The 113,090-nt window shown below is 73.3% G+C and carries 98 protein-coding genes, 4 tRNA genes, 1 rRNA gene and 1 pseudogene (1 of these 104 running past the window's edge); 36 read left to right on the top strand and 68 right to left on the bottom strand.

Annotated elements, in window-relative coordinates; all coding sequences use genetic code 11:
* The 3 genes from ACWDBB_RS17555 to ACWDBB_RS17545 form a co-directional block, all read right to left on the bottom strand.
* Positions 1-1,160 carry the 5' portion of a hypothetical protein gene (locus tag ACWDBB_RS17555; protein ID WP_449790429.1) on the bottom strand. Its footprint begins 226 nt before the window's first position, so 1,160 of the gene's 1,386 nt are visible here — the first part of the coding sequence; its start codon is at positions 1,158-1,160; its stop codon lies beyond the left edge, outside the window.
* A 266-nt stretch (positions 1,161-1,426) separates the two neighbouring features.
* On the bottom strand, positions 1,427-4,129 hold the full coding sequence (locus tag ACWDBB_RS17550) for an SUKH-4 family immunity protein (protein WP_449790428.1): 2,703 nt from the start codon (positions 4,127-4,129) through the stop codon (positions 1,427-1,429).
* 97 nt (positions 4,130-4,226) lie between these two features.
* Positions 4,227-5,228 carry an SMI1/KNR4 family protein gene (locus ACWDBB_RS17545; protein ID WP_449790427.1) on the bottom strand — a complete coding sequence of 334 codons (1,002 nt, stop codon included), beginning with the start codon at positions 5,226-5,228 and terminating at the stop codon, positions 4,227-4,229.
* A 552-nt stretch (positions 5,229-5,780) separates the two neighbouring features.
* Here ACWDBB_RS17545 and ACWDBB_RS17540 point away from each other — a divergent pair.
* Both ACWDBB_RS17540 and ACWDBB_RS17535 read left to right on the top strand, forming a co-directional pair.
* Entirely contained in the window at positions 5,781-6,242 is a 462-nt protein-coding gene (locus ACWDBB_RS17540) for a YwqJ-related putative deaminase (protein ID WP_449790426.1), read from the top strand.
* Positions 6,243-6,302: 60 nt separating this feature from the next.
* Positions 6,303-6,830: an SUKH-3 domain-containing protein gene (locus tag ACWDBB_RS17535; RefSeq protein ID WP_449790442.1), complete on the top strand. Its 528-nt coding sequence runs from the start codon at positions 6,303-6,305 to the stop codon at positions 6,828-6,830.
* 53 nt (positions 6,831-6,883) lie between these two features.
* On the opposite strand, the gene ACWDBB_RS17530 is transcribed toward ACWDBB_RS17535, so the two are convergent.
* Positions 6,884-8,152, bottom strand: a complete 1,269-nt coding sequence (locus tag ACWDBB_RS17530; protein WP_449790425.1) for a sensor histidine kinase — start codon at positions 8,150-8,152, stop codon at positions 6,884-6,886.
* Between the two features lie 259 nt (positions 8,153-8,411).
* On the opposite strand from ACWDBB_RS17530, the gene ppc reads away from it, so the two are divergent.
* Positions 8,412-11,210, top strand: a complete 2,799-nt coding sequence (gene ppc, locus ACWDBB_RS17525) for a phosphoenolpyruvate carboxylase (RefSeq protein WP_449790424.1) — start codon at positions 8,412-8,414, stop codon at positions 11,208-11,210.
* Between the two features lie 153 nt (positions 11,211-11,363).
* On the opposite strand, the gene ACWDBB_RS17520 is transcribed toward ppc, so the two are convergent.
* The 6 genes from ACWDBB_RS17520 to ACWDBB_RS17495 form a co-directional block, all read right to left on the bottom strand.
* Positions 11,364-11,687, bottom strand: coding sequence for a hypothetical protein (locus ACWDBB_RS17520; protein ID WP_449790423.1), 324 nt, complete (start codon positions 11,685-11,687; stop codon positions 11,364-11,366).
* A 144-nt stretch (positions 11,688-11,831) separates the two neighbouring features.
* Complete coding sequence (gene pth, locus ACWDBB_RS17515; RefSeq protein ID WP_449790422.1) at positions 11,832-12,410, bottom strand: aminoacyl-tRNA hydrolase; 579 nt, start codon at positions 12,408-12,410, stop codon at positions 11,832-11,834.
* Between the two features lie 109 nt (positions 12,411-12,519).
* The gene (locus tag ACWDBB_RS17510; protein ID WP_449790421.1) at positions 12,520-13,107 is read right to left on the bottom strand and encodes a 50S ribosomal protein L25/general stress protein Ctc; all 588 of its coding nucleotides are present in this window, start codon (positions 13,105-13,107) and stop codon (positions 12,520-12,522) included.
* Between the two features lie 282 nt (positions 13,108-13,389).
* Positions 13,390-14,367 (bottom strand): ribose-phosphate diphosphokinase, encoded by a 978-nt coding sequence (locus ACWDBB_RS17505; protein ID WP_392914597.1) that lies wholly within the window; start codon positions 14,365-14,367, stop codon positions 13,390-13,392.
* 203 nt (positions 14,368-14,570) lie between these two features.
* Positions 14,571-16,025, bottom strand: coding sequence for a bifunctional UDP-N-acetylglucosamine diphosphorylase/glucosamine-1-phosphate N-acetyltransferase GlmU (glmU, locus tag ACWDBB_RS17500; protein WP_449790420.1), 1,455 nt, complete (start codon positions 16,023-16,025; stop codon positions 14,571-14,573).
* A 143-nt stretch (positions 16,026-16,168) separates the two neighbouring features.
* Positions 16,169-16,239 (bottom strand) — tRNA-Gln (locus tag ACWDBB_RS17495).
* 248 nt (positions 16,240-16,487) lie between these two features.
* Here ACWDBB_RS17495 and ACWDBB_RS17490 point away from each other — a divergent pair.
* Positions 16,488-17,528, top strand: a complete 1,041-nt coding sequence (locus ACWDBB_RS17490) for an acyl-CoA desaturase (protein ID WP_449790419.1) — start codon at positions 16,488-16,490, stop codon at positions 17,526-17,528.
* Between the two features lie 188 nt (positions 17,529-17,716).
* Complete coding sequence (locus ACWDBB_RS17485) at positions 17,717-18,319, top strand: TetR/AcrR family transcriptional regulator (RefSeq protein ID WP_449790441.1); 603 nt, start codon at positions 17,717-17,719, stop codon at positions 18,317-18,319.
* 90 nt (positions 18,320-18,409) lie between these two features.
* Here the strand turns inward: ACWDBB_RS17485 and ACWDBB_RS17480 are convergent, their stop codons facing one another.
* Complete coding sequence (locus ACWDBB_RS17480; RefSeq protein ID WP_449790418.1) at positions 18,410-19,207, bottom strand: methyltransferase domain-containing protein; 798 nt, start codon at positions 19,205-19,207, stop codon at positions 18,410-18,412.
* Positions 19,208-19,317: 110 nt separating this feature from the next.
* On the opposite strand from ACWDBB_RS17480, the gene ACWDBB_RS17475 reads away from it, so the two are divergent.
* Complete coding sequence (locus tag ACWDBB_RS17475) at positions 19,318-19,815, top strand: MarR family winged helix-turn-helix transcriptional regulator (protein WP_392873969.1); 498 nt, start codon at positions 19,318-19,320, stop codon at positions 19,813-19,815.
* 39 nt (positions 19,816-19,854) lie between these two features.
* Here the strand turns inward: ACWDBB_RS17475 and ACWDBB_RS17470 are convergent, their stop codons facing one another.
* The 5 genes from ACWDBB_RS17470 to ACWDBB_RS17450 all read right to left on the bottom strand — a co-directional run bounded on the left by ACWDBB_RS17470 (position 19,855) and on the right by ACWDBB_RS17450 (position 23,881).
* Positions 19,855-20,883: a LuxR C-terminal-related transcriptional regulator gene (locus ACWDBB_RS17470; RefSeq protein ID WP_449790417.1), complete on the bottom strand. Its 1,029-nt coding sequence runs from the start codon at positions 20,881-20,883 to the stop codon at positions 19,855-19,857.
* 345 nt (positions 20,884-21,228) lie between these two features.
* Complete coding sequence (gene galE / locus ACWDBB_RS17465) at positions 21,229-22,191, bottom strand: UDP-glucose 4-epimerase GalE (RefSeq protein WP_449790416.1); 963 nt, start codon at positions 22,189-22,191, stop codon at positions 21,229-21,231.
* Between the two features lie 162 nt (positions 22,192-22,353).
* A complete protein-coding gene (locus ACWDBB_RS17460) occupies positions 22,354-23,022 on the bottom strand; it encodes a LuxR C-terminal-related transcriptional regulator (RefSeq protein ID WP_449790415.1) in 669 nt (222 codons plus the stop codon).
* Positions 23,023-23,192: 170 nt separating this feature from the next.
* Positions 23,193-23,268, bottom strand: a tRNA-Thr gene (locus ACWDBB_RS17455).
* Between the two features lie 115 nt (positions 23,269-23,383).
* Complete coding sequence (locus tag ACWDBB_RS17450) at positions 23,384-23,881, bottom strand: winged helix-turn-helix transcriptional regulator (RefSeq protein ID WP_449790414.1); 498 nt, start codon at positions 23,879-23,881, stop codon at positions 23,384-23,386.
* Positions 23,882-24,039: 158 nt separating this feature from the next.
* Here ACWDBB_RS17450 and ACWDBB_RS17445 point away from each other — a divergent pair, with 158 nt between their 5' ends.
* Positions 24,040-24,636, top strand: a complete 597-nt coding sequence (locus tag ACWDBB_RS17445; RefSeq protein ID WP_449790413.1) for a flavodoxin family protein — start codon at positions 24,040-24,042, stop codon at positions 24,634-24,636.
* Positions 24,637-24,648: 12 nt separating this feature from the next.
* On the opposite strand, the gene ACWDBB_RS17440 is transcribed toward ACWDBB_RS17445, so the two are convergent.
* The 5 genes from ACWDBB_RS17440 to ACWDBB_RS17420 all read right to left on the bottom strand — a co-directional run bounded on the left by ACWDBB_RS17440 (position 24,649) and on the right by ACWDBB_RS17420 (position 31,388).
* Positions 24,649-26,019, bottom strand: a complete 1,371-nt coding sequence (locus ACWDBB_RS17440) for an MFS transporter (protein WP_449790412.1) — start codon at positions 26,017-26,019, stop codon at positions 24,649-24,651.
* Between the two features lie 152 nt (positions 26,020-26,171).
* A complete protein-coding gene (locus tag ACWDBB_RS17435; RefSeq protein ID WP_449790411.1) occupies positions 26,172-27,560 on the bottom strand; it encodes a S8 family serine peptidase in 1,389 nt (462 codons plus the stop codon).
* A 112-nt stretch (positions 27,561-27,672) separates the two neighbouring features.
* Positions 27,673-29,070, bottom strand: a complete 1,398-nt coding sequence (locus ACWDBB_RS17430; RefSeq protein WP_449790410.1) for a S8 family serine peptidase — start codon at positions 29,068-29,070, stop codon at positions 27,673-27,675.
* Positions 29,071-29,169: 99 nt separating this feature from the next.
* Positions 29,170-30,852, bottom strand: coding sequence for a WXG100 family type VII secretion target (locus tag ACWDBB_RS17425; protein WP_449790409.1), 1,683 nt, complete (start codon positions 30,850-30,852; stop codon positions 29,170-29,172).
* Between the two features lie 44 nt (positions 30,853-30,896).
* On the bottom strand, positions 30,897-31,388 hold the full coding sequence (locus ACWDBB_RS17420) for a hypothetical protein (protein ID WP_449790408.1): 492 nt from the start codon (positions 31,386-31,388) through the stop codon (positions 30,897-30,899).
* A 388-nt stretch (positions 31,389-31,776) separates the two neighbouring features.
* Between ACWDBB_RS17420 and ACWDBB_RS17415 the strand changes: the two genes are divergently transcribed.
* Positions 31,777-33,801, top strand: coding sequence for an FUSC family protein (locus ACWDBB_RS17415; RefSeq protein WP_449790407.1), 2,025 nt, complete (start codon positions 31,777-31,779; stop codon positions 33,799-33,801).
* A 105-nt stretch (positions 33,802-33,906) separates the two neighbouring features.
* Here ACWDBB_RS17415 and ACWDBB_RS17410 read toward each other — a convergent pair whose 3' ends face one another.
* From ACWDBB_RS17410 to rsmI, 7 genes are all read right to left on the bottom strand, one after another.
* Positions 33,907-35,733, bottom strand: coding sequence for an ABC-F family ATP-binding cassette domain-containing protein (locus tag ACWDBB_RS17410; protein WP_449790406.1), 1,827 nt, complete (start codon positions 35,731-35,733; stop codon positions 33,907-33,909).
* Between the two features lie 206 nt (positions 35,734-35,939).
* The gene (locus tag ACWDBB_RS17405; RefSeq protein ID WP_449790405.1) at positions 35,940-36,857 is read right to left on the bottom strand and encodes a 4-(cytidine 5'-diphospho)-2-C-methyl-D-erythritol kinase; all 918 of its coding nucleotides are present in this window, start codon (positions 36,855-36,857) and stop codon (positions 35,940-35,942) included.
* Entirely contained in the window at positions 36,854-37,762 is a 909-nt protein-coding gene (gene rsmA / locus ACWDBB_RS17400) for a 16S rRNA (adenine(1518)-N(6)/adenine(1519)-N(6))-dimethyltransferase RsmA (RefSeq protein WP_449790404.1), read from the bottom strand. Before rsmA ends, ACWDBB_RS17405 begins: the two co-directional genes overlap by 4 nt.
* 102 nt (positions 37,763-37,864) lie before the next feature.
* The gene (locus ACWDBB_RS17395) at positions 37,865-38,743 is read right to left on the bottom strand and encodes a TatD family hydrolase (RefSeq protein ID WP_449790403.1); all 879 of its coding nucleotides are present in this window, start codon (positions 38,741-38,743) and stop codon (positions 37,865-37,867) included.
* A gap of 1 nt (position 38,744) precedes the next feature.
* A complete protein-coding gene (gene metG / locus ACWDBB_RS17390) occupies positions 38,745-40,367 on the bottom strand; it encodes a methionine--tRNA ligase (RefSeq protein ID WP_449790402.1) in 1,623 nt (540 codons plus the stop codon).
* 84 nt (positions 40,368-40,451) lie between these two features.
* Complete coding sequence (locus ACWDBB_RS17385) at positions 40,452-40,877, bottom strand: hypothetical protein (RefSeq protein ID WP_449790401.1); 426 nt, start codon at positions 40,875-40,877, stop codon at positions 40,452-40,454.
* A gap of 235 nt (positions 40,878-41,112) precedes the next feature.
* Positions 41,113-42,030 carry a 16S rRNA (cytidine(1402)-2'-O)-methyltransferase gene (gene rsmI, locus ACWDBB_RS17380; protein WP_392874024.1) on the bottom strand — a complete coding sequence of 306 codons (918 nt, stop codon included), beginning with the start codon at positions 42,028-42,030 and terminating at the stop codon, positions 41,113-41,115.
* 97 nt (positions 42,031-42,127) lie between these two features.
* Here rsmI and ACWDBB_RS17375 point away from each other — a divergent pair, with 97 nt between their 5' ends.
* Together ACWDBB_RS17375 and ACWDBB_RS17370 are read left to right on the top strand one after the other, a co-directional pair.
* Positions 42,128-43,918 (top strand): dolichyl-phosphate-mannose--protein mannosyltransferase, encoded by a 1,791-nt coding sequence (locus ACWDBB_RS17375; RefSeq protein WP_449790400.1) that lies wholly within the window; start codon positions 42,128-42,130, stop codon positions 43,916-43,918.
* Between the two features lie 187 nt (positions 43,919-44,105).
* On the top strand, positions 44,106-45,863 hold the full coding sequence (locus ACWDBB_RS17370) for a penicillin-binding transpeptidase domain-containing protein (protein WP_449790399.1): 1,758 nt from the start codon (positions 44,106-44,108) through the stop codon (positions 45,861-45,863).
* A 65-nt stretch (positions 45,864-45,928) separates the two neighbouring features.
* Here ACWDBB_RS17370 and ACWDBB_RS17365 read toward each other — a convergent pair whose 3' ends face one another.
* The 7 genes from ACWDBB_RS17365 to ACWDBB_RS17335 form a co-directional block, all read right to left on the bottom strand.
* Entirely contained in the window at positions 45,929-47,365 is a 1,437-nt protein-coding gene (locus ACWDBB_RS17365; protein WP_449790398.1) for a glycosyltransferase 87 family protein, read from the bottom strand.
* 127 nt (positions 47,366-47,492) lie between these two features.
* Positions 47,493-49,052 carry an amino acid permease gene (locus ACWDBB_RS17360; RefSeq protein WP_449790440.1) on the bottom strand — a complete coding sequence of 520 codons (1,560 nt, stop codon included), beginning with the start codon at positions 49,050-49,052 and terminating at the stop codon, positions 47,493-47,495.
* Positions 49,053-49,232: 180 nt separating this feature from the next.
* The gene (locus tag ACWDBB_RS17355) at positions 49,233-50,741 is read right to left on the bottom strand and encodes a penicillin-binding transpeptidase domain-containing protein (RefSeq protein ID WP_449790397.1); all 1,509 of its coding nucleotides are present in this window, start codon (positions 50,739-50,741) and stop codon (positions 49,233-49,235) included.
* A complete protein-coding gene (locus tag ACWDBB_RS17350) occupies positions 50,738-52,093 on the bottom strand; it encodes an FtsW/RodA/SpoVE family cell cycle protein (RefSeq protein WP_449790396.1) in 1,356 nt (451 codons plus the stop codon). Before ACWDBB_RS17350 ends, ACWDBB_RS17355 begins: the two co-directional genes overlap by 4 nt.
* 113 nt (positions 52,094-52,206) lie before the next feature.
* The gene (locus ACWDBB_RS17345; protein ID WP_449790395.1) at positions 52,207-52,710 is read right to left on the bottom strand and encodes a DUF1269 domain-containing protein; all 504 of its coding nucleotides are present in this window, start codon (positions 52,708-52,710) and stop codon (positions 52,207-52,209) included.
* A 152-nt stretch (positions 52,711-52,862) separates the two neighbouring features.
* Entirely contained in the window at positions 52,863-53,546 is a 684-nt protein-coding gene (locus ACWDBB_RS17340; protein WP_449790394.1) for an ABC transporter, read from the bottom strand.
* Positions 53,546-54,406, bottom strand: a complete 861-nt coding sequence (locus ACWDBB_RS17335; protein ID WP_449790439.1) for an ATP-binding cassette domain-containing protein — start codon at positions 54,404-54,406, stop codon at positions 53,546-53,548. Before ACWDBB_RS17335 ends, ACWDBB_RS17340 begins: the two co-directional genes overlap by 1 nt.
* A 164-nt stretch (positions 54,407-54,570) precedes the next feature.
* On the opposite strand from ACWDBB_RS17335, the gene ACWDBB_RS17330 reads away from it, so the two are divergent.
* Positions 54,571-55,899, top strand: a complete 1,329-nt coding sequence (locus ACWDBB_RS17330; protein ID WP_449790393.1) for a VWA domain-containing protein — start codon at positions 54,571-54,573, stop codon at positions 55,897-55,899.
* A 2-nt stretch (positions 55,900-55,901) separates the two neighbouring features.
* A complete protein-coding gene (locus tag ACWDBB_RS17325) occupies positions 55,902-56,783 on the top strand; it encodes a peptidase (protein WP_449790392.1) in 882 nt (293 codons plus the stop codon).
* A 76-nt stretch (positions 56,784-56,859) separates the two neighbouring features.
* Here ACWDBB_RS17325 and ACWDBB_RS17320 read toward each other — a convergent pair whose 3' ends face one another.
* From ACWDBB_RS17320 to ACWDBB_RS17295, 6 genes are all read right to left on the bottom strand, one after another.
* On the bottom strand, positions 56,860-58,479 hold the full coding sequence (locus tag ACWDBB_RS17320) for a DUF2079 domain-containing protein (RefSeq protein WP_449790391.1): 1,620 nt from the start codon (positions 58,477-58,479) through the stop codon (positions 56,860-56,862).
* A gap of 43 nt (positions 58,480-58,522) precedes the next feature.
* On the bottom strand, positions 58,523-59,713 hold the full coding sequence (locus tag ACWDBB_RS17315) for a glycosyltransferase 87 family protein (protein ID WP_449790390.1): 1,191 nt from the start codon (positions 59,711-59,713) through the stop codon (positions 58,523-58,525).
* Positions 59,714-60,451: 738 nt separating this feature from the next.
* A complete protein-coding gene (locus ACWDBB_RS17310) occupies positions 60,452-60,931 on the bottom strand; it encodes a hypothetical protein (RefSeq protein ID WP_449790389.1) in 480 nt (159 codons plus the stop codon).
* A 125-nt stretch (positions 60,932-61,056) separates the two neighbouring features.
* A complete protein-coding gene (locus ACWDBB_RS17305; protein ID WP_449790388.1) occupies positions 61,057-61,671 on the bottom strand; it encodes a hypothetical protein in 615 nt (204 codons plus the stop codon).
* Entirely contained in the window at positions 61,668-63,401 is a 1,734-nt protein-coding gene (locus ACWDBB_RS17300; RefSeq protein WP_449790387.1) for an alpha/beta hydrolase, read from the bottom strand. The genes ACWDBB_RS17305 and ACWDBB_RS17300 overlap by 4 nt, the downstream gene beginning before the upstream one ends.
* A complete protein-coding gene (locus tag ACWDBB_RS17295; RefSeq protein ID WP_449790386.1) occupies positions 63,401-63,787 on the bottom strand; it encodes a hypothetical protein in 387 nt (128 codons plus the stop codon). The genes ACWDBB_RS17300 and ACWDBB_RS17295 overlap by 1 nt, the downstream gene beginning before the upstream one ends.
* Before the next feature lie 414 nt (positions 63,788-64,201).
* Between ACWDBB_RS17295 and ACWDBB_RS17290 the strand changes: the two genes are divergently transcribed.
* Positions 64,202-64,912 (top strand): hypothetical protein, encoded by a 711-nt coding sequence (locus ACWDBB_RS17290; protein ID WP_449790385.1) that lies wholly within the window; start codon positions 64,202-64,204, stop codon positions 64,910-64,912.
* 35 nt (positions 64,913-64,947) lie between these two features.
* Here ACWDBB_RS17290 and ACWDBB_RS17285 read toward each other — a convergent pair.
* The 8 genes from ACWDBB_RS17285 to ACWDBB_RS17250 all read right to left on the bottom strand — a co-directional run bounded on the left by ACWDBB_RS17285 (position 64,948) and on the right by ACWDBB_RS17250 (position 71,224).
* A tRNA-Ala gene (locus tag ACWDBB_RS17285) sits at positions 64,948-65,021 on the bottom strand.
* A gap of 81 nt (positions 65,022-65,102) precedes the next feature.
* Positions 65,103-66,104, bottom strand: coding sequence for a divisome protein SepX/GlpR (gene sepX, locus ACWDBB_RS17280; protein WP_449790384.1), 1,002 nt, complete (start codon positions 66,102-66,104; stop codon positions 65,103-65,105).
* 149 nt (positions 66,105-66,253) lie between these two features.
* On the bottom strand, positions 66,254-66,838 hold the full coding sequence (locus ACWDBB_RS17275; protein ID WP_449790383.1) for a GNAT family N-acetyltransferase: 585 nt from the start codon (positions 66,836-66,838) through the stop codon (positions 66,254-66,256).
* Positions 66,839-66,876: 38 nt separating this feature from the next.
* Positions 66,877-67,395, bottom strand: a complete 519-nt coding sequence (locus ACWDBB_RS17270; RefSeq protein WP_402409924.1) for a MogA/MoaB family molybdenum cofactor biosynthesis protein — start codon at positions 67,393-67,395, stop codon at positions 66,877-66,879.
* Positions 67,392-67,832 (bottom strand): cyclic pyranopterin monophosphate synthase MoaC, encoded by a 441-nt coding sequence (moaC, locus tag ACWDBB_RS17265; protein WP_392874286.1) that lies wholly within the window; start codon positions 67,830-67,832, stop codon positions 67,392-67,394. The genes ACWDBB_RS17270 and moaC overlap by 4 nt, the downstream gene beginning before the upstream one ends.
* A 127-nt stretch (positions 67,833-67,959) precedes the next feature.
* Positions 67,960-69,297 carry a molybdotransferase-like divisome protein Glp gene (gene glp / locus ACWDBB_RS17260; protein WP_449790382.1) on the bottom strand — a complete coding sequence of 446 codons (1,338 nt, stop codon included), beginning with the start codon at positions 69,295-69,297 and terminating at the stop codon, positions 67,960-67,962.
* A gap of 34 nt (positions 69,298-69,331) precedes the next feature.
* Complete coding sequence (gene galU, locus ACWDBB_RS17255) at positions 69,332-70,252, bottom strand: UTP--glucose-1-phosphate uridylyltransferase GalU (protein WP_392874068.1); 921 nt, start codon at positions 70,250-70,252, stop codon at positions 69,332-69,334.
* Between the two features lie 9 nt (positions 70,253-70,261).
* The gene (locus ACWDBB_RS17250) at positions 70,262-71,224 is read right to left on the bottom strand and encodes a GGDEF domain-containing protein (protein WP_449790381.1); all 963 of its coding nucleotides are present in this window, start codon (positions 71,222-71,224) and stop codon (positions 70,262-70,264) included.
* A gap of 62 nt (positions 71,225-71,286) precedes the next feature.
* Here ACWDBB_RS17250 and ACWDBB_RS17245 point away from each other — a divergent pair, with 62 nt between their 5' ends.
* The gene (locus tag ACWDBB_RS17245; protein ID WP_449790380.1) at positions 71,287-71,877 is read left to right on the top strand and encodes a 5-formyltetrahydrofolate cyclo-ligase; all 591 of its coding nucleotides are present in this window, start codon (positions 71,287-71,289) and stop codon (positions 71,875-71,877) included.
* Positions 71,878-71,986: 109 nt separating this feature from the next.
* Here the strand turns inward: ACWDBB_RS17245 and ACWDBB_RS17240 are convergent, their stop codons facing one another.
* Positions 71,987-74,704 (bottom strand): penicillin acylase family protein, encoded by a 2,718-nt coding sequence (locus ACWDBB_RS17240; protein WP_449790379.1) that lies wholly within the window; start codon positions 74,702-74,704, stop codon positions 71,987-71,989.
* Between the two features lie 240 nt (positions 74,705-74,944).
* Between ACWDBB_RS17240 and ACWDBB_RS17235 the strand changes: the two genes are divergently transcribed.
* The 5 genes from ACWDBB_RS17235 (at position 74,945) to mscL (ending at position 79,606) form a co-directional block, all read left to right on the top strand.
* Positions 74,945-76,429: a potassium/proton antiporter gene (locus tag ACWDBB_RS17235; RefSeq protein ID WP_449790378.1), complete on the top strand. Its 1,485-nt coding sequence runs from the start codon at positions 74,945-74,947 to the stop codon at positions 76,427-76,429.
* Positions 76,430-76,753: 324 nt separating this feature from the next.
* Entirely contained in the window at positions 76,754-78,169 is a 1,416-nt protein-coding gene (locus tag ACWDBB_RS17230; protein ID WP_449790377.1) for an MFS transporter, read from the top strand.
* A gap of 126 nt (positions 78,170-78,295) precedes the next feature.
* Positions 78,296-78,607, top strand: coding sequence for an FmdB family zinc ribbon protein (locus ACWDBB_RS17225; protein ID WP_449790376.1), 312 nt, complete (start codon positions 78,296-78,298; stop codon positions 78,605-78,607).
* A gap of 276 nt (positions 78,608-78,883) precedes the next feature.
* Positions 78,884-79,156: a hypothetical protein gene (locus tag ACWDBB_RS17220; RefSeq protein WP_449790375.1), complete on the top strand. Its 273-nt coding sequence runs from the start codon at positions 78,884-78,886 to the stop codon at positions 79,154-79,156.
* Positions 79,157-79,186: 30 nt separating this feature from the next.
* Complete coding sequence (gene mscL / locus ACWDBB_RS17215; RefSeq protein WP_449790374.1) at positions 79,187-79,606, top strand: large conductance mechanosensitive channel protein MscL; 420 nt, start codon at positions 79,187-79,189, stop codon at positions 79,604-79,606.
* A gap of 61 nt (positions 79,607-79,667) precedes the next feature.
* Here mscL and ACWDBB_RS17210 read toward each other — a convergent pair whose 3' ends face one another.
* A complete protein-coding gene (locus ACWDBB_RS17210; RefSeq protein ID WP_449790373.1) occupies positions 79,668-79,895 on the bottom strand; it encodes a hypothetical protein in 228 nt (75 codons plus the stop codon).
* A 129-nt stretch (positions 79,896-80,024) separates the two neighbouring features.
* Positions 80,025-80,996 carry a sigma-70 family RNA polymerase sigma factor gene (locus tag ACWDBB_RS17205; RefSeq protein ID WP_392874095.1) on the bottom strand — a complete coding sequence of 324 codons (972 nt, stop codon included), beginning with the start codon at positions 80,994-80,996 and terminating at the stop codon, positions 80,025-80,027.
* A gap of 424 nt (positions 80,997-81,420) precedes the next feature.
* On the opposite strand from ACWDBB_RS17205, the gene ACWDBB_RS17200 reads away from it, so the two are divergent.
* Together ACWDBB_RS17200 and ACWDBB_RS17195 are read left to right on the top strand one after the other, a co-directional pair.
* Entirely contained in the window at positions 81,421-82,224 is an 804-nt protein-coding gene (locus ACWDBB_RS17200; RefSeq protein WP_449790372.1) for a phosphatase PAP2 family protein, read from the top strand.
* A 185-nt stretch (positions 82,225-82,409) separates the two neighbouring features.
* Positions 82,410-82,901, top strand: a pseudogene (locus ACWDBB_RS17195) (carbon-nitrogen hydrolase family protein); the annotation flags it as partial.
* 167 nt (positions 82,902-83,068) lie between these two features.
* On the opposite strand, the gene ACWDBB_RS17190 reads toward ACWDBB_RS17195, so the two are convergent.
* Complete coding sequence (locus tag ACWDBB_RS17190) at positions 83,069-85,534, bottom strand: ABC transporter permease (RefSeq protein ID WP_449790371.1); 2,466 nt, start codon at positions 85,532-85,534, stop codon at positions 83,069-83,071.
* Between the two features lie 263 nt (positions 85,535-85,797).
* Positions 85,798-85,870, bottom strand: a tRNA-Arg gene (locus ACWDBB_RS17185).
* A gap of 119 nt (positions 85,871-85,989) precedes the next feature.
* On the opposite strand from ACWDBB_RS17185, the gene ACWDBB_RS17180 reads away from it, so the two are divergent.
* On the top strand, positions 85,990-87,576 hold the full coding sequence (locus tag ACWDBB_RS17180; RefSeq protein WP_449790370.1) for a glycosyltransferase family 39 protein: 1,587 nt from the start codon (positions 85,990-85,992) through the stop codon (positions 87,574-87,576).
* A gap of 108 nt (positions 87,577-87,684) precedes the next feature.
* Here ACWDBB_RS17180 and ACWDBB_RS17175 read toward each other — a convergent pair whose 3' ends face one another.
* Entirely contained in the window at positions 87,685-90,093 is a 2,409-nt protein-coding gene (locus ACWDBB_RS17175) for a hypothetical protein (RefSeq protein WP_449790369.1), read from the bottom strand.
* A gap of 298 nt (positions 90,094-90,391) precedes the next feature.
* Between ACWDBB_RS17175 and ACWDBB_RS17170 the strand changes: the two genes are divergently transcribed.
* From ACWDBB_RS17170 to ACWDBB_RS17160, 3 genes are all read left to right on the top strand, one after another.
* Entirely contained in the window at positions 90,392-91,132 is a 741-nt protein-coding gene (locus ACWDBB_RS17170) for a GOLPH3/VPS74 family protein (protein WP_392914763.1), read from the top strand.
* A 654-nt stretch (positions 91,133-91,786) separates the two neighbouring features.
* On the top strand, positions 91,787-92,650 hold the full coding sequence (locus ACWDBB_RS17165) for a helix-turn-helix domain-containing protein (RefSeq protein ID WP_449790368.1): 864 nt from the start codon (positions 91,787-91,789) through the stop codon (positions 92,648-92,650).
* Positions 92,647-92,862, top strand: coding sequence for a DUF397 domain-containing protein (locus ACWDBB_RS17160; protein WP_449790367.1), 216 nt, complete (start codon positions 92,647-92,649; stop codon positions 92,860-92,862). The genes ACWDBB_RS17165 and ACWDBB_RS17160 overlap by 4 nt, the downstream gene beginning before the upstream one ends.
* A 118-nt stretch (positions 92,863-92,980) precedes the next feature.
* Here the strand turns inward: ACWDBB_RS17160 and ACWDBB_RS17155 are convergent, their stop codons facing one another.
* On the bottom strand, positions 92,981-94,096 hold the full coding sequence (locus tag ACWDBB_RS17155; RefSeq protein ID WP_392874121.1) for an ADP-ribosylglycohydrolase family protein: 1,116 nt from the start codon (positions 94,094-94,096) through the stop codon (positions 92,981-92,983).
* A 158-nt stretch (positions 94,097-94,254) separates the two neighbouring features.
* Entirely contained in the window at positions 94,255-96,843 is a 2,589-nt protein-coding gene (locus ACWDBB_RS17150; RefSeq protein ID WP_449790366.1) for a bifunctional FO biosynthesis protein CofGH, read from the bottom strand.
* A 182-nt stretch (positions 96,844-97,025) separates the two neighbouring features.
* On the opposite strand from ACWDBB_RS17150, the gene ACWDBB_RS17145 reads away from it, so the two are divergent.
* From ACWDBB_RS17145 to ACWDBB_RS17135, 3 genes are read left to right on the top strand one after another with little or no spacing between them, the layout of a single operon-like run.
* Positions 97,026-98,288, top strand: a complete 1,263-nt coding sequence (locus tag ACWDBB_RS17145; protein WP_449790365.1) for a LolA family protein — start codon at positions 97,026-97,028, stop codon at positions 98,286-98,288.
* 3 nt (positions 98,289-98,291) lie between these two features.
* Positions 98,292-99,359: an ABC transporter ATP-binding protein gene (locus ACWDBB_RS17140; RefSeq protein WP_449790364.1), complete on the top strand. Its 1,068-nt coding sequence runs from the start codon at positions 98,292-98,294 to the stop codon at positions 99,357-99,359.
* Positions 99,346-100,254, top strand: coding sequence for an ABC transporter permease (locus ACWDBB_RS17135; protein WP_449790363.1), 909 nt, complete (start codon positions 99,346-99,348; stop codon positions 100,252-100,254). Before ACWDBB_RS17140 ends, ACWDBB_RS17135 begins: the two co-directional genes overlap by 14 nt.
* On the opposite strand, the gene rarD is transcribed toward ACWDBB_RS17135, so the two are convergent.
* Positions 100,244-101,248, bottom strand: coding sequence for an EamA family transporter RarD (gene rarD / locus ACWDBB_RS17130; protein ID WP_449790362.1), 1,005 nt, complete (start codon positions 101,246-101,248; stop codon positions 100,244-100,246). The genes ACWDBB_RS17135 and rarD overlap by 11 nt on opposite strands.
* 144 nt (positions 101,249-101,392) lie before the next feature.
* Positions 101,393-102,241 carry an SDR family oxidoreductase gene (locus ACWDBB_RS17125; protein WP_449790361.1) on the bottom strand — a complete coding sequence of 283 codons (849 nt, stop codon included), beginning with the start codon at positions 102,239-102,241 and terminating at the stop codon, positions 101,393-101,395.
* Positions 102,242-102,367: 126 nt separating this feature from the next.
* Here ACWDBB_RS17125 and ACWDBB_RS17120 point away from each other — a divergent pair, with 126 nt between their 5' ends.
* On the top strand, positions 102,368-102,766 hold the full coding sequence (locus tag ACWDBB_RS17120; protein ID WP_449790360.1) for a winged helix-turn-helix transcriptional regulator: 399 nt from the start codon (positions 102,368-102,370) through the stop codon (positions 102,764-102,766).
* Positions 102,767-102,805: 39 nt separating this feature from the next.
* Here ACWDBB_RS17120 and ACWDBB_RS17115 read toward each other — a convergent pair whose 3' ends face one another.
* Positions 102,806-103,573 carry a TetR/AcrR family transcriptional regulator gene (locus tag ACWDBB_RS17115; RefSeq protein WP_449790359.1) on the bottom strand — a complete coding sequence of 256 codons (768 nt, stop codon included), beginning with the start codon at positions 103,571-103,573 and terminating at the stop codon, positions 102,806-102,808.
* Between the two features lie 60 nt (positions 103,574-103,633).
* On the opposite strand from ACWDBB_RS17115, the gene ACWDBB_RS17110 reads away from it, so the two are divergent.
* Entirely contained in the window at positions 103,634-103,870 is a 237-nt protein-coding gene (locus tag ACWDBB_RS17110; protein ID WP_449790358.1) for a DUF6011 domain-containing protein, read from the top strand.
* Between the two features lie 19 nt (positions 103,871-103,889).
* Here the strand turns inward: ACWDBB_RS17110 and ACWDBB_RS17105 are convergent, their stop codons facing one another.
* A complete protein-coding gene (locus ACWDBB_RS17105; RefSeq protein ID WP_449790357.1) occupies positions 103,890-105,839 on the bottom strand; it encodes a hypothetical protein in 1,950 nt (649 codons plus the stop codon).
* 239 nt (positions 105,840-106,078) lie between these two features.
* On the opposite strand from ACWDBB_RS17105, the gene ACWDBB_RS17100 reads away from it, so the two are divergent.
* Entirely contained in the window at positions 106,079-106,795 is a 717-nt protein-coding gene (locus tag ACWDBB_RS17100; protein WP_449790356.1) for a chitinase, read from the top strand.
* Between the two features lie 192 nt (positions 106,796-106,987).
* On the opposite strand, the gene ACWDBB_RS17095 is transcribed toward ACWDBB_RS17100, so the two are convergent.
* Complete coding sequence (locus ACWDBB_RS17095) at positions 106,988-107,986, bottom strand: oxidoreductase (protein ID WP_449790355.1); 999 nt, start codon at positions 107,984-107,986, stop codon at positions 106,988-106,990.
* A 74-nt stretch (positions 107,987-108,060) separates the two neighbouring features.
* Here ACWDBB_RS17095 and ACWDBB_RS17090 point away from each other — a divergent pair, with 74 nt between their 5' ends.
* From ACWDBB_RS17090 to ACWDBB_RS17080, 3 genes are all read left to right on the top strand, one after another.
* The gene (locus tag ACWDBB_RS17090) at positions 108,061-108,483 is read left to right on the top strand and encodes a MerR family transcriptional regulator (protein WP_449790354.1); all 423 of its coding nucleotides are present in this window, start codon (positions 108,061-108,063) and stop codon (positions 108,481-108,483) included.
* A gap of 155 nt (positions 108,484-108,638) precedes the next feature.
* Positions 108,639-108,809: a hypothetical protein gene (locus ACWDBB_RS17085; protein ID WP_449790353.1), complete on the top strand. Its 171-nt coding sequence runs from the start codon at positions 108,639-108,641 to the stop codon at positions 108,807-108,809.
* Between the two features lie 234 nt (positions 108,810-109,043).
* Positions 109,044-109,745 carry an NPCBM/NEW2 domain-containing protein gene (locus ACWDBB_RS17080; RefSeq protein ID WP_449790352.1) on the top strand — a complete coding sequence of 234 codons (702 nt, stop codon included), beginning with the start codon at positions 109,044-109,046 and terminating at the stop codon, positions 109,743-109,745.
* A 45-nt stretch (positions 109,746-109,790) separates the two neighbouring features.
* On the opposite strand, the gene ACWDBB_RS17075 is transcribed toward ACWDBB_RS17080, so the two are convergent.
* The 5 genes from ACWDBB_RS17075 to ACWDBB_RS17055 all read right to left on the bottom strand — a co-directional run bounded on the left by ACWDBB_RS17075 (position 109,791) and on the right by ACWDBB_RS17055 (position 111,611).
* On the bottom strand, positions 109,791-110,201 hold the full coding sequence (locus tag ACWDBB_RS17075) for an SRPBCC family protein (RefSeq protein ID WP_449790351.1): 411 nt from the start codon (positions 110,199-110,201) through the stop codon (positions 109,791-109,793).
* Entirely contained in the window at positions 110,198-110,512 is a 315-nt protein-coding gene (locus ACWDBB_RS17070; RefSeq protein ID WP_449790350.1) for an ArsR/SmtB family transcription factor, read from the bottom strand. The genes ACWDBB_RS17075 and ACWDBB_RS17070 overlap by 4 nt, the downstream gene beginning before the upstream one ends.
* Before the next feature lie 59 nt (positions 110,513-110,571).
* Entirely contained in the window at positions 110,572-110,886 is a 315-nt protein-coding gene (locus ACWDBB_RS17065) for a hypothetical protein (RefSeq protein ID WP_449790349.1), read from the bottom strand.
* 105 nt (positions 110,887-110,991) lie between these two features.
* Positions 110,992-111,240 carry a hypothetical protein gene (locus tag ACWDBB_RS17060; protein WP_449790348.1) on the bottom strand — a complete coding sequence of 83 codons (249 nt, stop codon included), beginning with the start codon at positions 111,238-111,240 and terminating at the stop codon, positions 110,992-110,994.
* Positions 111,237-111,611 carry an ATP-binding protein gene (locus ACWDBB_RS17055; protein WP_449790347.1) on the bottom strand — a complete coding sequence of 125 codons (375 nt, stop codon included), beginning with the start codon at positions 111,609-111,611 and terminating at the stop codon, positions 111,237-111,239. Before ACWDBB_RS17055 ends, ACWDBB_RS17060 begins: the two co-directional genes overlap by 4 nt.
* Before the next feature lie 181 nt (positions 111,612-111,792).
* Here ACWDBB_RS17055 and ACWDBB_RS17050 point away from each other — a divergent pair, with 181 nt between their 5' ends.
* Together ACWDBB_RS17050 and ACWDBB_RS17045 are read left to right on the top strand one after the other, a co-directional pair.
* Complete coding sequence (locus tag ACWDBB_RS17050) at positions 111,793-112,671, top strand: helix-turn-helix domain-containing protein (RefSeq protein WP_449790346.1); 879 nt, start codon at positions 111,793-111,795, stop codon at positions 112,669-112,671.
* A gap of 12 nt (positions 112,672-112,683) precedes the next feature.
* Positions 112,684-112,884, top strand: coding sequence for a DUF397 domain-containing protein (locus ACWDBB_RS17045; protein ID WP_449790345.1), 201 nt, complete (start codon positions 112,684-112,686; stop codon positions 112,882-112,884).
* Positions 112,885-112,999: 115 nt separating this feature from the next.
* Here the strand turns inward: ACWDBB_RS17045 and rrf are convergent.
* Positions 113,000-113,090 (bottom strand): 5S ribosomal RNA (gene rrf / locus ACWDBB_RS17040); the annotation flags it as partial.

Here is a 113,090-nt window from a genome sequence, read left to right as displayed (position 1 = left end):
CCGACCACCGGCGTCCGCAGCACGGGCGCCGGCTTCTCCGGGGCGGAGCCCTTGGCTCCGGCCGGAGCGGCGGTGGCCAGGGCCTTGCGCAGGTTCGCCACCGGGATCTCTCCGGTGTCCGCCTCCGAGTCCACCGACGCGGTGTCGGCGGCGGCGTCCTCGACCGCGTCCCGCGGAGCGGGGGCCGTGGGGGCCTCGGCGGACTCCTCGGCGGCCTGGTCGGCCGAGCCCTCCGCGGCCCGGGCCGCCGCGACGGCCGCGGCCGCCACCTCGGGCTCGATCTGGCCGACCGCCGCCCCGGTGAGCGAGGCCAGCGTGGCCTTGATGTGGTCCAGGTGCTGCTGCACCGTCTCCAGCCGGGTGTCGAACTCGCGCTGCTCGCGCTCGCTCGCCGCGTTGATCTCCTCGGCCTCCCGGCGGGCCTGCTCGATCAGCTGGTCGGCCTTGGCCTGGGCGTCCGTCTCCAGCTGCTTGATCCGGTTCAGCACGGTCTCCCGCTGCTGTTCCGCCTCCTTGACCCGGCGCTCGGCGGTCTCCGAGACCTCGGCGTCCTCGGCGTCGGCCTTGGCCTGGGCCGCGGCGAAGGTCTCGTCGGCCTTGCGGCGCCGGGCGGCCAGCTCGGCCTCGGCCTGTTCGCTGGCCTCGGCGGCGGCCACCCGCACCTTGGCGGCGTACGCGGTGGCGGCGTCCCGGATGGCGCGGCTCTCCCGGTCGGCCTCGGACCGGATGCCCTCGGCCTCGGCCCGGGTCCGCTCCTCGGTGCGGCGGGCGGCCGCGTCGGCGGCGGCCCGGGTCGTGGCGCTGTACTCCCTGGCGGCGCGGTCGGCCGCCTGCCCGGCCTCGTAGACCTCGTCCCGGAGGTCCTCGGCGAAGCGCTCGGCCTTCTCCCGGACGGCGCGCGCCTCGTTCTCGGCCATCGCGGCGAGTCCGGCGGCCTGCTCGCTGAGCACCTGGTAGTCGGGCTCCGGGGCCTCCTCGGCGGTCCGGCGGATGTCGGCCAGCCGGGCCTCCATCTGCCGGATGCCGGCGCCCAGGACACTCAGCCGCTCCCACGCCTCGTCGCGCTGCGCGGTGAGCGCGGCCAGGGCTCGGTCGACCTGCTCGGGCGCGTAGCCCTTGCGGGCCTGGGTGAAGCCGTACTGGGGGACGGCGTCGCTCATGGGCTCTTCCCCTCGATTCGCGGGCTGCGGAGCCCATGATCGGACGGAACGGTCGGATCCGGAACCGGTTGGGAGTCCGGGGCCGGATTCCGCCGTCCTACGGACCGGATTGCGTCGAGGACGGGACGAATAGACCCATCCTCTTGACCTATTTTGCGCAGATCCGGGCGAAACCCCAATGAGGCACGGCTGCGACGGCATGCCGGAGGGGCCGTCCCGGACACCGGAACGACCCCTCCCCACCTGCGAGGATCGGCGACGGACCGCTACAGCAGGCCGTCCCAGAACTGCTCCAGCAGCACGGCCCACCAGGTGTCGGCGTTCTGCAGGGCCGCCGGGTCGATCGCGGCGAGCTGGGCCTGGAAGTCGGTCGTCCAGCGACCGGCCTGGTCCGGCGTCAGCCCGTACCGCAGCCGCCACATCCGGCCCAGCAGGGCCAGCGAGCGGACGAACTCCGGTACACCGCTGTTGACGAACCGGGGCGGCTGGCCGGTTCCATCGATGTCCACCGCCACCACGTGCGCGGTGCCGTACTGGACGCACAGCTGGCGGCCGTAGTCGTTGCCGAGCACCAGGTAGCCGCCGAAGTCCGGGCCCGCGGCGAGGCCGCGCTCGGCAGCCAGCTCGGCGAGCGTCGGGATCGGGCGGCCCTCCTGCGCCTGCGCCCAGAAGAACGGCCCGAAGTCGCGCGGCAGCCCGGCCCACATCAGGGTCTGGGACACCGGCTCGGGTACGCCCTGGCGGGAGACGGCGCGCTGCTCGTAACGGAACAGGTTCTGCCCGAACGCGGCGCCGATCTCCTGGGCGAGCTGCTGCGGCGGGAGCGGCGGCAGCGCCTGGACCGTCCCCGGCGCGGGCGCCGGCACCCGGAACGGGCGGACCCGCTGGGCGCCGGAGGCCAGCTGGTGCAGCTCGTCCAGGTGGTCGAGCAGCTCGGACATCCCGGCCTGCCGGGAGGCGTGGTCGCGGCCGTACGGGGCGGTGTGGGTGAGCCGGACGTTCGGCCAGGACGCGGCGATCATGCGGTTGCAGTAGCCGCCCGGCAGGTCGCAGGACTCCAGCTCGGTGTACAGCTCCAGAACCTGCTCCGGCGGCACGTTGAGCCGGCGCAGGTCCTGGAGGATCTTCCACTCCGGGTGCGGGGTGCCGGGCTCGCTGCGGTGCAGCAGCTTCTGCTCCGAGCCGTCCGGGCCCCGGTAGCTGAGCGCGGCGAAGTACCCCGGGCCGACCGCGGGCACGCCCGGGGGCACCGGCGCGGGCTGCGGCGAGCCGGGCACCGCCGCCGGCGGGACGAGCCCGGCGGCGCCGCCCGCGTTCGGGTAGCCGTAGCCGGCCGCGGGCGCGACGGGGGCCGCCGGGCCGCCGGGCGGCGGCGGGACGGCGGGGCCGCCGGACGGCGGGGTGCCCGGGTCCGCCGGGCCGGCCGCCGGCGCCGGGTCGATCGCGCTCGCCAGCTGGGTCGCCTCGTACGCCGTCCCGGACGCGGCCGGGCCGGCGGTCGGCGCGGCCGCCGGGGCCTCGCCCCCGCGCAGGCCCGCCGGGGGCGGGGGCGGCGGGGCGGAGGCGGCGCCACGGCCGCCGGGGTTGGCGACGGGCGTGCCGGCACCCGGGGTGTGCTTCAGCCCGGCGGGCGGGGGCGGCGGCGGGCCCGAACCCGCGTTGCGCCCCAGCCCGGCGGGAGCGGCGCCCGCGGCGGGAGGACCGGCGGGGCCACCGCGCAGCGCGGCCGGCGGGGGCGGCGGCGGGGCGGAGCCCGCGCCCCGGCCGAGCCCGGCCTGCGGCGCGCCGCCCTCCGGGGCGCCCGGGGCCGGAACGCCGGGGGCCGGGGCGCCCGGCAGACCGGCGAGACCGGGCAGACCGCCGGGCGGGGCCAGCATCGTCGGCGCGTGCTCCACCTGCGGACCGCCGGCGGGCGGGGCGGCCGGAGCGCCCGGCAGGCCCATCAGCCCCGGCATGGCGTCCGGCGAGGCGAGCAGCGTGGGCGCCGGCTCGGCGGCCGGGGCGGGCACAGGGGCCGGCGGGGCGACGGGCGGCTGCTCCGCGGCGGCCGGGGCCGGCGCGGACGGCGGGACCGGGGGCATGCCGTAGCCGCCGCCCGTCGGCGGCATCAGCATGGTCGCGGCCTCGGCGCCCGCCGGCGCGGCGGGCTCGGGCAGATCCGAGCCGGTGGTCCGCAGCCCCTCGGGCATCAGCATGGTCGCGGCCTCGGCCCCGGCCGGCGGGCCCGGCACCACGGGTGCGACGGGCGCTGCGGGCGGGACGGGCGTCGCGGGCGCGGCGGGCACATCAGGCGCGACCGGCGCGGCAGCCTGCGGCACCGGTGCCGGCTGCGGTACGACGGCCGGCTCGTCCTGCCCCGGCGGCGGCGCGAGCATGGTCGGCGCGTCCCCGGCGGGCCGGTCGGAGACCGGCGGCTCGGTCAGCACGGCCGGCGCCGGCTGCACGGCCGGCGCGGCCGGCTCCGCCAGTGCGGGCCGCACGGCCGGCGCGGGCTGCGGCGCCGGAGCCGGCGGCTCCTCGACGGGCTCGGCAGCCGCGGCAGCGGCCGGAGCCGTCCCGAGCCGCTCCGCCTCCGCCGCGATCGCCGCGGCCCCCGCCTCCTGGAGCCACTGCGGCGGGCTGAGCAGGAAGGAGGTCGCCTCCACCGGCCCGGGCGCGGGCTTCGCCGCCCCCGCCGGGTTGGCCGCCACCGGCCGCCCGTAGACCTCCTCGTACTGCCGGACCACCTCGTTGACGGGCAGCGCGGGCCACAGCGTGCTGGCGCCCGAGTCCCGGGCGATCACCAGCCGCGCCTCCCCCGAGCCGCCGCCCGCACCGCCCGCACCCTCGGCCGGGCCCGCGGGCGCCACCGCCCAACAGACGAAGCCCAGGTCGAACTCCCGGACCCGTACCTCGCGCTGCCGCGTGCGCGGCACCCCGCCGTTGATCCACTCCTCGGCGAGCTCCTGCGCCTGCGCGTACGTCACCACGCCCGGTTCACCCCTGTCCGCATCCTCTTCGTCCCCCGTTCCACCGCGCGTTCCACCGCGAACACCGCGGCCACCGACACCACCGCGACCACGCGCCTCAGCCCATCGGGACGGCGCGGGCGAACCCGCCGTCCACCATCAGCGCCGCGACCGTCTCCAGCTCCGGCGGGCTGCCCGCCAGCCGCAGCAGGAAGGCGTCGAAGTCCTCGCCGCAGGGCAGCAGCAGCCGGGCGCAGCGGTCCTCCGGGGCCTCCGGGGCGCCGGTGTCGCGGGCGTCGTCGTACAGGTGGAACCAGACCGAGCCGGCCCGCTCGCCGCGCACCTTGAGCGCGACCAGGCCCCCCTGCGCGTAGGCGATGCCCAGGTAGTCCTTGGTGAGGTGGTCGCGCAGGCACTTGTTGGCGTACACGACGTCCTGGGTGCCGTACTCCTCGGTGAGCGTCAGGAACGGCTGGTCGAGCAGCAGTCCGAGCTCGGTGTCCAGCCCCACGCCGACCGGGGCGCGGCCGCCGCCCAGCTTGAGGAAGGTTCGGTAGGCGTCGGGCAGCCGGTAGCCGAGGCGCTCCTCGGCGCGCTGCACCAGGTCCTCGGGGACTCCGATCGGGTCCCCGCCGTCCCTGGCCAGCGAGAAGTGCACCGGCCGGCGCTCCTGCAGCGGGCGGGTGCCGCGGCGGGTGTGGTCGGCGCCGGACGTGGCCAGGCCGCCGTGGTGCCGCAGCAGCGCCTTGACCTCGACCGGGACGAGCTCCATCCGCCGCCAGCCGGGGGCGGCGCGGCCGACCGCGTGGTGCCAGGTCCAGCCGGGCGGGGTGGCGACGGCGGTCGGGAGGTCGGCCCACAGCGGGTGGCCCTGGGTGTAGAGCGCGGCGTTGGCCGAGACGTAGTCGGTCAGCCGCAGTTCGTCCACGCCGAAGCCCTCCGGCGGGTCGGCCACCTCGGCCGCCGCGGCGGCGTACGGGCCGAAGTCCGGGAAGCCGTACTCGTCCACCCTGACCCCGGCGGGGTGCCGCTCCGCGCGGACCGGGTCCGGGAACTGCACCACCTGACCTGCGTACGCCGCGTTCGGTGCGGCGGCGACGCCGGGCCGACCTGTCGTCATCTGGGAGCCCCCACTGGCTGCTGCAAAATACGGTGCCTGCTGGGCACCAGCCTAGGGCCTGCCCTCAACCCCCCGGCTGCCAGGCGGACGACGGACTCGGCGCACCTCCCGGACCCACCGCCGTCACCACCGCCCGCCCGGCGACCGGGAACGTCCCCTCGCGGTGGCCGAGGTGACGGAACGCGGGCTGCCGGTGGACCGGCGCCGGGCGGCGCGCCCCGGCCCCGTTCCCGGCGGCCCCAACGTCCGGCGCGGGCACCGGAGTCGGCCCGCCTGCGGCACCTGCCCCCGGGCGGTCGGCCGCGTCCCCTCCGGCTCGCGGCCGGAACGGTACCGGCCGCGAGCCTGGCCCGGGGCCGTTTCGGCACATCGACGGACAAGTCGTGACGGACCGGTGAGCATTCGACAGCATCGGGTACGGCGGCGGCCGGGCCGTCGCGGCACCGGCCTGCGCCGCACCCCGGATGTGCGGTTGTCGGTGTCGTTTGACAGGCTTGCCCCGGACCGGCCCGGCCACCGCGGCCGACGTCGGGATGACGAGGAGGAAGACGGATGACCACCGGTGAGCCGGCGGGCCCGCCCGTGCTGCGCCACCACCGCGACAGCCTGCTGCCCGCCGTCGCCGCCGCGCTGTCGCTCAAGGGCGGCGAGGTGCACACCCTGGCGGGCGACAAGGACCCGCGCCGCCCGGTGCTGCACCACCTGGTCGCCGAGTTCCTGGACACCCTGCCCGCCGAGGCCCGCGAGCGGTTCACCGGCCGCTGCCCGGAGGCCGTCCTGCTCTCCCAGTACCTGACCGCCGTCGACGGCAGGCGCTCCAAGCGCGCCGCCCGCAAGCCGATGACCCTGCACGAGGCCCGCAAGGCGCTCAAGGGCTCCCGGATGACGACCGTGCGCATCCGTGAGGAGGGCGACCCGGCGCACGGCAGCCACGCGCCGCCGTGCCGCTCCTGCGCCCCGATGCTGGAGCACTTCACCGTGCGCAGCGTCGCCGTCGGCCCGCCCGCGCACTGACCGGCCGAGCGGCCGGCACGTCCCCGTCCCCCAGCCCTGGAGCCCGCCCTGAACCCGCCCATCCCGCCCGCACCGGCCACCCTCTCCCCCGCCGGCACGCGGACCCGGCCCCGCTTCCCCGCCGACGTCGCCGCCGAGCTCAAGGCGGCCGGCTGGCACCCCGGCCGCTGGCAGATCCGGCAGGCCGAGGAGTGGGCCGACACCCTGGTCGGGCACGGCGCGCCCGCCGGCGTACGGCACGCGGTCTTCCCGGCGGCGGTGGAGGCCTGGGCCGAGTTCGGCGGCCTCGCCTTCGACCTGTCCGGCCCGGGCCGCCAGCTGGCCCGCACCCCGTTCCTGATCGACCCGCTGTGCGGTCTGCACCAGCCGCGCACCCTGCTCGACCTCGGCCGGGCGCTGGGGACGCAGCTGGCCCCGCTCGGCGAGGAGGCGTACGGGCAGGCGCTGCTGGCCGTCGACGAGGAGGGCCGGGTCTACAGCCTGGACCACACCGGCGAGTGGTTCCTCGGCCAGGGCATCGACCAGGCGATCTCCACGCTGGTCCTGGGCACCGCCCCGGAGCTGCTGCGCACCGCCGACGCGTACTGAGGGACCCGGACGAGTACCGAGGCCCGCCCGGCCCGCCGGCTCAGCACAGCCGCTCAGCGCAGCCGCTCGGCCCGCACCGCCAACCGGGACGGCAGCACCGCCTCGATCCGGAACCCGCCGTCCGCCTCCGGCCCGGAGGAGAAGGTGCCGCCCAGCGCGATCACCCGTTCCCGCATCCCGACCAGCCCGTTGCCCCCGCTCGGCAGCTTCGCCGCGCCCCGCTCCCCGCCCGGGCAGGCGTTCACCACGGCCACCCGCACCCCGTTCGGCGCGTACGAGAGCAGCACCGACACCTGGGCGCCGCCCGCGTGCTTGTGGGCGTTGGTCAGGCCCTCCTGGACGACCCGGTAGGCGGTCTGCTCGGCCTCGCCGGTGAACTCCTGCCGGCTGCCGCTGACCGTCAGCGTCACCGCCATCCCGGCCGCCCTGGACTGGTCGACCAGCCGCGGCAGTCCGGCCAGCGAGTCCGGCTCCGGCTGCCGCTCGTCGTCCATCCGCAGCACCCCGAGGATCTCCCGCAGCTCGTTCAGCGCCTGCCGGCCGACCTCGCCCATCAGCTTGGCGCTCTGCGCGGCCCTCTCCGGGTCCTTGACGACGATCCGCTCCAGCGCCCCGGAGTGCACCACCATCAGCGACACCCGGTGCGCCACCACGTCGTGCATCTCCCGGGCGATCCGGGTGCGCTCCTCCAGGCGGGCCCGGCGGGCGCGTTCCTGCGCCTGTTCGGCGAGCAGGTCCAGCTCGGTCTCCAGGCCGTGCGCGCGGTCCTTGAGCGACTCGATCAGCCGCCGCCGCGCGCCGACGTACAGTCCGGTCACCACCGGGGCGACGGTCAGCCCGACCGACACCAGCAGCGACAGCAGGATCTGGCCCCACAGCGGCGGCGGATCCACCGGCGCGTCGCCGGGCGTCATCAGCGACACCGCCATCACGGCGGCCGCCTCGGCGAAGGCCAGCGCGGACAGCGCCACCACCCGGCGGCGGCGCGAGGGCCACTCCCAGGTCGAGGCGAGCGTGTACAGCGCCACCACCAGCAGCACCACGCCCAGCATCCCGGGCATCACCAGCAGCGTCACCAGCACCGGGACGGCCGGCCAGCGCCGGCGCACCACCAGCGAGCCGCCGGCCAGCGTGCCGAGCACGGCTATCCCGACCGCTCCCGCGGTGCTGACGTGGATCCGGGCGGAGAGGAAGGCGATCGTGCTGACCGCGCACTCCACCGCGGCGAGCATCGCCAGCCCGATGTCCAGGAAAGCGCTGCGCGGCCGCTTCCACCACCAGAACGACCGGACCGGCACGCGCTCCCCAGGCGACTTGCTCATCCCCACAGAGTAAGCGGCAACCTCCTCCCCTCCCCACCGGGATTGCCCGTCACACTCCACCAACCCGTCAAGTGGTCCAGACCACAGGTGGTTTTCGGCAGCGCTGTCCGCCATCCGGCCACCTCGCGGACAGCATCCGCCCCGACACCTATGCTGGGTCGCGTCGGACAGCGCGGTCCGCACGCGTCACGCCGGCCACACGCGTGTGGACTGTGACGATGAGCCGTTGCCGAACCCCCACCACCACAGGGAGCCAGCCGTGACCGCTCCGGTCCCCGCCCCGGCGGACAACCCCACGCCCGTCAGCGCCGACAACGCCGCTCTGCGCGCGGACATCCGCCGCCTCGGCGACCTGCTCGGCGAGACGCTGGTCCGTCAGGAGGGCCCCCAGCTGCTGGGCCTGGTCGAACAGGTCCGCCTGCTGAGCCGCACCGACGGCGAGGCCACCGCCGAGCTCCTCTCCGACATCGACCTGGACACCGCCGCCAAGCTGGTCCGGGCGTTCTCCACCTACTTCCACCTCGCCAACGTCACCGAGCAGGTGCACCGCGGCCGCGAGTTCGCCACCCGCCGCGCCCGGCAGGGCTCGCTGCTCGCCCAGACCGCCGACCAGCTCGCCGAGGCCGACCCCAAGCACCTCCAGGACACCCTGGCCCACCTCGCGGTCCGCCCGGTCTTCACCGCCCACCCCACCGAGGCCGCCCGCCGCAGCGTCCTCAACAAGCTGCGCCGGATCGGCGAACTCCTCGACCGCATCCACCGCGACGAGGTCACCTCCGGCCTGGCCGCCGCCGATCAGGCCCGCACCAGCAGCGCCAAGCGCTCCGCCGACCGCCGCCTGGCCGAGGTCATCGACCTGCTCTGGCAGACCGACGAACTGCGCATCGCCCGCCCCGAGCCCACCGACGAGGCCCGCAACGCCGTCTACTACCTGGACGAGCTCTACCGCGAGGCCGTCCCCGAGGTCCTGGAGGAACTGCACGAGGAGCTCGCCCGGGTCGGCCTGGGCCTGCCCGAGGGCGTACGGCCGCTCACCTTCGGCACCTGGATCGGCGGTGACCGCGACGGCAACCCCAACGTCACCCCGAAGGTCACCTGGGACGTCCTCAACCTCCAGCACGAGTACGGCATCAAGGACGCGCTCGCCGCGATCGACGACCTGCGCAACACCCTCTCCACCTCCGAGCGGCTGGCCGGCGCCTCGGTCGAGCTGCTCGCCTCGCTCAACACCGACCTGCACCTGCTCCCCGAACTCAGCCCGCGCTACAAGCGGATGAACGCCGAGGAGCCGTACCGCCTCAAGGCCACCTGCATCCGGCTCAAGCTGGAGAACACCCGCGAGCGGCTGGCCGGCGGCACCCCGCACGTCCCGGGCCGCGACTACCTCGGCACCCGCGAGCTGATCGCCGACCTGCGGCTGATCCAGGACTCGCTGCGCTCCCACCGCGGCGAACTGATCGCCGACGGCCGCCTCGCCCGCGCCATCCGCACCGTCGAGGCCTTCGGCCTCCAGCTCGCCACCATGGACGTGCGCGAGCACGCCGAGGCCCACCACCACGCCCTCGGCCAGCTCTTCGACCGGCTCGGCGAGGAGGCCTGGCGCTACGCCGACATGCCCCGCGAGTACCGGCAGAAGCTGCTCGCCAAGGAACTCCGCTCGCGCCGCCCGCTCGCCCCCACCCCGGCCCCGCTGGACGAGGCCGGCACCAAGACCCTCGGCGTGTTCAACACCATCCGCGAGGGCTTCGACCGCTTCGGCGACGAGATCGTCGAGAGCTACATCATCTCCATGTGCCAGGGCGCCGACGACGTCTTCGCCGCCACCGTGCTGGCCCGCGAGGCCGGCCTGATCGACCTGCACGCCGGCCTCGCCAAGATCGGCATCGTGCCGCTGCTGGAGACCACCGACGAGCTCCAGCAGGCCGACCGCATCCTCGACGAGATGCTCTCCGACCCGTCCTACCGCCTGCTCGTCTCGCTGCGCGGCGACGTCCAGGAGGTCATGCTCGGCTACTCCGACTCCTCCAAGTTCGGCGGCATCACCACCTCCCAGTGGGAGATCCACCGCGCCCAGCGCCGGCTGCGCGACGTCGCCCACCGCTACGGCATCCGGCTGCGCCTGTTCCACGGCCGCGGCGGCACCGTCGGCCGCGGCGGCGGCCCCTCGCACGAGGCCATCCTGGCCCAGCCCTGGGGCACCCTGGAGGGCGAGATCAAGGTCACCGAGCAGGGCGAGGTCATCTCGGACAAGTACCTGCTCCCCTCGCTGGCCCGGGAGAACCTGGAGCTGACCCTCTCCGCCACCCTCGCGGCCTCCGCGCTGCACACCGCCCCGCGCCAGGCCCCCGAGGAACTGGCCCGCTGGGACGCCGCGATGGACCGGGTCTCGGACGCCGCCCACACCGCCTACCGCGCCCTGGTCGAGCAGGAGGACCTGCCGAAGTACTTCTTCGCCTCCACCCCGGTCGACCAGCTCGCCTCGCTGCACCTGGGCTCCCGCCCGTCCCGCCGCCCCGACTCCGGCGCCGGCCTGGACGGCCTGCGGGCCATCCCGTGGGTGTTCGGCTGGACCCAGTCCCGGCAGATCGTCCCCGGCTGGTACGGCGTCGGCTCCGGCCTCGCCGCCGCCCGCGCGGCCGGCCTCGGCGACGTGCTGACCGAGATGTACGGCGAGTGGCACTTCTTCCGCAACTTCCTGTCCAACGTCGCCATGACGCTGGCCAAGACCGACCTGCGGATCGCCCGCCACTACGTCGAGCAGCTGGTGCCCGGCGAGCTGCACCACGTCTTCGACCAGATCAAGGCCGAGCACGCGCTCACCCTGCGCGAGGTGCTCCGGCTCACCGGCGAGAGCGAACTGCTGGAGCACAACCCGGTGTTGAAGCAGACCTTCGCCGTCCGCGACGCCTACCTCGACCCGATCTCCTACCTCCAGGTCGCGCTGCTGCGCCGCCAGCGCGAGGAGCTCTCGGCCGGGCGCCAGGACGACCCGCTGCGCGCCCGCGCGTTGCTGCTGACCGTCAACGGCATCGCCGCCGGCCTGCGCAACACCGGCTGACGGCCGGACCGCGAACGGCCGAGGGCCGGTGTCCCGTCCGGACACCGGCCCTCGGCCGTGAGGTTCCCGCTCCGCGCGGGCTTCCGGCTCCGCGAGGCGCCGCGTGGGGTCGCGAGGCGCGTGCGGGGGCCGTGTGGGACGCCGGCTGGGGCCCTACTCCGCGCCCTCGCCCGCGCGCCTGCGCTTCAGCCACAGCGCCGCGCCGCCGGCCGCCACCACCAGGCCGCCGCCGACCGCCAGCAGCCCCGCGTCGGGGCCCATCGAATCGCCGAGCACCGGGCCGAACTGCGCCGCCGCCGGCTCCTGGGAGACCGCCGGGTCCGACTCGACGGCCGAATCCGCGTGCGCCAGCGCGCCGCCCGACAGCAGCACCCCGGCCACCCCCAGCGCACCGGCCGCACCGACCCGCCGCCCGAGCCGCTTCGGCTCGACCACCCGGCTCCGCCGCACCCGGCGGACCGGACGCAATCCCCGCATCGAGAACTCCCCAGGACTCGTTCGCGTACCGGACCGACGCTATCCGATCCCGCACAGGGTTCTCACACGGATTCAGGTTTGGACGGGCAAGCGTTGTACGACCGTTGCGTACGCGCAGGCGTTCTGACGTCACGTCAGTCCGGGTCAGGAGTTGTACGTGCCCTGGGCCCGCTCCAGCCCCTCGGACAGCAGCGCCTCCACCGCGTCCGCCGAGCGGTCCACGAACCACTCCAGCTCCTTGCGCTCGGTCGAGGAGAAGTCCTTCAGCACGAAGTCCGCGACCTCCATCCGGCCCGGCGGGCGGCCGATCCCGCACCGCACCCGGTAGTAGTCCGGGCCCAGCGACTTGGTGATCGACTTCAGGCCGTTGTGGCCGTTGTCCCCGCCGCCCAGCTTCAGCCGCAGCGCCGCGTAGTCGATGTCCAGCTCGTCGTGGACCGCGATCAGCGCCGAGGCCGGCGCCTTGTAGAAGTCGCGCAGCGCCGTCACGGGCCCGCCGGAGAGGTTCATGAAGGACATCGGCTTGGCCAGCACCACCCGCTTGCCCGCCAGCCGCCCCTCGGCCACCTGCGCCCGGCTCTTGTGCGCCTTGAACTTGGCGCCCATCCGCTGCGCCAGCAGGTCCACCACCATGAAGCCGATGTTGTGCCGGTTCCGGGCGTACTGCTCCCCGGGGTTGCCCAGCCCCACCACCAGCCAGGGGCCCTCGTACTCGTCCGCCATGCCTTCTTCCTCCTTCGCGCTAGGCCCTGCCATCATCCCGGACACACCGCTGCCCCGGCCGCTCCAGCGGGAGCGACCGGGGCAGCGGTCTCAGCTAGTGACGCGAGGCTCAGGCCTCGGCGCCCTCGGCCTCGGCGGCCTCCTCCTCGACCGGGGCGGCCTGGGCGGCGATGACCTGCAGCACGACGGCGTCGGCCTCGACGGCCAGCGAGACGTTGGCCGGCAGGACGATGTCCTTGGCGTGGATGGAGGCGCCGGCCTCCAGGCCCTCGACGGAGACGGTGACCGACTCGGGCAGGTGGGTGGCCTCGGCCTCGATCGGCAGGGCCTGCAGGACGTGCTCCACCAGGTTGCCGCCCGGGGCCAGCTCGCCCTCGACGTGGACCGGGATCTCGACGGTGACCTTCTCGCCGCGCTTGACCAGCAGCAGGTCGACGTGCTCGATGGTGCGCTTGATGGCCTCGCGCTGGACGGCCTTCGGCAGCACGTACTCGTCCTTGCCGTCGATCGGGACGACCAGCAGGGCGTTCGGGGTCTTCAGGGCCATCATCAGGTCGTGGCCGGGCAGGTTCAGGTGAACCGGGGCGTGGCCGTGGCCGTAGACGACACCGGGGACGAAGCCGGCGCGACGGGCACGACGGGCGGCACCCTTGCCGAACTCGGAACGGGTCTCAGCGGCGATACGGATCTCGGACACGACTGCACTCCTCGTGGAAACTGGCGCGGGGGTGCAGGCAACGCGAAAAACCGCCGGGACCACACCCTCAGTACGTTCGGGGGTCACTCGGCGGCAACGGCCTGCCGGGCGGACGGGAGTCCGGCACCGGCAGCGCGTCGATCACGGAGCGGGCACCCGGCGAGCGGGCACACGGCATCCCTCGCCGAGCAGTTTCACGAGTCTAACCGCACCGGCGGCCTCCCGTGAAATCGGCGGGCGGCCCCGGCCCGTCAGGACCGGAGCCGCCCGCACGGGACTTCGTCAGTGCACGCCCTCGAAGAGGCTGGTCACCGAGCCCTCCTCGAAGACCTCGCGGATCGCGGCGGCGATCGACGGGGCGATGGACAGCGTGGTGATCTTGTCCAGCTGGAGCGAGGCCGGGGTGGGCAGCGTGTTGGTGAACACGAACTCGCTCACCCGCGAGTTCTTCAGCCGGTCCGCGGCCGGGCCGGAGAGCACACCGTGGGTGGCCGCCACCACGACGTCCGCGGCGCCGTTGTCGAACAGCGCGTCAGCCGCGGCGCAGATGGTGCCGGCGGTGTCGATCATGTCGTCGACGAGCACGCAGACCCGGTCCTTGACGTCACCGACGACGTCGGCCGACAGGATGGTGTTGGCCTGGGTGATGTCGCGGCGCTTGTGGATGATCGCCAGCGGGGCGTCCAGCCGGTCGCACCACTGGTCGGCGACCTTCACGCGGCCGGCGTCCGGCGAGACGACGGTCAGCTTGGAGCGGTCGACCTTCTCGCCGATGTAGTCGGCCAGCAGCGGCAGCGCGAACAGGTGGTCCACCGGGCCGTCGAAGAAGCCCTGGATCTGCGCGGTGTGCAGGTCCACGGCCATCAGGCGGTCGGCACCGGCCTGGCGCAGCAGGTCGGCGATCAGACGGGCCGAGATGGGCTCGCGCCCGAGGTGCTTCTTGTCCTGGCGGGCGTAGCCGTAGAACGGCAGGATCGCGGTGATGCTCTTGGCGGAAGCCCGCTTCAGAGCATCGATCATGATCAGCTGCTCCATGATCCACTGGTTGATGGGAGCCGTGTGGCTCTGCATCACGAAGCAGTCCGCGCCACGCGCGGAGTCCAGGAAGCGGACGTAGATCTCGCCGTTGGCGAAGTCCAGGGCCTTGGTGGGGACCAGTTCGGTCCCGAGCGCCGCGGCCACCTCCTTCGCCAGCTCCGGGTGGGCACGGCCGGAGAAGAGCTTCAGCTTCTTCTCACCCGACGTCGTGATCCCGCTCACTGCACCGTCTCCTCGCGTTGCGGACGCTGAACCCTCGACCCGGCGGCGGGCAGGCAGGGCCCGCTCGCGGCACGGGTAGGGGAAATGTCGGTACGCCTGGACACGGGCGGTAAGCCCAGTGGCGCACGTATGTCCCCAAGGTTACGCGCCCGCGCAGAAACCGTCCGCCCCGGGACTACCGGCTGTCCCGGGGCGCCGCCCGCTCAGGCCTGCTCGGCCCCGTCCGCCGCCGCCTGCGCGGCCTGCGCGGATGCCGTCCCGGGGCGCTTGCGCTCGACCCAGCCGTCGATGTTGCGCTGGGTGGCCCGGCTCACACCGAGCGCCCCGGCCGGGACGTCGCCGGTGATCACGGAGCCGGCCGCGGTGTAGGCGCCGTCACCGATGGTGACCGGGGCGATGAACATGTTGTCCGAACCGGTCCGGCAGTGCGCGCCGATGACCGTGCGGTGCTTGTTCACGCCGTCGTAGTTCACGGTGACCGAGGCCGCGCCGACGTTGGTGCCCTCGCCGATCGTGGCATCGCCGATGTAGGAGAGGTGCGGCACCTTGGCGCCCTCGCCCAGCTCGGAGTTCTTCACCTCGACGTAGGTGCCGACCTTCGCCTTGCGGGCCAGCTTGGCGCCCGGACGCAGGTAGGCGTACGGACCGGCGGTGGCCAGCTCGCCCACCTCGGCGCGGTCGGCCGTGGTGTTGCTCACCCGGGCGCCGGCGCCGACCAGGGTGTCCTTGAGGGTGGAGTTCGGGCCCACCTCGCAGCCCTCGCCCAGGTGCGTGGCGCCCTGGAGCTGGGTGTTCGGCAGCACCACGGCGTCCGGCTCGTACGTGACCTGCACGTCGAACCAGGTGGTCGCCGGGTCCACCACGGTGACGCCCTCGCGCATCGCCCGCTCCAGCAGGCGGTCGTTCAGCAGCCGGCGGGCGTGCGCCAGCTGGACCCGGTCGTTGATGCCCAGGATGTCCCGGTGGTCCTCGGCCACCACGGCGCCGACCCGGTGGCCCGCCTTACGCAGGATCTCCAGGGTGTCGGTCAGGTACTCCTCGCCCTGCGAGTTGTCCGTGGTGAGCTCGCCCAGCGCCGTGGAGAGCAGCTTGGCGTCGAAGGCGAAGACGCCGGAGTTGATCTCGGTGATCGCGCGCTGGATGGCGCTGGCGTCCCGCTCCTCGACGATCGCGGCGACGGCGCCGTCCTCGTCCCGCAGGATGCGGCCGTAGCCGAAGGGCTCCGGGACGACGGCGGTCAGCACGGTGACGCCGTTCTGCTGGGCGGCGTGCGCGTCGGCCAGCCGGCGCAGGGTCTCCCCGGTCAGCAGCGGCGAGTCGCCGGCGGTGATGATCACCGTGCCGTCCAGCGCCACGCCGTCGGCGGACAGCGACTCCAGCGCCGTGCGCACGGCGTGCCCGGTGCCGTTCTGCTCCTCCTGCACCGCGGTGCGGGTGGCCGGGTAGTGCTCCGTCAGGTGCGCCACGACCTGCTCGCGCTGGTGCCCGACCACCACGACCAGCTGGCCCGGGGTCAGTTCGCGGGCCGCCGAGACGGCGTGACCCACCAGCGAGCGCCCGCACACCTCGTGCAGCACCTTGGGCAGCTTGTTCGACTTCATCCGGGTCCCGCCACCGGCGGCGAGCACGACAACGGCGGCAAGCGAATTGGCACCCATGCGGGGAGGCTCCTCGGTAGGTTCACAGAGAGGGCAGAGCAGGCCCGGCCCGGACCCAGGCCGGTCGCCATTCGCACAGTCCGCCGAGCAGCACCGACAATACCGGCGCGGGGGAAAACGCCCGAACCCGAAGCGCGCAGAGGCTCCGCCGCTAGGATTCGAACCCAGACAAAGGCCTCCAAAGGGCCCTGTGCTGCCATTACACCACGGCGGACAGTCGTGTCAGACCCTACCCGAGAGGGCCCTGCCGTGGGTATCGAACTGCACCGATCCACGGCCTCGATTCGGCCTCCGGCGGCCGAACCCGCCGGAGGCGCGGTTCATCCATCCAGTCGGGTGAATTCACTCAAGCGCCGCGCGGCGGAGTGTTCCGCTGGACGCGGAGCGCAACCTACGATGCCGTAGGTTACGCCAACGTAGCTCCGCTTCTCTCCCGTTCCGGAACGCCGCGAAGGGACGCCCATGACCATTCAGGCAGGCGAGGCGCGCGCGGAGAACGCCGCGTCCCGCACTCCGTCGCCGGACACCGACCCGACCGACGTCATCGAGTCCGCCGACAGCGTCGAGACCGCCGGGACCGGCACCGCGGCCACCCGGCTGTCCGCCACCCGCGGCGGGGAGAAGCAGGGCCTGGCCGAGCGGATCGCGCTCTCCCTGTTCATCCTGGTGCCGTTCGCCGCCCTGGTGGCCGCCGTCCCGGTGGCCTGGGGCTGGGGGCTGGGCTGGACGGACCTCGCGATCACCGCCGGCATGTACTACCTCACCTGCCACGGCATCACCATCGGCTACCACCGCTACTTCACCCACGGCGCTTTCAAGGCCCGCCGCCCGATGCGCCTGGCGCTGGCGATCGCCGGCAGCCTCGCCGTCGAGGGCCCGCTGGTGCGCTGGGTGGCCGACCACCGCAAGCACCACCGGTTCAGCGACAAGGACGGCGACCCCCACTCGCCGTGGCGCTACGGGGAGAGCGTCCCGGCGCTGCTGAAGGGCCTGTGGTGGGCCCACATGGGCTGGATGTTCGACGAGGAGCAGACCTCGCAGCTCAAGTACGCCCCCGACCTGGTGCGCGACCCGGCCATGAGGCGGATCTCCCGGCTGTTCTGGCTCTGGACCACCATCTCGCTGCTGCTGCCCGCGCTGGTCGGCGGCCTGGTGAGCCTGTCCTGGGAGGGGGCGCTGTCCGCCTTCTTCTGGGGTTCGCTGGTCCGGGTGGCACTGCTGCACCACGTCACCTGGTCGATCAACTCGATCTGCCACGCCGTCGGCCGGCGCCCGTTCCGCTCCCGGGACCGCTCCGGCAACGTCTGGTGGCTCGCCCTGCTCTCCTGCGGCGAGTCCTGGCACAACCTGCACCACGCCGACCCGACCTCGGCCCGGCACGGGGTGCTGCGCGGGCAGATCGACTCCTCGGCCCGGCTGATCCGCTGGTTCGAGCTGGCCGGCTGGGTGCGGGACGTCCGCTGGCCGGACGCGCAGCGGATCGCCGCCCGCCGCGCCGCATGAGGCGTTGCTTCCAGCATGATGTAGGGGTGAACGGGAGCAGCGCAGACAGCACAGGCGGTCACCACAGCACGCGGACGGACGCGGCGCCCGCCTCGGCGCCGACCCGTCCGCGGCCCGCTGCACCGGCGGCCGGCCCCGGCGAGGGCGACTCCGCCCCGGCCCCGCGCCGCCGGGGCGGCCGGGTCCGGATGACCGGCAAGCAGCGGCGCGAGCAACTGCTGGAGATCGGCCGGACGGTCTTCGCGGAGCGCGGCTACGACGGCACCTCGGTGGAGGAGATCGCCGAGCGCGCCGGGGTGTCGAAGCCCGTGGTGTACGAGCACTTCGGCGGCAAGGAGGGGCTCTACGCGGTGGTCGTCGACCGCGAGATGCAGCTGCTGCTGGACATGGTGACCGGGGCCCTGACCGGCGGGCACTCGCGCGAGCTGCTGGAGCAGGCCGCCTTCGCGCTGATGGACTACATCGACACCTCGACGGACGGCTTCCGGATCCTGGTCCGGGACTCCCCGGTGGCCCAGTCGACCGGCACCTTCGCCTCGCTGATCAGCGACATCGCCACCCAGGTCGAGGACATCCTGGGCCTGGAGTTCAAGTCCCGCGGCTTCGACGCCCGGCTGGCCCCGATGTACTCGCAGATGCTGGTCGGGATGGTCGCGCTGACCGGGCAGTGGTGGCTGGAGGTCCGCAAGCCGGACAAGGCGACGGTGGCGGCGCACCTGGTGAACCTCGCCTGGCACGGGCTGGAGGGCCTGGAGCGGCACCCGAAGCTGGTCGGCGAACGCAAGGCCTGACCGGCCGGGGCCGTCGCGGGCCACCCCGTTCGGCCCAAGCGGCCCGGCGTCCGGCCCGGCGTCCGGCTCGGCCCGCCCGGCCCATCCGGCTCAGTCCGGCCGCCTGGTCCCCACCGCGAAGATCCGCCGGAACGGGAACACCGTCCCGTGCGCCCCGGCCGGATAGGCCTCGCGCAGCAGCCGCCCGTACTCGGCGAGGAAGGCGGCGCGGTCGGCCGGGTCGGTGAGCCGGGTGAGGACCGGGCGCAGCGCGGTGCCCTTGACCCACTCCAGGACCGGGTCCGCCCCCGGCAGCAGGGTCAGGTAGGTGGTCTCCCAGACGTCCGGGAGGCAGCCGGCGGCGACCAGGGCGTCGAGGTAGCGCTCGGGCCGGTGGACGCCGGCCCGGACGGCCTCCTCGCCGAGCGCGTCCCGCCAGCGGGCGCTGCGGCGCAGGTCGGCGAGCAGGGTGTGGCTGGGGGCGTCGAAGTTGCCGGGCACCTGGAAGGCGAGCACCCCGCCGGGTTCGAGGGCGGCCGCCCAGCGCGGCAGCAGCGCCAGGTGCCCGTCCACCCACTGGAGGGTGGCGTTGGAGACGATCAGGTCCGGCCGGGCCGGGGCCGGGTCGTAGTCGCGGGCGTCGGCGAGCAGGTACTCGGCACTGGGCTCGCCGTCGGTGCGGGCGGCGGCCAGCATCGGGGCGGAGTTGTCGACGCCGGTGAGGCGGGCGCGCGGCCAGCGCTCGCGCAGGACGGCGGTTGAGTTGCCCGGGCCGCAGCCGATGTCCAGGATCGCCTCGGCACCGGGGTGCGGGAGGGCGGGGACGCGGGCGAGCAGGTCGCGCAGCGGGCGGGTGCGTTCGTCGGCGAAGCGCAGGTACTGCGCCGGGTCCCAGACGGGATCGGTCATGGTTCACCTCGCAGGTATCTCGATATCAAGATATCTCGGGTAGCCTCGCTGGCACATTTCTCGATGTCAAGAGACTTCACATCGACACATCCACCGATACACTGATCGTCATGGAGGACGAGGTCGACAGGCTGGTCGCAGCGTGGCGCCGGGAGCGCCCCGACCTCGACGTGGAGCCGCTGGAGGTGCTCAGCCGGGTCAGCCGGCTCGCCCGGCACCTGGACCGCGCCCGCCGCGCCGCCTTCGCCGAGCACGGCCTGGAGCCCTGGGAGTTCGACGTCCTGACCGCCCTGCGGCGGGCCGGCTCCCCGTACCAGCTCTCCCCCGGCCAGCTGCTCACCCAGACCCTGGTCACCTCGGGCACCATGACCAACCGGATCGACCGGCTCACCGGCAAGGGCCTGGTCAAGCGCCTGCCCGACCCGGACGACCGGCGCGGCGTGCTGGTCCGGCTCACCGACGACGGCCGCGACCGCGCCGACCAGGCGCTCGCCGGGCTGCTCGCGCACGAACGCGAACTGCTCGCCCAGCTCAGCTCCGGCCAGCAGACCGAACTCGCCGCGCTGCTGCGGGTGCTGGTCGCCCCGTTCGACAACATCCCGGGCTGACGGCGGCTCCCGGGCTCCCCTGCCGCCGCGGCTCCCGGCTCAGGGCCGTTCGACGCTGCCCACCACCGAGGGCGGCGGGGGCGCGGCCGGCTCGGCGGGACTGACCCCGGCCCGGCGGGCGACCGCGACGGCCGCCAGCGTCGAGTGCACCCCGAGCTTGCCCAGCACGTTCTGCATGTGCGTCCGGACGGTGTGCGGCGACAGGTAGAGCCGCTCCGCCACGGCCTGCCGGCCGAGGCCCGCGACCATGCAGCGCAGGATCTGCTTCTCCCGCGGGGTCAGGGTGTCCACCAGCCGCTCGCTCTCGGTGCGGTCCCGCCGGGCGGTGGTGAGCTCGCGGATCACCCCGGTGAGCAGCGCGGGCGGCAGGTGCGTCTCGTCCCGCAGCACGCCCCGGACCACCGCGAGCAGCCGGGCCAGCGAACTCTCCTTGGCCACCCAGCCGGTGGCGCCCGCGTGCAGGGCGCGGGCGGCGCGGTGCGGGTCGTCGGCGGCGGCCAGCACGACGGCGCGCAGCCCGGGGTGGGCACGGCGGAGCCGGGCCAGCAGGGTGATGCCGTCGGGCATCGGGGCCGCGGGTCTCAGCTGGTCGCCCCGCAGCGGGTCCGCCACCGGACGGGCGCCGGGCAGCGGCCCGCTCGACAGCGCGACGGGCGCCCCCGGCGGTACGGCCGGCCGGCGCGGCTGCGGTACGGGCGGGGCGGCGCGGCCGCGCCGGGCCTCGTCGCCGTGCTCCGCGCCCGGCCGCCGACGGGCGAGTGCTCCGCCGACTCCGGGTGCCCCCGGTCCGCCGGGCTGCCCGACCGCCCCGGGCCCGCCGGGTAACCCGGCCGTACCGGGCACTCCGGCCGTGCCGCCCGTGCCACCCGCCTCGACTCCGAGGTCGGCGTCGATCAGTGCCACGTCGTAGGCGCGGCCCTCGCCGGCCGCACGCTCCAAGGCCCGCTCGGCGGCGGCGGCACTGCCGGCCGCCCCCACCTCCACGTCCGGCTCGGCGGCCAGCGCCGCGGCCAGTGCCTCGGCGAAGATCCGGTGGTCGTCGACCACCAGGACGCGAATCCGCGCCATCGTCCCTCCCCCTGCTCAGACCGCCCGAGCCCGGGGCGGGACCGGCCCGGCATCCGCGCTCCGGAGCCGCCGTTCCGCCCGCCCACCGGTGGCCGGTGAGACCGAATGGGCGCCGGCCCCCACCGGTACCGCACTCAGCGTACGGGGCGGGAAACGCGCTCGTGGCGATTCGGTGAAGTTTCGTCAGAAGGTGCGCGGGCAGCCGGACTTGGAGCATCCGACCGCCCCCGCGGGGCGCCGCGCCCGGACGTCTTCCGAGTGCGGCGCCGCACCGGCGGTCGGGCCGGGATCTCCCCGACCGGCCCCTCCCCGGCGCTTGTCGCCCAGTGGCCGTTCTTCTGTCGCTCAGTGGCCGTTCTTCGCCAGGGTGAACTTCCAGGCGTCGGCGACGATCTCGTCCAGGTTCGGGCGGCGCGGGGTCCAGCCGAGCGTCTCGTGGGCGCGGGCGGCCGAGGCCACCAGCACCGCCGGGTCGCCGGCCCGCCGGCCCTCGACCCGCACCGGGATCTCCCGGCCGGTGACGCGCTTCACCGACTCGATCACCTCGCGCACCGAGAAGCCGCTGCCGTTGCCCAGGTTGCAGATCAGGTGCTCGCCCGGCTCGGCCGTGTCCAGCGCCAGCAGGTGCGCCTCGGCCAGGTCGGCGACGTGGATGTAGTCGCGGATGCAGGTGCCGTCCGGGGTCGGGTAGTCGTCGCCGTACACCGCGATGTGCGGGCGCTGCCCCAGCGCGGCCTGGAAGACCAGCGGGATCAGGTGCGACTCGGGGTCGTGCCGCTCACCGTACGCACGGTACGCGCCGGCCACGTTGAAGTAGCGCAGCGAGACGGCGGCCAGACCGTGCGCGACGGCCTCACTGGTGATCAGGTGGTCCACGGCGAGCTTGGTGGCGCCGTAGGTGTTGGTCGGCGCGGTGCGGGCGGTCTCGGCGATCGGCACGACCTCCGGCTCGCCGTAGGTGGCGGCGGTGGACGAGAACACCAGCTTGCGCACACCCGCCGCGCGCATCGAACTGATCAGCTCCAGCGAGCCGACCACGTTGTTGCGCCAGTACTTCTCCGGGTCCGCGACCGACTCGCCGACCTGCGAGGACGCGGCGAAGTGCAGCACGCCGTCGAAGGAGCCGTCCAGCACCTTGCCGGCCTCCTGGATCCGGCCCTCGACGAATTCGGCACCGTCCGGGACGCCCTCGCGGAAACCGGTGGAGAGGTCGTCCAGGACGGTCACCTGGTGCCCCGCCTCCAGCAGGTGGGCGGCGACCACGCTGCCGACGTAGCCGGCGCCACCCGTGACCAGGTACTTACTCATGTTGCGACCTCCAGCGAACGACGGTCCGCCCGTCGGGCGGAAGCCATCGACGGAATGCGTACGACTGGGGTCATTCTCCCAATCCCCCCGGGGTGCTCCGCACCACACGGACGACTGATTCCAGCCTTCTCACCGAGCCGTCGGCCACCGGTTCACGAGCCGTCAGCCACCGGCCATCCGCTCCAGCAGACCGGTGCGCGCCGCGACCGCGGCCGCCTCCAGCCGGGTCCGCGCGCCGAGCTTCATCAGCACCCGCTGGACATGGGTCCGGGCGGTACTGGCGGCGATCCGCATCCCGGCGGCGATCGCCGCGGTGTCCTCGCCGTCCGCGATCCGGGCCAGCACCTGCACCTCACGGCGGGTCAGCAGCCGCAGCAGCCGCACGGCCTCGTCGTCCGGCTCCGCCGCCGGGCGCAGCAGCTGGTCGAAGGCCCCCCGCAGGATGTCCACCGCGACCGCGGCCTCGCCCGCGCGCGCCCGCCCGATGGCCCGCTCGACCACCTCGATCCGCTCGTCGCTGGGCACGTACCCGGCCGCTCCGGCCGCGAACGCCGCCGCCACCCCGCGCAGTTCGCCCACCGGGCCGAGCACGATCACGGCCACCTCGGGGCGTTCGCGACGAATCCGGCGCAGCCCGTCGAAGGCGCCCGGCTCCCCCGGCCCGGCCACCCCCAGCAGGCACACCTCCGGCCGTCGCCCGACCACCAGATCGGCGGCGACGCCCGCCGGGGAACCGACCGCGAGCACCCGGTGACCGCGCAGTTGAAGTGCGGTGGCCAGCGCCTCCGCCAGCAACCGGTGGTCGTCCACCACCACGAGTCGAACACCCATGACGCCCTCCAGGTCGGGGTTCGGCTCGCGCCCGCACCCCTCGGGCCGGCGGCCGATGACGCACCATCACAGCGCATTCCGCACCCGCCCCGCTAGGCCGTGGCGTGTCGACCGTGCGGAACCGGCCGGGAAACGCGAAAGACCCCCGCCGTGAGGCGAGGGTCTTTCAGTGGAGCCCCCATGCGGAATCGAACCGCAGACCTTCTCCTTACCATGGAGACGCTCTACCGACTGAGCTATAGGGGCTTGCTCGCTTGCCGGTGTTTCTCCCGGCCGCTCGAACAAGGAAGACATTACACGGCTCCGGGCCCGGAAGGGAAATCGGCCTCCGCTCCGCCCGCACCGGGCGGCCGGAGGCGACTCAGCCCTCGCCGTGCGCCGCGTCGAACTCCTCGCGGGCCGCCAGCATCCGCCCGGCGCGACGCTCCGTCCACCGGCCGACCGGCTCCAGCAGCTCGGCCAGCTCGCGGCCGAGCGGCAGCAGGTCGTAGACCACCCGCGGCGGCGTCTCCGGGAAGACCGTACGGAGCACCAGCCCGTTGCGCTCCAGATTGCGCAGGGACTGGGTGAGCATCTTGCGGCTGACCCCGCCGATCCCGCGCTGGAGCTCGGAGAAGCGCTGCGAACCGGAGAGGTGCAGGCTCGTCAGGATCAGCATCGACCACTTGTCGGCCAGCTCGGCGAACACCTCGCGACTGGGGCACAGCCGCGCGAACCGGTCGTACTCCTGCCCGCCCCGGGCGTCGGACCCATCCCGGGCGTCGGGCCCACCCTGGACGTCGGGCCCGTCCTGCGCGCCTTGCCCGCCCGCTTCCGCGGGCCGTCCGCTCCGGGCCCGCGCCGCTCGCTCCGTCGTCATGCGTCCAGGGTAGCCCGGCCGGTCTCCATTCCACCCTTGGTAACCAATAGAGACTTGGTCTACATTGGAGACCGAACGAGTCGGGGTCGCTGCCACCGCGTCGCGCCCCTTCCCGTCTCCACGCCCGCCCGCGCCCGTCCCCTTCCCTGGAGTGCCGCATGACCGCCGTCCGTCCGACCGTCGCCCTCGCCTACCACTCCGGCTACGGCCACACCGCCGTGATCGCCGAGGCCGTCGCCCGTGGCGCCGCCGCCGCGGGTGCCGAGGTCGTCACGATCGCCGTCGACACCATCACCGAGGAGCAGTGGGCCCAGCTGGACGGCGCCGACGCGATCGTCTTCGGCTCCCCCACCTACATGGGCACCGCCTCCGGCGCCTTCCACACCTTCGCCGAGGCCACCAGCAAGCGCTGGTTCACCGACGCCTGGAAGGACAAGGTCGCGGCCGGCTTCACCAACTCCGGCTCCAAGAGCGGCGACAAGGCCGGCACCCTCGGCTTCTTCCAGACCCTCGCCGCCCAGCACGGCATGAACTGGGTCAACCTCGGCCTCAAGCCCGGCTGGAACTCCACCGCCGGCTCCGAGAACGACCTCAACCGGCTCGGCTTCTTCAACGGCGCCGCCGCCTCGTCCGCGGTCGACGCCGGCCCGGAGGGCGTCCACAAGGCCGACATCGCCACCGCCGAGCACCTGGGCGAGCGCGTCGCCCGGCACACCGCCGTCGTGCTGGCCGGCCGCGCCGCCCTGGCCGGCTGAGCCCCCGCTCCGCTACGCCGCCGGGTCCGCCCCCCACCGGGGCGCCCGGCGGCGTCCGCCGTCCACCGGACCGTCGACCGGCCCGTCCGCCGAGCCGTCCGCCGAGCCGAGCTCCGCGCCGGTGTTCTCCGGCAGCATCCGCAGACACCCCAGCGCCAGCACCCCCAGCACCGCCAGGTACCAGCCCACCGGCTGCGCCGTTCCGTACACCCCGGTCAACCGGGTGGCCACCAGCGGCGTCGTCGCCCCGCCGACCACCCCGCCCAGGTTGTACGTCAGCGCCGCGCCCGTGTAGCGCACCCGGGTCGGGAACAGCTCCGGCAGGAACGCCGCCAACGGCCCGAACACGCCGCCCAGCACCACCATCGACCCCGCCAACGCGACGAACATCAACGGCCGGCTCACCGTCTCCAGCAGCGGGAACAGCACCAGCGCCCAGACCGCGGCCAGACCCGTCGCCCAGAACAGCGTCCGCCGACGGCCCCACCGGTCACTGCGCGAGGCGCTCAGCCACACCGTCGCCGCCATGCCCGCCGCGCCGACCAGCAGCATCGACAGCACCAGCGTGCTCGCCACCCCGAGCCCGCCGGTCGCGTACGCCAGCGCGTACGTCGTGGTCAGGTAGAACAGCGCGTACCCCACGGTGATCGCCCCGCTGCCCGCCAACACCGGACGCCAGTGCCCCCGCAGCACCTCCAGCACCGGCAGCCGCTCCCGGCGGCCCTCCGTCCGGAACAGCGGCGACTCCTCGACCCGCAGTCGGACGAACAGCCCCACCGCGACCATGACGAACGAGGCCAGGAACGGCACCCGCCAACCCCACGCACGGAACGCCCCTTCGTCCAAGCCGAGTTGCAGCGCCAGGAACACCCCGTTCGCCAGCACGAACCCGATCGTCGGCCCCAGCTGCAGGAACCCCCCGTACCGCCCCCGCCGCCCGGCCGGGGCGCTCTCCGCGATCAGCAGCGCCGCCCCGCCCCACTCTCCACCCAACCCGACGCCCTGACACACCCGCAGCACCACCAGCACCGCCGGCGCCCACCACCCCCACACCCCGAACCCCGGCAGCAGCCCCACCCCGGCCGTCGCCAGCCCCATCAGCAGCAGCGACACCACCAGCGTCGCCCTCCGCCCCACCCGGTCCCCGAAGTGCCCGAACACCACCGCCCCCACCGGCCGGGCCAGGAACGCCACCGCGTACACCGAGAACGCCGCCAACAGCGCCCCCACCGCGCCCAGCCCGGGAAAGAACACCGGCCCGAACACCAACGCGGCCGCCGTCCCGTAAATGAAGAAGTCGTAGAACTCGATCGCCGTCCCGATCAGCGCCGCAGCCGCCGCCCGACGCACCTGCCCGACCCGCCAAGCACCCTCCGCATCCATACCGCCAACCCTCGCCACCCCCACCCCACCCCCACCAGCCTCCACCCGAGTGACCCCGGCGCACACCCCCAACCCTCACGCCCCACGAACGCGCGCGAGGGCGCCAGGATGAACCCGACGCCCTCGCGCACGTGTCCGACCCCCGAACGCGGCTACCTCGCATACGGGTTGTCCTCCGGCGGCACCGGCGGCCGGTACGACGGCGGAGGCGGCGGCACCGCCCCCATCGGCTGCTGCAACGGCACCTGGACGGCCTCGGGCTCCCCGGCCGGCTTCCGCCTGCGCCGCACCACCACGAACACCACCCCGGCCACCACCAACAGGCCGGCAACCACACCGGCCACGATCGGCACCGTGCCGCTCGAACCCGAAGACTCCACCGCCTTCGGCTGCGCCGACGGCGCACCGACAGCAACATCCGTCGGCGTGTCAGCCGGGCTCGGCGCCGCCGACGCGGGAGCGGACGCACTCACCGTAGGCGCCGGGGCCGCCGACGGCGTAACCGCATCAGCGGGCAGCGGCGACACGTTCGCGGGGCCCGGGTCGCCCGGATCCGTCACCGCGATACGCGGGCGCACCGCACCGTAACCGACGATGTCATTGCGACTGGACCCGTCATTTGGCTTTCCCGCCGTATTGATGAGGACCTGCAGGACCTGATTCGCCGTCCAGTCCGGGTGCAACGACCACACCAAAGCCGCCGATGCGGAAACCACGGCGGCCGCATCCGAAGTGCCATGGCCCTTGCAGTACCCGGTCGCGCTTGAGCAAGCCGCGATCATGTCCATACCAGGGGCGATGAAGACGACCTGCGGCCCGCGCTCGGACTCGGCGGTGACCGTGCCGTTCCGGTCCGAAGCCCCTACACCGACCACGTTGGGCAGGGCTCCCGGGTACTCGACAACGTTCCCCTGATTCCCGGAGTTTCCGACGCTGGAGACCACGAGCGATCCCTTGGTGCGAGCCCACGCCAAGATCTTGTTCAACTTCTCCACATCGGCCGGGGAAGTCGTGACAGCGGCCGTTCCCTGCGAGATGTTGATGACCTTGGCACCCTGCTCGACCGCATACGTCACCGCCTGGCCGATCTGGTCCAAAAAGTCAGCCGAAACCACCGCGTGCTCGGATCCGTTGGCAATCTTCAACGGAAGAATCCTGGCGCCGGGGGCGAGGCCGTAGGCTCCATTGCCGCCATTCGATTTACCGGTTCCAGCGATGAGGCCGGCCATCTGCGTGCCATGGCTCTCCGCATAGGAGCCGACCCCGCCCGGACTTCCACTGAAGTCCTTACCGGGCAGGAACTGCCCGGCCAGATCCGGGTGGTCCAGCTTGAAGCCGCCGTCGATCACGGCAACGGTGACGTTCTCCCCTTTGGAGACCTTCCACATCTCCGGGGCGTGCATGGCATCCAGGTGCCACTGATCGGCACGAATCGAGCCGTCCGCAACCGCGGGTGCTGCGACCGGGCCGACCACGATCCCCGCCGCCAGAAGTGCCGCAGCAGCAGCCCGCCAACGCGCTCGCACGTTCGTCCGCCCCATCACAACTCCTCGTCAATCTCTCCGTCGACCGGGAAGCGCGCCCCGAACAAACCTGCCCGGCCACTGGGGAAGCCCAGTGGCCGGGCAGTCGTTGCCGTCCGCTGACGATCAATCATCGCGCGTACGGGTTGTCCTCCGGCGGCACCGGCGGCTGGTACGACGGCGGCGGAGGTACCGCCCCCATCGGCTGCTGCTGCGGCGGCACCGGCGGCACCTGGACCACCTCGGGCTCCCCGGCCGGCTTCCGCCTGCGCCGCACCACCGCGAACACCACCCCGGCCACCACCAACAGGCCGGCAATCACACCGGCCACGATCGGCACCGTGCCGCTCGAACCCGACGACCCCTCCGCCTTCGGCTGCGCCGACGGCGCACCGACAGCAACATCCGTCGGCGTGTCAGCCGGGCTCGGCGCCGCCGACGCGGGAGCGGACGCACTCACCGTAGGCGCCGGGGCCGCCGACGGCGTAACCGCATCAGCCGGCAGCGGCGACACGTTCGCGGGGCCCGGGTCGCCCGGATCAGTCAGCGCTATACGCGGGCGCACGGCGCCATAGCCAATGAGATCGTTGCGAACAGAGCCGTCCTGGGGCTTCCCCGCCGTATTGATGAGGACCCGCAAAACCTGATTCGCGGTCCAGTCTTGATGCACCGACCAAACCAGCGCGGCGGAGGCCGATACCAGGGCGGCGGCATCCGACGTCCCGTGACTCTGGCAATACCCGGTATCAGCAGTACAGGCCGCAACGATATCCATGCCAGGAGCAGCAAGAACCACCTGCGGCCCCTTCTCGGACTCCGCGGTCACCGTAGCTCCGTGATCGACGGCTCCGACACCGACAACGTTGGGCAACCCGCCTGGGTACGACACTGGATTTCCCGACTGCGCCTCGTTCCCGACACTCGCGACCACAAGAACCCCCTTGGACCTTGCGCCCTCGAGGATTCGAGTCAAGCTTCCCACATCCCCTGACGAGAACCTGGCGGCGTCCATACCCTGCGAGATATTGATGACCTTGGCGCCCTGGTCCACCGCATAATTTACCGCCTGGCCGACCTGAGAAATGAAGTCAGACGGAAGTGCCGCCGAGACGGATCCGTTATTGATCTTGAGCGGAAGAATCTTTACGCCCGGGGCCAGGCCGTAAGCTCCTGTTCCACCGACGCTTTTACCGGTTCCGGCGATCAAGCTGGACATCTCGGTTCCGTGGCCATCGGCATAGGTCCCGACTCCGCCGGACCCACCACTGAAGTCCTTACCCGGCAGGAATTGCCCCACGAGATCGGGGTGATCCAGCTTGAACCCACCGTCAATGACGGCAACCGTGATCCCCTGCCCCTTGGTGACCTTCCACATCTCCGGTGCCCGCATGGAATCCAGATGCCACTGCTTTTCGCGAATCGAGCCGCCCGCAACCGCGGGTGCTGCGACCGGGCCGACCACGATCCCCGCCGCCAGAAGTGCCGCAGCAGCAGCCCGCCAACGCGCTCGCGCGTTCGTCCGCCCCATCACAACTCCTCGTCAATCTCTCCGTCGACCGGGAAGCGCGCCCCGAACAAGCCTGCCCGGCCACTGGGGAAGCCCAGTGGCCGGGCAGTCGTTGCCGTCCTACTCAACCACGTCCGGGTTGCTGTGCGGGGTACCGCTCGTCCAGGTTTCCTCGTCCTCGTGCAGGTAGTCGGCCCGCTTGCGGCGGTCGCGCTCGTTCCGGCCTCCGTGGCCCGCCGTTCCGGGCGCCATCATGCCGTTCTGCCTGGACAGGGACCCGCCTTCGGCAGCGCCCGCCGCGCGGTTGCGCAGGCCGGTACCGCCCGGAGTGAACTCCCCTCCGGCCGTCGGCCCCTTGCGGCCGCCGACCGTGCCACCGGTGGTCGAGGACAGGCCCCGGGCGCGTGAGCCGCCGCCAGCGCCGACAGCGCCACCGTGGGCGCCGCCCATGCCGGGATGCATGCCGCCGCCCATGCCAGTCGCCCCACCGACCCGGCCGCCGCCGGCCCCCGCCTCACGGGCGCCGAAGACCGTTCCGCTGGGCAGCCCCGGGTTGCCGCCCTTCGCCTGCCCCGCGCCGCCGCCGAACTGGGTCGTACGCGCCGGGATCTGGCCGCCGCCCTTGTTGGGGACGAAGCCGCTGCCGCCACCCTTGGCCGGGACGGAACCGCCACCCGTTCCGGTGGGGAAGCCCGGGACCGGGCCGCCGCCGGGGATACCGGGCCCGTTGTTCGAACCTCCCGGCCCGTTCGGGTAGCCGGGAAGGGTGGTCGGTCCGTCCGTGGGCAGGTGGCCGCCGCCGGGGCCGTACGGGCCGGTCTGGGTGGGCAGCGTCGGCGAGGGGGGCAGGCTGTTGAGGTCGGTGCCCGGACGGTTCACCGGGTCCGACGGGTGGTACGGCGGGATCGAGGTCCCCGGGTCCTGCGGCGCGGGCGGCACCTGGCCGCCGCCACCGTGCGGCGGAGGCGGGGTGTTGCCCGGGTTCGACGGGCCGGGGCCTCCGGAGCCGGGGTCCCGGGGCAGGACCTTTCCGCCGCCATAGATTTCGCCGCCGCCCGGGTTGGACCCGCCGACACTGCCGCCGCCCGCCCGCGGGTTTCGGACGTAGCCGCCGGAGCCGGCACCGCCACCGCTCCCGCCGTCTGGGGAGATCGCCGTGGAGTCGTTCTGATTCGACGGTGCGGGCGTCCCCGGCAGAGCCAGGTCGGCGCCGAGCCCGTTCAGCGTCGTCGCCGCGGCGGCGTACGCCTGCCCCAGCTTCTCCATCTGGTGGATGGCTTCCTGGTGCGCCTTGTAGACACGCTGCGCCGCGGCATCAGCCTCGGCCGCGGTGACCCACGTGCCGGGATTGCGCTTCTTCATGATCGAGTCGAGATTCGCGGGAGTCGGCCCCTCCAGCGTGAAGTTGGCCAACGTCTGGGCCGCAGCGTCGGGCGCGCCCTGGTGCTTCCGGGTGTTCACCGTGGCGATGTCACCGGTCGGCACGTCCGGCACGGCGGACTTGGCCAGGCTGAGTGCCTCGCCGGCCTGGTGCATGGCCCCGCCCGCGCCCGCCGAGTAGTTGCCCAGCAGCTCGGCCGACTGCTGGAGGTTGCCTGCCCAGGTCTTGAAGCTCTCGGCGGCCGGCCCTTCCCAAGTGATGTTGCCGATGTGCGACTTGAGCGCCTGGCTGAGCTCCTTCAGAACGCGTCCGGCGTCCTGGAGCTTGTTGCCACGGTCCAGCACCAACGACGGCTCGGCGCCGGTGACCATGCCCTTGAGCCCAGAGTGGTCGATCGCTTCGAAGTTCGTTCCGTCTGACACTGCCTACTCCCCGTTTCCCCGTGAACCGCCTCCACCGACTGCCATCAGAAGTTCCCGGTGCCAGCGCTTGATCCGGTCGCCGGCGCGGTGACGCCCACACCCTTCGCGACCGCGTTCTGGGCTGCCGTCGTGTGGTCTTCGTTGGTCGAGTAGGCGCTCGCCGACTTCATGACCGCGTTCTTCATCGCCTCGATCTGCGACACGAAGTCCTTGTGCAGCTGGACGAGCTGGGCGTGCACCTTCTCGTAGGCGCTGGTCAGGGCCGTCGCCTCGGCGAACTCCGCGCTCGCGAAGCTCTTGCCCGTCAGCTTCTGCTCCTGGAGCTTGTACGGCGCCGCGGCCGAACCGTCCATCGCGGCGAGCAGTGCCTCGACCTTCCCCGCGAACGTCGTGAGCGTGTCGAGCTCGACCTTGACGTCCTGCTTGCCGAAGGCCGCCACCAGGTCGCCGGCGCTGACGTTGGTCTGCACCGTGCTGACGATGGGCGCGAGGTTGATCCCACCGCCCCAAGGCAACGTGATCTTCTGGTCCAGCATGAACGGCGTCGCGTCCCCCGAAGGGTTCGCCGGTGCAGGCGTCCCCGACCCGTCCCCGTTAGCTCCTGCCACAGCAGTTCACCTCTCCCCCATACGGCCGGCCGCGCCCGGGCGTCCCGGGCGGCCGCGTGCCGCAACACACCGTCAACTTCTGGTTCGCGCCGTCCTGGTCGGCACGCCGACCGCCCTGTGGACGGGCTACTCCTCCGTCATCGTAGTCACCCCCCCTGTCGGACCGGCAGGGCCCTTGGCCCGCCCGTACGCGATCGGTACGAACTTGACACGTACGAGGCGCCGCGGCAGCCCTGGGTAGACTGACCCGGTACGCCCCATCTGCCGCGCAATGTCGCACAGCAGCGACCCAAGGCCGCAGAACGGACGTGACCGCGTGAGCTCCTCCGACGCCTCCCCTTCCCCCTGGTGGGCCCGTGCCGCGCGGCCCGCGCGGCCGCCGCTGCCGGTGGCGCTGATGGTGCGGGCGGCGGTGGGGATGGCGCTGCCGTTGGCGGTGGGGCTGGTGGCGCACCGGCTGGATCTGGGGGTGTTCGCCGGGCTCGGGGCGATGCACGCGACGATGAACGACCGGGTCGAGCCGGGCGGGTTGCGGGCCACCCGGATCGGGACGGCGGTGCTCGCCTCCGCGCTCGGCATGCTGATCGGCACCGCCCTCCAGCACACCGGCGCGGACGGCGTGGGCCTGGGGGTCACGCTGACGCTGACCGCCTTCGCCTCCGGCGCGTTGAGCGCGACGGGTCCGCGCGGTTCGGCGGCCGGGATGCTGCTGCTGGTGTCGGCCGCGCTGGGCAGTGGGATGCCGCTGCCGCGGCCGTGGTGGGCGGCGCCGCCGATGATGCTGGTCGGGGCCGCGTTCGTGGTGCTGCTCGGGCTGCTGCCCTCGGCGGCGCCGAACCGGCCTGCCGGGGATCCGTGCAACCGGGCGCTGGCCGCCGCGTACGAGGCGCTCGGCCGTACCCTCGCCGACCTGGGCGGCCCACGGGCGGCGGCCTCGCGCCAGGTGCTGACGGCCCGCCTGAACCAGCTCCAGGACCTGCTCGGCACGAGTCGCACGAACCGCACCAGTCGCACGATCCGCACCAGTCGCACGAGCAACACCGGCCGCCGGAGCGGCCGGGACCACCGGGACCGCCAGGAGCGCCGCCGCCGGATGTACGAGGCCGCCCTCGCCGCCACCGAGGCCGCGACCGGTCTGCTGTGGGCGCGCCGCCCCGTCCCGCCGGAGGTGGCCGAGGTGCCGGCCCGGCTGGCCGCCGCGGTGCGGCAGGGCGGCGGCGAGGTCGCCGTGCCCGACTGGCGGCCCGACACCCCCTCCCGGCAGGCCCTGGACGTGGCCCTGCGTGCCGCCGCCGACACCGTGGCCGGTCGCGACACCCGGATCGGCACCGCCCCCGCGCCTCCGCCGGACCCCTGGCGGCTGCGGGCGCGGCTGCTGTCCCGGGGCTCGGTCCGGTACGGCCTGCGGGTCGCGCTGTGCATCGCGGTCGGCTCGGCGGTCACCGCCAACTTCCCGCTCAGCAAGAGCTACTGGGTGCCGATGACGATCGCCTTCGTGCTCAAGCCGGACCTCGGCTCGGTGTTCCTGCGCGCGGTGAGTCGCTCGGTGGGCACGGTGCTCGGGGTGGCCGTGACCGCGGCGCTGCTGATGGTCACCACCGACGAGTGGGCGTTGACGGCGATGGCGGCCGGCTGCGTGGCCCTGCTCCCGTACGCCACGGCGGCGCACTACGGGCTGAACACCGTGGTGATGACGCCGATGGCGCTGGTCCTGCTCCAGCTCGGCGGGCAGAGCAGCGCCGCCGAGTTCTGGCCCCGGGTCCTGGACACCGTGCTGGCGAGCGCGATCGTCCTGCTCTTCGGCTACCTGCTGTGGCCGGAGCGGCCGCGCCACCGGATCGAGCCCCGGCTGGTCGAGGCCACGACCGCGCTGCGGGCCTACCTCGACGCCGTCGTCCTCGACGCGGCCGTCCTCGACACCACTCTCCGGAACGGCAGCACCCACGCCGGCAACGCCCAGGTGTGGCTGCGCCGCACGGCCTACCGGTCACTGGCGGACGCCCGCCGCGAGGTGCGGCAGGGCCTGGCCGAGCCGCCGCCCACCGGCCGGCTGGCCGAGCGGTGGCTGCCGGCGACGGCGGCGCTGGAGCGGCTGGGCGGCGCGGTGGCGGCCTTCGCCGCGCAGATCCGGTACGGCGGCCGGGTGCCGGACCCGTCCGAGGTCGACCGGGTGCGGACCGCGCTGGACGAACTGACCGCCGCCGCCCGGGCGCACCGCCCACCGACGGCCCCGCCGGCCCCGACGGACCGTCCGGCCGCCCCGCACGACCCGACGCGCAGCGCACTGGGCCGTGCGGCCCAGGAGCTGGAGACGCTCCTGGGCAACCGGCCCGCCGGGTGACTCCGATCGGAGCGGGGTGACCCCGACAGAGCCAGGCGACCCCGATCAGAGCGGGGCGACCTCGATCGGACCCAGGCGACCCCGATCAGAGCCGGGTGACCGCGATCAGACCTGCTCGGCCAGCTCCAGCCAGCTCATCTCCAGCTCCTCCTTCTCCTCCCGCACCGCGCGCAGCTGCGTGTCCAGCTCCGCGACCTTGGAGAAGTCGGCGGCGTGCTCGGCGAGTTGGGCGTGCAGCTTGGACTCCTTCTCGTCCAGCTTGGCGATCTGCCGCTCCAGCTTCTGCATCTCCTTCTTCGCCGCCCGCAGGTCCCCGCCGGAGAGCCCGGCCGCGGCGGCGGTGGTGTCGGCCGGCGCGGCCGCGGCGGCGGAGGGAGCCGCGGCCTGAGCCGCGGCGGCCATCCGGGCCCGGCGCTCCAGGTACTCGTCGACGCCGTTCGGCAGCATCCGCATCTTCTTGTCGCCGAGCAGCGCGTGGACGGTGTCCGTGGTGCGCTCGATGAAGAAGCGGTCGTGGCTGATGACGATCATCGAGCCAGGCCAGCCGTCGAGCAGGTCCTCCAGCTGGTTGAGCGTCTCGATGTCCAGGTCGTTGGTGGGCTCGTCCAGGAAGAGCACGTTGGGCTCGTCCATCAGCAGCCGCAGCAGCTGGAGCCGGCGCCGCTCGCCACCGGACAGGTCGCCGACCGGCGTCCACTGCTTGTCCTTGCCGAAGCCGAACTGCTCGCACAGCTGGCCGGCGCTCATCTCCCGGCCCTTGCCGAGGTCGACCCGCGAGCGGATCTGCTCGACGGCCTGGAGCACCCGGGTCGCCGGGTCCAGCTCGGCGACCTCCTGCGACAGGTACGCCAGTCGGACCGTCTTGCCGACCTTGATGACGCCGGACGCCGGCTGGACGTCGCCCTCGCTCGCGTACGCGTCGCGCAGCGCGCGCAGCAGCGAGGTCTTGCCGGCGCCGTTGACGCCGAGCAGGCCGATCCGGTCGCCGGGGCCGAGCTGCCAGGTGATGTTCTCCAGCAGCAGCTTCGGGCCGGCCTTGACGGTCACGCCCTCCAGGTCGAAGACCGTCTTCCCGAGCCGCGCGTTGGCGAACTTCATCAGCTCGGACTTGTCGCGCGGCTCCGGCACGTCCGCGATCAGGGCGTTGGCGGCCTCGATCCGGTAGCGCGGCTTGGAGGTACGGGCGGGGGCGCCGCGGCGCAGCCAGGCCAGCTCCTTGCGGGCCATGTTCTGGCGCTTCTGCTCCTCGACGGCCTCGATCCGGGAGCGCTCGGCGCGGGCGAAGACGTAGTCGGAGTAGCCGCCTTCGTACTCGTGCACCTCGCCGTGCTGGACGTCCCACATCCGGGTGCAGACCTGGTCGAGGAACCAGCGGTCGTGGGTGACGCAGACCAGCGCGGAGCGGCGCTTCTGGAGGTGCTCGGCGAGCCAGTTGATGCCCTCGACGTCGAGGTGGTTGGTGGGCTCGTCGAGGACGATCAGGTCGGGCGAGCCGAGCAGCAGCTTGGCGAGGGCGATCCGGCGGCGCTCGCCGCCGGAGAGCGGGCCGATGACGGTGTCCAGGCCGTCGGCGAAGCCGGGCAGGTCGAGGCCGCCGAAGAGGCCCTCGATGATGTCGCGGATCCGGGCGTCGCCGAGCCACTCGTGGTCGGCCCGGTCGGCGATCACCTCGTGCCGGATGGTGGCCTGGGGGTCCAGCGAGTCGTGCTGGGTGAGGACGGCCATCTGGAGTCCGCCGGAGTGGGTGATCCGGCCGCCGTCGGGCTCCTCCAGCTTGGCGAGCATCCGGATCAGGGTGGTCTTGCCGTCGCCGTTGCGGCCGACGACGCCGATCCGGTCGCCCTCGCTGACGCCCAGGCTGACCGCGTCCAGCAGGGTGCGGGTGCCGTAGACCTTCGTGACGGACTCGATGGTGGCGAGGTTGACGGCCACGTGTGCTGCGCTCCTGGGTTCGGCGGTCGCGGGGCGGCCCGCCGCTCGGCGGTCGCGCTCCCCTTGTCGGGGACACCCCGATCTCCCCAGCCTAATGGGCCCGCCGGAGCGCCTTCACCGCGTCATCCCGCCACGAGCCGACCCCGCCCCCGCCACGACCCCGTCCACCGACCCGGCCACCAGGCGCCGCCCGCCACGAACCGTCCTCAGCCCACCAGGGACGCGCCCGGCACCGGCCCGTGCGTGGCGTGCGCCGCCCGGCAGGTGCCGGAGGCCCGCAGCGCCGAGGCCACCGCGGCGGCGGCCTCGGCGTCCTTGGCCAGGAACGCGCAGGTCGGCCCGGAGCCGGAGACGATCGCCCCGAGCGCGCCCGCCTCGGTGCCGGCCCGCAGGGTGGCGGCGAGCGCGGGGCGCAGCGAGAGCGCGGCGGGCTGGAGATCGTTGGCGAGCGCGGCGGCCAGGGCGACGGTGTCGCCCTCGGCGAGCGCGGCGAGCAGTGCCGGGTCGGCGTCCGGGGTGGGGACGTCGGTGTCGCTGGAGCCGGTGCCGGCCTCCTCGCGCAGCCGGTCGCACTCGCGGAACACGGCGGGGGTGGACAGGCCGCCCTCGGCGACCGCGAAGACCCAGTGGAAGGTGCCCTCGACGGCCAGCGGCTCCAGGATCTCGCCCCGGCCGCGGCCGAGTGCGACGCCGCCGAGCAGGGCGAAGGGCACGTCGGAGCCGAGTTCGGCGGCCAGCTCCAGCAGCACCGGCAGCGGGGTGTCCAGCTGCCAGAGCGCGTCGCAGGCGACCAGTGCCGCCGCGCCGTCGGCGCTGCCGCCGGCCATGCCGCCGGCGACCGGGATGGCCTTGGCGATGTGCAGGTGCACGCCGGGGTCGGCGATGCCGTGGTGGGCGGCGAGCAGCCGGGCGGCGCGGGCGGCGAGGTTGCTGTCGTCCAGCGGGACGACGGCGGCGTCCGGGCCGGAGCAGCTCAGCGTCACGCCCTCCCCCGGAGCGGCCGTGACCTCGTCCCCGAGGGCGACGGCGAAGAAGACGTTGGCCAGGTCGTGGAAGCCGTCGGCGCGCAGCCCGCCGACCCCCAGCTGGACGTTGACCTTGGCCGGTACCCGTACGGTGATCACGCGGCGTCCTCGGCGGGCTTGTGTTCGGCGATCGCGGCGAACTGCTCCACCGTCAGCATCTCGCCGCGCAGCTTGTGGTCGATCCCGGCGGCCGCGAGCGCCTGCTCGGCCCGGGCGGCGGAGCCGGCCCAGCCGGCCAGTGCGGCGCGCAGGGTCTTGCGTCGCTGGGCGAACGCGGCGTCGACCACCGCGAACACCTCCTCGCGGCTGGCGCTGGTCTTCGGCGGCTCGCGGCGGATCAGTGAGACCAGCCCGGAGTCGACGTTGGGGGCGGGCCAGAAGACGTTCCGCCCGATGGCGCCGGCCCGCTTCACGTCGGCGTACCAGTTGGCCTTGACCGACGGGACGCCGTACACCTTGTTGCCCGGCTTGGCGGCGAGCCGGTCGGCGACCTCGCTCTGCACCATCACCAGGGTCCGCTCGATGCTGGGGAAGGTCGCCAGCATGTGCAGCAGGACGGGCACCGCGACGTTGTACGGGAGGTTGGCGACCAGCGCGGTGGGCGCCGGCCCGGGCAGTTCGGTGACCTCCATGGCGTCGCTGAACACCAGGTCGAAGGCGTCCGCCTTGCCGGGCATCCGGGCCGCGACGGTGTCCGGCAGGTGCTGCGCCAGCACCGGGTCGATCTCGACCGCGGTGACGTGCCGCGCCACCTCGAGCAGCGCCAGCGTGAGCGAGCCGAGCCCGGGCCCGACCTCCACGACCGCGTCCTGCTCCGTCACCTCGGCGGCCCGGACGATCCGCCGCACGGTGTTGCCGTCGATGACGAAGTTCTGCCCGCGCTGCTTGGTCGGCTTCACGCCGAACGCGGCCGCCAGCTCCCGGATGTCGGCGCTGCCCAGCAGGGGGGTCCCCCCGGCCGGAGGCTGGGGGCGGCTGTCAGGGGTGGGGTCGGTGCTGCTCACGCGCCAAGGATACGGGCGCCGGGGCCCTCGGAGGTCGACGGCCTCGGCGAGGTCGATCTCGGCCGGGAACGGCACCGAGGCGCGGCGCCCGTTCCCCCCGGCTCAGTACCCGAAGGCCCGCGCCGTGTTCTCCGCGATGGCCGCGGACAGCTCGTCCTCGGCCAGGCCCAGGGTGGCGGCCATCGAGCGCACCGTGACCGGGATCAGGTACGGGGCGTTCGGGCGGCCGCGGTAGGGGTGCGGGGTGAGGAACGGGGCGTCGGTCTCGACCAGGATCCGGTCCAGCGGGGTGGCGAGCAGGGCGTCGCGCAGCGGCTGGTTGGCCTTGAAGGTGACGGGGCCGGCGAAGGAGAGGTACCAGCCGTGCTCGGCGCAGGTCTTCGCCATCTCGGCGTCGCCGGAGTAGCAGTGGAAGACGGTCCGCTCCGGGGCGCCCTCCTCCAGCAGGACGGCGATGACGTCCTCGTGGGCGTCCCGGTCGTGGATGACCAGGGCCTTGCCGTGCCGCTTGGCCATCTCGATGTGGCGGCGGAACGACTCCTTCTGGATCTCGACGCCCTCCGGCCCGGTGCGGAAGTAGTCCAGGCCGGTCTCGCCGACCGCCAGCACCTGCGGCAGCGCGGCGAGCCGGTCGATCTCGGCGAGCGCCTCGTCGAGCGCCGCCCGACCGCCCGCGAGCCGCTGCTGCCCGGACCATCCGTCCGCGTCGCCGAGGAAGATCCTCGGCGCCTCGTTCGGGTGCAGGGCGACGGCCGCGTGCACCTGCTCGTACTGCGCCGCCAGTTCGGCGGCCCAGCGCGAGCCGGGCACGTCGCAGCCCACCTGGACCACCGTGGTGACCCCGACCGAGGCGGCCTTCGCGAGGCCCTCGGCCGGGGTGCCGGACTGCATGTCGAGGTGGGTGTGCGAGTCGGCCACCGCCACGGCCAGGGGTTCCGGCAGTGGCGGCGGGGTCGACCGGGCGTCGTCCTTGGCGGCCATGTCAGGCGGTCGGCTTCTCTTCGAGGCGCGGGAAGAGGATCTCGCCCTTGGTGACGGTGGCACCGGCGGGCAGTCGGCCCCAGTCGGCCACGGTGGCGACGGTCTGGGCGGAGAGCGCGCCGAGCCCGGCGGCCTCGGCGCCCAGCGAGACCCACAGCTTCTCTGCGGTGGACGGCATCACCGGGTTGAGCAGCACGGCGGTGGCGCGCAGCGACTCGGCGGCGGTGTAGAGGATGGTGGCCAGGCGGGCCCGGCCCTCGGCCGAGTCGTCCTTGGCGACCTTCCAGGGCTCCTGCTCGGTGAGGTAGCCGTTGACCTGCTTGACGAACTCGAAGATCGCCGCGATGCCGCCGGCGAAGTCCAGCTCCTCGCCGATCTTCCGGTCGGCCGTCTCGGCGGCCCTGGTCAGCCCGTCCGCGACGGCCTGCTCGGCGTCGCCGGCCGCGGTGGCCTCCGGCAGCACCCCGTCGAAGTACTTGCCGACCATCGCGGCGACCCGGGAGGCCAGGTTGCCGAAGTCGTTGGCCAGCTCGGAGGTGTACCGGGCGGTGAAGTCCTCCCAGGAGAACGAGCCGTCGGTGCCGAACGGGATCGCCCGGAGGAAGTAGTACCGGTACGCGTCCACGCCGAAGTGCGAGGTCAGGTCGGTGGGCGCGATGCCGGTCAGGTTGGACTTGGACATCTTCTCGCCGCCGACCATCAGCCAGCCGTTGGCCACGACCCGCTTGGGCAGCGGCAGCCCGGCGGCCATCAGCATGGCGGGCCAGATGACGGCGTGGAAGCGGAGGATGTCCTTGCCGACCAGGTGGACCGAGGCGGGCCACAGTTCGGCGAAGCGCTCCGGGTCGCTGCCGTAGCCGGCCGCGGTGATGTAGTTCTGCAGCGCGTCCACCCACACGTAGAGGACGTGCTTCTCGTCCCAGGGCAGCGGCACGCCCCAGTCGAAGGTGGAGCGGGAGATCGAGAGGTCCTTGAGGTCCTGCTCGACGAAGCGCAGCACCTCGTTGCGGGCCGAGGCGGGCTGGATGAAGTCCGGGTTCGCCGCGTAGAACTCCAGCAGCTGCGGGCCGTAGGCGGAGAGGCGGAAGAAGTAGTTCTCCTCCTCCAGCCACTCGACCGGCCGCTTGTGCACGGAGCAGAGCTTCTCGTCCGCGGTCGCGCCGTCGAGCAGCTCGGACGGGAGCTTGAACTCCTCGCAGCCGACGCAGTACGGGCCGGAGTAGCCGCCCTTGTAGATCTCGCCCTTGTCGTACAGGTCCTGGACGAACTCCTGCACCCGGGCGGTGTGCCGCTCCTCGGTGGTGCGGATGAAGTCGTCGTTGGCGATCTCCAGGTGCTCCCAGAGCGGCTTCCAGGCCTCTTCGACCAGCTTGTCGCACCACTCCTGCGGGCTGACGCCGTTCGCCTCGGCGGTCCGCATGATCTTCTGACCGTGCTCGTCGGTCCCGGTCAGGTACCACACCTTCTCGCCGCGCTGGCGGTGCCAGCGGGTGAGGACGTCGCCCGCCACGGTGGTGTACGCGTGGCCCAGGTGGGGGCGATCGTTGACGTAGTAGATGGGGGTGGAAACGTAGTACGCCGGGGCGTTCGCCCCGGTGGTGCTGTGGTCTGCAGTGGCCGCCATGGTCGGAAAGCTTAGTCGGGCGCGCGGACCGCCCTCGACCGAGTTGTTCCCCGGCCGGGGGCGGACCGTCCCGTCACCCCGGTGTCAGCCCAGGAGCCGCGACCAGAACCGGGCCCAGCGTCCGCGCGGCCGGACGGGCTCGGCCACCGGGGGCGTCCCGGCCGGCTCGGCGTGCGCCGGGTAGCCGGGGGCGTGCTGCCAGGGCTGGTCGGCGGAGGCGACCCGGCCCTCGCGCATGATCCGCACGGTGTGGCCGCCGCACCCCGGGCAGGTCGGCTTGAGCAGCGGGGACGGCACCCGGACGCCGTTGGCGTGGTACTCGAACACGACGTGGCCGTCCCTGGCCACGTGGTGCTCGATGTCGTACGCCTGCTCCCAGCCGTACCCGCAGCGCAGGCACGCGAAGGAGTAGGCCTCCCGTACGGTCTCGACGGGAGTGTGCGGCCGGCCGGCCAGACCGGCCGTGCTCAGTGCGCTGCCACTGCGGGGGCTACCGACAACATCGCTCATGGCCGTCTCCCAGCGCCCGCCGGACGCTCGTCCGGCTGGGTCTTTCCTTTCCAGGGAATGCCCGGACCGCCTCGGCCGACGCCCCACTTGTGAAGACTTGGATGCGGGTTGGGGAGCCCTATACGAAGGGCCTCCCCGAGACCGGGAACCGCGACCGAAGCTTCAGCTCAGCGGGTGTTTACCGGGGCCTTCTCTCCACGGTACGACTCCCCGTGAGCAACGCAACCCCCGGTGTTCACTCCTTTCCCGGAGCCCCTCCCGGGGACTTTCCCGGGGACTTTCCCGGCGCCTTTCCGGGGGCGTTCTCCAGACCCTCCTTCTTCGCCGCCACGACCGCGTCGAAGACCTCCCGCTTGGGCAGCGAGAGCTCCACCGCGACGGCCGCGATGGCCTCCTTGCGGCGCTCCCCGGCCTCCTCGCGGACGGCCACCAGCCGGGCCAGCTCGGCCGGGGTCAGCTCCTGCGGCGCGGCCGGCGGGGCGCCGGCGACCACGACGGTGATCTCGCCCTTGACGCCGTCGGCGGCCCAGGCGGCCAGCTCGCCGATCGGCCCGCGCTTGACCTCCTCGTAGGTCTTGGTGAGCTCGCGGCAGACGGCGGCCGGCCGCTGCGGCCCGAACGCCTCGGCCATCGCCGTCAGCGCCTCGGCGATCCGGTGCGGCGCCTCGAAGAAGACCATGGTGCGCGGCTCGGCGGCGATCGAGGCGAGCTGCCGGGCCCGGTCGCCGCTCTTGCGCGGCAGGAAGCCCTCGAAGGTGAAGCGGTCCACCGGCAGGCCGGACAGCGCGAGCGCGGTGAGCACCGCCGAGGGCCCGGGCACCGCGGTGACCTTGACGTCGGCGGCCACCGCGGCGGCGACCAGCCGGTAGCCGGGGTCGGAGACGGAGGGCATGCCGGCGTCGGTGACCAGCAGCACCCGGGCGCCGCCGAGCAGTGCCTCGACCAGTTCGGGGGTGCGGCCGACCTCGTTGCCCTCGAAGTAGGAGACCACCCGCCCGGCCGGGGTCACCCCGAGTGCCTGGGTGAGCCGGCGCAGCCGGCGGGTGTCCTCGGCCGCGATCACGTCCGCCGTGGCCAGTTCGTCGACCAGTCGGGGCGGGGCGTCCGAGACGTCGCCGATGGGGGTGCCTGCGAGAACGAGTACTCCTGTCACGGTCCCCATCCTCGCAGCTGCCGCGCGCCCGGGGCTTTTGGTGACGATTCGGTCAGCTTCCGAGGGAGCGGACACGCGTGCGAAGAGCGCCCCTACGATGTGGCGGATGAACGGCGACACGGCGGCGCAGACGCCCACTGGTACGGACCACTCCGCGTACGGCGGCGTCGGCCTGCCGTCCCCCCGTCCACCGCAGGACGGACCCGCCGGCTGGCGCGAGCGCCTGGCCCGGTACGGCTACACCGCCCGCCCCGCCGCGCCGCTCGCCGAGCGCCTGGTGCCGCCGATGCCGGACGGCCCGCGGGTGACGCCCGGGGACGTGCCCCAGTCGCCGCTGCTGCTGCGGATGGGCGTCTCGCTGCCGCAGGGCCTGTGGGTCTTCCTCTGCCGCTGGGCGGGCTGGCTCGGGCCGATCGCGGTGGCGGTGTTCGCCGGCCTGCTGCGGTTCACGAACCTCGGGCAGCCGCACGCGATCATCTTCGACGAGACGTACTACGCGAAGGACGCCTACGCGCTCTGGCACGGCGGCTACGAGATCAGCTGGCCGGAGGACGCCAACACCACGATCATGACACCCGGCGCTGCCGTCCCGTACCGGGCGACGCCCTCGTACGTGGTGCACCCGCCGGTGGGCAAGTGGATCATCGGCGTGGGTGAGCAGCTGTTCGGCATGAACCCCTTCGGGTGGCGGTTCGCGGTGGCCCTGCTCGGCACCCTCTCGGTGCTGATGGTGGCCCGGATCGCCCGCCGGATGTTCCGCTCCACGCTGCTGGGCTGCGTGGCGGGCCTGCTGCTCTCGGTGGACGGCCTGCACCTGGTGCTCAGCCGGGCCGCCCTGCTCGACCTGGTGGTGATGTTCTGGACCCTCGCCGCCTTCGGCTTCCTGCTGCTGGACCGCGACCGCACCCGGGCGCTGCTGGCCGCGAGGCTGGGCGGGGTCGAGAACGCCGAGCTCGCCCAGCGGCTGAACCTGGGCTGGCGCCCGTACCGGATCGCGGCCGGCGTCTGCGTCGGCCTGACCTGCGCCACCAAGTGGAGCGGCCTGTACGTCGCGGCCGCCTTCGGCCTGCTGACCGTGCTCTGGGACGTCGGCGCCCGCCGCCTGGCCGGCGCCCCGCGCCCCTTCGTGGCGGTGCTCGCCCGGGACGTGGTGCCGGCCTTCGTGTCGGTCGTCGTGGTCTCGGTCGCCGTCTACATCGCCTCCTGGTGGGGCTGGTTCGCCAGCAGCACCGCCCCCGGCCAGGGCGGCTGGGGCCGTGACTGGGCGGTCGGCCGCTCCACCGACTTCCCGTGGATACCCGAGGCCCTGCGCGCACTGTGGCACTACCACTCGACGGTCTACGACTTCCACGTCGGCCTGAGCGACCCGCACACCTACCAGTCCAACCCCTGGTCCTGGCTGGTGCTGGGCCGACCGGTGTCCTTCTTCTACGAGTCCCCCAAGTACGGCCAGGCCGGCTGCACCGCCGCCGACTGCGCCCGCGAGGTGCTGGGCATCGGCACCCCGCTGCTGTGGTGGACGGGCGTCGTGGCGCTGGCCTACTGCCTGTGGCGCTGGGCGGCCCGGCGGGACTGGCGGGCCGGCGCGCTGCTCTGCGGCCTGGCCGCCGGCTACCTGCCCTGGTTCGCCTACCAGCAGCGGACGATCTTCCTCTTCTACGCGGTGGTCTTCGTCCCGTTCCTGGTGCTCGCGGTGACGATGCTGATCGGCGCCCTGATCGGCCCCGCCGGCGCCTCCCGGGACCGCCGGATCTTCGGTTCCACCGCGGCCGGCCTGCTGATCCTGCTGATCGTCTGGAACTTCCTCTTCTTCTTCCCGCTGTTCACCGGGCAGACCATCCCGCTGGAGGACTGGCGCCGCCGGATGTGGTTCAACAGCTGGATCTGACCGCTGGCCCGGCGCGCACCGGGTTCCCACGAATCGTCCGTATGCGGTGTACGGCACGTACCAGATCCGTCACAAGTGCCGGGCGATTCGCCGGCGCACCGATCCGCGCTGCCTAGGGTGGGGGGGTACCGCGTTTCCGGCCCCGGCCGGTTGCGCCCGGCCGCGAGACCCCTGGGGGACCTGCACCATGCGCAGTGGCGCGAAGATCGGCATCATCACCGGCGTGTCCATCGCCGTCCTCGCGGGCGGCGGCTACGGCGCGTACAGCCTGATGAGCGGCTCCGACGGCTCCGGCGGCAAGAAGCCGCGCACCGTGCTCGCCGAGCCGCCGTCGGCCGAGCAGGCGGCTGCCGGGATGAAGGACTTCCTGACGGCCTGGGCGGCCGGCGACATCGCCAAGGCGGCCTCGCTCACCGACGACCCGGCCGCGGCCACCACCGCCCTCACCGCCTTCAAGGACCAGGTCAAGCCGAGCGCGCTGACCCTCACCCCGTTCGGCCCGACCACCCAGCAGGTCTTCTCCGCCGCCACCGGCACCCCCGCCCCGGCCGCCAAGCCGTCCGCCTCGGCCTCCGCGACGCCGGGTGCCGGCACGCCGGGCGCCGGCGACTCGCCGTCGGCCACGCCCGGGCCCACCGGCACGCTGATGTCGTACAAGGCGCGCGCCGAGTTCGCGGGCACCAACCGGGCCTGGGACTACCAGGGCTTCCTCAGCGTCGTGAAGATGAGCGACAACACCCCGGCCGTGCACTGGGCGCCGTCGGTGATCCACCCGCACCTGTCCGGCAACGAGACCATCTCCGTCCAGCCGGTCTTCGCCCCGCCGTCCACCGTGGTGGACCGCAACGGCAAGCCGATCCAGGGCGCCTCGCTCACCACGACGCTGATGACCACCCTCCAGGACAACGCCAACAAGCTGCTGCCGCCGGACCCGGCCAAGGACCAGGACGCGGGCACCGCGGTGGTGATCACCGACCCGGCCGGCAAGGGCGCCGTGGACAAGCTGTTCACCATCGTCGAGCCGAAGCCCGGCAAGCCGTTCAAGGTGACCATCGACAACACGCTCCAGGCCGCCGCCGAGAAGGCGATGACGGACCTGGCCGGCAAGCCCGGCTCCGTCGTGGCGATCGAGCCGAGCACCGGCCAGGTGCTGGCCTTCGCCAACTCGCCGGCCACCGGCCAGAACCGGGCCTTCCTCGGGCTGCTCGCGCCGGGCTCCACGATGAAGATCGTCACCTCGGCGGCGCTGCTGGAGGCCGGGGTCAACCCGGACACCGTGGTCGCCTGCCCGGAGAAGAGCAGCAACCCGCACGCGATCCCGAACTCGTTCCCGGGCGCCTTCCCGACCAACACCCTCCAGCAGGACTTCATGATGTCCTGCAACACCGCCTTCATCGACCAGGGCCTGACCAGTCTCAAGCCCGAGACGCTGTCCGGCACGGCCAAGGACGTGTTCGGCATCGGCCTGGAGTGGAAGACCGGCCTGCCGAACACCGACGGCAAGGTGCCGCCGACTCCGGGCAGCAAGGACGAGCAGGCCATGAACTACATCGGCCAGGGCAAGGTCCAGATGAACCCGCTGGCCATCGCCTCGGTCACCGCCACCGTGCAGAGCGGCGAGTTCAAGCAGCCGATCCTGGTCGCCGAGCTGCCTCAGCAGAAGGCCGCCCGCCCGCTCTCCCCGGACGTGGACGCCAAGCTGAAGGCGATGATGGCGGCCACCGCCACCGGCGGCACCGCCAGGGACGTGATGGCCGGCATCACCGACAACGCGGGCGCCAAGACCGGCTCCGCCGAGGTCGCCGGGGTCGACGTCACCAACAGCTGGTTCACCGCCTACCGCGGCAACCTCGCGGTGGCCGCCGAGGTGCAGGGCGGCGGCCACGGCGTGGACGCGGCCGGGCCGGCCGTCGCCTCCATCCTGAAGGCCGCCGGCGGCCGCTGAGGCCCCCGACGAGCGACGAGCCCGCCCGGCCCGGAGGCCCGGCGGGCTCGTCGCCTTCCCGTGCGCTAGCGACGCGGCAGGACCGGCTGCCGCCTCCCGCGCATCCGGGCGGCCGGCGGCACCGGGCGCCGGCCGCTCCAGCGCCCGGCCGCCAGCCGGGGCCAGATCACCAGCACCGCCGGCAGCGCCAGGTACCCGAACCGCCCGGCCGGGGCCAGCATGAAGGCGATGGCGAGCCCGGCGGCCAGCAGGTCGGCCGCCGCGATCGCGGAGACCGGCGGCCGGGCCAGCAGCCAGATCGCCACGCCGACCAGGGCCACGGTCATCAGCGCCAGCGAGATCGCGTGTCCGGTGGGCCCGAAGCCGGCCAGCACCTTGCCGGGCAGCGGGCTGCCCGCCGGGGTGCGGATCGCCGTCATCCCGAGCGGGAAGCGCACCACCTGTTCGCGCAGCGCGTCCGCCTGGGTCAGCGCGGAGGGCAGGATCACCAGCGCGCTCACCCCGACCCCGATCAGCGCGGTCCTGGCCGCGGGCCGCCGGCCGTACAGCCGCCAGAGCAGCAGGACGGCGACGGGCAGCGCGGGCCAGGCCGTCCACTTGAGGGTGCAGGCGAGGGCGAGCACCAGCCCGGCGCCGACCGTGCGGTCCCGCTCGGCGAGCGCCATGGCCAGGCAGCAGACCCCGATCAGCGGCAGGTCCACCCCGCCGACCACCAGGGCGAGCGCGATCAGCGGCGAGGCGGTGAGGACCACCAGCGGCAGCAGCGGCGCGCGGGGGTGGCCGCCGCCGGGCCGGGTGGGCCGCAGCAGCCGCCAGGCGGCCAGCAGACAGGCGAAGAAGGTCAGCGCGAACCAGATCCGGGCGTCCCCGGCGACCCTCGCGAAGGCGGTGGAGTCGCCGAGCAGCTGGCGCGGCATCCCGAACAGGGACATCGCCGGCAGGTACGGGTCGTAGTCGGTGACCACCACCGGGTGCGGCAGGTACGCGGTGCCGGTAGTGAGCAGCAGGTGGGCCGAGCGTTCGACCACCATCACCTCGGACTGGTGGCGGCCGTGCAGGGCGAGCAGCCCGAGCGGGACGAGGACGGCCCCGACGAGGGCCACCGAGGCGGCGGCACGGGCCGCGAAACGGCGCGGCAGGGTCAGGCAGAGCAGTCCGGCCAGGAGGTAGGCGGGGGCCGCGATCAGGCCCCACAGCCGCTGGTTGTCCAGGTCGGAGACGAGCGGGAAGGCGGCGGCCCAGCCGGCCGCGACCAGGCAGCCGAGCAGTTGGGCGGTCCGTGTCGAGACGAGCCCGGCGAGCCCGGCGGTGTTCGGCCCGTCGGGCGTGGGCGGAAAGGTGCTCTCGCCGCGCTGTCGGGGGAAGGGGCGGACGGAGAAGCCGCGCGGCGGTCGTCCGGGTCTGGACGACGTCTCGATCGCGCAGGTCTGGGCCGGCGTTCTGCCGCGGCCGGTGAAGCGGCCGCGCGGGCGGGAGTGGCCGGGCGTGCGGGTGCTCACCATGGTGGAAGGTTATGGGTGCGAGCCGGGCCGTGTCGCCATGGCGTCGGACACCGGACGGGGATGGCGTGAAAAGGGCCGCCGGACGCCTCGGCGGTCGACGGCCCTTCACACGGGGTTCGCCTGCGGATCAGCCGACGCTGCTGTCCGAGGACACGGACACCCGCTCGGCCTGCTCCAGCCGGGAGTGCTTGATGCTGTACCCGAAGTAGACGACCACGGCGACGGTGAGGGCGATCGCGCCGGCCCGGAAGGTGTCGGCGTGCAGGCCGGTGATCAGGTAGATGCAGAAGCCGACGCTGAGCAGCGGGACGACCGGGTAGCCGGGGACCTTGAAGCCGCGCGGCAGGTCGGGCTGGGTGCGGCGCAGCACGATCACGCCGATGGACACCACCGAGAAGGCGATGAGCGTCCCGAGGCTGGTGATGTCGGCCAGGATGTTCAGCGGGACGAACGCGGCCAGCGCGCCCACGCCGAGGCCCACCACGACGGTGTTCCACACCGGGGTGCCGCTGCGCGGGGAGAGCTCGGCGAAGCGCTTGGGCAGCATGCCGTCGCGGCCCATCGAGTACAGGATGCGGGTCTGGCCGTAGATCACCACGAGGGTGATGCTGAAGATCGAGACGATCGCGCCGACCGCGAAGAGCATCGCGGGCCAGCTCTGGCCGGTGATGTCCTGGAGGATCTGGGCGAGGCCGGCCTCCTGGCCGTCGAACTTCTGCCAGGGCTGGGCGCCGATGCCGCCCAGGGCGACCAGGATGTAGAGCAGGGTCACCACGACGAGCGAGATGATGATCGCCATCGGCAGGGTGCGGCGCGGGTTCTTGACCTCCTCACCGGCGGTGGACACGGCGTCCAGGCCGATGAAGGAGAAGAAGATGCTGGACGCGGCCACCTGCACGCCGCCGATGCCGAGCGGCATGAACGGGGTGAGGTTGCCGGAGTGGAAGCCGGTGAGCGCCACGCCGATGAACAGCAGCAGGATCAGGATCTTGATCCCGACCATCACCGCGTTGACCTTCACCGACTCGCTGACGCCGCGGATCAGCAGGACGCAGACCATGGCGACCAGCAGCAGCGCCGGCAGGTTGAACCAGTGGCCCCCGCCCGGCGCGCCGGACAGCTGCTCGGGGATGGTGAACCCGAAGGCGAGGTCGAAGAACTTGTTCAGGTACTCGGCCCAGCTGACCGCGATGGCGGAGGCGGAGACGCCGTACTCCATCAGCAGGCAGATGCCCACGCCGAAGGCGACGCCCTCGCCGAGGGTGGCGTAGGCGTAGGAGTACGAGGAGCCGGAGACCGGGATCGCGGAGGCCATCTCGGCGTAGCAGAGCGCGGTGAGCCCGGCGGTGATCGCGGCGATCACGAAGGACAGGATGACGGCCGGGCCGGCCGAGGGCACGGCGGTGTTCAGCACGAAGAAGATGCCGGTGCCGATGGTGGCGCCGATGCCGATCGAGGACAGCTGCCACAGTCCGATCGAGCGGCGCAGGTGGATGCCGGAGCGCCCGCCCTCCTCGGGCGCGCCGGCCGGGAGGGCGTCCTTGCCTTCGGTCTCAGCGATCAGTGTCGAGACGGGCTTGCGTCGCAGCAGACGCGCACCGAGGGTGTTACTGGCCAAAACTGCGGTCCTTCTGGGCGGGGGAGGGTGACCTGGCGTCTGGTCACCCGACATGCCACGGGGTGTCATCACGAGGACCAACCGAACAAAGATGGGACAGTCCCCGGCGAAAGCACCAGTGTCGCAAACGAACAGTACCAACCGGCGCATTGTCCGAATCGGCACATATCGATGCACAAACCGGACACTTCGTAAACGGCACACCCTCCACCGGACCGTTAAAGCAGCAGCTCAGCACCCCTGCCGGGGTCATCGGCCGAGCACCGCGCGCATCACCGACCGGGCGATCGGCGCGGCAAGCGCACCACCCGTCACGTCGGTGGCGTCACTGTCCGCGACCACCACCGCCACCGCCACCGGTGACACCGCGTCCGAACCGGCCGGAGCGGCCCAGGCGATGAACCAGGCGTACGGTGTCCCGCTGTTGCCCACCCCGTGCTGGGCCGTCCCGGTCTTGCCGCCGACCACCGCCCCGGCGATCCGGGCGTTGCCGCCGGTGCCCTTCTCCACCACGTCGGTCATCAGCCCGCGCACCTGCGCGGCCACCGCCGGCGTGATCGCCCGCTTGTAGACGGACGGCCGCATCAGCTGCACCGTGGTGCCGTCGCTCCTGGTCAGCCTGTCCACGAGCTGCGGACGCATCACCGTCCCGTCGTTGGCGATCCCGGCGGCGACCATCGCCATCGTCAGCGGGGTGGCCGCCGTGTCGAACTGCCCGATCGAGGAGAGCGCCAGCTGCGCGTCGTCCATCCGGGTGTCGAAGTTCGACCGGGCCGCGCGCACCGGGACGTCCAGCTTCGCGTCGTTGAAGCCGAAGTCCCCGGCGATCGCGGCCATCCGGTCCAGCCCGACCCGCACCCCCAGGTGGCCCAGCACGCTGTTGCAGCTGGCGGTCATCGCCTCGGCCAGCGACAGGCCCGCCCGGTCGCACACCGGGGTGTCGTTGACCAGCGGCGTGGTCGTACCGGGCAACACGTACGGGTACGGCGCGTCAGTCGGCGCGTCCGGGTCGGTGACCACCCCGTCGGCCAGCGCGGCCGCGGCGGTGACCACCTTGAAGGTCGAGCCCGGCGGGTAGGTCTGGCGCAGCGCCCGGTTGAGCATCGGCTCGTCGGCGTCGGCCTGCAGCCGGTTCCAGGCCGCCTGGTCGTCGGCGCCGTACCCGGCGAAGGAGCCCGGGTCGTAGGAGGGCGTGCTGGCCAGCGCCAGGATCCGCCCGGTGGCCGGCTCGATCGCGGCGACGGCGCCCTTCCGGTCGCCGAGCCCGCGCATCGCGGCCTGCTGGGCGGCCCGGTTCAGCGTGGTGTACACGTCCCCGCCGGGGTTCTGCCGGCGGGAGACGGCGTCCCAGACCGGCCGGCCCGCCAGCCGGCCGTCGGTGCCGGTCAGCAGGTCGTCCTCGGTCGCCTCCAGCTGGGTGGTGCCGTACGCCTGCGAGGCGAAGCCGGTGACCGCCGCGTAGGTCGGGCCGTCGGTGTAGGCGCGCTTGTACGCGTACCGGCCTCCGGTCGGCTCGGAGCCGGTGACCGGCTCCGAGCCGACCATGATGTCGCCGCGCGGCTGGGCGTAGCGCTCGATGGTGCGCCGCTGGTTGGCGCTGTTGTGGTTGAGCTCCTTCGCCTGGAACACCTGCACCCGGGTGGCCTGCGCGCACAGCGCCGCGATCAGCAGCAGGCAGAAGGTGGCCGCCCGGCGCCCGGTGACGGAGATGCCGGGCAGCCCCTGCGGGCCGTTTCCCCCGGGCCGCACGCGCGTCATCGGACCTCCTCCGGAGCGGGCCGCCTCGCCGTGTCGCTCATCCGCACCAGCAGCGCGACGATGATCCAGTTGGTGACCACCGAGGAGCCGCCCTGGGCGATGAACGGCATGGTCATCCCGGTCAGCGGGATCAGCGCGAGCACCCCGCCCGCCACCACGAACACCTGGAGGCCGACGATCGCGGCCAGCCCGATCGCCAGCAGCCGCCCGAACGGGTCGCGCAGCGCGATGCCGGTCCTGAAGCCCCGCGAGACCAGCACCGCGTACAGCAGGAACACCGCGATCAGCCCGGTCAGCCCGAGCTCCTCGCCGATGGTGGCGAGGATGAAGTCCGACTTGGCGGCGAAGCCGATCAGCACCGAGTGCCCGTTGCCGAGCCCGGTGCCCAGTTCGCCGCCCCAGGCGAAGGCGAACAGCGACTGGGCGATCTGGTTGGCGCCCCGGCCCGCCGCGATCGAGCCCAGCGGGTCCAGCCAGTCCGTGACCCGGCTGTGCACGTGCGGCGAGAGCCAGCCCACGGCCACCGCCCCGACGGCGGCCAGGCCCAGGCCGATGGCGATCCAGCCGGTGCGCGCGGTGGCCACGTAGAGCATCACCACGAACAGGCCGAAGAACAGGAGCGAGGTGCCGAGGTCGGTCTCCAGCACCAGGACGCCGACGAACGCCGCCCAGATCAGCAGCACCGGCCCGAGCACCCGCCCGGGCGGCAGCTGCAGGCGCCACACCCGGCGTCCGGTGAGCGCCAGCGCGTCCCGGTGCACCGCCAGGTAGGCGGCGAAGAAGACGGCCAGCAGGATCTTGGCGAACTCGCCCGGCTGGAAGGAGAGCGGCCCGATCACGATCCAGATCCGGGAGCCGTACACCGGCGGGAAGAAGATCGGCAGCACCAGCAGGACCAGCGCCAGCAGCGCCCCGATGTACGCGTACCGCTGCAGCCGGCGGTGGTCGCGCAGCAGCAGCACCACCGCGATGAACAGCGCCACCCCCAGGGCCGACCAGAGCAGCTGGGTGGAGGCGGCACCGGCGCGCCCCGGCGTGGCGCGGTCCAGCCGGTAGATCACCACCAGCCCGATCCCGTTCAGCAGCACCGCGATCGGCAGCAGCAGCGGGTCCGCGTACCGGGCCCGCCACCGGACCACGCCGTGCGCCACCAGGGCGAGCACACCGAGCGCGGCACCGTACTCGGCCGCGTCGGCCGGCACGTGGCCGTCCAGGTTGACGCCGACCTCGACGTAGCCGTAGACGGCGATCAGGACGGCGCCGACCACCAGGACGAGCTCGGTGGTGCGCCTGGTCGGCACCGGCCGGCTCGGCCCGGCGGCGGATCTCGGCACGGCGGAGGGTGTCGCCACGGACCGTCCTGGGATGGGGAAGGACCCGGTGCCGCCGGCCGGGGGACGCCGACCGGGGCGGACCGGCGGCGGGGCGGGTCCGCCCCGGGGGAGCGGCGGTCAGACGGGGAGGGTCAGAAGGAGGCCTGGGAGCGGGAGGCCTCGACGGTCGCCTTCAGCTCGGCCTCGGCCTCTGCCGACAGCGAGGTCTGGATGATCCGCCCGCCGAAACGGGCCAGCGCCGGGACCACCTTGTCGGCGGTCGCCTTGCGCACCAGCAGGAAGACGGCGGCGGTGCCGGGCTGGAGGTGCTCGCCGACCTGGCGCATGAAGTCGTCGTCCACCCCGATGTCGGTGGAGGCGCCGACCGCGGCCCCGGTCGCACCGCCGACCGCCGCGCCCACCAGGGGCATGAAGAACAGCAGGCCGATGACCCCGCCCCAGAGCGCGCCGCCGGCGGCGCCCGCCCCGGTCGTGCTGACCTGCTGGTGCAGCTTGATCCGGCCGTCCGCGCGACGCTCGACGACGACCGCGTCCTCCAGCTCGATCAGCTTCTGCTTCTGGAGCCCGATCGCCTCGCTGCGCACCGCCTGGGCGGTGGCGAGGTCCGGGTAGGCGATCGCGAAGAGGTTGCTCACTGCGGGGTCCTTCCAGGGTGTCGGACAGGCCGGGGAGGGGCGTCCGCATGGTGGCGCCGTGTCCCGATTCCGCACCCTAACGAGTGTTATCCATATTTTCGGCTCTTCGCTGCGGTGTGTCCGCCATTGCCGGAATCACCCGGCACGCCCGCTCACTCCGCCCGCCGCCCGGCCAGCACCGCCACCCCCCCGCCGACCACGGCCAGCAGGACGACGACGGCCGCCAGGCTCGGCCACGGCACGGCGACCCGTCCGGTCCGGGCCGCCGACACCAGCCCGCGCACCGCCGCGTTGGCGGGCGAGTACGGCACCACCAGGAGCAGCGTGGCCAGCGCCAGCGCCGTCGGGATGCCGTACTGCGCCCGGCCCAGCACCGGACGGTTCGCCAGCGCCCCGGCCAGCACCCCCAGCAGCGCGCAGACCGCCGAGGCCGCCAGCCCGGCCGGCACCGCCGCCCCGGCCCCCGGATCCCGCTCCGCCCCCGCGTTGGCCACCGACCCGCTGGTCCACCACACCGCCGCCACCTGACCGACCGCCAGCACCAGCGACACCGTCAGCGCCGCCAGCAGCGCCCCCAGGTGGACCCGGACCGGGCCGGCCGCCGCCACCAGGCAGGCCCGCGAGGCCGGCGGCTCGGCGCTCAGCACGCTGCGCACGTACCAGGCGCTCACCGGCAGCAGCACCCCCGCGCCGAAGCCGAGCCCGCCGAGCAGCGGGTCGCCCACCGCCACCCCCACCACCAGCAGCAGCGCGTACGCCAGGAACGGCGGCAGCCAGGCGTGCGAGCGCAGCAGCAGTTCCAGGTGGTACCGGGTCAGCGAACCGATCCGCGCCATCACCGCTCCCCCGTCCCGGGCTCCTCGCGCCGCCGCACCGCCAGCACCCGGACGGCCGGGCGGCCCAGCAGCAGCCGGCGCAGCAGCGCGTCCGAGTGTGCGGCCGGGACAGCCAGCCGCACCGCCGTCCCGGCCAGCGCGGTGACCTCCGGCGCCCCCGGCAGCAGCGGCGGCAGCGGGGCGCCGTCCTCGACGTCCACCTCGACCTCCATCACCGGGCCCTCCCGCCCCTGCTCCCCCGCCCCGTCCTCGACGGGCCGCAGCGCGCCGTCCGTGCCGACCCGGTACGCGGCGCTGGTCAGCCCGGCCAGCCGGGCCGGGTCGTGGTCGACGAACAGCACCGTGCCGCCCGCCGCCGCCCGCTCGGCGGCGGCCTCGTCCAGCACCGCCCTGGCCTGAGGGTCCAGCCCGGTCCAGGCCTCGTCCAGCAGCAGCACCCGCGCCTCGGGCAGCAGCGCCTGGGCGACCGCGACCTTCTGGCAGGTGCCCTTCGACAGCCGGCTCAGCGGCGTGCCCGCCCGGTCCGCGACACCGAAGCGGTCCAGCCACTCCTGCGCCCGCCGCCGCGCCCGCTCCGCCGACAGCCCGTGCACCCGGCCGACCCGCAGCAGGTAGGAGACGGCGTCGAAGGGCAGCGCCGGCGGGAAGCGCTCGGGCACGTAGGCCGTCGGCCCCGGCCGCACCACCCGCCCCGTGCTCGGCCGCTCGATCCCGGCGACCAGCCGCAGCAGCGTCGACTTGCCGCTCCCGTTCCGCCCGGCGATCCGCACCAACTCGCCCGGCCCGACCGCCAGATCGACCCCGCGCAGGATCCACCGCTCCCGCCGCCCGTACCGCTTGCCAACCGCCGTCAGCTCCATCACGCCCCCGTCCCGGCCCGTTGTGTACGGAAGGCTATCCATCGGCGGTAAAGCCGGCGTGAGCTAATTCCCCATCCGTGCGCCGGAGTTCACGCTGCGGCTGGTCGGGGCACGATCGGGACTCGTTTCGCCATGACGAACTGATGATCCCTAGTATCGGCCGGGTGACTACCGGACGACGACCACAGACCAGGCTCGGCAGCCTGCTGGCGGCCCTGGCGATAACGGGCGCCTCGCTGCTCCTCGGCCTGCCCGCCCACGCCGACGAACCATCAGCCGGGGCCGCTCCCAAGACCAAGGAGGCCCCCCGGGTCGACCTCGTCCTGGACGTCAGCGGCTCCATGCGGGAAGCGGACATCCAGGGCAAGAGCCGCATCGCGGTGGCCCAGCAGTCGCTGAACGAGGTGATCGACGCGCTGCCCGCGGAGACCGAGTTCGGCATCCGCACGCTGGGCGCGACCTACCCCGGCAACGACAAGGCCCTGGGCTGCCAGGACACCAAGCAGCTCTACCCGGTCGGCAAGACCGACAAGGTCGAGGCCAAGACCGCCGTCGCCACCCTGCGGCCCACCGGGTTCACCCCGATCGGGCTGGCCCTGCGCGGCGCCGCCCAGGACCTCGGCAAGGGCGAGACCACCCGCCGCGTGGTGCTGATCACCGACGGCGAGGACACCTGCACCCCGCCCGACCCCTGTGACGTCGCCCGCGAGCTCGCCTCCCAGGGCATCCACCTGGTGGTCGACACCCTGGGCCTCGCCCACGACGACAAGACCCGCCAGCAGCTGCTCTGCATCGCCAACGCGACCGGCGGCACCTACACCGACGTCCGCACCCAGGAGCAGCTCACCGACAAGGTGAAGCAGCTGGTCGACCGCTCCAACGACACCTACACCGTGACCCCGGTCAAGACCACCGGCACCGACAAGTGCGAGAACGCCCCGGTCCTCGCCCCGGGCGTCTACACCGACCGCGAGAAGTTCTCCGAGCACCGCGTCTACAAGGTCCCGGTCAAGTCCGGCCAGGAGCTGCGCGCCTCGGTCAGCGTCGCCTTGGACCGCCCGGTGGCCCGCGACTACGGGGTGCTGCTCCAGGCCACCAGCGCGACCGGCCAGGAGCTGGTCCGCGGCACCGACGCCGGCAGCTCCCGCACCGACGTGGTCTCCACCGGCCTGCGCTGGTCCACCGCCGACTCCAAGGGGTACGTCACCGCGAGCCCCACCGCCTCCAAGGACGCCAAGGACAAGCCGGAGACCACGGTCTGCCTGGTCGTGAGCAACTCGCTGGCCCCGCAGGCCGGCGTCCAGGCCGACCCGGGCATGCCGCTGGAGCTGACCGTCGACCTGGCCTCCGCCTCGCCCGCTCCCGAGGGCGCCGCGATGGGCCTCGGCCGCGGCTGGATCCTGCTGCTCACCCTCACCCTGGCCGGCCTGGCCTTCGGCCTGGTCTTCGGCTGGATCGCGCGCTGGCGGATCTCCGTCTGGAGGGAGAACTGACCATGCGTACGACGATCCGCGGCGCCCTCGCCGCCCTCGCCCTGCTGCCCGCCCTGGCCCTGAGCGCCCTGGGTGCACCGACCGCCTCGGCCGCCTCGCCGTCCCCCTCGGCCAGTGCGAGCGGCACCCCGGCCCCGGCCACCAAGGCCGGCACCTCCTTCCTGACCGCGGTCAACCTCTCCCCCGGCCAGGACGCCAACGTCGCCGTCTCCACCGGTGACTACCTGTACTGGGCGTTCGGCGCCTCCGAGGGCCAGACCCCGACGATCAGCCTGGCCGTCACCCTGGCCCCCACGGCCGACCGGCACGGCCCGCAGACCTGGTCCGTCGAGGTCTTCGACGGGCTGCGCCGCCGCCAGGCGTGCACCGCCGGCACCCAGAACGCCACCGCCGAGCAGGGCGCCGCCTCCCTGGCGCTGGACTGCACCCTGCGCGAGGTCCGCACCTGGGCCGAGCCGTGGTCCGGCGACCCGCTGCCCGGCACCTACTACGTGCGGCTGTCGGTCAGCGACGTCCCGCAGCCCGACCTCGGCCTGGCCTCCGCGGTCAAGCTGCACGTCGCGGCCGAGGGCGACGCCGACAACGCCCAGCCGGAGGGCGGCGAGCTGAAGGCCCCGCTGGTCCCGCCGGCGGGCGGCGGCGCCAGTACGGCCAAGGCGGCCGCCCCGGTGGCACAGGAGGAGCACTGGTACACCGGCTGGTTCTCCGGCTGGAACAGCCGCTGGTACTGGACGATCGGCGGCGGCTTCCTGGCCGCGCTGGCCGGCGTCCTCGGCTACAACCTGACCCGGCACCCGCACGGCCACCGGCCCGGCCGCTACGGCTCCGTCCCGGCCCAGGGCTCCCACCCGAGCGGCAGCTACACCGGCTCCGACCGCCCCTGAGGGGCACCCCGAGAGCCCGCGGAGGGCCGGCCGGACGTCGTTCCGGCCGGCCCTCCGGCGCGTTCGCGGGCATCGGTCAGCCGCGGAACAGGTTGTGCCCCACGTCGGACGGGACCTCGTCCTGGACCGGCTTGCTGTCCGGCCCCGGCACGTGCTCGCCGGGGATCGGCTCGTCGCCCTCCCGGTGCAGAAGCACGACCCCGTCCTCGGCCCACACCTGCCGGTAGCCGTGCGCCAGCAGCAGCCGGATCCGCTCGGCCTGCTCCTTGTCCGTCTTGAACGGGAAGGACCGCTTGTCGCCCCGGGTGAGCACGTACTCGCGCCCGCGCGGTGTGCCGTCGACCAGCACCACGTCCGTCCGGGCGGTCAGCCGCGGCGCGATCTGGTTGTCCGCCTCGACGAACGCCCCGTCCGGGATCAGCGCCGCCGCCCGCACCAGCGCCGCCTCGCTCGTCTTGGGCTCCCAGGAGGACGGTAGGGCCAGCGGCAGCAGCCCCATCGGCACCGCGGCCAGCAGGGCGATGCCGGCCGCGCCGAGGCCCAGCCGGCGGGCCCGCCGCACGCTCCGCTCCGGCCGCCCGACGGCGCTCAGCCGGCCCAGCACCTCGATCGCGGCGGTGAGCAGGACCGGCCACAGCAGCGAGTCGTAGTGCCGGGCGATCGACCAGTGGTTGGGGTTGCTGGACAGGATCCGCTCGGCCAGCAGCGGCAGCGCGCACAGCACGGTGGCCGAGCGCAGCGGCAGCAGCAGCGTGGTGCCGAACAGCCAGAGCAGCAGCAGCGGCTTGAGCGGCTGGTCGAAGGCGGCCTGCACCAGCAGGAACGGGTCGTGCAGCAGGTTGCGCAGCGCGTCGCCGCCATCCGTGCCGAGCGAGCCGTAGTTCCAGTAGTAGCCCGGCTCCCCGCCCATCGCCGGGATCAGCCAGGTGATGGCGACCACCGAGGCGACCGGCCCGCCCAGCAGCAGCCCGAGACCGGTGAGGCGGCCCGCCCGGTCGCCGGTGCGGCGGGTGCGCAGCAGCAGCACCAGGCCGTACGCCCCGGCCATCAGGCCGAGGTCCTCCTTGGTGCAGCACAGCAGCAGGGCGGCGAGCACCACGGTGCCGTACCGGCGGGCCAGGCCGCGCTCCAGCATCAGCAGGGTCAGCGGCACCGCGAAGGCGACCTCGTGGAAGCCCACCCGGGCAGCCACCAGCAGCGGCCAGCCGAGCGCGTAGACCAGGCCGGCCAGGTCGGCGGCCCGACGGGCGGTGCGCGGCTCGGCGGCGGCGAAGGCGTGCCCGGCGATCCGCCGGACCAGCGGCACCCCGGCCGCGAACAGCAGCGACTGCCCGATGATCAGCGAGCGCGGGTCGTCCCAGATCCAGTACAGCGGCGCGAGCAGCGCCAGCACCGGCGAGAAGTGGTCGCCCAGCAGCGAGAAGCCCGGCGGGAACTCGTGGTGGAAGCTCTTCAGCGTCGAGACGGGCAGCCCGAAGTGGGCGTAGCCGCGCACGCCCTGGTCGAAGATGCCGAGGTCGAAGCCGCCGAGCGACACGGACGTCCAGCCCTGCAGGCCGATGGCGCAGGTCACCGCGAAGCAGAGCGCGGTGAGCAGCGCGGTGCGCCGGGCCGGGCCGAGCAGGACGGCCTCGGCCAGTCGGCGGGCGGCCGGTCCGGCGGCGGCCGGCGGCGGGGGTGCGGTCTGGGTGGTCACGTCGGGTCCGATCCGTCCGGTCTGGGTCCGTGGGTCCGGTCCGTCAGGTCCGGTTCGTCAGGGCGGCTTCGCGGTCCGGCCTGGTGGCGAGTGGGGTCCCGGCGCCGTCCGCGGCCTGCCGCCGGGCGCGGTACAGCCGCACGCCCAGGGTGACCAGGACGGCGATCGCGATCGGCGGGTAGATCGCCCCGGGCAGCTGCCAGTACCAGGCGACGCCGCGGCCCCACCGATGCGGCACCGTCCACATCACGTGGGAGAGGAACACCAGCAGGGTCAGGCCGAACAGCACCTGCCGGCCCCTGGTCCTGGCCTCCACCGCCAGCAGGGCTAGCAGCGGGACGCACCAGACCCAGTGGTGGGTCCAGCTGATCGGCGAGACCAGCAGCGCGGTGAGCGCGGCACAGACCGCGCCCCAGGCGTCGGCCCGGCGCAGCATCCGCGTCGAGCGTCCGGCCAGCACCGCCACCCCGAGCCCGAGGGCGGCGACCAGCGCCGAGGCGACGAGCCCGACCGGGCCCGGGTCGTTGACGTCGAGCAGCCGGCAGACGGCGCCGCGCAGCGACTGGTTGTCCACCAGGACGGTCACGCCGACCCGGCTCGGGTCCCAGAGGTAGGTGGTCCAGAACCCCCGCGAGGCGTCCGGCAGCGCTGCCCAGCCGATCAGGCCCGCCGCCAGGAAGGTGCCGGCCGAGACCAGGGCGGCCCGGACCCTGCCGGTCAGGAACAGGTAGACGGCGAACAGGCCCGGGGTGATCTTGATGGCGGTGGCCAGGCCGATGCCCACGCCCTTGAGGCGGTGGCCGTCCGGGCGGGTCAGGTCCCACAGGACCAGGCAGAGGATGCCGAGGTTGACCTGGCCGTACTGGAAGGTCGTGAAGACCGGCTCCAGCCAGATGCCGAGGCCGGTCGCCAGGATCACCACGGCCGCGCGGTGCTGCTTCGGCCAGCCGGCCAGCTTGAGCGACAGGTGGACGGCCGCGGCGAGCAGCGCGTAGTTGAGGAGCATCACCAGGATGCGCAGGGTGCTCACGTCGAACCAGGTGCTCGGCACGAACAGCATCGCCGCGAACGGGGGGTAGGTGGCCGGCAGGTCCCAGCCGGGCAGCCGCATCGCGTACAGGTCCTCGCCGCGGACGACGGCCTCGCCCTCGGCCCGGTAGACCAGCATGTCGACCATGGTGGCCCCGTGGGTGTGCCGGAACCAGGCGAACACCGCCAGTGACACCGCCGCCACGCAGGCCGCCGGGAGGGTCCAGGAATTCGATCTTCCGGTTTCCGCTGCGCCGCCGGCCCGTTCCGGGCCCGTCTGCCGCCCCCACCGTTTCAGACCGAACTCGCGCACCGCGATGGCACCCCGTCGAGATAGACCAGATCGTTCCCTCGTCAGCGTCTGGGCCCACCCACCATAACCGACCCCTCCGAGCCCCAAACCGCGTCAGAAACGGGCCCGGAAGGGTGATGTGATCTCGCCCACAGCCACCCCGGAACCAGCCCCGGCCGCGGGCCCGAAGCCCAAAACGCGAAATCCCGCCGGGAGTTGCCTCCCGGCGGGATTTCGTCGACCGACCGGAGTCGATCTGCTGGGTGGGCCGTTCACGGGTGGCGCTGACCAGGGACAATTACGGCCTGGTGAAGATCGCTTCCCAGGCCGCTTAAGGTCGTTTCCGCATCTCTCCAGCCAGCTCCGTTCCCATGCTGGGGCGGACGTGTCACACCGGCAGCACCTCGCAGGGCGACCGTGTTTTCCGCCACATGCCGGCAAGGACTCCGCAGCCCGCTTCCCGGGGTGCGTCCCCAATGTGCCGGGATCAACGGGGAGCCGTGCTACGACGTCGACGGCGTAGCCGGTGCCGGGGATCTGGAGCTGCTCCCAGTGCGAGGTGGCTCCCCCTCGATCAGGTGAGGCCTTCTGATCGGTCGCAGATCAGGTACGGCAGACGCCGAGTTACCGGTACCTGGACACGGTGGGCTTTTAGTACGACCAGAATGGGTCGTCGCACCGGGGGATGATGTCAAGGTTGCCGTTGGCCAGGGTCGGCTCGGGTATGTAGGTGCCGAAGGGGTCACGGTCGCGGATGACCGGGATGGGGCCGACGGCCGCCTGGAAGGTGATGTTGCCGGCAGCACCGAAGAGCACGCATACGCCGTGCCCGTCGCCGGTGGTGGCGAACATGGCCGGTTGCCTGGGGTTGACGGAGGTGATCGTGTACCCGCGGGCCTGCCAGCCGCGTTCGGTGATGCCTAGCAGTGCGCCGTGTTTGGTTGGGGCGATCTTGGTCATGATGTAGCGGTCGCGGGTCGCAATGGCGTAGCCCAGGGATCGGTCGTCGGGGCCTGCGGTCTGCTCGACGGAGCGCGGCCAGCCATCCCAGTAACGCAGGCGGGGGCGGATCGCGGCCATCGTCTCGTCGAGGAGCGCGTCGAGTACCTGGACAGCCTGTTCGGGGGTCATGCGGAGCCTTTGGAGAAAGGTGGGGAGCAGGGCTTCGAAGGGGACAACCGATGGTCCGGCAGGCCGGGGCAGGCCCGCCGTGCGGCGGGCCTGCCCGGGGGCGGGTTGGCGGAGCTGCTGGGTGATCAGTTCGACCAGAACGGGTCGTCGTATTTGGGAATGATGTCGAGGTTGCCGTTGGCCATCACGGGGTCGGGCGTGGGGGTGCCGAACGGATCACGGTCGCGGATGACGGGAATATGGGAGACGGCCGCGCTGATGTCGATGTTGCCGAACTCGTAGATGGTGATGGTGACGCTGTTGCCGTCCGGGGTTCGGGCGGTCAGGGAAGGCAGGGTGGAGCCGGCGGGGGTGGCGACCGTGTAACCCTTGGCCTTCCAGCCCTGCTCGACCATGCCTAGCAGGGTGGGGTACTTGGCCGGGGCGATCTTGGTCATGACGTAGCGGTCTCGGGTGGCGGTGGCGTAGCCCAGGGAGTGGTCGTCGATCCCGCCGCTCTGTTCGGTGGAGTGAGGCCAGGCGTCCCAGTACTGCGGGCGGGGCCGGACCTGGGCGAGCGAGTCGTCGAGGAGGGCGTTGAGGCGGAGCAGGGCCTGCTCGGGGGGCACCAACGAGGTGGACGGCGAGGAACTGACAACGTCGCGGACGGCGCTGCAGGCCGTCAGGGCGAACGCGAGCGCCACAGGCGCGGTGACTGCGGCCAGGCGCCGTGGCAGCGGGTTGCTCGGAAATGCGATCATCGCTGGTCCTGCCTGGTGACGTGGTTGTACCTGCCGGCCACGATCTGGCCGATGTTGTTGGACGAGATCGCGTTGTCGTTCGGGCCAGCCTTCAGGTCGGGTTTTTCCATGTAGTTGGAGTGGGACTCCTGGGGCAGTCCGAACGGGACGGCGAAGCGGTTGGCGCCGAACTCCTTGCTGGCCGGGTCCTGGCCGAACCAGAGCTGGTTGGGCTGGCCACCGGCGGCCGTGTACAGGTCGCTGCCGAGACCTCCAAGGACGGGGTCCAGGGCGCCCATCGCGGCACGGGGCGCGGACGGCAGATGGCTGACGGGGTCGCTCTCCGCGTCGCCGACCCACACGTGACTGGGGTCGATGTTCAGTTGCGAGGCCTTCTGTGCGCCGGTGCCAGGGGAACCGACGAGGACAATGTCGTCGGCACCGGTGCCGCCGGGCATCTGGGCGCCCATGCCCACCGTGGTGGAGCCGTAGCTGTGGGCCAGGGCGACCAGGTGTGCGGGCGGCCCGTCGTGGGTGGCGCGCAGGCCCGCCATGAACTTGTCGTAGGCGGCGCCGCCCTTGACGGCGCGGTCGGTGTCCATCACGTCCAGCGTCCGGGTGTCACCGTCGGCGAGCTTGTCCAGACCCGGCGGTGGATCGTAGCCGAGCCAGACCATGGAAGCGGCCGAGGCAGTGGGGTCGGCGTTCTGCGTTGCCTGCCACACGTTCCGGGCACGGTCGCCGTCCTTGTTGGCGACGTCGGAAAGCTTGGTGCCCAGCCCGGGCACGTACGCGCTGACGTTCTTCGCGGTGTCCGGGTTGCCGTAGGACAGGATGCCGCGGCCCTGCCCCTCCTCGCTGACGCCGAGCAGGAAGATCGGCGGCTTCTGGTCCCCGTACCCCTTCAGCTTGGCATCGATCGCGCGGAAGCCGTCCAGCTTCTGCTTCTCGTCGTCCGTCAAGTTGGGCTTGTGCTCGTAGACGTCGAGCAGGTGGGTCAGCTGGAGGCGGTTGGCCTGGTTCCGGGCTTCCGCCGGAATGCCGTCGCGCATTCCGAGCAGGTCCGGAAATGTCTGGATGAAGCGCTGCTGCTCGTCCGGGGGCAGGCTCTTCCACCAGGAGTTGACCTCGGTGGCCGGCGTACCGGCGGGCGGAAACCCGGCTGACATCAGGTCGACACCCTGCTGGGTAACGGCCTTCAGATCGGCAGCGGCCTTGTCGGTCTCCAGCCCGGAGCCGTTGCGCGCGCGTTCGGTCAGGGCGTCCAGGAGCGCTGCGACCTTCTGGTCGGCGTTGTCGGCCTCGGTGACGGCGCCGGATATCCGGTTCGCAAGCGCCTTCGCCTGTTCGGGGATGTTGTAACCCGGGTCGTTCTGCTCAGCCTTGGATGGCGCGGGCCAGGTCACCGTCCCGCTGTCGGCGACGGTCAGTCCCCGGTTCTGAGCGTCCTGCAGTGCTTCCTTCAGCTTGAGCTGGGCCAGCAGCAAGCTGTCGTAAGCCTCGCGCAGCAGCCCGGAAACCGCCGACATCTCAGTGTGCGCCGCGTCCAGGCGCTCGCTGGTGCGTTGCAGGGAAGCATTGGCGGCACCGGCGGCGTTACCGACCCAGCTCGCGCTGTAAATGTGCCGGACGACCTCGTGATGCATCGTCTGGACGTGCTTGTTGAAGTTGGCTGAGAGGGTGTCGTACGCGGTGGCCGCCGGCACGAGGCCGGACAGGTCGGTGTCGCGTAGCTGAGCGAGAGTGACCATCAGCTCCCCGCCTGCGAAGAGCCGCCTGCGCCGTAGGGGGCGAGGCTCACGGCGCTGTTCTTGTCGGCGTTTCGATAGTCGGCCGCCGTCTGACTCAGCTTGATGCTGACATTGTCGATCTCCGTGGCCAGGCTCTTCAGGCACTCCTCCCACGCGGCCGTGCAACTCTTCAGCGACGCTCCGACCCGCCAGCCCGACATGGCGCCGACCACCGTGTCCGAGGGCTCGTGAATGACCTTGAGCTCATTCGGCATCGCCTCGCCGGTGTCCTTCGCCGCCTTGGCAGCCGTGTCCAAGTCTGCCGAGTCGACCCCAAAGGACGGCCCGGCCGATGACGTGGACGGCGGGATGGCATAAGGCCCGCCCGAGCCTGCGTACGCGTTCATGGATGTCCGTCCCCCCTGCCAGCCGACGTACGCCACGCTCACGAACCGCTTCGGCCGCGAGGGGCGCTACGTGCGTATGACTCGCACACGTGACCGTTTATTCGCGCACGGTGAACGTAGCAGACTTGGCCCGTCCCTGGGGCCGCTTGGCTGCTACGGCCCGCGAACACGCTGCCCGACTGTGTGATCTCCGGAGTCTCAGAGCGAAAGCAGCTGTCCTGCAGCACATATGCGATCACAGGCGGCGCACTGCGGCAGCGGCTGGCGGCCCGGGAGCCCTACTTTCTCAAGCGCAACCAGGGTCCCGACCGGCACGGGACGGTCCGTCTCCAGTGCCCGGCCGCCGGGCCCTCCCCCTCCGTGACCTGCCCCCGCTTCAACCGCGCGCACCGTCCCCAGGCCGGACCGCCCACCGTGGTCGACCTCACCAGCACCCGTTCCACCGCGGCCCACCTCGCCGCGAAGCCCAGCGTCCAGATCGCCCCTGCAGAACGCCTGCGGCCTCCCCCGGTCAAAGACCTGCCGCGGATCTGCCGCAAGCCGACGATCACGGTCCGCCCCGGCGACCTCGGCAAGATCGACAAGCTCCGCCAGGACCGCCCCTACCTCAGCCCGGCTTGGCACGACGCCTACAAACTTATGCGGGCCCACAACGAGTCCGTCAACGGCCGCGCCAAGGGCCACCACATCAACATCGCCGACCCGAAGAAGCGCCTCGCACACGGACGCGTCGCCCAGGCGATCCTGCTCGCCCTGATGATCCTCATGATCAACCTGCTGACCATCCAGGACTGGTTCTGCACCACCAGCCCGGAGCTCACAACGACGCACACCGTCGAGGACTACGACGACCTCACGCCGCCCCCGCGGAGTTCAACGGCCTTCCCCCACCGCCCGGCTGACGAACAGCTCACAGAAGCCCTGAAGAGACTCGCATCACACAGCCGTTGGCCTGCCGCTCGACGGCGGCTTCCGCATGCCCACCCCAGCCCGACCGCTCCCAGAGCAGCCGAGCGATCCCATGATCTACGTCACGAAGCACCATCGCCATCGCACGCCGCCTCGAACAGGCCCACCAAAAGCAGAAGTCCCGCTCAGCCGAACCGGCCGAGCGGGACTTCGTGACCACCTACGAGTCAGACTCGTAAATAGTCGTTGGGTGGAGCTGAGGGGATTCGAACCCCTGACCCCCTCGATGCGAACGAGGTGCGCTACCGGACTGCGCCACAGCCCCAACGAGAAGAAACTCTAGCACCTTTCGGAGGGGGTCCGTGACCACCCCCCGGTTCGCGGTGCCGACGGGGGGTGGCCCTGGTCATTCGTTGGCCGCGCGCGGGCGCGACTCGGGGGCCTGCGGCTCGGCGTACTGGTCGAACAGCGGGGTCTTGCGGGGCTCCGCGGGGCGGCCCGCCGTCCAGGTGCCGGGGGACGACAGGTCGAGGCCGCGGGAGACCCTGGGGGCGACCGGGGCGGTCACGTAGGTCGGCAGCGGGACGGGCACCGGCTCCCAGGAGTCCGGGCCGGCCGCACCGCGCTCGCGCATGCCGTCGACCCACTCCTCGTGCTCCGTCGCCTCGGCCACCGCGGAGGCGGAGGACACCGAGACGGTGGGCTGCTCCGGGTCCGCCGCCAGCCGCAGGTGCGCACGGCGCGCGGCCCGCTCCCCGACGGGCGGGGCCGGGGCCGGCTCCGCGGCGACGGGGGCCTCGGCCGGGGCGTCGCCGGGCGCCGGGGCCGCGGCGCGCTGCTGCTCGCGCTTGCGCAGCCGCTCGGCCGCCTGGGCGGCCCGGACCCGGTCGAGCTTCACCTCGTACCGCTGGCGCTCCAGCTTGCGCAGGTGGCCGATGTACAGGGTGAGGAGGACCGCCGGGACGGCCGGGACCCAGAGGAAGGCCAGTCCGGCCACCGCGGCGACCACCGCGCCGAGCGCGAAGGAGAGGAAGAGGGCGGTGACCATCCGCCGCCGGCGGGCCAGCAGCCGCGCCCGGCGCTCGGTCCCGGCCATCGGCCCGGGCGCCGGCCGTTCGGCCGGGCGCTGCGCCGGGGGTTCCGGCTCCCGCGCGGGGTCGCCGGAGGCGGTCGCGTCCCGTTCGGGAGGACCGTCGTTGCTCTGCTCGTCGTCACGCGGTTCGTCGCCCAGGGCCCGGGCTGCCCGCCGCTCCAGCGCCGAACGCCCGGCCAGCAGGCGGATGGCGGTGCTGAAGCGTTCCGTCGGGCGCGCCTCGTTGAGTTCGTCCTGCCTGCGGAGCCACATCGGCACCAGATAGGCGGCCCAGGCCCCTACGATGACGGCGTAGATAAGGCCGCTACTGCTCACGATTCACACCGTACGGGCGCCGGGAAGGCCTGGCAGCAATTTGGCACGGCGTGTCGTGTGATCAAGCTGATTCTCCGACTATTTTGCCGCTATTTGTGGGGGTCCGGTGCCCCTCCGATGCCATATCGATATTTGTTTCGAACATATATTCAATTACCTGAGTCGCGCCCTGAACTGAGCGCCCGCCAGCGCTCCAGCATCCCCTCCGGGACCTCCTCGTCGGTCAACGCGTAGACGAGGTGGTCGCGCCAGTCGCCGTCGATGTGGAGATAGCGCGGACGGATTCCCTCCGAGCGGAAGCCGAGCTTTTCCACCACCCGTCGGCTCGGGGTGTTCTCCGGACGGATGCAGACCTCGATCCGGTGCAGCCCGAGCGTGCGGAAGCAGTGGTCCACCGAAAGCGCCACGGCGGTCGGGATGATGCCGCGGCCGGCCACCGCCTCGTCCACCCAGTACCCGATGTTGGCCGAGCACATCGACCCCCAGGTGATCCCGCCGACGGTCAACTGGCCGACCAGCTGGCCCTTGTAGACCACGACGAAGGGCAGCATCCGGCCGGCCGAGGCCTCGCCGCGCAGGAAGCGGACCATCTGCCGGTACGTCGGCCGGGGGCCGGCCGCCCGACCCGCCGGGCCTGGCGGCACGGTGGCCTCCCAGCGGCGCAGCCAGTCCCGGTTGCGGCGGCTGACCTCCTGCCACTCGCGCTGGTCGCGGGCCCGGATCGGGCGCAGCACGACCTCCCCCTCCCGGAGTTCTACCGGCCAACCGCCGTTCAGTGCGCTCTCCCGGGTGCTGGGGCGTCGGTCCGGGGGTGGTCCCCGCCGCCGAGCTGGTCGACGGCGTGGGCGAGCAGCGGCTCCAGGACGGCCAGGCCGTCCCTGACGCCGCCGGTCGAGCCCGGCAGGTTGACGATCAGGGTACGTCCGGCGAGCCCGGCGAGCCCGCGGGAGAGCGCCGAGGTCGGCACCTTCTCCCGGCCGTACGCGCGGACCGCCTCGGCGATGCCGGGGACCTGACGGTCGATCACCCGGGCGGTCATCTCGGGGGTGAGGTCCATCGGCGAGATGCCGGTGCCGCCGGTGGTCAGCACCACGTCGTAGCCGGCCGCGACGGCCTCGCGCAGCACGGCCTCCACCGGCTCGCCGTCCGGGACGACCCGGGGGCCGTCGGCGGTGAAGCCCATCGCGGTCAGGCCGGCCACCAGCAGCGGGCCGCCCCGGTCCTCGTAGACCCCGGCAGCGGCCCGGTTCGAAACGGTGACGGCCAGCGCCCTCCCGGCCGGGGCCGTCATGCGTCCACCTCCGGGGCGAACCAGTCGCCGCTCTTGCCGCCGGTCTTGCTCAGCACCCGGACGGACTCGATCGTGGCCGCCTTGTCCACCGCCTTGACCATGTCGACGACGGTCAGCCCGGCCACCGCGACGGCGGTCAGCGCCTCCATCTCGACGCCGGTGCGGTCGGCGGTCTTCACGGTGGCGGTGATCTCGACGGCGTCGTCCGCGACGGCGAGGTCGACCTTGACGCCGGAGACCGCGATCGGGTGGCAGAGCGGGATCAGGTCAGGGGTCTTCTTGGCGCCCATGATCCCGGCGATCCTGGCCACCGCGAGGGCGTCGCCCTTGGGCACGCCCTCGCCGCGCAGCAGCTCGACCACCTGCGGGGAGACCCGCACCCGGCCGGCCGCCACGGCGGTGCGCGCGGTGGTGGCCTTCTCGGAGACGTCGACCATCCGGGCCGCGCCCTGGTCGTCGACGTGGGTGAGGCGGTCGCCGGGGGGAGGTGTCGTCACGGGGAACTCCAGGGGCGCGCAGGTCGAATACCGCGCTACCGTACCGTTCACGGGTCCTGGTGGCCGATCAGGAGTCCAGCAACACCACGTCGACCTCGCTGCCGGCGGGCAGTTCGGTGGTCTCCTCGGGGACGGTGATCAGGCAGTTCGCCCGGGCCAGCGCGCCGACCAGGTGCGATCCGGCGCCGCCCACCGACTCGACCGTGCCGTCCGCCGCCGAGTGACGGCCGCGCAGGAACTGCCGGCGGCCGGCCGGGGAGCGCAGCGCCGTCGGACACACCGCGCGGACGACCGGGCGGTGCACGTCGGCGGCGCCGAGCATGGTGCGGATGACCGGGCGGACGAAGAGCTCGAAGGAGATGTAGGCGCTCACCGGGTTGCCGGGCAGGGCGAGCAGCGGCACCCCGGCCGCGCCGCCGATCCGGCCGAAGCCCTGCGGCTTGCCCGGCTGCATCCGCAGCCGCCGGAAGTCGACGCCGCCGTAGGACTCGAAGACCTCCTTGACCACGTCGTACGCGCCGACGCTGACCCCGCCGCTGGTGACGATCAGGTCGGCCCGGCCGAGCTGGTCCTCCAGGACGGCGCGCAGCCGGTCGGCGTCGTCCGGGACGGCGCCGACCCGGTAGGCGATGGCGCCGGCCTCCTGGGCGGCCGCGGTGAGCGTGAAGCTGTTGGAGTCGGCGATCTGCCCGGGGCCGACCGGCTCGCCGGGCTGGACCAGCTCGCTGCCGGTGGACAGCACCACGACCCGGGGACGCGGGCGGACCTTCACGGTGGGCCGGCCGATCGCGGCGAGCAGGCCGAGCTGGGCGGGGCCGAGCCTGGTGCCGCCCTCCAGCACCCGGGTGCCGGCCGCGACGTCGCCGCCGCGGCGGCGGATGTGCGCGCCCGCGGCGACCGGGCGCAGCACCCGGACCTCCTCGTCGGGGACGGGCGCGGTCATCGCGGCGGCGGCGACCCCGGTGCCGGTGCCGCCGTCGGTCCACTCGACCGGGGCGACGGCCTGGGCGCCGGGCGGCAGCGGGGCGCCGGTCATGATCCGGGCGGCCTGACCGGGGCCGACCTTCGGCAGCTCGGCGGCGCCGGCGGCGATGTCGCCGACCACCGAGAGCACCGACGGGTAGGCGTCGGTGGCGCCCTCGGTGTCGGCGGTGCGGACCGCGTAGCCGTCCATCGAGCTGTTGTCGAAGGGCGGCAGGTCGCCGTCGGCGACCACGTCCTCGTCGAGCCGGCAGCCCTGGGCGTCGAGCAGTCGGAGCTCGATCGCGGGCAGCGGGCCGACCGCGGCCAGCACGTCGGCGAGGTGCTCGTCCACCGTCCAGAGCCGCGGGGCCGCCGGGGCCGGGTCCGTTCCGGTGTCGCAGCAGGCGCTGGGCATGGTGCTGTGCTCGGTGGACCCGGTCATCGGCGGCTCGCTCTCGGTCGTGGTCGTTCCTGCGTCAGTCCTGCATCTCGGTGTCGACGAACTCCCGCAGCCAGGAGCGGAACTCCGGGCCCAGGTCCTCGCGTTCGGCGGCCAGACGGACGATAGCGCGCAGGTAGTCGGCGCGGTCGCCGGTGTCGTAGCGGCGGCCCTTGAAGAGCACGCCGTGCACCTGGCCGCCGTCCGCGGCCTCGCGGTTGGTCAGCTCGCGCAGGGCGTCGGTCAGCTGGATCTCGCCGCCGCGGCCGGGCGGGGTCTCCCGCAGCACCTCGAAGACCAGCGGGTCGAGGACGTAGCGGCCGATCACGGCGTAGGCCGACGGGGCCTCGCCGGGCTCGGGCTTCTCGACCAGGTCGGTCACCTGGAAGACGTCCTCGCCGAAGCCGTTCGCCTTGACGGCGGCGCAGCCGTAGAGGTGGATCTGGGAGGGGTCGACCTCCATCAGCGCGACGACGGAGCCGCCGAGCTGCTGCTGGACCTCGATCATCCGGGAGAGCAGCGGGTCGCGCGGGTCGATCAGGTCGTCGCCGAGCAGGACGGCGAAGGGCTGGCCGGCGACGTGCTGCTCGGCGACGGAGACGGCGTGGCCCAGGCCCTTCGGGTCGCCCTGGCGGACGTAGTGCATGTTGGCCAGCTCGACGGACTCCCGGACCCTGGCCAGGCGCTGCTCGTCGCCCTTGCGGACCAGCAGCTCCTCCAGCTCGTAGGCGCGGTCGAAGTGGTCCTCCAGCGCGCGCTTGTTGCGGCCGGTGACCATCAGTATGTCGGACAGGCCTGCGGCGGAGGCCTCCTCGACGACGTACTGGATCGCCGGCTTGTCGACGACCGGGAGCATCTCCTTCGGGGTGGCCTTGGTCGCCGGGAGGAAGCGGGTGCCCAGTCCGGCCGCGGGAACCACGGCCTTGGTTACCGGCACTCGGGAGTTGGTCGTCGTCATGCGTTTACCTTACTCAGGCACGTTTTCGCCCGGCCGAGCGCAGTCGGACGGCTGGGACAGCGCGTCGCGGGGCCCGGCCACGGTGGTTGGTGTATGGGTCACGACCGGCTGGGAGAGCAGGTCCCCGCCGACACAGGCCGACAGACTACCCGCCTTTTCCGAACGGTCACCTTCGCCCTCCGCTCCGTGACCGGGCGGGCAAGTGGCCTGCTCGGGGCGGTCGCCGCCGGGCCGGTCGGGTTCCTCTGGCGGCCGGGTCGACAGCCGCCAGCAGTCGCCGCCGGCCGCCTTGGCCGCGGCGAGCGCCGCGTCGGCGGCGCGCAGCAGGACGGCCGCGTGGGTGCCGTCCTCGGGCAGTACGGCGATGCCGGCGGCGGCGGTCAGGCCGTTGCCGGCGGCGGGGCGGGCATCGCGCGGGCCGGAGGACCAGTCCAGCAGCAGGTGCCGGCGCACCGACCAGACCAGCCGCTCGGCGACCTGCGCGGCGCCCTCGGCGCCGGTGTCCGGCAGCACCACCAGGAACTCCTCGCCGCCGTAGCGGCCGAGGGTGTCGGCCCGGCGGATCTCCATCGCGAGCCGCTGGGCGAGGTCGCGCAGCACCGCGCCCGCCCGGCCCCGGCCGTGCTCGGCGACGACCGCGTCGAAGCCGGTGATGGCCAGCATCAGCACGGCGAGCGGGCGCGGCCCTTCGGCCTGCTCGGTGTGCTCGGCCCGGCGGGCCCGTTCGATCTCGCGGTCCAGGGTGAGCTGGAGGTGGCGGTAGTTCCACACACCGGTGAGCGGGTCGCAGGAGGCGGTGCGCTCCAGTTCGGCGCAGCGCTCCTCCAGTTCGGCGATCCGCGCGCGCAGCCGCTGCGCCCCGGCGGCGGCCCCGGCCCGTTCCCGCCGCCCGCGCAGTCCGAGGGCGGTGGCGCCGGCCAGTGCGGGGACGCTCAGTGCGGCCAGGGCCTGGACCAGCAGCGGGGTGGTCAATGGGGGCGCCCCTTCGCGTGTCAGGCTCTGCGCGTCGACGGTGCGCAGGCCAGGAGGATCGGATGAACGAGGATCGGATGCCCAACGAGAAGAGCGGCCTGAGGACACGGCTGTTGGCGCGGCGGCGCGAACTGGCCGCCCGGGAACGCTCGGCGGCGGCCGACGCGCTGGCCCGGCACGCCGGTGAGCTGGCCGCCGCGGGCGACACGGTGGCCGCCTACGTCTCGGTGGGCTCCGAACCCGGGACGGGGCCGCTGCTGGACGCGCTGCGGGCGCGCGGGGTGCGGGTGCTGCTGCCGGTGCTACTGGCCGACAACGACCTGGACTGGGCCGAGTACGCGGGCCCCGACGCGCTGGCCCCGGCCGGGCGCGGGCTGCTGGAGCCGGTCGGCCCGCGGCTCGGCCCGCAGGCGGTGACGGAGGCCGCGGTGGTGCTACTGCCGGGCCTGGCGGTGGACCGCTCCGGGCTGCGGCTGGGCCGGGGCGGCGGCAGTTACGACCGGGTGCTGGCCCGGCTGGAGCGGGCCGGGGCGCGGCCGGTGCTGGCGGTGCTGCTGTACGAGCACGAGCTGCTGGAGCGGGTGCCGGCCGAGCCGCACGACCGGCCGGTGGACCTGGCGGTGCTGCCCTCGGGGGTGCGCGGGCTCGGCTGAGGCCGGCGGCCGCGGGCGGGAACGGCGGCGGCCCCGCTCCCTCGGGGGGAGCGGGGCCGCCGGTGGCCGGGCCGTACGGGCTGTACCGGCCGTACGGGCTCCACGGCCGTCAGCCGGTGGTCAGCACCAGCTTGTGCTTGGTGGCCTTCTCGACCGCGTCCGGCGAGGAGGCCCAGGTCAGCAGCTTGCCCTTGAGCCAGAGGTCGGTCTGGTCGTTGTAGTTGTCGTGGAAGGCGTGGCCGGAGGCGCCGCCGACGTTGATCCAGCGCGAGGCGTCCAGGTCGTTCAAGTCGACCACCATGCGCATCGACGGGATCCAGTCCACCTGGTAGCCGGCCGCCGCGTTCCAGCCGGCCGCGTCGACCGCCGCCGAGCCGCCGGAGAGCCGGTACGGGCCGCGGTTGAGCAGCTTGTGCACCGCGCCGGAGGCGATCGAGGAGTCGTCGGTGCCGAGGGTCTGCTCGCGCAGCTCCAGCTTGTGCAGGCGGCCCCAGCTCCAGGTGGAGACGTCCTTGCTGAGCAGCGAGGTCAGCTCCTGGCGGGCGTTCTTCATCGCCTCCTGGAGCAGGTTGTCCAGGCCCTTCTGCTCCTTGTGCTGGTCGTCGATGTACGTCCACCACGAGCTGTCGGGCTTCTCCAGCTGCTGGCGCACGACCTCGGTCCAGCGGTCGCCGCCGTCCGGCTGGGCCTTGCCCGGCTCGCGGGTGCCGCACTCGGTGACGATCTTGGTGGAGCTGTCCGGCTTGGTGGGGTCGTCCTGCTGGCGGACCAGCAGGCAGTTGTCCTTGGCACGCAGGTCGGCCGGGAACTTCTGCCCGAAGGCCAGGATCAGCAGCTGGCGCCAGACGCCGTTGTAGTAGGCGGCGGCCGCCGAGTCGGCGTCCTGGTGGAAGTTCCAGTCCTTCAGCAGGTCCTGGGCCTCGCGCACGTACGGGTCGCTGACCGGCTGCTTGAGCAGCAGCGGGACCAGCGTCTTGGCCATCACGCTGGTGTTGTCCAGCTGGAGGGTCTGCATGTCGTCCGGCGAGATCTTGCCGTTGTTCTTGAGCAGGCCCTCGATCTGGTCGGTGATCTCCTTGGCGCGGGTGCCGTACTCCCAGTCCTTGGTCAGGTTGTACTTGTAGCTCGGGTCCACCACGGCCTGGTTGGCGGTGACGATGTAGCCGGCCGAGGGGTTGAGGCTCCAGGGCAGCGCGGTGAAGGGGATCGGGTCCTTCCACTGGTACGTGGAGTCCCAGCCCGGCGCGGGGTAGGTGCCGTCACCCTTGCCGCGGACCGGGATGGTGCCCGGGGCCTGGTAGCCGATGTTCTTGGCGTCGGCGTAGATCAGGTTCTGCGCGGGGACGGTGAAGTCCTTGGCGGCGGCGCGGAACTCGTCCCAGTTCTTCGCCTTGTCCAGCTCGAAGACGGCGTCCATGGTCTTGCCGGGGCTGAGCGCCGTCCACTGCAGGGCGACGCCGTAGCCGCCGGTGCCGCGGTCGGGGGCGGACGGGCCGTTGGGGGCGTACTTGCCGACGTTCTGCTGCTCGCTGCTCTGGTCGGAGATCAGCGGGGCGCCGGTCTGGGTGGTGCGGACGGTGATGGTGCGGTCCTCCCCGCCGGCGACCTTGATGGTCTCCTTGCGGAGGTCGAACTTCACGTCCTTGCCGTCCACCTGGTACGTCTCCGGACCGGTGACCTTCTCCAGGTAGAGGTCGGTGACGTCGGCGCCGAGGTTGGTGAAGCCCCAGGCGATGTCCTTGTTGTGGCCGATCACCACGCCGGGCATGCCCGCGAAGGTGAAGCCGGAGACGTCGAACTGGCAGGCCGGGGAACTGGTCCGGCAGTGCAGGCCCATCTGGTACCAGACCGAGGGCAGGCCGGGGCCGAGGTGCGGGTCGTTGGCCAGCAGCGGCTTGCCGGTGGTGGTGTGCGAGCCGGCGACCACCCAGGAGTTGGAGCCGATGCCCTGGCCGGGGCGGCCGAGCAGCTGCGGCATCGCGTCGATCCGGTCGGTCAGGCCCTGCAGCAGCGCCTTGGTGGTGGCCGCGCCCTGGGCGGTGGCGGTGCCGGGGGCCGCGCCGGACTGCGGGGAGCCGTCGGCGGGGCGGTAGTTGTCGCCGGTCACCGTGCCGGTCTTCACGATCGTGCCGTTGCGGGCGTACGGGTAGTCCGGGTACAGCTCGGCGATCTTGTCCGGGCCGAAGTCCTGGGCCAGCAGCGAGCGGTCGATCTCCTCCTGGAGGTTCCCGGAGAGGTTCCAGGCCATCGCCTTGAGCCAGGCCACCGAGTCGACCGGGGTCCACTGCTCGGGCTGGTAGCCGCTGTTGACGACGCCGAGCAGGCTGTACTCCAGCGAGGCCTTCGCGCCGCCGGGGTGCTCCGCGAGCCAGGCGTTCACGCCGTCCGAGTAGGCCTGGAGGTACTTCTTGGTCTCCGGCGACAGCTTGGTGTCGAACTCCTTCTGCGCCACCTGCCGCCAGCCCATGGTGCGGATGAAGGCGTCGGTGTCGACCTGGCCGTCCCCGAACATCTCGGAGAGCCGGCCGGCCGTGACGTGCCGACGGACGTCCATCTCCCAGAAACGGTCCTGCGCCTGGACGTAGCCCTGGGCGCGGAACAGGTCCTCGTTGGTGTCGGCGTACAGCTGCGGGATGCCGTTGGCGTCCCGCTTGACGTCGACGGGCGCGCTCAGGCCGGCCACCTTGACGCTGCCGTCGACCTCCGGGAAGGAGGCGCGGACCGCGGAGACCCCGCGGTAGCCGCCGTAGCCGGCGCCGGCCACCAGCAGCACGACCAGCACGATCACGATCAGACGGGCGCGCCGGAACTTCTTCGAGCGGGGCATCTGGGTCCTTGCGGTCCTGACTTCGGGGCGGGCGGGCGTGTCCAGGGCCTGCGGCCGTGACAGGGCACCACATTAGGCCGAGAGGGCCGGGCACCGTGAACGGGGGACCAAGCTAAAGATATGGCAAAATGTTAGACTGCGTAACGATCCACAAGGGGAGTATTGACGACTTCTTAACGCGTCGACCCCACAGCACCGCCAGACACCCCGTCCGCCCCTGCCTGCCCGAGGTGCCCCTGCGTGAACGTCTCCCACCTGAACCAGCTCCTGCTTGAGTCCTCCGTGATCCTGCTGTTCGCGGTGGGCGCCGTACGCCTCTCGACCCGATCAGGGCTGCCCAGCCTGCTGATCTACCTGGGGATCGGTGTGGCGCTGGGCCAGAACGGGATCGGTGTCACCTTCAACAACGCCGAGCTCACCCAGGTGCTCGGCTACGCGGCACTCGTGGTGATCCTCGCCGAGGGCGGCCTCAAGACCAGCTGGCGCGAGATCAAGCCGGTGATGCCGGCCGCGACCGTGCTCGCCACCGTCGGCGTCGGCGTCAGCGTCTTCGCCACCGCGGCCGGCGCCCACTGGCTGGTCGGCCTGGACTGGCGGACCTCGCTGCTGCTGGGCGCCATCGTCTCCTCGACCGACGCGGCCGCCGTCTTCTCGGTGCTGCGGATGGTCCCGCTGCCGCACCGGCTCACCGGCCTGCTGGAGGCCGAGTCCGGCTTCAACGACGCGCCCGTGGTCATCCTGGTCGTCGCCTTCGCCACCACCGGGGAGCTGGACCCCTGGTACGTCCTGATCGGCACGATCATCGCCGAGCTGGCGATCGGCGCCGCGATAGGCCTCGCCGTCGGCAAGTTGGGCGCCTACGGGCTCAAGCACGTCGCGCTGCCCTCCTCGGGCCTCTACCCGATCGCCGTGATGGCGCTCACCGTGCTGGCGTACGCCGGCGGCGCGCTGCTGCACGGCTCCGGCTTCCTCGCCGTCTACGTCAGCGCGGTGATCCTCGGGAACTCCAAGCTGCCGCACGGCCCGGCCGTCCGGGGCTTCGCCGACGGACTGGCCTGGATCGGGCAGATCGGCATGTTCGTGCTGCTCGGCCTGCTCGTCACGCCCGAGTCCATGGGCGACGCGGTGGTGCCCGCGCTGGTGATCGGCGCCGTGCTGGTCTTCCTGGCCCGGCCGCTGTCGGTGATGCTCTCGCTGACCCCCTTCAAGGTGCCGGCCCGCGAGCAGGCGCTGCTGAGCTGGGCCGGACTGCGCGGGGCGGTGCCCATCGTGCTCGCCACCATCCCGGTGGTGTCCGGCGCGCACCAGGCCGAGGACGTCTTCAACATCGTCTTCATCCTGGTCGTCGTCTTCACCCTGCTCCAGGGGCCGACCCTGCCGTGGGTGGCCAAGCGGCTGCGGATCGGCGAGGGCGCCATGGGCCAGGACCTGGGCATCGAATCCGCGCCGCTGGAGAAGCTGCACGGGCACCTGCTGTCGGTCGCGCTCTCCCCCGCCTCGAAGATGTCGGGCGTGGAGATCAGCGAGCTGCGGCTGCCCAAGGGGGCGGCGGTCACCCTGGTCGTGCGGGAGGGGAACTCCTTCGTGCCGGACAAGGCGACGGTGCTGCGCGGTGGGGACGAGCTGCTGGTGGTCACCACGGACGAGGTCGGCGAGGCGGCGGAGCGGCGACTGCGGGCCGTGGACAAGGGCGGCAAGCTCGCGGGGTGGCTGAGCGGGCGGTGAGCCCGGGCCGCCCCCGGCTCCCGGGCCCCGCCCCCGGCTCCCGGCCTTACGTCCAGGAGCCGGGGGCGGGGGCGGGGTGGGTGGCGGTGTCTACGCGCGTAACTGTATGCTGGCCCGACCAGCCGTATAACCATCGTTAGACCACCCCCAGCATCTGCCTGACGCAGAGTTGGCGCGACCGCTCGGCGGCCGCGGTCCGGTCCCCGGCCACCAGGCCGGCCCGACCCGGTATCTACCCCGGTCGACGCGCGAGAGGACGACTCTCGGCGCCGTCGGGGCTCCACCATGCCCTGCCGCGCTACCAGGCAGCAGGAAGGACCGACCGTGACGGCGCGCCGAACGGTCGACACCGCCGCGGACCACGCGGCCACCACCCCCGCAGCTCCGGCCCCCGCCCGTGTCGGGTACGGCGAGCTGCTGCGCACCCCCGGGGCCTGGACGTTCCTGTTCCCCGCCCTCGTCGCGCGGCTGCCGTACGCGATGCTCAGCATGGGCATCCTGCTGCTCGTCACCCGGACCCACGGTTCGTACGGCACCGCCGGTACGGTCACCGCGGTCGCCGCCGTCGCCCAGGCCCTGATCGGGCCGCAGACCGGGCGGCTCGCGGACCGCTACGGCCAGGCCGCGGTGCTCGTGCCGACCGTCCTGGTGCACGCGGTCTCGGTCGGCGTGCTGATCGCGCTGGCGCTCGGCCACGCGCCCGCCTGGAGCCTGTTCCTGGCCGCCGTCCCGGCCGGTGCGAGCGTGCCGCAGGTCGGCGCGATGGTCCGGGCCCGCTGGGTCGCCAGGTTCACCGCGGACGGCGCCTCCGAGTCCTCCGCGGCCCGGGTGAGCACCGCGTTCGCGTTCGAGTCCGTGACGGACGAGTTCACCTTCGTGATCGGCCCGATCCTGGCCTCCGGCATCGCCGCCCTCGCCAACCCGGCCACCGCCCTGGTCGCCGAAGCCGGGCTGACCCTCGTCGGCGGCCTGGCCTTCGCCGCCCAGCGGCGTACCGCCCCGGCCCGGATCGTGCCCCAGCCCGGCACCAAGCACGCCTCGGCGCTCGCCTCCCCCGGCGTCCGGCTGCTGGCCGGGTCGATCCTCGGGGTCGGCGCGGTGTTCGGCGGCATGCAGGTGTCGGTGAACGCCTTCGCCGACTCGGTCGGACAGCACGACGCCGGCGGCACCGTGTACGGGATCTTCGCCGGCGGCTCGATGCTGGCCGGTGTGCTGTACGGCGTCGTCGCCTGGCGGCGACCGGTGCAGCAGCGGATGCTGATCAGCTACGCGCTGCTGGTGCTGGGCTGCTCGGTGCTGTGGGCGATGCCGAACCTGGTCGCGCTGACCGTCGCCGGGCTGGTCTGCGGGCTGGCCATCGCGCCGACCCTGATCAGCGGCTACACCCTGGTCGAGACGCTGGTCGCGGACGGGGCCAAGACGGAGGCCTTCACCTGGCTGACCGGCGCCATCGGGCTCGGCCTGGCCGTCGGCTCGATGGCGGCGGGCCGGCTGATCGACGGGCACGGGCCCTCGACCGGGTTCCTGGTGCCGGTGATCGGGGCGGGGCTGGGGCTGGTCGCGCTGTTCTCGCTGCGGCACCTGCTGGTGGCGCCGGGGGGCGTTCCGGCCGACGGTTCTGGCTCCGACTCGGACCCCCGATCGGGCTCCGGCTCGGGCTCCGGCTCGGGCTCCGGCTCGGGCTCCGGCTCGACGGAGCGCGGTGGTGCCGGGCGGCTGGTGGGCGCGGCCAAGGGCTGAGCGGGCGGCGGTCCGGCGGCCGGACCCGGCCCATCTCACACCGGAGTCGCTGGACTGATCCCGCGGAATACCGCATCATTGACCATCGTTAGCACTCATCAGGCGAGAGTGCCAGGAGGAAGACAAGTGCCCACGTACCAGTACCAGTGCACCGAGTGCGGCAGCGGCCTGGAGGCGGTGCAGAAGTTCACCGACGAGGCGCTGACCACGTGCCCCGACTGCCAGGGACGGCTCCGCAAGGTCTTCTCGGCCGTGGGCGTCGTGTTCAAGGGCTCCGGCTTCTACCGGACCGACAGCCGCTCCTCCTCCAGCAGCTCGGTGGGCGCCGGGTCGTCGTCGACCTCTTCGACGTCGTCCAGCACGTCCACGACCTCCGCTTCGTCGTCGTCGAGCTCCGGCTCCTCGACCTCGTCCAGCCCGGCTCCGGCCGCGAGCTGACCTCGGCGCCGGGCACCGGCCCGGACGGCCCGCAGTCCTCGGAAAGGCCCGCCACCCCGCTTCCGCGCGGGGTGGCGGGCCTTTCCGCATGCCTCCGCACGGGCAACCGGTCAAGCCGGACCGGCCCGCATCACTCTCGTGAGTGGACGAACTCGTCCACAGGGCCGGGTTGTCCACAGGGCTGGGGAAAGGACTTCCGGAGTTCGACGGAAACGCCCATCGTGTGGCTCGTCCGGTCCGCGAGGGGCCGGCCCGCCGACACCCGGAGGTGCGTCGATGACGACCGTGAGCTTCTCCCTTCCGCTGCCCGCCCCCGCCGTACCGCCCCGCCAGGAGCTGCCGAGCTTCCCGCCGATCCGGCGCGGGTGCGGCGGGTGGCACCGCTGGCGCAGCGCGGTGCGACGCCGGGCCGGGGTGCCCGCGCTGGCGCTGCTCGCGACGGCGGCGGCGCTGGCGCTGGGGCCCGGGCGGGCCGGTCTGCCGCCGCCGCACGGGGGCCCGCTGGGCCGGACGGGTTGTCAATCCGAGACTCTGGAAGATCACCCGTAACCGGAATGCGACTTCGTCGTTCGAGGCGGCATGAAGGGCTTCAAGGAATTCCTGCTGCGTGGAAATGTCGTCGAACTCGCCGTGGCCGTGGTCATCGGCGCGGCCTTCACCGCCATCATCAGCGCCTTCGTCAAAGGCGTGATCAATCCGATCGTCGGCGTCTTCGGAACGAAGGACCTCGCGTCCTACAGTTCCTGCCTCAAGGGGCCCTGCGAGGTGAGCCCGACCGGCGAGGTCACGTCCGGGGTCCTCATCCTGTGGGGATCCGTGCTCAGCGCCGCGCTCCAGTTCCTGATCACCGCGACGGTCGTCTACTTCGTTCTGATCCTGCCCATGAACAAGCTGGCGGCCCACCGCAAGTCCGCCGCCGAGAAGGCGGAGGAGGCCGAACTCAAGGAGGTCCAGCTACTGACCGAGATCCGCGACGCGCTGGTCACGCCGCTGCGCTGACCGGTGGGCGCGCGTCGCCCACGGTCCCGCTCCCCCGTCCCCCGATCCTCAGTCCCGCTCCTCAGTCCCCGTGGTGCGGCGGGCGCTGGCTCAGGTACCAGTCCAGCCCCCGCCCACCACTCTCCCCGGCCCCGGGGCGGTCGCCCCAGCCCGTGTCGGTGTCGTCCCCGGACTGCTGGTCGAACGGGTCCCGGAAGACCAGCCTGGCCTTGGCGGCCGAGGCCTTCCGAGCCTCCAGCGCCTGGTCCTGGCGCCCGCCCGTTTCCTGTCCCTGTCCCTGCTCGCTCACGCCGTCCACTCCATCCGCTCGTCCCTCCCCTCCAGACTAAGAGCCCCGTGGCACGCCTCGGGCCCCGGTGCGGAGCGCTCCGCGCCAGGGCCCGGGTGAGGGGCTCGGCCCGTGGGGCCGGCTGGACCGTCAGGCGGCTTCGAAGCCCGCGTGGTCCGCGATCTTCTTCAGCTCGGCCAGGGCGTGCTTCTCGATCTGGCGGATCCGCTCACGGGTGAGGCCGTGCTGCTTGCCCACCTCGGTCAGGGTGCGCTCGCGGCCGTCCTCCATCCCGTAGCGGGAGCGGATGATCGAGGCGGTGCGGTCGTCCAACCGCCCGATCAGGTCGTCCAGTTCCTCGCGGCGGAGCATGACCATCACGGCGTCCTCGGGGGACGTCGCCCCGGTGTCCTCGACGAGGTCGCCGAACTGGGTCTCGCCCTCGTCGTCGACGGACATGTTGAGGCTGACCGGGTCGCGCGCCCAGTCCAGCACGTCCTTGATCCGGGCCTCGGTGGTGTCCAGCTCGGCCGCGATCTCGGCCGGCTCCGCCTCGCGGCCCAGTTCCTTGGACTTCTCCCGCTGGACGCGCCGGATCCGCCCCAGCTCCTCCACCAGGTGCACGGGCAGCCGGATGGTGCGGGACTGGTCGGCGATGGACCGGGTGATCGCCTGCCGGATCCACCACGTCGCGTACGTGGAGAACTTGAAGCCCTTGGCGTAGTCGAACTTCTCGACGGCGCGCACCAGGCCCGCGTTGCCCTCCTGGATGAGGTCCAGCAGCGGCAGGCCGCTGCGCGGGTAGCGCCGGGCGACGGCGACCACGAGCCGGAGGTTGGAGCGGATGAAGACGTCCTTGGCCCGCTCGGCGTCGGCGGCTATCGCCTCCAACTCCTCACGCGTGACGCCGTCGGGGAGTCCGCCCTCCTCCAACAGGTGCTGGGCGTACACACCGGCCTCGATCCGCAGCGAGAGCTCGACCTCCTCGGCGGCATCGAGCAGGGGTGTCCTGGCGATCTCGTCGAGGTACATGCCGACCAGGTCGCGGTCGGCCTCGAGGTTGGTCGGGCGGGCCGCGCGACTCCGGTCGGCCCTGTCGCGAACGACGGCACGGGTGGCCATGCTTGCTCCCTTTGCTGGTGTTGCCGAGATCTGCCTGCCTGCCTCGTGAGGGCAAGATGTGCGGCCCCTGGGGGCTCACACGTAACGATCCAACGAACAGATTCCGGACAACATTCCCAAGTCGCTCAGATTCTTCCCGGCGATGCAGTATCCTGCCGGTTTTCACCCCGACTCCGAACCCTGGGTGACCAGTCGGGCACTACCCGTGCCATCGGACGACCGTTGCGGGATCGATTTCTTCACTCGACCCACACCCCGTCGCCGCCTACCCGTGTGAACCCGCGAGGAACGGCCGACGTTCCCGGTGCGCCCCCTTTTCCGCCCGCGCCCGCACCCCGGCGCACGCAGGTCCTCCGCACAAACGATGCCGAATCGCTATCACTCCGGCTCTTGCTCGGCGCAGGACACTGGGAAGGTGTCAACCATGCACCTGACCAACAGCACGACCCTCCTCACCGCGCGTAACCGCAGTCTCCTTCGGGACACCGCGCTCGCGCTGGGCTGTGCCGCGCTGTTCGGCCTGCTGGCGGTCCTGGTCACTGGCCAATGGCGCCCACTGGTCCGCTTCGACCAGGAGTGGATCGGCGAACTGCACGCCTACGCCCGGGAACACCGGATCTGGACCGCCTCGGTGCAGACCCTCTCGGACATCGGCGGGACCGTCACGATGCGTACGCTGCTCGGGATCGTCGCCGGGTGGCTCTGGCTGATCGGCGCCCGGGTGCTGGCCGGCTGGGTCGCCGCCCAGACCCTGGTCGGCTGGGGCGCCCTGTGGGCCCTGAAGCTGGCCTTCGGCCGTAGCCGACCCACCTTCACCGACCCGGTCTCGCACGCCGGCGGCCCCGGCTTCCCCTCCGGACACGCCATGGCCTCGGCGATCACCTGTGCCGTTCTGGTCGGCCTGCTCTGGTACCGGGTCCACCGTCGCGGCCGGACCGCCGCCTGCGTGGTGGCGGCCGCGACAGTGCTGACCATCGGCTGGACCAGGGTCGCGCTCGGGGTGCACTGGCCCAGCGACGTGCTGGCCGGCTGGCTGGCCGCCGGGATCGTGCTGGGCTCCGTGACCGCGGTGATCCAGGTCTGGCGCCCCGGCGCACTGGCCCGGGACGTACGTCGGGTCAACTGGCGCACCAGGCCCCGGGTCCAGCGAGTCACCGTGTCCGCCGGGCGGCCTTCGCACACCGCCGGCGCACCGGACGAGGACGGGCCCCACGACCTGCGGGCGTAGGCCCCGGGCGGACCGGACGGGCCGGACGGGCCGGACGGGCCGCTGACCCGCCGTCAACCCCTGCCCGCTGCCGGCCGCCACGCCAGCGTGCCGGCCATGTCCGACACCTCCGCTCCCGCCTCCCCCACCGCGCCCACCGGCCACTCCGAGCAGCCGCTGCGGATCGCCACCTCCAGGCCCGGGCCGTGACCGGTGACATACCCGCCAACGTCGCCCAGGCCGCCGACCTGATCCGCGAGGCGGCCCGGGCCGGTGCCCGGCTGGTGCTGTTCGCGGAGAAGTTCCTCTCCGGGTACGAGCCCGAGCTGATCCGCACCGACCCCGGCAAGTACCCGGTCGGCCTCGGCGATCCGCGTCTCGCGCCGATCGCCGAGGCCTGCCGCGAGACCGGGACCGCCGCGATCGTCGGAGCCGCCGTACAGGACGGCGCCGACCTGCGCATCTCCGCCCTCGTCCTCGGGCCGGACGGTGGCTTCGTCACCCGCTACGACAAGCAGCACCTGTTCAAGAGCGAACGCGAGCACTACCGCCCGGGGACGGCCGGCTGCACCGTGGAACCGGACGGCTGGCACACCTGCGGCGGCAGCGCGGTCTGGGGCCCCGACGGCCGGCTGGTCGCCGAGGCGAGCGAGGACCGGCGCGAACTCGTCGTCGCCGACCTCGACCCGGTCGTCCTGCGCACCACCCGCGAGACCGAGACCCTCCTCGCCGACCTCGCCCTCGACACCGGTCGGCCGCCCGCGCCCGGACCCGGGTCATCCTGGCCTGAGCGCCCGACTCCCGGCTCCCGACTCCCGACTCCCGGCTCCCGGCGCACCGGCCGCCACCGCGACCGCGACCGCGGTCAGGAGGCCCGCATGGCGGCCACCGCGCTCATGCGGCCGACGCGGCGGGCCGGGAGCACGGCGGCGGCCAGGCCGACCAGCACGGTCAGGGTCAGGGCGGCCAGCACCGGCAGGACGGGCGGGGTGCCGACCGTGCCCACGGTCGAGGTGACCGAGCGCGCGGCAGCCCACCCGTAGCCGACGCCCAGCGCGGTCCCGACCAGGGCGCCGGCCAGGGAGAGGAGCAGGGCCTCCAGGGTGAGCATCCGGCGCAGCTGCTCGCGGGACATGCCGATCGCCCTCAGCATGCCGATCTCGCGGGAGCGTTCGCTGATGCTGAGCATCAGGGTGGCCGCGACGCCGAGGCCGGCGATGGCGACGGAGAAGGAGAGCAGGGCCATGCTGACGGTCTTCAGCCGGTCCAGCAGGGAGCGCAGGGTGTCGGCCTGGGCGGCCGTGTCGGCGACGGTCACCTGCGGGTGGTCGGCGAGGGCGCGGTCCAGGGCGCGGCGGGCGGTCGGCCGGTCGTCGCCCGTGGCCGGGCTGATCCAGGCCGTGGTGACGGGCGCGCCGGGGGCGAGGCGGTCCAGGGTCGCGGGCGTCACCAGCAGGGTGGCGCCGCTCTGCAGGGTGAACGGCAGGCTGCTGCGGCCGGGTCGCAGGCGCAGCTCGACGTCGCCGACCCGGCGCGTCCCGGTCTCGCCGAGCCCGCTCAGCGCGTCGCCCCCGGTGAGCCCGCGGGCCCGGTCCACGTCGTCCGTCGAGGAGTTGAGCCGGGTGGCGTCGACGGCGGCGACCACGGTGGGCCGGCCGTCGAGGTCGACGGTGGCCGAGCGGACCGGGGTGACGGTCAGCCCGTGCTCGGCGCCGAGCGCGCCGAGCGCCCCGGCGGGCAGGGCGCCGCCGGTGGCCGTCGCCGAGAAGGCCCCGGGCTGGCGCGCCGACACCACGGGCACCAGCGACTGCGAGGTGATGTCCAGCGCGGTGACGGCGCCGACCATCACGGTCACGCCGAGCAGCAGTGCCGAGCCGGTGGCTCCGGTGCGGCCCGGGTTGAGCCGCAGCTGCTGGGTGGCGAGCCGCCCGGCCGTACCACCGAGCCTTCGGGCGGGCCGGCCCAGTACGGCGACGACCGCGGGCAGCACCCGGTGGGAGAGCCGCAGCACCCCGAAGAAGCTGGCGATGGCGCCGACGGTGACGGCGAGCAGCGACAGCGGCGGCGGGGTCATCGCCCCGACCACCAGCAGCGCCGTGCCGACGAGCAGCAGCCCGGAGGTCCACACCGCGGCCCGCATCCTGGCCGCCCCGCCGGTCGGCGCGGGGGTGCCGCCGAGCGCGGCGATCGGCGGCACGGCCGCGGCGGCCTTCGCCGGGCCGCGGACGGCCAGCAGGGTCAGCAACACGCCGAACAGCCCTGCCAGCAGGCAGGTCAGCGGGGAGGGCATCAGCGACAGGTGCACCGGCCCGAGGTCGAGCCCGCCGACCACGGCGGTGCCGAGCGCGCCGAGGGCGATCCCCAGCAGCACGCCCACCGCCGAGGCGCCCAGCCCGAGCAGCAGGCCCTGGCGGCGGATCAGTCGGCGCAGCTGCTGCCGGTCGGCGCCCACGCAGCGCAGCAGGGCGAGCTGGCGGGTCCGCTGGGCGAGTACCACCGTGAAGGTGTTGCCGACCACCATCCGCGCCACCGCGAGCGCGATCAGGACGAAGGACAGCGCGGCGACCAGCACCACGCCGTACATCGTGCTGCTCTGCCGGGTCGCCTCGGTGACCGAGGCCTCGCGGGTGTGCACCTCGACGCCGGTGCCGAGGGCGGTGCGCAGGGCTTCGACGGTCGTGGTCCGGGAGGTGTCGGGGGTGACCCTGACGTCGAGCCGGTCGGTGGTGACGCCGGTCGCGTAGTCGGCGACCGCGTTCGCCGGGACTCCGATGATCGGGACTCCGGCGAGGCTCGGTGCGCCCCGCTCGTCCAGGGTGCCCACCAGCCGGGCGGTGGCGGCGGTGCCGTCGGCCCGGGTCAGGTGCACCTCGGCGCCCACGGCGGCGTCCAGCCGGTGCGCGGTCCCGGTGTCGAGCAGCACCTCGCCGGGGCCGGCGGGCCAGCGGCCGTCCTTGAGCAGCTGCCATCGCAGCGCCGGGTCCTCGGCGACGGCGCTGACCGCGGCGGTGTGGTCGAGCGGTCGCCCGTCGGCGGCCAGCACGCCGCCCTTGCCGGTCAGCCGGGGGGCCACCGCCGCCACCCCGGCGGTCTGCCGCACCCGCTCCGCGGCGGCCGCGTCCAGCCCGCCCGTCCTGACCGCCCGGGTCACCTGGATGTCGCCGGGCCCGACCTCGGCGGCCGCGGTCTGGCTGTAGGAGTCCACCAGTGCCCCGCTGCCGGCGACGGAGGCGATCAGGAAGGCCACCCCCAGCGCGATCGCGGCGCCGCTCAGGATGAGTTGGCGCAGTTGGCCGCGCAGCTCGGCCACGGTGTATCGGTACGTCGTCATGGGTCCCCGGCTCGTCCGCCCTGACCGGCAACGGTGCTCCGGCAGGGATCTCGACGAGCCTAGGAACGCGGCGGCCGCGCATCGTCAGCACGAGGTCTGCTTCATGATCACTCCGTGGGCGGACGGCCGCCCACCGCCGCCTCCTCCCGGAGGGGTACGCCGCCCCCGAGACGGGCACCCGGACATGGCGACGAGGGCCCGGGAACGCCGCAGGCCCTCCTGCCCGGTGTGGGCAGGAGGGCCTGCGACCTGCGTGTTCGCTGTGCCCCAGACAGGAATCGAACCTGCGACACCGGCTTTAGGAGAGCCGTGCTCTATCCCCTGAGCTACTGAGGCGCGGCCCGGATGCCACCAGGCCGCTCACAGCGTACCGGATCGGGGGTCGGTCGCGGGGTGACGGAGGGGGTACGGGGGGACCGACGGGGCGTCAGGGCTGGTCCAGTAGCCTGCCCGGCATGGTGGGACGCGCCCGGCGCACCGCGTTGAAGGAGACGAAGGACTCGATGAGACCTGCTGTGCACCCGGTCGGTCGGCTGCTGGGGCAGGTGTGGGTGTGGCCCGCGCTCGTCATGCTGGCGGTGGGCGGGTACCGGCTGGGGACGCCGGACCTGTGGCGGGACGAGATCGCGACCTGGACGGCGGCCACCCGCTCGCCGGGCGACCTGCTCCGGCTGCTGCAGCACATCGACGCCAGCAACGGCGCGTACTACGTGCTGATGCACGGCTGGACCGCGGTGTTCGGCGACTCGACGATCGCCCTGCGAGTACCCTCCGTGCTGGCGATGGCCGGGGCGGCGGCGCTGGTGTCGCTCACCGCCCAGCGGCTGTTCGGCAACCGGGTGGCGGCGGTCGGTGCCGGGCTGCTGCTCGCGGTGCCCTCGGAGATCTCCCGGTACGCCCAGGAGGCGCGCTCCTACGCCCTGGTGACCTGCGCGATCGCGGCGGCCTCGCTCTTCCTGCTGCGGGCGCTGGACCGGCCGTCCTGGCGGCGCTGGGCGCCGTACTGCCTGGCCATGGCGCTGAGCGGCGCCGGGCACCTGATCTCCTTCAGCACGGTCGCCGGGCAGGTGGCGCTGGTGGCGCTGCACCTGTGGCGGACCCGTTCGGCGGTGGAGTGGCGGCTGCTGGAGCAGTACCCGCTGGCGGTCGTGGTGGCGGCGCTGCCGGTGCTGCCGGTGCTGCTGCTGGGAAGCCGGCAGTCGGACCGGCAGCTGGGCTGGATACCGACCCCCTCCCCGGAGGACCTCACCTACTTCGGTGAGGTGCTGTTCGGCTCGGAGGACGTGTTCCACGCCTTCCTCCTGCTGGCGCTGCTGGCGCTGCTGCTGCCCGGCCGGCGGATCCAGGCCTGGCAGCTGCTGCTGCTCGCGGTGCTGCCGGTGGTGGCCGTCTGGCTGGTGTCCTGGTCGGGCGAGACCTCGTACTTCCTCGGGCGGTACCTGCTGTTCACGGTGCCCGCCTGGGCGGCGCTGGCCGGCGGCGGCGTCGGGGCGGTGTACGGCGCGGTGACGGGCCTGGCCCGCCGGCTCGGCCGGGCGCCCCGGGGGGCCACCGCGGTGGCCGGGCTGCTGGCCGCCGGGCTGCTCGCGGTGCCGGCCGTGAAGGCCCTGCCGGAGCAGCAGTCGGTGCGGTACGTGGGGTCGCACAACCGCTCGGTGGAGCCGTTCAAGGCGGCGGCCCGGGAGATCTCGGCCGGCTACCGCGCCGGGGACGGGATGGCGGCCCCGCTGGGTGTCCAGGCCTGGGCGATGGCCTGGCCGGGCGTCAGCTACTACCTGCCCTCGGACGTGCGCCCCTACCCGGTCTTCGTAGCGCGGAGCGCCGAGGACGCCGAGGACCTCTCGCCGGCGCCCTGCCCGCAGCCGGAGGCCTGCCTGGGCGAGGTGTCCCGGATCTGGCTGATCGTCCTCGACGACACCGAGGACCCGCTCGGCGCGATGCCGCCGGACCAGGCGCAGGTGCTCCGCGCCCGGTTCGGCGTCCCGGACCGGGTGACGCCGCTCGGCGGGCTCACGCTCGCGCTGTTCGACCGGGACGTCTAGGACACGAAAGGGAGAAGGGGAGCCGGTGGACCGGCTCCCCTTCTCCCTTTCCTCGTCTCGCCGCGTTCGACGGCTCGGCGGGCTCAGCGGCTCGCCGGGCTCAGCGCCTCACAGCGTGCGCAGCAGCCGGGACTGGATGGACGGCGGGTTGAGGTCGCTCTGGAGGGCCACCGGGACCTCCGAGCCGTCGTCGCCGGTGCCGACCCGCAGCACGCCGACCTCCTTGCCGGCCGGCTCGCTGTGTCCGATCTTCAGGGGGTCCAGGGTGATCGTGCCGGAGATGCCGGGGAAGCCCGCCACCACCAGGTCCTTGGTCGCGACGACCGCGACCTTGTGGCCGAGCCCGTCCTCCACCGAACCGACGACGTCGCCCTTCTTCACCACGGTCTGCCCGGTGACGCCGTTCTGGGCGGCCTGGATCTGCTTGCCGCTGACCCTCAGCACGGTGGGCAGGATCCCGCCGTCCGGGCCGGAGGAGGTGGCCGGCTGGCCCAGCGTGACACCGAGGATCAGCCGCTTCACGCCGCCGATCTCCTTGTAGGCGGCCCACATCAGGCAGCCGCCGGCCGGGGTGCTGGAGCCGGTCTTGACGCCGATGACGCCGGTCTTCGCGTTGATCAGGTTGTTGGTGTTGGGGATCTTCGCGTTGTTGAAGTTGGTCTCCGGGGTGGAGACGATCTGCCGGAAGATCTCGTCCTGCATGACCTGCTCGGCCAGCTTCAGCTGGTCCTTGGCCGTGGACTTGGTGTCCGCGTTGAAGCCCGCCGGGTCGGCGTAGATGGTGTTGGCCATGCCGAACTTGGCCGCGGTGTCGTTCATCAGCTTGACGAACTCGGCCTCGGAGCCGGAGTGGAAGCGGGCGAGCAGCCGGGCCACGTTGTTGGCGGAGGGCAGCATCAGCAGCTCCAGCGCCTGGTACTCGGTGAGCACCTGGCCCTCGGTGAGCGTCACCTTGGACTCGTCGACGTTGCCGGACTCCTGCGCGGCCTGCTTGTCGACGGTGATCTTCGGTCCGCTCTCCCCCTTCTTCAGCGGGAACTTCTGGAGGATCAGGTAGGCGTTCATCACCTTGGTGACGCTGGCGATCGAGGCCGGCGTCTCCGGGCCCGAGCTGCCGAGGCTGCCGATGCCGACCACCTCGGCGGCGGACTGGCCCTTGGCCGGCCAGGCGAGGTCGAGCGCGTCGCCGGAGAAGCTGTAGCTGCCCGCGGCGGTCATCTTCAGCTTGGGGTCCGGCAGCGGGCGCAGCAGCTGGGCGACCGCGAGCGCACCGAGCACCACGGCGAGGAAGACCGTCCAGATGGTCACCCGCTTGAGGGCGCGCCGCAGCGGCGAGACCGGGCGGGCGTTGAGGGAGGCCAGGACCTCCATCGCCTCGGCGGTGTTCTCCGGCGACGGCAGCGGCTCGGGCTTGGGCAGCGGCGGGACCGGCGGCACCGGCCGCGGGTCGGGCTGCGGCAGCGGCTTCGGGGCCGGCCCGGGCGCGGGCACGGGGGTCGGCTTCGGCAGCGGCGCCGGAGCGGGGGTCGGCTCGGGCTCGGGCTCGGGGACGGGCCTGGGCTCCGGACGCGGCTCGGGCTTGGGCGCGGGCGCGGGCTCGGGCTTCGGCTCCGGGGCGGTGCCGGCCGCGGAGGCGCGCAGCGGCGCGGGCTTCTCCAGCTTCTCGGCCGGACCCGACGGCTGACCAGGCTGCCCGGTCTTGGTCAGCGCGAGGGTCACGTCGCCGTGGGTGGGGGTGTCCTCGGCGCCGGTGGCCTCGGCCTCGCCGGTGCCCTCCGGGTCGTCCTCGGTCCCCGCGCCGTCGGCCTTCTCCGGCTTCTCCGACTCGTCGGCCTTGTCTGACTTGCCGGACTTGTCAGCCGCGCCGTCAGCAGCCCCGGCCGGTACGGCCGTCGGCTCGGCATCGCCCTCGGCGCCGGTGGCATCGCCCTCGGCGCCGGTCTCGGCGCCGGTCTCGGCACCGGTCTCCCCCGCCGGCTCGGCCGCCTTCCCCGCGACCTTCCCCGCCGCCGCGACACCCGTCCGCATGGTGAGACGCGGGTCGGCGGTGACCGGACGCCCGGCGGGCTCGGCCGCCTCCGCGGTTTCCGGCAAGGACTCCCCCTTCTCCCCCTCGCCTTCGGAACTCGCCTTGCCGGCGGCCTTCACCAGCTCCTCGGGCAGCCGCAGCGCGGTGGTCTTGTTGTCCACCGGCAGCCGCAGCATCGTCGTCTCGCTGTCCACATCGTGGACGCGGAGCTGTACGGTCGAGCCGCCCTTGGGGGCCGTCGCCGGAGCGTCGGCGGACGCCTTCGGGGCCGTCTCGCCGGAGGTCTCCGCGGGGCCGTCCGAGGAGGTGTCCGAGGAGGCCTCGGCGGAGGTCTCGGCGGCGGCCGTGCCTGACGCCCCGTCGACCGCCGGGCCGGAGCCGCCCGCGGCCGGCTCGGCGCCGCCCGCCGCCGTACCGGTCCGTTCGCGCTCGCGGTCCCGCCGCCGCTCGTCGCCGTCCCTCAGCACCCTGTCGGGGGACTCGCCCACGTATCCCAGCCTCCTCAACGCCCGGCGGGGCACCGGCGAACCCGTTTTCGGGAAGCCGACGCCCCGCCCCGTGTACCTGTACAGTCTCCGCCACCGGCGGTCGTTCCGGCCGTGCACACCCCGCCCGACCGGCGCTTATTGTCGTCGCCCGGTCGCGCCACGGCCTGTTCACCGGTCAGACGCCAGGCCCGCCGCCGCCGGTTCCGCACCTTCACCGCAAGGTCACGATTCGGAGGCGTACTCGACAAGCCCGTGTGAGAGGCGTCACCCTGTCTCTCATCCACGCGGGGAGGCTTGGATGGGCAAGAGCCGCAGAACTGTTCCCGAGGAACTCTTGCTGCTCGCTTTGGACCCGACCACGGGTACCACGGCGCAGCCGCAGACCCTCGACCTCGGACTCGCCGGGGCGCAGCTCGTCGAGCTGTCCCTGGCCGGACGGATCGTACCGGAGGGAGACCGGATCGCCGTCGTGCTCGCACGGCCGACCGGCGACCCGACCCTTGACCACGCACTGGAACTGCTGCGCCGACGCGGCAGTCCGGTCCGCGCGGCGCACTGGATCGGCGGGCCCCGGCTGGGGCTGCGGCAGACCTATCTGGCGCACCTGGAGCGCTGCGGCATGGTCACGGCCGTGCCGGGCCAGGTGTGCGGGGTGCTGCCGACGACCCGGTACCAGGCGTCCGACGACTGCACCAACGCCGCGATCAAGCAGCGGCTGGACACCGCGATCCGCACCGGTGTCCCGCCGGACCCGAGGACGGCCGCGCTGGCCGCGCTGGCCCACTCGGTCGGGCTGGGCAAGCACCTGTACCCGGGCAACGAGGGACGGTCCTCGCGGTCGCGGCTGCGCGACCTGATCCGGTACGACCCGCTGGGCGGGATGGTCGCGCACGCCGTGATGGACGTGCAGAACGGCCTTCCGGCACAGCAGAACCGTTCTTCCCAGGGGTCCGGGGCCGCCGCCGGCCGTCCCGGTGCCCGTGCGGCGGGCCGGGGTTCGGGCGGGCGGGTTCCCGCCTCCCGGGTCGGCGCACGCTGAGCACGACGGTCGACCGAGCACCACGACGCACTGAGCATCACTGTCCACTGAGCACCACGGTCGACCGAGCACCACGGTCCACCGAGCACCACGACGCACTGAGCAACACGGTCCGCGCGGCCCGGCGGGCAGCCCTCACGGCGCCCGACACCACCGACCGCGCACCCGGCGGCGCAGGCCCCTCCGCTCGCACCGCCCGAGGGCGCCGAGCGACCCGACGCACGACCGGTGCCACCGGCGCCAGGAGTACGACGAGCGCCGGACGCACCGCACGCACCACCGGCACCACCACCAGCACCGAGGGGCGGTCGCCCCGCGACGCGAGTCGCCCGGCGACCGCCCCTTCGCCGTCCCCGGACGCCCGGCGAGCCGCCCGCCCCCGCACGTGCGTGGGCCGGGGCAGGTGCCGGCCGGTCCGGGGGCGGTCTGCGCAGCATCTGTCCGAACCACCGAGCCGCACTACCACCTGGGGGCTTTCGCTGTCTCGCGGAAGCACTTTTCCGATGATCTGTTCTACCGCGCTGCGGTGAATCCCCGGCGCCGACCTGGCCCAAGGTGACATGCTGCTCCGAGTCAGGGGGGTTGGTCCCAATGTCCGAAGTGTTCCGAGGACTGCCGTTCCAACGAGCACCAGAGGTCCGGCCGGAGGTCGAAGTGTCCGCCAACGTCAATCCCACCGTGCGCCGTCGTCGCCTCGGTTCGGAGCTGCGCAAGCTCCGCGAGGGCCTGGGCATGACGGCGGAGGAGGTCGCAGGCCGCCTGATGGTCTCCCAGTCGAAGATCAGCCGACTGGAGAACGGCCGCCGCAGCATCAGCCAGCGCGACGTGCGCGACCTCTGCGACGTCTACAAGGTGCCCGACGACCAGTTGCGCGCCAGCCTGATGGAGATGGCCAAGGAGTCCCGTCAGCGCGGCTGGTGGCACGACTTCAACGACATGCCGACCCCGTACAGCGTCTACATCGGACTGGAGGCCGAGGCCTCCTCGATCCGCGCGTACGAGTCCTCCTTCGTCCCCGGGCTGCTGCAGACCGAGCACTACGCCCAGGCCGTGGTCGAGGGCACCCAGCCGGACACCGACGCGGTCGCCGTGCAGCGCCGGGTGCAGGTCCGGATGAAGCGCCAGGAGCGCATCCACGGCGAGAACCAGCTGGGCAGCCTGTGGACCGTCATAGACGAGGCGGTACTGCGCCGGGAGGTCGGAAGCAAGCAGGTGATGGCCCAGCAGCTGCGGCAGATGCTGGAGCTCAGCCAGCGATCGAACATCACCATCCAGGTGATCCCGTTCTCGCACGGCGCCCATCCCGGCATGACCGGGACATTCTCGCTGCTGGAGTTCCCCGAGTCAGCCGATTCCACGGTTGTCTACTTCGAAGGTGTGACGAGTGATCTCTACCTGGAGAAGGAGGCGGACGTGCGCCGCTATACCGGTCTGTACGACTACCTGAGAGCGGCCGCGCTCGGTGTCGCGGAGAGCCGGTCGCTGATAGCCGACATCGAGAAGGAATTCCACGAATGATCACCCCGTCCGAGTACGGAGCCCGTTGGCGCAAGAGCAGTCACAGCGGAGGCCAGGGCGCCTGCGTGGAGATCGCCGTCCCAGGAGCGGGGGAGGTGGCCGTCCGGGACTCGAAGGACCCCCGGGGCCCCCAGCTGCGCTTCTCGGCCGAGGCCTGGAACGCCTTCGCCTCGGCCGCCGCGGGCGGCCTCTTCGGTGAGCTCCCGGGCTGACCCGCCCACCCGGTTCCGCACTCGGACCAGTTGCCCGTAGCGGTGTCCGTCGCCCCTCGGCGGCGGCGGCGCCACGGGCAACTCCCGTTTCGGGGGCCCGGTTTCCGGGAGTCCCGGTTCAACTCACCACCGGGTAGCGGCTGGTCCAGTTGACCCCCTCCGGGGTCCGTCGGTCGTGCAGTTCGGTGCCGTGCACCAGCTCCAGCACGAAGTCGTCGGCGAGTTCGAGGATCGCCCCGCGCCCTTCGAGCCCGGCCAGCAGGCCCGGCGGCAGCGCGGTGTCCCCGTGCAGCGCCCCGAGCAGGTTGCCGCAGACGGCGCCGGTGGAGTCGCTGTCCCCGGAGTGGTTGACGGCGAGCAGCAGGCCCGACCGCACGTCGTGCGCGACCAGGGCGCAGTAGACCCCGATCGCCAGCGCCTCCTCGGCCACCCAGCCCTCCCCGAGCGCCTCGACCCGCTCGGCGGACGGCTCGCCGGCCCGCACCGCGTCCAGGGCGGCCCGCAGCGCGGCGGTGGTCTCCTCGTGCGCCGGCCGCTCGGAGAGCAGCGCGAGCGCGAGGTGCACGCCCTCCTCCAGGGTGCCGCCGCGGGCGACGGACTGGACGATCACCGCGAGCGCGCCCGCCGCGAGGTAGCCGGTGGGGTGGCCGTGGGTGAGCACCGAGCACTCCACCGCGAGCTGGAACACCAGGCCCGGCTCCCAGGTGGTGAGCAGCCCGAAGGGCGCCGCCCGCACCACCGTGCCGCAGCCCTTGGAGTGCGGGTTCTTGGGGGCCGCCAGGGTGCCGAGCCGCTCCGCCTCGGCCCCGCTGAGGCCGGACAGGCAGCCCTGGCCGGGGGCGCGCTGGGCGTACAGCCACTCCTCGCGGCCGAGCCAGCCGAGGTCGGGGCGGCGCTCGTCCGGGCCCCAGTCGCGCTGGGTGGCGGCCCAGCGCAGGTAGGCCAGGTGCAGGTCGGTGGGCGGGTGCCAGCTGCCGGTGTCGCGCCGGATGTGGGCGCGGATCAGGCCGTCGACGGTGAACAGGCTGAGCTGGGTGTCGTCGGTGACGGCACCCGTGCGGCCGTACGCGGGGAGGTAGCCGGTGACGCCCTGCGGGCCGTGCTGGGCCCGGATCTTCTCCAGCGACTCGAACTCGACGCCGGCTCCGAGCGCGTCGCCGATGGCACCGCCGAGCAGACAGCCCCGCACCCGGCTGCGGTAGTCCTGCTGCTGGGCGCGTGACCACAGTGGCATCACGACGGGGCGCCTTTCCTCGGGTGTGGGGGCCGCGCGACGGTCGGCCGGCCGCGCGCCCTGGCACTGTATTCGAAGAGCCGATCGGATCGGCCCCTCCCCCGGCGTCCGGTGCCCCGTCCCGGCCGCCCGTGCGGGGCGGCCGGGACGGCACGGTGTCAGTCCACCACCGGCAGCAGCTGCGGCAGGTGCCCGTCGGAGGCCAGCGCCGCGGCCCGCCGCTCGGCCGGCACCTCGCCGTAGGTGGTGGTGCGCTGGCGGTGGGGGCGGCCCGCCGCCTCGGCGATCGCCTGGAGGTCGCGCACCGACTTGTAGCTCCCGTACGCCGAGCCGGCCATCCGCGAGATGGTCTCCTCCATCAGCGTGCCGCCGAGGTCGTTGGCGCCGGAGCGGAGCATCTCGGCCGCGCCCTCGGCGCCCAGCTTGACCCAGCTGGTCTGGATGTTGGGGATGTGCGGGTGCAGCAGCAGCCGGGCCATGGCGACCACGGCACGGTTGTCCCGGGCGGTCGGGCCGGGCCGGGCGATGCCGGCCAGGTAGACCGGGGCGTTGGTGTGGATGAACGGCAGGGTCACGAACTCGGTGAAGCCGCCCGTCCGTTGCTGGATCCGGGCGAGCAGCCGCAGGTGGCCCAGCCAGTGCGCCGGGGTGTCCACGTGCCCGTACATCATCGTGGACGAGGAGCGCAGGCCCAGCTCGTGCGCGGTGGTGACCACCTCGACCCAGGTGGCGGCCGGCAGCTTGCCCTTGGTGAGCACCCAGCGGACCTCGTCGTCCAGGATCTCGGCGGCGGTGCCCGGGATGCTGTCCAGGCCCGACTCCTTGGCCCGCTGCAGCCAGTCCCGGATCGACAGCCCGGTGCGGGTCGCGCCGTTGACCACCTCCATCGGGGAGAAGGCGTGCACGTGGATGCCGGGCACCCGCTCCTTCACCGCGCGGGCGATGTCGAAGTAGGCGGTGCCGGGCAGGTCCGGGTGGATGCCGCCCTGCATGCAGACCTCGGTGGCGCCCACCTCCCAGGCCTGCGCGGCCCGGTCGGCGACCTGCTCCAGGGAGAGGGTGTAGGCGTCCGCGTCGGTGCGGCGCTGGGCGAAGGCGCAGAAGCGGCAGCCGGTGTAGCAGACGTTGGTGAAGTTGATGTTCCGGGTGACGCAGTAGGTGACGTCCTCCCCGACCGCGTCGCGGCGCACGTCGTCGGCGATCCGGCAGAGCGCGTCCAGAGCCGGGCCGTCCGCGTGGAACAGGGCCAGCGCCTGGTCGTCGGTCAGCCGCGTCGGGTCGTCCGCGGCCACCGCCAGGGCCTCCCGCAGGTCCCCGGCGAGGCGCTCGGGGGCGCCCTGCGCGAGCACCTGCTCGCGCAGCACCTCCCAGTCGCCGTACACGTCCTCGAAGTCGGCCCGGCGGTCGCCGGTGCGGCCCTCGGTGTCGATGGTGGCGTGCAGGTCGGTGCGGCCGTACGACTCCGGCAGGTCCTCCGGTTCCTGCCAGGGCAGGCCGCGGACCACCGCGTCCGGGTCCGCCAGGCCGGTGGCCGGGTCGGCGAGGGCGCGGACGTGCGGCAGCACCCGCGGGTCCAGCCAGGGCTCGCCGCGGCGCACGTACTCGGGGTAGACGGCGAGGCGCTCGCGCAGCTCGAAGCCGGCCGCCGCGGACCGCTCGGCCAGCCGCTCGATCTGCGGCCAGGGGCGCTCGGGGTTGACGTGGTCCGGGGTCAGCGGGGAGACCCCGCCCCAGTCGTCGATGCCGGCCGCGATCAGCCGCCCGTACTCGCCGTCCACGAGGTTCGGCGGGGCCTGGAGGCAGGCGGCGGGGCCCATCAGGTGCCGGGCCACCGCCACCGTGGCCACCAGCTCGTCCAGTTCGGCGTCCGGCATGCCGCGCATCGCGGTGTCCGGCTTGGCCCGGAAGTTCTGCAGGATCAACTCCTGGACGCCGTGGTACGCCCGGGAGACCCTGCGCAGCGCGAACAGCGACTCGGCGCGCTCCTGGTACGTCTCGCCGATGCCGATCAGCAGGCCGCTGGTGAACGGGACGGAGCTGCGCCCGGCGTCCTCCAGCACCCGCAGCCGGACGGCCGGCTCCTTGTCCGGGGAGCCGAAGTGCGGGCCGCCGGGCTCGCTCCACAGCCGGGTGGCGGTGGTCTCCAGCATCATGCCCATGGAGGCGGAGACCGGCTTGAGGCGCTGGAAGTCCGTCCAGCCCAGCACCCCGGGGTTGAGGTGCGGCAGCAGGCCGGTCTCCTCCAGGATCCGGATCGACATCGCGCGCACGTAGGCGATGGTGTCGTCGTAGCCGTGCGCGTCCAGCCACTCGCGGGCCTCGGGCCAGCGGTCCTCGGGCTTGTCGCCGAGCGTGATCAGGGCTTCCTTGCAGCCGAGTTCGGCGCCCCGGCGGGCCACCTCCAGCACCTCGTCCGGGGACATGAACATCCCCTGCCCCTCCCGGCGCAGCTTGCCGGGGACGGTGGCGAAGGTGCAGTAGTGGCACTTGTCGCGGCAGAGCCGGGTGAGCGGGATGAAGACGCTCTTGGAGTAGGTGATGACGCCGGGGCGGCCGGCCGCTTCGAGGCCCGCGTCCCGGACCCGGGCGGCGCTCGTACAGAGGTCCAGCAGGTCGTCGCCTCTGGCCTGGAGCAGCACGGCGGCCTCGGTCACGTCGAGGGCGACGCCGTCCCGGGCGCGGCGCAGGGCGCGGCGCATCGCGTTCTCGGTCGGCGGGGTGCTGGAGTCCGTGGCGGTTCCGTCCATGGCGCGAGCCTATGCCAGGGGTGGTACCGCGGATGGACGGAACCCTGAGGCCGTCTCAGGGTCGGCGTACCCAAGAAGGCCACCCCGATCTGACCCCACAGGGCGATGACGGCGGCGGTGCGGCGGCCTCTAATGGGAGGGCAGGGCCAATCACACGTGTTCGCGGAGGAGTTGAGGACGCCATGACCATTGAGAAGGCGGCGGGGGCCGATCCGGACGGCGGAGCGCCGTACCGCACCCGGCGGCGCGTCCTGATGCGCGCCGGGGTGCCGGTGGCGGTCGTCGCGGTGATCGCCGCAGGGGTGGGGCTGGTCCCGGCGCTGGCCGCCGACGGCGCGCCCGACCTGCCGGCGGTGTCGGCGGAGCAGCTGGTCGCCAAGGTGCTCGGCTCGGAGACGCAGACGCTCTCCGGGACGGTCTCGATCTCCACCGACCTCGGGGTGCCCGGCCAGCTGCTGGGCGCGGCCGGCGGTCTCGGCGGGGCGGTCGGCGGGCACGGCGGCGGCAGCGGCCAGGGCTCCGCCGCGGACCCGCAGGCCAAGCTGATGGGCCTGCTCGGCGGGGACCAGACGCTGCGGGTCGCGGTGGACGGTCCGGAGCGCCAGCGGGTGGACGTGCTGGAGAAGATGTCCGGCTACACCCTGGTCCACAACGGCGACCAGACCTGGGCCTGGGACAGCTCCTCCAACAGCGCGGTGCACACGACCGGGCGGGCCGCCGAGGGCCGGCACACCGGGGCGCCGCTGTCCGAGCTGCCGACCACCCCGCAGGAGGCCGCCAGGCAGTTCCTGGCCGCGAGCGCCGGCACCACCTCGGTGACGGTCGCCGGGACGGCCAAGGTGGCCGGGCAGAACGCCTACCAGCTGAGCGTGAAGCCCACCCAGTCCGGCTCGACGCTGTCCGAGGTCCGGATCGCGGTGGACGCCGACAACGGGGTGCCGCTGGCGGTGACGGTGACGTCCGTCGACGGCAGCACCGTGCTGAAGGTCCGCTTCACCGAGGTGTCCTTCGCCAAGCCGGACGCCAAGACCTTCGAGTTCACCGCCCCCAAGGGCGCCAAGGTGACGGACCGGAAGGCGGACGCGGCGGCCGAGGGCGCGCCGGGCGGCGCCGGGGCGCGCCCGGGCGCCGAGGGGCACCAGGGCGTGAACGTGATCGGCGAGGGCTGGACGACGGTCGTCTCCGCCCAGGTGCCCGGCACCGTGGACGCGGCGCCCGGCGGAGACGGCAAGGGCGAGGGCAAGGGCGGCAAGCACGGCGGCCGCGGGGGCGACGCGGCCCGGTCGATGAACCCGCAGGCGCTGGTGAAGTCGCTCGGCAAGCCGGTCGACGGCGGCACCCTGGTGAGCACCAAGGTGCTCAACGTCCTGCTCACCGACGACGGCCGGGTCTTCGCCGGCGCGGTGACCCTGCCGGTCCTCCAGCACGCCGCCGGGGTGAACTGACGGATGACCAAGACTCCCGTAACGGGGGACGTTACGGAGTCGGCCGGGGGTACGGGCGCCGCACCGCGCCCGGCCCCCGCTCCCGTCCCATCCGCTTCCCCCGCCGCCCCCGACACCTCCTCGGCCGGCTCCGACGACGTCATCCGGACCCGCGGCCTGACCAAGCGCTTCCGCGGCGGCCAGCTCGCCGTGGACGGCCTGGACCTCGCCGTACCGCGCGGCTCCGTCTTCGGCTTCCTGGGCCCCAACGGCTCCGGCAAGACCACCACCATCCGGATGCTGATGGGCCTGATCGCCCCCACCTCGGGCGTGGCCGCCGTCCTCGGCGAGCCGATGCCGCAGTCCGTCGCCACCGTGCTGCCCCGGGTGGGCGCGCTGATCGAGGGCCCCGCCCTGTACGGCTTCCTCTCCGGACGGGACAACCTGGTGCGCTTCGACGCCGCCGACCCGACCGCCGACCCGCGCACCCGTCGGCAGCGGGTGGACGCGGCGCTGGAGCGGGTCGGCCTGGCCGCCGCGGCGGGCAAGAAGGCCCGCGCGTACTCGCTGGGCATGAAGCAGCGCCTCGGCCTGGCCTCCGCGCTGCTGCAGCCGCGCGAGCTGCTGGTGCTGGACGAGCCGACCAACGGGCTGGACCCGCAGGGCATGCGGGAGATCCGGACGCTGGTCCGGGAGGTCGCGGCGGAGGGCACCACGGTGTTCCTCTCCTCGCACCTGCTGGACGAGATCGAGCAGGTCTGCACCCATGCCGCGGTGATGTCCCGGGGCCGGCTGGTGGTGCAGGGCACCGTCGCCGAGCTGGCCGCCCGGGCCCAGGGCCGGCTGGTGGTCCGCACCCCGGACGTGGCGCGGGCCACCGAGGTGCTGGCGGCCAACCGGGTCACCGCGCTGGTGCCCGGCGAGGACCGGGTGGACGGCGAGCCGGGCGTCCTGGACGAGGAGGCGCTGCCCAGGCTGTGCGCGGCGCTGGTCGGGGCCGGGGTGCGGGTGCACGGTTTCGGGCTGGAGCGGGGCACGTTGGAGGACGCCTTCGTGGCGCTGACCGGGGAGGGTTTCGATGTCGCGGGCTGAGTCGCTGCCGGCCGGGTCGCCGCCGCAGGCCGAGGCGCTCGCGCCGGTGGCGGGCCGGCGGCCGCGGACGGCGGCCGGGTTCCTGGCGCTGTTCCGCAGCGAGCTGCACCTGACCTTCCGCCGGCTGCGCACCAAGGTGCTGCTGGCCATCCTGGCGGTGCTGCCGATCCTGATCGGGGTGGTGGTCAAGCTCAACACGGACGGTCCGCACGAGGGCGGCGGCGGTCCGAGCTTCATCGCGCAGACCACGCAGAACGGGCTGTTCCTGGTCTTCACGGCGCTCGCGGTGGCGCTGCCGGTCTTCCTGCCGATGACGGTCGGCGTGGTCGCCGGGGACGCGGTGGCGGGCGAGGCGGCCGCCGGGACGCTGCGCTACCTGCTGGTCGCCCCGGCCGGGCGGACCAGGCTGCTGGCCGCCAAGTTCACCGCCGGGCTGGTGTTCTGCGCGGCCGCCACGGCGGCGGTGGCGGTGACGGCGCTCGCCGCGGGCGCCGCGCTGTTCCCGCTGGGCCCGGTCACGCTGATCTCCGGGGACACCATCGGCCTCGGCGACGCGCTGCTGCGCGCGCTGCTGGTGGCCCTGGTGGTCGCGGCCTCGCTGGCCGGGTTGGTGGCGATCGGGCTGTTCGTCTCCACCCTCACCGGCAGCGGCATCGCGGCGATGGCAGCCACGGTCGGGCTGGTGGTCACCGTCCAGATCCTGGACGCCTTCCCGCAGCTGGACGCCGTCAGCCCGTTCCTGTTCTCCCACTACTGGCTGAGCTTCGCGGACCTGCTGCGGGCGCCGATGTACTGGGACGGCGTGCTGAAGGACCTCGGTCTCCAGGCCGCCTACGTCGCCGTGTTCGGCTCGGCGGCCTGGTCCCGCTTCACCAGCCGGGACATCAGCGCGTGACGGCCTCGGAGGCGGCTTCCGGGAGGGACCCCGGGGCGGCCGCCGCCACCGGTGCGGGCTGCGGCACGGCCGCGGCCCGCACCGCGCGGTCGGCCCGCACCTGGCGCAGCGCGTCCCAGGTGAGCAGCGCGAGCGCGGCCCAGACCAGGGCGAAGCCGGCCCAGCGGGCGGGCGGCATGGACTCGTGGAACACCGCGACACCGATCAGGAACTGGAACACCGGCGCCAGGTACTGCAGCAGGCCGAGCACGGTCAGCGGCACCCTGACGGCGGCCGCGCCGAAGAACAGCAGCGGGACGGCCGTGATCACCCCGCTGAGCATCAGCAGCCCGGAGTGCCCCCAGCCGTACGAGCCGGCCACCGTGTGCCCGAAGGTGCCGCGCCCGCTGACCTCCAGGTAGACCAGGTAGCCGAGGGCGAACGGGAACATGAAGGCGCTCTCGGCCGCCAGGCTCTCCAGCCCGCTCAGCCCGACCTGCTTCTTCAGCAGGCCGTAGGTGGCGAAGGAGAGCGCCAGGGTGAGCGCGATCCAGGGCAACTGCCCGTAGGCGACGGTCAGCACCACGACGGCGGCGGCGCCGATGCCCACCGCCGTCCACTGCGCGGTGCGCAGCCGCTCCTTGAGCACCAGGACGCCGAAGCCGATGGTGACCAGGGGGTTGATGAAGTAGCCGAGGCTGGTCTCGACCACGTGCCCGGCGTTGACGGCCCAGATGTAGACGCCCCAGTTGACCGAGATCACGGTGGCGGCGCCGGCCAGCATGGCGAGCCGGCGGGGCTGGCGCAGCAGCGGGCGTATCCAGCCCCAGTGCCGCTGGGCTATCAGCAGCAGGACGACCGCGACCAGGGACCAGACCATCCGGTTGGCCAGGATGTCGTCGGCGGCTCCCGGTTCCAGCAGCGGCCAGAACAGGGGGAACAGGCCCCAGATGCCGTACGCGGCGACGCCGTACCAGAGGCCCCGGCCGTTGTCCTGCTGGTCTGTTCCCGCCATGGCCGAGTGCCCTCCCGCGCGCGTGTGTCGAGGTGACCGTAGCGGGCGGGAGGGGCGACTGTCATCTCCGTTTCCGGATTTTGGTCATGACATTGCCTGGATGCCGGACGGTCCCGCCGTTCCGGGGCCCTGAGCTGCGGTGCTTCAGGCGCCCAGGGCCGCGCGGACGGACTCGGCGAGCGGGGTGGTCGGGCGGCCGATCAGCCGGGCCAGGTCGCCCGTGGTGCCGGCCAGCTCACCGCGCGCGATGCCCGCGTCGACGTCCACCAGGGCCTCGGCGAAGCCCTGCGGCAGGCCGGCGCCGACCAGCGCGTCCAGGTGCTCGGCCGGGGTCACGTCCCGGTACTCGACCGGCTCGCCGGAGGCCTTCGCCAGCTCGGCGGCCAGCTCGGGCAGGCTCCAGGCGACGTCGCCGCTCAGCTCGTACACCCCGCCCTCGTGGCCCTCGCCGACCAGGACGGCGACCGCGGCGTCCGCGTAGTCCCGGCGCGCGGCGGTGGCGATCCGGCCCGCCCCGGCGCTGCCGAGCACCACGCCGCGGGCCACCGTGCCGGCCGCGTCGCCCAGGTAGTTCTCGGTGTACCAGCCGTTGCGCAGGAACGCGTACGGCAGCCCGGAGGCGAGGATCAGCTCCTCGGTCGCCTTGTGCTCGTCGGCCAGCCGGAAGGTGGCCGCCCCCAGGATGCCGGTGTAGGCGAGCAGCGCGACCCCGGCGGTCCTGGCGGCCTCCACCACGGCCCGGTGCTGCGGGATCCGGCGGCCGACCTCGCTGCCCGAGATCAGCAGCACCCGGTCGCCCTCGGCGAAGGCGCCGGCCAGGGTCTGCGGCTGGTCGTAGTCGACGCCGCGGACGGTCACGCCGCGCTCGGCCAGGTCCGCGGCCTTCTCGGCGGAGCGGACGGCGACGGCCACCTCGCTCGCGGGGACCTCGGCCAGCAGGCGCTCGACGACGAGACGGCCGAGCTGGCCGGTGGCACCGGTGACGACGTACATGGTGTGCTCCTCAGGGTTGCTGCGCGGGGACCGCCAGGGGGATTGCCGTGCGGGCCCGACCTCGAAACTCACCCTAGGCCCGGCACTAACCTTTCGAAAGTACGCACTTCAAAGTACGGTACTGACATGAAGGTGAGCGAGATGAAGGCCGGCGGGCCGCCCCCCGCCGACGTCTTCGACCGGATGTGTCCCTCCCGGGGCGTGCTGGAGCACGTCACCAGCCGCTGGGGCGTGCTGGTGCTGGGAGCGCTGCACGCCCGCGGCTACCGGTTCAGCGAACTGCGCCGCAAGGTCTCCGGGGTCAGCGAGAAGATGCTCGCCCAGACCCTCCAGACGCTGGAGCGGGACGGCTTCGTGCTGCGCGAGGCGCACCCGGTGATCCCGCCGCGGGTCGACTACAGCCTCACCCCGCTGGGACGGGAGGCGGCGGAACTGGTCGCGGCCCTGGCCCACTGGTCGGAGCGGCGGGTGCCGGAGGTCGAGGCGGCGCGCGGGGAGTACGACGGGCGGGGCGCCGCACGGTGAGCTTGCGCCCCGCGCGCCGCGGAGGGCACGCCGGCCCGGCTACCGCCCCGCGATGAGGGCGTCGAGCCCGTCGAGCAGCCGGGCCAGCCCGAACTCGTAGGCGTGGTCCGGGCTGTACGCGCCGCCGTGCGCCTCACCGGCAGCGGCCCCGACCCGGGCGGCGACCGGGTAGCGCTCGGGGTCGAAGACCCGGGCCAGCAGCTCGGCGTTGGCGGCCCACCACTGCTCGTCGGTCATCGCGCTGTCCTGCCGGGCGGCGCGCTCGTCGGCGGCCATCCGGGCGCAGGTCTGGACGAAGCCGAGCAGGTGGGTCAGCGCCGCGTCCAGGTCGACGTCGGGCAGCCCGGTGCCCTCCAGGGCGCGCAGCTCGTACTCGTACTTGGCCATCAGGCCGGGACCGAGCGGCGGACGGCTGGTGGAGACGGCGGCGACCCACGGGTGGGCGCGGTGCAGCGCCCGGTTGTCGTCCGCGACGGCGGTGACCCGGGCGCGCCAGCCCTCGTCGGCGGGGGCGGTGCGGGGCATCGTGGCGTAGACGGTGTCCAGCATCAGGTCGAGCAGCTCGGCCTTGCCCGGCACGTAGGTGTAGAGCGCCATCGGGGAGAGCCCCAGCTCCTGGGCGACCCGGCGCATGGTGACGGCGTCCACGCCCTCGGCGTCGGCGAGGGCGATCGCGGCGGCGGCGATCTCACCGGTCGAACGCGCCTGGCGCGGCCCGCGCCGGCCGGGCTTCTCCTCGGCGGTGAGCCCCCAGAGCAGGGCGAGGGTGCGTGCCGGGTCTCCTGCGCTGCTGCGGTCGGTGGCCATGGGGCCATCGTTTCACGCACCGGCGGCGGCCCGGACGGAGCGGGCGGCTACCGTCTCAGCATGACCAGCCCGACCAATCCCGCCGGCGCGATCGGCGCGTCCGGTCCGACCGGCCCCGAACCGCTCCCCGGGACGGACACCGCGCAGACCCTCCGCGCGCGGGTGACCTGCCGCCGCTGCCACCGGCCGCTGCACGACCCGGAGTCGCGGATGCTGCGGCTGGGCCCGGAGTGCCGGGACCCGGCGGAACGGGTCGCCCGGTTCGACGTCGACCAGGAGCCACTGCCCGGGGTCTAGGACGGGTCCAGGCCGGGGTCTAGGACCTGCCCTGCCCCCGGCCGAAGAGGCGGCGCAGCCGGCCGGGGCGGGGCTCCTCCTCCGGGGCCCGCGCCGTCTCCTTCGGCTGCTCCCGCGCCTGCTCCCGTTCCGCCGCCCGTTCCGGTTCGGCCCCCGCGTCGGCGGCGTCCTCCCGGGCCGTCAGGTGCCGGGCGAGCGCCCGGTCCTCGTCGGACGTCCAGGGCGCGGCGAGCACCAGCGCGCAGAGCGAGCGCAGGATCGTCACCACCCGGGTGCGGCGGGCCCGGGCGCCGTGGTGCAGCCGCTGCCGGAGCAGCTCGGCGACGTCGGCCCGGGTCTGCGGTTCGGTCCAGCCGATCGCGACCAGCGCGAAGCCGGCCGCCTCGACCACCCAGTCCTCCGGACCGAGCAGCAGGTCGCGCAGCACCCGGCGGCGCTCGGAGCCCTCCCAGGGCTGGTCGGTGCGGTGGTGGGCGATGCCCAGGCAGGCGAAGACCTGGACGGCCCGCACCCAGAGTTCGGGCTGGTGGGCGAGCAGGGCGCGGCCGAGTTCGTCCTCGCGCGGCATCGGCGGGTGGACCAGGACGCCGAGCAGGTCGTCCAGCGGCAGGCCGGCGAGCCGGACGGCGTGGTCGTAGGCGGCGGGGACGGTCGGCCAGAAGATCTCGGCAGTGGCGCGGACGAGTTCGGCGCTCTGCGGGGCGGGCGGGGCGACGGCCGGGCGCGGGTCGGTGCCGTCCCAGGCCCAGATCCGGGTGGTCGGCTCGGTCACCGGCAGCCGGGGGTCGGGCTCGCCCACGGCCTGGTAGCCGACGGTGGAGCGCGGCAGCGCGAGCCGGACGGCCAGCACCGAGCTGGGCGGCTCCAGGGTGGAGGCGGTGCAGTCGATCTCGGTGTCGCGGTCGGTGTCGGGGGCGGAGAGCACCTGGTGCAGCACGTTGACGGTGGCCTCGGTGGCGCCGGAGACCAGGCCGAGCCAGGGCTCCCGGTGGCTCAGCCGCTCCAGCAGCTCCAGGGCGTACTCGTGCTCGGGGTGGGCGCGGTGGTGGTCGGCCAGGGCGAGCAGGTGGACCGGGTCGCCGTCGAGGGCGTGGCGCAGCCCGTGCCGGGCCGGGCCCGCCTTGGGGTGGTCGGGCTCGGCGGCGAGCACCTTGTCCAGCCAGGGCAGGCCCTCGGCGGGGCGGCCGAGGGCGCCGTACAGTTCGGCGACGTCGACGGCGAGGTAGCTGCTGGAGTCGTCGCGGCCGGGTGCCGTCCTCGCCAGCTCGGCCTCCCAGACGGCGAGCGCCTGCTCCGGGCGGCCGGCCGAGCGCAGGGCGTTGCCGAGCATCACGGCGGGCAGGTAGCCGGGAGCCAACCGGTGGGCGCGGTCGGCGAGTTCGACGGCGCGGGCGGTGTCGCCGAGCCGGCGGGTCAGGCCGGAGACCATCGCCAGCAGCAGCACGTGGTCGGGGTGGCGGGCCAGCACGGCCCGCACGAAGTCGTGGAACGGCTTTACGGCGTCCGCCGGTTCGGCCGGGAGCGGGTCGGGCAGCGCGCCGGCGGCGCGGGCCACCGCCTGGGCGACGGCGTCCGGGTCGACCAGGCCGGGTAGGTCCTCGCGGGCGAGCCAGGCGGCGTGCGCCCAGGGCCGGGCCGGTTCGTACTGGACGGCGGAGGCGAGCAGGCCGATGGCGGTGTCCCAGTCCCCGGCGGCGGCCTCCACGTGGGCCCGGCAGACCACGGTGCCGAGGTACACCTGGCCCTCCAGCGGGAACAGCTCGCGGGCCGCCGCCGGGCCGCCCGCCGCGGCGCACAACTCGGCGAGGGCCTCGTGCAGTTCGGGCAGCTGGGGGTCGGCGAGGATCGCGTCGCCGAGGTGCTCGGCGGCGTGCGTCAGGTCACCGGAGTCGATCGCCAGCCGGGCGACCGCGACCTCGCCCTCGGCGGCCAGGCGCTCGGCGCCCTCGTCGTCGGTGTGACCGCTCATTCGCCCCTGCTCCCCCGCTGGCCTCGCCCTGTTCCGTCCCGCTCCGGAGGAGGCTATCCGGTGCCACCGACAGCGCGATGATCACCCCGGTGGCGGCGCCGTCCACCCTTCGGATCGGATACGACTCGTACGGGTGGTTTAGACCTCCGAGGGCTTCAGTCGATCACCGGCGCCCACCACGATGGCCGGGGTTCTTCGCAAGCGAAGTGCCAATCCTGCCAATGAGATCGAGGAGACCAATGAAGCTCTCTCGCACCGTGTCCCTGGCCGCCTCCGCCGCCGTGCTGAGCACCCTCGCCATCGCCGGCCAGAGCGCCCCGGCCTCCGCCGCCGGCTCCTTCGTGGTCAGCGAGGCCCAGTTCGACAAGATGTTCCCGAGCCGGAACCCCTTCTACAGTTACAAGGGCCTGACGGAGGCCCTGAGCGCCTTCCCGAAGTTCGCCAACACCGGCAACGACGCCACCCGCAGGCGCGAGGCGGCGGCCTTCCTCGCCAACGTCAGCCACGAGACCGGCGGCCTGCGGTACGTGGTCGAGCAGAACACCGCCAACTACCCGCACTACTGCGACACCTCGCAGGCGTACGGGTGTCCGGCCGGGAGGTCCGCCTACTACGGGCGCGGGCCGCTCCAGCTGAGCTGGAACTTCAACTACAAGGCGGCGGGCGACGCCCTGCACATCGACCTGCTGCACGACCCGTACCAGGTCGAGAAGAACCCGGCGACCTCCTGGAAGACGGCCCTCTGGTTCTGGAACACCCAGAGCGGTGCCGGGAGGATGACCCCGCACGACGCCATCGTCAACAACAAGGGCTTCGGCGAGACCATCCGCAGCATCAACGGCGCGCTGGAGTGCGACGGCAAGAACCCCGACCAGCGCAACAGCCGCATCAACCTCTACAAGCAGTTCGTCGGCGTCCTGGGCACCGACGTGGGCGGCGGCAACATCTCCTGCTGACCGGTTCCCCGGCGGTGAGTGGGAAGTCGGCCGGTCCGACTTCCCACTCACCGTCAGTGCCGCGTGCGTCACCGCCGAGGCGCCGGCCCGTCCGATCTGCTGCCGCCGGCCGAGGAGTTGATCGCCCTCGCCCGGCGGGCGCGGGCGGTCGGCGAGCAGCCGTGCTGCTGGAGCCGCCCGGAACGGGCGCGCTCAGCGGAGCACCGGGGCGGCGCCGGTCGCGGCGAGGGACAGCTCCCACAACCGGGCGGCCGCGTCGGGGTCGACGGCGTACGGGCGGACGCCGCCGTCGTCCATCGGGGTGTCCGGGCCGCAGACCGGGGCCGCCTCGCAGTCCTCCAGGTAGAGCCCGCCTCGGCCGTCGAGCAGCGGCGAGGTGGCCGCCCACAGCCCGGTGGCGGCGCCCTGGGAGGCCGTCTTGAAGCCCGCGCCGATCACCCGGCCCTGCGCGTCCACCCAGCCGCGGTCGACCTGCTCCTGCCGGGTCATCTCCCGCTGGAGCCCGGTGATGATCCTGCCCGGGTGGAGCGAGAACGCCCGGACGCCGTCGCCCCGCCCGAGCACGTCGAGGTGCACGGCGAACAGCGCGTTGGCGGTCTTGGACTGGCCGTACGCCAGCCACTTGTCGTAGCCGGTGCGGAAGTGCGGGTCGTCCCGGCGGATGTCGGTCAGGGCGTGCCCGGCGGAGCTGTTGACGACGACGCGGGCACCGTCGGGGGCGGCGGCCAGCAGCGGGTACAGCTCGCAGGCGAGGAGGAAGTGCCCGAGGTGGTTGATGGCCAACTGCCCCTCCCAGCCAGGACCGACGCGCCGCTCCGGGGTGGCCATGACGCCGGCGACGGCCAGCAGCAGGTCGAGGCGGTCCGTGGCCTCGCGGATCAGCCCGGCGGCGGCGCGCACGCTCCCGGGGTCGGCGAGGTCCATCGGGAGGACCCGGCTCCCGGTTCCGTGGAGCGCGGCGCGGGCGACGTCCGGGCGGCGGGCCGGGACGATCACGCCGGCGCCGGCGGCGGTCAGTGCCAGGGTGGTCGCCAGGCCGAGGCCCGAGTAGCCGCCGGTCACGACGGCGGTGCGGCCGGAGAGGTCGAGGCCCGCCAGGACCTCCTCGGCGGTGCTGGCGGCGGAGAAGGGCGAGCCGGTCGGCCGCTGCCGGTCGGCGACGGCCGTGCTGCTGCTGGTGCTGGTGGTCATGGCGACGACGGTAGGAAGTGGAGTGCGGTCTAGATCAAGTCCCGTACCCACCGGTTCTCCTAGGCTCTGACGACATGACGGAACTCAGCATCGGCGAGGTGGCCGAGCGCACCGGGCTCAGCGTGCACGCCCTGCGCTTCTACGAGCGCGAGGGGCTGCTGGTCGGCCCGGTGCGGCGCACAGCGGGCGGGCGCCGCCGGTACGCCGCGCTCGACGTGCAGTGGGTGGAGATCTGCGTCAGGCTGCGCGAGTCCGGGATGCCGCTCGCCGACCTCCGCCGGTTCGCCGAACTGGTGCGGCAGGGCCCGGGCAACGAGGCCGAGCGGCTGCGGCTGCTGGACGCCCACCAGCGGCGGGTCGACGAGCGGATCCGGGAACTGGAGGAGTGCCGCTCGCTGATCGCCTGGAAGGCCGCGGTCTACGCCGACCACCTGGCGCGCGGCGAGGCCGGCGGACTCTGGGACCCGACGGTGGAAGACCGGTCGCCGGGGGCGTGATCCGCCTGGCACCATGCCCGGCGCCTCAGGCCTCCTACCCGCCCTCGTCCTGGAACTGATCTCGGCCTCCAGCGCGACCGCCTCCGCCACCGGAAGGCGGACATCCGCCGGCTGTCTCCGAGCGGGGCGTCGGCCTCGTCGCATAGCCTGCCCCGGTGAATCTCGACGATCTCGCGCGGCAGCGGCAGTTCGACGGCGGAATCGACCTTCCCATGGCGGAGTACCTGCTCAAGCAGGGGCAGTTGGAGCTGGTGATCGAGACCGCCCGGGACCGCGGGGAGTGGTTCCAGGACCGTCAGGGCCCGCTCGAACTCCCCGGGGGATGAGCGCGGACGCCGGCACCAGCCGTCGGAGGTACTGTGCCGGAGGAGTAGGGACCGCCGGGCAGGAAGTCGGACGGGCCGCCTTCCTGCGCAGCCGACTCCCCCACCCGTCCGACTTCCTACGCGCCCGAACTCCCGCGCGTCCGGCTTCCCCTGTGTCCGATGCCTGGACGCGGCCGCACCCCGTGCTGAACACTTGCCGAGCGCAACGACCAGACGTCAGGGGGGAGTTGTTCCGTGAGCGGCGTACAGCCAGACCCGCACCGACAGGGCCCCGGCCCGGAGGCACCGGGCAACGGTGCGCAACGTCAGCGCCCGCTCGGTGAGATCGCCGCGCTGATCTCCGCCGGCACCGGCCTGCTGGGGCTCCTGCTCGGCTACTTCGGCCTGCCCGCCGTCGTCAGTCCGCCGACCGCGACGCAGGCCACCGCGATCCAGACCGTGCCGGGGCCGACCGTCACCCTCCCGGCCGCGACGGTCACCGTCACGGCGAACGCCTCGGGCTCCGCCGCCCCGGCAGCCGCCGAAGCCGGGCCGGACACCCAGCGGCTCAGCCTGATGACCTACGTCGACACGACCGGCACGCCGCTGCGCCCGGTCACGGGCACGCTGAACGCGAAGCAGTACGACGACGCGCTCGGGATGTCGACCTGCCCCCGCAGGGGGTGGGTGGGCTACAACCTCGGCCGGAACTGGAAGCGCTTCACCGCCTCCGCCGTCGGCATCGACGACAACTCGCCCTACAACGCGATCACCATCGAGGTGTTCGTCGACGACAGGAAGCTCGCGTCCTTCCCCGTCGGTGTGGGCAACCCGCAGACCATCGACCTCGACATCACCGGCGGCATCCGCCTCGGGATCGCCTACATCACCGACAGTGACTGCAACTCGTCGAAGGCCGCCCGGCTGGTGATCGCGGAACCGCTGCTGAAGCGCTGACCCGCGTGAGCAGGAAGTCGGCCGGGCCGACTTCACGTGTGCTCCCTATGCCGTCTCGCCCAGGACGGAGTCGAGGCGGTCGAGGACGTGGGGCCAGCCCCTGCCCATGCCCTCGTACGCCTGCCGGCCCATCGGGGAGTCGAGGTCGAAGCCCGCGTGGACGAGGACGAGGCGGGTGCCCGTACCCTCCGGGTGGAGCGTCCAGGTGATGGCGGTGTCGAGCGAGCCCTCGGCGAACCGGTAGGCCAGCAGCCGCTGGTCGTCCACCTCGGTCACCTCGCAGAGCTGACTGCCGAAGTGGCCCATGTCGAGGGTGAAGCGGTGCCCGACGACGGGCTTGATGTCCCCGGCGGCCCACCAACGGGCGTGCAGTTCGGGGTCGGTGAGGGCCTTCCACACGGCCGCAGGCGGGTGGAACAGGAACTTCTCGCAGGTGATCGTGTTGTTCTCGGTCATGTCCCGTTGTCCTCGTCCAGGAGGTCGGACAGCGCGTCCAGGCGCTGCTTCCAGTAGTGCTCGAACGGATGGAGCCACTCGCTCACCTCGGCCAGTCGGGCCGGTTCGAGGTGGTGGAAGCGGTGCCGGCCGCGCGGCTCCTCGCGCACCAGCCCGACGGAACGGAGCACCGCCAGGTGCTCGGAGACCGCGGGCCTTCCGAGCTCGAACATGGAGGCCAGTTCGCCTGTGGAGCGGGGGCCTTCCCGCAGGCTTTCGAGCAGTCTGCGCCGCACCGGGTTGGCCAGCGCGCCGAACACATCCGTTGGCATGAGGCCAGTATGCGTCGGAGTCTTCCGACGCGTCAAGAAACTCCGACGCGTTCCGGCGGCTAGCGGGGGCGCGGGCTGAGGCGGGCGGCCGACCAGGGGGAGTTGCGGCCGGCGGCCTCGCGGTAGGCGATGCGCTGGACGGCGAAGAGCAGGCGGTAGAGGTTGAGGGCGGTGTCGGAGTCGTCGGCGGCGAAGCCCAGGTGGTGGACGAAGGCGTCGAGCTTCGGCCAGTCGAAGTCGTCGGGGACGGGCGGGGCGACGGCGACGCCGAAGAGGGCGTTGAAGGCGGCGGCAACGGCATAGTTGGCCGCGGCGAGGGCGTTGGCGACGCCGGGGTCGTCGGCCGGGTCGGGGGTGGGGGTGGGGCCGGGCATGTCAGGACTCCTCTTCGTCGGGCCTTGCAAGGTTGAGCGTGGTGATGACGCCCAGGACGACGGTGGCGATAGCGAGAGCGAGCAGGGTGAGGAAGGCCGCGGCGATCAGGAACCGCACGAGCGCCCGCGGTCGGCGTCGAGGAGGAGGGTGAGGAGGTTCAGAAGGGTCGACGCCGGGGCCATGCCGAAGCGGACGACGAGGCGACCGTCGACGGTCTTGTCCGTGCAGGCGGAGGGGAAGAGGAGGCCGTACTTGCGGCCGCGCTCGTGGAGTTCGCCGAGGAGGATGAGGATGTCCTCCTCGGCGTAGGAGCGGATGCGGGGGTCGCCGGGCTTCATCGGCTGACGCTTCACGCGGCGGCTTCCTTCAGCAGCTCGAACCAGACGACCTTGCCGTGCTTACGGGCCTCGGCGCCGAACCGGTGGGTGAGGGCCCGGACGAGGAAGAGGCCGCGGCCGGAGACGGCGAGCGGGTCGACGGGGAGGTGGACGTCCTCGGGGATGACCGGGCTGTTGTCGGCGACCGAGACCCGGAGCCGGTGGCCGGCGAGGGCCAGGACGACCATGGGCGCAAGGGTGCCCCCGTGCCGCCAGGCATTGAAGAAGACTTCATGGAGGGCGAGTTCGGCGTCCGAGATGACGGACGGTCGCCACCCGTCCGCGGCGAGGAGGTCGGAGAGCTCGGCCCGAGCGGTGGACCAGTCAGGAGGGTTGCAGGCACGCATGAGAGACCCCAAGAGGGAGGAGGGGAATCGACGAAGCAGACACTCCGTCATGTGATCAGTGCAACACTGAGAGTAGGGCGATAGGTGTTACGCGTGCAACCAGATCCCCGAGATACCCCGCCCAACTTGGCTAAGCTCACTCGTGTGGGTGGAGACTGGCCCGACACGGAAGGAACCCCCCTTGGCACTCAGGACCCAAATCAGCGAGCGACAGCGGCGGTTCGGCGCTGAGCTGAGGAGGTTGCGCGAGGCAGCGGGCCTGGCCGTCAAGGACGCCGGCGCCCTCATCGGCATCGCGGGCCCACAGCTGAGCCACATCGAGGCGGCTCGAACGGCGCTCGACCCGGAGCGACTCTCGGTCTTGCTCGAAGGCTACGGGTGCACGGATGAGACCTATGTCAGGCTGCTACACGCTCTCGGAGCCAGCAACGGCAAGGGCTGGTGGAGCAAGTACAAGGGTCAGGTGCCCGACCTGTCGCTCGACCTGGCCGAGCTCGAAGACCGAAGTGCCCGTCTGGACAACTTCGAGACTCTGTACATTCCCGGGCTGCTCCAACTACCTGAATACGCTGAAGCCATCTACAAGGATGCCTACCGCAACGGGCACTGGGACCTGGCGACGGCCATCCAGTTCCGCATAGACCGTCAGCGCGTCCTGCAAGACAAGGAGAGGCAGTTTCAGTTCGTCATCCACGAAGCAGCCTTGCGGATGCTCTTCCCTGGTGTGGAAGTCATGAGGGCTCAGTTGGACCACCTGCTGAACATGGCCGAACGCCCCAACATCACTCTCCAAGTCCTCCCCTTCACAGCTACGAGGAAGCCTCCTCAGTCAGGCCCCTTCGTCCTGTGCGACCCCGGATGTGTTGACCTGGCAACCATCCTGCTGGATGTGCCCGGGCGCGCCGAGCATCAGGGCGACCCTGAGACCATTACGGCGTACGGATGGAAGTTCCAACAGTTGAGCGAGATCGCACTGCCGGCCGTCGATGCAACGGCTCCGACCAACTCGCGAAACTCCTGGGGACTTCTTCAACACCTCCTCTACACCCTACAAACCTGAGAGGCGTCTCAGATGGCTGGATTCTCCTGGCAGAAGTCATCGTTCAGTGGCGGCGATGCCGGCAATTCCTGTCTGGAACTGGCCCACGGCACCAACGAGCTCCGCCACATTCGCGAATCCGACGATCCCTCCGTCATCCTCACCACCTCGGCCACCCAGCTCCGCGCCTTCCTCCTGGGCGCCAAGGCCGGCGAGTTCGACCACCTCATCTGAATCACTCTCCGCCCGCTCGCCGCACCAGCGAGCGGGCGGGCGACTCCTTCCCGTTCCCATGGGCAAACGCGAAGAACCCCTGATCCGAGTGGATCAGGGGTTCTTCTGAAAAATTGTTCGGCGGCGTCCTACTCTCCCACAGGGTCCCCCCTGCAGTACCATCGGCGCTGTGAGGCTTAGCTTCCGGGTTCGGAATGTAACCGGGC

This window comes from Kitasatospora sp. NPDC001095 (genome assembly GCF_053598615.1).
This window is presented reverse-complemented; position numbering and strand designations above follow the sequence as displayed.

Excerpts from the sequence above, each read along its gene's own strand:
- ACWDBB_RS17545 (WP_449790427.1), bottom strand. The coding sequence starts at position 5,228 with ATGACGACAGGTCGGCCCGGCGTCGCCGCCGCACCGAACGCGGCGTAC.
- ACWDBB_RS17540 (WP_449790426.1), top strand. The coding sequence starts at position 5,781 with ATGACCACCGGTGAGCCGGCGGGCCCGCCCGTGCTGCGCCACCACCGC.
- ACWDBB_RS17530 (WP_449790425.1), bottom strand. The coding sequence starts at position 8,152 with ATGAGCAAGTCGCCTGGGGAGCGCGTGCCGGTCCGGTCGTTCTGGTGG.
- ACWDBB_RS17520 (WP_449790423.1), bottom strand. The coding sequence starts at position 11,687 with ATGCGGGGATTGCGTCCGGTCCGCCGGGTGCGGCGGAGCCGGGTGGTC.
- pth (WP_449790422.1), bottom strand. The coding sequence starts at position 12,410 with ATGGCGGACGAGTACGAGGGCCCCTGGCTGGTGGTGGGGCTGGGCAAC.
- glmU (WP_449790420.1), bottom strand. The coding sequence starts at position 16,025 with ATGGGTGCCAATTCGCTTGCCGCCGTTGTCGTGCTCGCCGCCGGTGGC.
- ACWDBB_RS17490 (WP_449790419.1), top strand. The coding sequence starts at position 16,488 with ATGACCATTCAGGCAGGCGAGGCGCGCGCGGAGAACGCCGCGTCCCGC.
- ACWDBB_RS17485 (WP_449790441.1), top strand. The coding sequence starts at position 17,717 with ATGACCGGCAAGCAGCGGCGCGAGCAACTGCTGGAGATCGGCCGGACG.
- ACWDBB_RS17480 (WP_449790418.1), bottom strand. The coding sequence starts at position 19,207 with ATGACCGATCCCGTCTGGGACCCGGCGCAGTACCTGCGCTTCGCCGAC.
- ACWDBB_RS17475 (WP_392873969.1), top strand. The coding sequence starts at position 19,318 with ATGGAGGACGAGGTCGACAGGCTGGTCGCAGCGTGGCGCCGGGAGCGC.
- ACWDBB_RS17470 (WP_449790417.1), bottom strand. The coding sequence starts at position 20,883 with ATGGCGCGGATTCGCGTCCTGGTGGTCGACGACCACCGGATCTTCGCC.
- galE (WP_449790416.1), bottom strand. The coding sequence starts at position 22,191 with ATGAGTAAGTACCTGGTCACGGGTGGCGCCGGCTACGTCGGCAGCGTG.
- ACWDBB_RS17460 (WP_449790415.1), bottom strand. The coding sequence starts at position 23,022 with ATGGGTGTTCGACTCGTGGTGGTGGACGACCACCGGTTGCTGGCGGAG.
- ACWDBB_RS17450 (WP_449790414.1), bottom strand. The coding sequence starts at position 23,881 with ATGACGACGGAGCGAGCGGCGCGGGCCCGGAGCGGACGGCCCGCGGAA.
- ACWDBB_RS17445 (WP_449790413.1), top strand. The coding sequence starts at position 24,040 with ATGACCGCCGTCCGTCCGACCGTCGCCCTCGCCTACCACTCCGGCTAC.
- ACWDBB_RS17440 (WP_449790412.1), bottom strand. The coding sequence starts at position 26,019 with ATGGATGCGGAGGGTGCTTGGCGGGTCGGGCAGGTGCGTCGGGCGGCG.
- ACWDBB_RS17435 (WP_449790411.1), bottom strand. The coding sequence starts at position 27,560 with ATGGGGCGGACGAACGTGCGAGCGCGTTGGCGGGCTGCTGCTGCGGCA.
- ACWDBB_RS17430 (WP_449790410.1), bottom strand. The coding sequence starts at position 29,070 with ATGGGGCGGACGAACGCGCGAGCGCGTTGGCGGGCTGCTGCTGCGGCA.
- ACWDBB_RS17420 (WP_449790408.1), bottom strand. The coding sequence starts at position 31,388 with ATGCTGGACCAGAAGATCACGTTGCCTTGGGGCGGTGGGATCAACCTC.
- ACWDBB_RS17395 (WP_449790403.1), bottom strand. The coding sequence starts at position 38,743 with ATGGCCGCCAAGGACGACGCCCGGTCGACCCCGCCGCCACTGCCGGAA.
- metG (WP_449790402.1), bottom strand. The coding sequence starts at position 40,367 with ATGGCGGCCACTGCAGACCACAGCACCACCGGGGCGAACGCCCCGGCG.
- ACWDBB_RS17385 (WP_449790401.1), bottom strand. The coding sequence starts at position 40,877 with ATGAGCGATGTTGTCGGTAGCCCCCGCAGTGGCAGCGCACTGAGCACG.
- ACWDBB_RS17375 (WP_449790400.1), top strand. The coding sequence starts at position 42,128 with ATGTGGCGGATGAACGGCGACACGGCGGCGCAGACGCCCACTGGTACG.
- ACWDBB_RS17370 (WP_449790399.1), top strand. The coding sequence starts at position 44,106 with ATGCGCAGTGGCGCGAAGATCGGCATCATCACCGGCGTGTCCATCGCC.
- ACWDBB_RS17365 (WP_449790398.1), bottom strand. The coding sequence starts at position 47,365 with ATGGTGAGCACCCGCACGCCCGGCCACTCCCGCCCGCGCGGCCGCTTC.
- ACWDBB_RS17360 (WP_449790440.1), bottom strand. The coding sequence starts at position 49,052 with ATGACACCCCGTGGCATGTCGGGTGACCAGACGCCAGGTCACCCTCCC.
- ACWDBB_RS17355 (WP_449790397.1), bottom strand. The coding sequence starts at position 50,741 with ATGACGCGCGTGCGGCCCGGGGGAAACGGCCCGCAGGGGCTGCCCGGC.
- ACWDBB_RS17340 (WP_449790394.1), bottom strand. The coding sequence starts at position 53,546 with ATGGCGCGGATCGGTTCGCTGACCCGGTACCACCTGGAACTGCTGCTG.
- ACWDBB_RS17335 (WP_449790439.1), bottom strand. The coding sequence starts at position 54,406 with ATGGAGCTGACGGCGGTTGGCAAGCGGTACGGGCGGCGGGAGCGGTGG.
- ACWDBB_RS17325 (WP_449790392.1), top strand. The coding sequence starts at position 55,902 with ATGCGTACGACGATCCGCGGCGCCCTCGCCGCCCTCGCCCTGCTGCCC.
- ACWDBB_RS17310 (WP_449790389.1), bottom strand. The coding sequence starts at position 60,931 with ATGACCCCCGAACAGGCTGTCCAGGTACTCGACGCGCTCCTCGACGAG.
- ACWDBB_RS17305 (WP_449790388.1), bottom strand. The coding sequence starts at position 61,671 with ATGATCGCATTTCCGAGCAACCCGCTGCCACGGCGCCTGGCCGCAGTC.
- ACWDBB_RS17300 (WP_449790387.1), bottom strand. The coding sequence starts at position 63,401 with ATGGTCACTCTCGCTCAGCTACGCGACACCGACCTGTCCGGCCTCGTG.
- ACWDBB_RS17295 (WP_449790386.1), bottom strand. The coding sequence starts at position 63,787 with ATGAACGCGTACGCAGGCTCGGGCGGGCCTTATGCCATCCCGCCGTCC.
- ACWDBB_RS17270 (WP_402409924.1), bottom strand. The coding sequence starts at position 67,395 with ATGACGGCCCCGGCCGGGAGGGCGCTGGCCGTCACCGTTTCGAACCGG.
- moaC (WP_392874286.1), bottom strand. The coding sequence starts at position 67,832 with ATGGTCGACGTCTCCGAGAAGGCCACCACCGCGCGCACCGCCGTGGCG.
- glp (WP_449790382.1), bottom strand. The coding sequence starts at position 69,297 with ATGACCGGGTCCACCGAGCACAGCACCATGCCCAGCGCCTGCTGCGAC.
- galU (WP_392874068.1), bottom strand. The coding sequence starts at position 70,252 with ATGACGACGACCAACTCCCGAGTGCCGGTAACCAAGGCCGTGGTTCCC.
- ACWDBB_RS17245 (WP_449790380.1), top strand. The coding sequence starts at position 71,287 with ATGAACGAGGATCGGATGCCCAACGAGAAGAGCGGCCTGAGGACACGG.
- ACWDBB_RS17240 (WP_449790379.1), bottom strand. The coding sequence starts at position 74,704 with ATGCCCCGCTCGAAGAAGTTCCGGCGCGCCCGTCTGATCGTGATCGTG.
- ACWDBB_RS17220 (WP_449790375.1), top strand. The coding sequence starts at position 78,884 with ATGACGACCGTGAGCTTCTCCCTTCCGCTGCCCGCCCCCGCCGTACCG.
- mscL (WP_449790374.1), top strand. The coding sequence starts at position 79,187 with ATGAAGGGCTTCAAGGAATTCCTGCTGCGTGGAAATGTCGTCGAACTC.
- ACWDBB_RS17205 (WP_392874095.1), bottom strand. The coding sequence starts at position 80,996 with ATGGCCACCCGTGCCGTCGTTCGCGACAGGGCCGACCGGAGTCGCGCG.
- ACWDBB_RS17200 (WP_449790372.1), top strand. The coding sequence starts at position 81,421 with ATGCACCTGACCAACAGCACGACCCTCCTCACCGCGCGTAACCGCAGT.
- ACWDBB_RS17190 (WP_449790371.1), bottom strand. The coding sequence starts at position 85,534 with ATGACGACGTACCGATACACCGTGGCCGAGCTGCGCGGCCAACTGCGC.
- ACWDBB_RS17180 (WP_449790370.1), top strand. The coding sequence starts at position 85,990 with ATGGTGGGACGCGCCCGGCGCACCGCGTTGAAGGAGACGAAGGACTCG.
- ACWDBB_RS17170 (WP_392914763.1), top strand. The coding sequence starts at position 90,392 with ATGGGCAAGAGCCGCAGAACTGTTCCCGAGGAACTCTTGCTGCTCGCT.
- ACWDBB_RS17160 (WP_449790367.1), top strand. The coding sequence starts at position 92,647 with ATGATCACCCCGTCCGAGTACGGAGCCCGTTGGCGCAAGAGCAGTCAC.
- ACWDBB_RS17155 (WP_392874121.1), bottom strand. The coding sequence starts at position 94,096 with ATGCCACTGTGGTCACGCGCCCAGCAGCAGGACTACCGCAGCCGGGTG.
- ACWDBB_RS17150 (WP_449790366.1), bottom strand. The coding sequence starts at position 96,843 with ATGGACGGAACCGCCACGGACTCCAGCACCCCGCCGACCGAGAACGCG.
- ACWDBB_RS17145 (WP_449790365.1), top strand. The coding sequence starts at position 97,026 with ATGACCATTGAGAAGGCGGCGGGGGCCGATCCGGACGGCGGAGCGCCG.
- ACWDBB_RS17140 (WP_449790364.1), top strand. The coding sequence starts at position 98,292 with ATGACCAAGACTCCCGTAACGGGGGACGTTACGGAGTCGGCCGGGGGT.
- ACWDBB_RS17135 (WP_449790363.1), top strand. The coding sequence starts at position 99,346 with ATGTCGCGGGCTGAGTCGCTGCCGGCCGGGTCGCCGCCGCAGGCCGAG.
- rarD (WP_449790362.1), bottom strand. The coding sequence starts at position 101,248 with ATGGCGGGAACAGACCAGCAGGACAACGGCCGGGGCCTCTGGTACGGC.
- ACWDBB_RS17125 (WP_449790361.1), bottom strand. The coding sequence starts at position 102,241 with ATGTACGTCGTCACCGGTGCCACCGGCCAGCTCGGCCGTCTCGTCGTC.
- ACWDBB_RS17120 (WP_449790360.1), top strand. The coding sequence starts at position 102,368 with ATGAAGGTGAGCGAGATGAAGGCCGGCGGGCCGCCCCCCGCCGACGTC.
- ACWDBB_RS17115 (WP_449790359.1), bottom strand. The coding sequence starts at position 103,573 with ATGGCCACCGACCGCAGCAGCGCAGGAGACCCGGCACGCACCCTCGCC.
- ACWDBB_RS17110 (WP_449790358.1), top strand. The coding sequence starts at position 103,634 with ATGACCAGCCCGACCAATCCCGCCGGCGCGATCGGCGCGTCCGGTCCG.
- ACWDBB_RS17105 (WP_449790357.1), bottom strand. The coding sequence starts at position 105,839 with ATGAGCGGTCACACCGACGACGAGGGCGCCGAGCGCCTGGCCGCCGAG.
- ACWDBB_RS17100 (WP_449790356.1), top strand. The coding sequence starts at position 106,079 with ATGAAGCTCTCTCGCACCGTGTCCCTGGCCGCCTCCGCCGCCGTGCTG.
- ACWDBB_RS17095 (WP_449790355.1), bottom strand. The coding sequence starts at position 107,986 with ATGACCACCAGCACCAGCAGCAGCACGGCCGTCGCCGACCGGCAGCGG.
- ACWDBB_RS17090 (WP_449790354.1), top strand. The coding sequence starts at position 108,061 with ATGACGGAACTCAGCATCGGCGAGGTGGCCGAGCGCACCGGGCTCAGC.
- ACWDBB_RS17075 (WP_449790351.1), bottom strand. The coding sequence starts at position 110,201 with ATGACCGAGAACAACACGATCACCTGCGAGAAGTTCCTGTTCCACCCG.
- ACWDBB_RS17070 (WP_449790350.1), bottom strand. The coding sequence starts at position 110,512 with ATGCCAACGGATGTGTTCGGCGCGCTGGCCAACCCGGTGCGGCGCAGA.
- ACWDBB_RS17065 (WP_449790349.1), bottom strand. The coding sequence starts at position 110,886 with ATGCCCGGCCCCACCCCCACCCCCGACCCGGCCGACGACCCCGGCGTC.
- ACWDBB_RS17055 (WP_449790347.1), bottom strand. The coding sequence starts at position 111,611 with ATGCGTGCCTGCAACCCTCCTGACTGGTCCACCGCTCGGGCCGAGCTC.
- ACWDBB_RS17045 (WP_449790345.1), top strand. The coding sequence starts at position 112,684 with ATGGCTGGATTCTCCTGGCAGAAGTCATCGTTCAGTGGCGGCGATGCC.